Genomic DNA, 115,343 nt, shown 5'->3' with positions numbered 1-115,343 from the left:
CAATCCAAAGACGACCACTAACGTCGCTCGGCTTTACCATGCCTCCATTGGCAATGACAAAGACCTCACTGAGCAAGGTTATTTCGCTTATTACATGGCCGGTGTCGGCACGGTATTCCCGGAGATTGAGGAGTTCGAACCGTCCGACGCTGGGCTTAAGTACGCCACTGGCGGCGAAAACCGGATCAACTGGGGGCTAACACGCCTAATCGATACACTGCGGAGAACCTGCCAGAAAGACCCGCTGTCCCGTAATGAAGCGTGGGACCTAGTCAAGAAAATGACCACCAGCAGAGCTCTAGAGCGAGTGAGCCTAGGGCAGGCCAGCGATGGCAGAGGTAACCGTGCTGCTGCCATGCAGCCGAAAATGCAGGAGTTGGAACAGGCGATTGCGGCACGTCCGAAACCTGAGTTGCTGGGTATCCAGTTGTATGTCTACGGCTTCTCCCGTGGAGCCGCTGAAGCTCGTACCTTCGTCAACTGGCTTGCTGAACTAACTCAGCAAGCAGATGGCAGTCACCGCTTTGCCGGTGTCGAACTGAGCGTCGAGTTCCTCGGCCTCTTCGATACCGTTGCCTCGGTGGGCGTCGCCGATCTGGCCCCCTTCGCCGATGGACACATGGGTTGGGCCAACGACACCCAGCGCCTCCCGGACGATGAAGCGTTCCTGCGGCGTTGCGTGCATCTGGTCGCAGCCCACGAGCAACGGGCCTGCTTCCCGCTCGACTCGATCCGTAGAAAGGCGCGCCCCGACGACCCTAGTTGTCCCTCGACCTATCGCGCGGGCACCCATGAATTCATCTATCCCGGCATGCACTCGGATGTCGGCGGCGGCTACCCGCCTGGAGATCAGGGCAAAGCAATAGCAGGAGGCCAGTTTGTACTGTCACAGGTCGCGCTACACCACATGTACAGTGCCGCCTATCAGGCAGGAGCACCATTGCAAGCCCCCCAGATAGCTCTCAACCCGGAGCAGCAGGAAAACTGGCCGTGGTTAGTAATGGCTAGGACCACATTTGATGAGTTCAACATCGCTGATGGTTTGGTTACCCGCTTCAACACCTGGGTCGATCAACTCAGCAGCGGGCCTCTCGAACAGGTGATGTTCAAGGAGCTTTGCCTGATCACCGGCTGGCGTATCGATCGATTTGCCTACGGCGGCCAGGTGCGCCAGGCATATGCCCAGCCGCGCGGTAAACAACGCGATATGACCCCAGCGGAAGTCGAGGCCTTCGAAACACTGCACAAGTACCAACTGGCCGAAGATGCTGCTGCCCGTGCCGGTAAGGATTTGCCTGTACTCAGCCCTGCTGACCAGAAGAAGCGAGACAATGCACAGGCCATCCGGGCTCGGTATGAAGCGGATGTCGGCGGTGATGCAAATGCTCCGTTGAACACCAACAAGACCTTCGATCCGCCCCTCGAACAGCGCCAACTGGCGAATGCCGCCAAGGAGTTTCGCCGCGACTATATCCCGGAGTGGTCATTCGGCGGTGACGGTGGCTGGAGTACCGGCACGGCAATGAACGTGCTGTTGGGTGGTTTGATCTACATGACCAACGATGTGGACGAGGCCGAGGAATACGCCACGCTGCGTGAAGGTGGAGAGAAAGCCTACAAGAAGCTCTTCACCCCGGCTGGCTTCCCGGTCAACGAGACGGCTGCTCAGCTCATCGCATTGTTCGATGATCAGGTGCACGACTCGCGGGCCTGGTTCATGAATGCCCAGATGAACGAGCGCGAATTCTGGAGCGACTACTTCCGCTATCGCTGCATCTTCTTCGATCAGGAGTCCAACCGGAACCTTTCCCTGCTGGCTAGGGGAATGCAGGTTGTCGGGGTGGGGATCGCTCTCGCCAGTATTGGCTTGAGCGTCAAACGCCGTAATCCGAAGTACCTGGTGGGGCTCTTCCTGCCTTCCCTGGGGATTCCGGTGATGCGTGGAAAAGTCGGCTTCCCGGAGATCAGCGCCTTCGATCCGCTTACCGGCCTTGCGCTGCCGATGGTGGAGGTCGCCAGCGAACTGCGGGCATTCAGCAAAGACACTTCAACTACACAGCAGATGGCCGCTGCGCTGCCTGCCCCCGTCGCTCTCACGGCTGCGACCGCCGTTACGCCGGCCTTGCAGGAAATTCTCAAGGCTCACCAACAAGCCGACGACGCTCGGAACACCACTGCGGATGCCCAGGAACAGAAAGAATCTGGCTGGCTCGATCAAGCCGGAGCATTGCTCGGCGAGGTAGCGGGATCGACTGATAATTCTTTGCCCTCGCTTCAGCCTTCCATTCTCGAAAAGGCGATCCACAAAGGGCTCGGCATTGACGCTTGATGCCGGAGTGCATCCTGGCCAGGCAGTGACGAGCACAAACAGACTGGGCATGGGCGAGACTCCGGAGGATCGGGGGCGCGGCGACTTTACAGTAAGGGGCAGTTTCCTGGAGGCGTCCTACAGGCGCACTTCTCCTGTGCTGGTTAGCAGATGCCGGCGGGCCATCCACAGATTCGATAGGGCAAATTCGCGCAGTAGTACTGGTTCCCGTCTTGCTCTGGTGCACTTCCGGATCGTGCTTGCCGGCGTTGTTCTTGGTCGAACTGGGCGCGTGGATCAGCGCCGCATTGACGACCGTGCCTTGGCGCAGCGACAAACCCCGGTCGCCCCTTGAAAAGGTTGTAAGAAATACTTTCGCTACAGAGCCGCATGGGATAGAGAGCTTCGGTCAAGGGATTGCAACAAGCCCGGTACGAAAGCCGGCGGCTTTCGTACCGGGCCTCGGGTACTCACTGGAACAGGTTGGCCTTCACGCAGAAGGTCAGCAGTGCCTGGTCAGTATCCACGTCAAGCTTGCGCATGGCGGAAATCTTCTGCGCGCTGACGGTCTTGATGCTGCGGTTGAGCAGTTGGGCGATATCCCGCACGCTCAGGCCGGAAACGAAGTGGCGCAGGACCTCGTACTCTTTCACCGACAGGCTGGCGATACGGCCATCCACGTCGTCCTTGCTGGCCAGCACGCTGTTCGCCGACTGCATGCTCGGCCCACGGTAGACCCGCCCCTGGGACAATGCCCTGAGCGCCACCAGGATCTCGTTGAGGTCGCCGTTCTTCAGGATCACCCCCTGCACGCCCAGGTCGTACAGGCTGGAGAGAATCAGCGGGTTGGACAGCATGGTGAGAATCAGGATGCGGGTATCGGGGAAATTGCGCAGCAGGTACTCGATCAGCTTGAGGCCGTCGCCATAGGTCTGGTCGCCGGGCATGTTGAAATCGGTGATCGCTATGGCCGGCCGCAGGTCACGGCACAACGCCACCAGCTCGCTGGAGTTGTGGGCTTCGCCGATCACCTCGAAGAGATCATCCCGCTCTATCATCTCGCGCACGCCCATCAGCACGATGGGATGGTCGTCCGCCACTATTATTCTGACTTTGTCCATGAGTTCTTCTTGGGTTCCAACATTGGATATCGGTGCCTGGACACTTGCAGGAACGGCTAATCTTCTTCTTTAGAGTAGTCCCTGATCGTATCCGGCTCTCAGAGGTGCGCCAGCGCGCTCTCGATACGCTCCATCAACATCGTCACCGCCGCGGTCAGCTCCGGCCCGGCGGGCTGGGTGACCAGCGCCTCTTCCACCGCACTGCAAGCGTCGCTGAGGACATGGGCCTGTACCACCGCCAGCGCACCACGCAGGCGATGGACCTGCTGACGGACGGTGGCTAGGTCGTTATCCTGCAGAGCCTGCTGCACGCCGTGCATGTCCTGGCGCATGGTTCGGATGAACAGATCGCGCATCTTTTCCGACACCTGGATGCCATCGCTCATCGGCGGCTTCTCGTCCGGTTCCGCCACCGGTTCCTCCAGCACCTCCACCAGATGGCCACTGACCTTGAGCAGGCCGTCGTACAGCGTGCGCAGGCTCATCGGTTTGACCAGCCAGGCATTCATGCCCACCGCCATGCAGCGCTCGCCCTCCTCGCGCAGGGCGTTGGCGGTCACGCCGATGATCGGCAGCTCGCCGTCCTGCTGGCGCAATTCCCGCACCAGCTCATAGCCATTCATGATCGGCATGTTGACATCGGTGAGCAACGCGTCGAACGCCCCCGGCTGCCAACGCAGCAACGCTTCCCGACCGTTGCCGGTGAGGGTGACGCGGCAACCGAGCTCCTCCAGTTGCTCCTTGAGCAACGCCTGGTTGATCGGGTTGTCCTCGGCCACCAGGACACGCAGGCCCAGCTTGCCCAGACGCGTCGGCCGCGGCGCCGGCTCCGCCTCGCCAACACCGCCCTGCTGCGCCAGGTACAGGGCCTGGGCGATACCCGCCAGATGATACAGGCTTACCGTCCAACCCTGCGGAGTCGCCTGCAGCGGCAGGCCGGGCTCGGCCAGCGCGCAGACCCGCGCTGCCGGCCACCGGGGCTCGATATCGCAACCGAGCAGGTCGAACAGTACCGCGTTGGGTGGCGTCTCCAGCGGCAGCGTGTCGACCACCAGCGCCTGCGCCCCCCAGCACTCGATCCACGCCGCCAGGCTCTGTGCCAGCTCCTTGACCGGCGCCCGTATGTAGATGGAGTCCTGCAGCAGTTGCGTGTTCCGGCACACCGGCTGGCGCGCGTCCAGTACCGGCAGCGACAGGGTGAAGGTGAAGCTGCTGCCCAGCCCCGTCTCGCTGACCACCCGCAGTTGGCCGCCCATCAGCTCGCTCAGCCGCGAACAGATCGACAGGCCCAGACCGGTGCCGCTCACCGTATGCTCCTGGCCGTGCGCCTGGTAGAAGGGCTCGAACAGGCGGCGCTGCTGCTCCTGGGAAATACCGATGCCGGTATCGGTCACCTGCCATTGCAGGGTGACCTGGTCGATCTCGCTGGCGGTCACCTTCAGGCGCAGCACCACGCGGCCGATATCGGTGAACTTGACGGCATTGCTCAGGAGGTTGTTGAGAATCTGCCGAATACGCGCCGCATCGCCGAGCATCAGGCCGGGCAGGTCGGCATCGATGCAGGCGTAGAGCTGCAGTTCCTTGCCATCGGCCAGCGCGGCGTAGGCGGCCACCGCATCCTCGGCCAGCTCCAGCGGGTTGAACTCCACCGGTTCCAGCGCCATCTGCCCGGCCTCGATCTTCGATACGTCGAGGATGTCGCTGATCAGTTGCAGCAGGGTGGATGAGGAGCGCTGGATGGTGTTCAGGTAATCGCATTGCTGGCGGCTCAGTTCGGTCAGGCCGAGCAGTTCCAGGGTACCCAGCACGCCGTACAGCGGCGTGCGTATCTCGTGGCTCATGGTGGCGAGAAACACCGACTTGGCCGCGCTGGCGGCGTCCGCCGAATGCTTGGCCTCGAACAGCACCTTCTGCGCCTGCTGGTGCGCGCTGATGTCGTTGAAGGTACAGAGCACTACCGCCTCGCCCTTGTAGCGGGTCAGGGCGAAGATGGCATGCAGGTAGCGTTCCTCGACCTGCAGGACGAACTCGTTGGCGACCTCCTCGGCGTTACCGGAAAGATCCCAGTCGCGGCTCAGGCGGGTGATCGACTCGGCATCGCCCAGCCAGAGTTCGGCCAGGCGGTTCTGCATCACCACCTGGTGGTTATCGCGACGCAGCACGCACAGGGCCACCGGCGCGGTCTGGATCACCGCGCGGCTGAAGATGTCGCTCTCGACGATGTCCAGGTGCGCCTGGCGCGCCGGCCCGACTACCCGGCGCGCGTACCAGCGGATGGCGAGCCAGCCGCCGGCCAGGCTGCCGAGGATCAGCGCCAGACCACCCAGGAACTGCCACTTGGCATACCGGAAGTAGTTCCGGTAGTTGAGACGGTAGAGTCCGGTCCAGCCGCCGTCGAACTCGCTGCGCACCTTGATCACCAGCCCGCTGGTGCCGATGTTCAGGCCATCCTCGTAGTCATCCGCCTTCCCCACGATATCGATCAATAGGTCGCCGCGCGGGGAGATCAGTTCCAGTTCGTCGAACACCGGGCGCTCGAGAACCTGCTCGAAATCGTTGATCCGTTCCAGGTCCAGCACCGATACGGCCACGACCCGGCGATCCAGGTCGGACTCCCACCAGAGCGCATCGGGCAGGTCGAGACTGACGTACGCCAGCAACTCCCGACTGGCGCCGCCGGTATAGCTCTGCGCCGGCGCCCAGTGCACCTGGGCATCGCTGCGCTGCGGCTTGTGCGCCTCCAGAACCTGGCGCACGCGCTCGATCACCGGCAGGTAGCTGCGCCGCGTCAGCGGGCGCTGATCGCGGGAATTGCCAATGGAGGGCACGGCGATGCTGGTCGGGCCATGCAGGTCGATCACCAGCAGTTGCGGCGCGGGAAACGCCGAGCCGCTCCAGTAGCTGCTGTAGAAATTCGCCAGCAGCACTCCCAAGGAGAAGGTGCCGGGCTTCTCCCGCGTGTCGAGGTCGCGGACTTGCTGCGCGAGGGTGAACGGCAGGGCGAAGGAGAACTCGCGCCCCTCGTGGATTTCCATGCCGTCCTCGCGGGTCAGCAGACGGCGCTGCAGGGGGATCACATCCAGATCCAGGCGCTGGGTCGACTCGTCGCTCTGCTGGGCAATACGGTAGAGAAAAGCCTCGTGTTCGTGGATATCGCCCACCAGGCGGCTGAAATGGAAGTACACCTTGTCGCGCTCTTCCTGCACGACGCGGCCCAGCGCCCAGTAGCAGGCACCGACCAGCAGCAAGGCCAGGGACACGACCCCCAGCAGAGCGATGTTCAGGCGCAGCGAATTGCTCGCCAACTTGCGGATCGAACCGTGGTCATGTTCCTTCATGCAGAAATGCATCCGGTCTGGCGGAAAATGGCGGAGGCTGATCGCCAACTACCCGAAAACTGTAGATGTGGGAGGGTAATTCGGCGACCTGCCCGGCCTCTGGCAGGGGGGCCGCGTCAGGCAATCCGCTGATTCATGTTCTGCATCACCGGGCCATCGCCTGCCGCTCCTGGCGCAGGAGGCGGGTGAACACGGCGGGCGGTACCGGTTCGGAGATCAGGTAGCCCTGCGCGCAGTCGCAGCGCAGGCGGCGCAGCAAGGCCAGCTCCTCGGGATGCTCGACGCCTTCGGCGATCACCTCCAGGCCCAGTTGGCGCCCCAGCTTGATGATGCTTTCCAGTGCTGCCACCAGCCCCTCGTCGTCCACGCAGCCGTGGACCAGCGCGCGATCGATCTTCAGCTCGGTGAACGGCGTGGAGACCAGGTTGTACAACGAGCTGTAGCCCTGGCCGAAGTCATCCTGGGCCAGGCCGAACCCCTTCATGCGCAGGCGGCAGGTGCCGGCGTAGTAGTTGGCCAGGGTCACGGTGCAACTGCATTCGAGCAGCTCGAAAACGATGTGCGCTGGGACCCCGCCCTGCTCGGCGACGAACAGCGCCAACCGGTCCGGCAGTTCCGGATCGTCCAGCAGGTGAGTCGGCAGATTCACCGCCATCGTCAGGCGAAAGCCCAGCCGCGCCCACTCCAGCTGCGTCTTGATGGCCTGTTCCAGCACATGCCACAGCAACGCCTCGTCGAGCCCGGCCTCGGTCAGCGCGCCCATGAAGCTGCCGGGGCGCAGTACGCCGTAATCGGGATGCTCCCAGCGCACCAGCGCTTCGGCGGCGACGATACGGCCGTCGATCAGCGATGACTTGGGCTGGAACCAGGCGCACATCTGCCCCTCGCGCAAGGCACGCTCCAGCTCCTCGCCGCCGAATAGGGGCAGCTTTGGCCGGGCACGGCGCTCGCAGCGCTCCAGGCGCGCGGAGAGCTTTTCCAGCAGCCGGCGGATGGCCGGCGCGCGAGCCGGCTTGGCGATCAGTTCCAGTACGCTGATGCCGTGCGCCCGCGCCACCATGCAGGCGCTGCCCATCAGCCGGCGCGGCGCGGAGGTCATGATCGCCAGCAGCGGCGGGCGTTCCAGCGCCGCCAGGCGCTGGATCAGCTGCACGCCGTCCAGGCCGGGCATCATCAGGTCGCTGAGCACCAGGTCGAAACGCTCCTCCGCCAGGCAGCGCAAGGCGTCGTCGCCATCCTCGGCGGCACGCAGGTCCTCCGCGCCCAGTTCGCGGAACAGGTTGAGCAGGTACTCGCGCTGGAACGGCTGATCCTCGACGATCAGGATTCGCTGGGATCGCATGCGTGCGCCTCCGTGGGCAGGGTGGTCAGGCACTGGCGCAGGGTCCGCAGGTCCACCGGCTTGAGCAGGCACAGGTCCATGCCCGCCGCCAGGCAGCGCTCGTTCTCTTCGCGCATGGCATTGGCGGTGGCGCCGATGATCGGCACCCGGCAGCCACGCCGGCGGAGCGTGCGGGTCAGCTCGTAGCCGTTCATGTTGGGCATGTTGACGTCGGTCAGCACCACGTCGAACTCACCATCGCGCCAGCGCCCCAGGGCCTGCTTGCCATCGGAGGTGAGCTCCACGCTGCAGCCGAGGGTCTCCAACTGGTCCCGCAGGATCAGTTGGTTGATCGGGTTGTCCTCCACCAGCATTACCCGCAGCCCCAGCGGGCCATCGCTGGGCGATTCGAGCTGGCGCAGGGAATCGCCGGCGCAGCACCCCTGGGCCAGGCCGATGGCGCGGCAGATCCCGCTGATGTTGTAGCGTCCGACGTGCCAGTCGCAGTCCTCCTTGCGCGGTTGTTCGCCGCTCAGGTCGGAGACCACCACCCGGCAGCCCTTCCAGGCCGGGAACGGCGTCCGGTCGTGGGGATTGAAGCGCAGGTCCAGCAGCACCGCCTCGGGGTCCTCGTCGAACAGTTGGTCCAGCGGCGCCACCCGTCCCCGCGCTCCCCAGCGGTTGATCCAGCTACACAGGTTTTCCGAGAGCTCGCGGATCGGCGTGTGGACCCAGACCGGCGAGGCGCACAGGCGCGTCTCGGCGCTGGGCAGCACATCCACTCGCAGCAACGGCAGGCTGAGGGAAAAACTGCTGCCCAGGCCCATGTCGCTGACCACCCGCAGCTGTCCATGCATGAGCTCCGTGAGGCGTCGGCAGATCGACAGGCCCAGGCCGGTGCCACCGTCCATGCGGGAGGGATTGGTCACCTGGTAGAACGGGTCGAACAGGCGCAACTGCAGCGCCTGCGGGATACCGATACCGGTATCGGTGACCTGCCAGTGCACCAGCATCTGGCGGCCCTCTCCCGGCTCGGCGCGTACCCGCATGACGATGCGTCCGCTGTCGGTGAACTTCACCGCGTTGCTCAGCAGGTTGTTGAGCACCTGGCGAATGCGCGGGGCGTCGCCATATACCCGCTCGGGCATCTGCGGATCGCAGATGGCATAGATCTGCAGGCCCTTGGCCCGCGCGGCGGCGGCGTAGGACTGCACGGTATCCTGGGTCAGTTCCAGCGCCGAAAACTCCACCGGTTCCAGGCCCAGTTGGCCAGCTTCGATCTTGGACACATCGAGCACGTCGCTGATCAGTTGCAACAGGGTCGACGAGGAGCGCTGGATGGCCCGCAGGTAACCGGACTGCTGGTGGTCCAGCGCCGTGCGGCCGAGCAGTTCGAGGGTGCCCAGCACGCCGTACAGCGGAGTGCGGATCTCATGGCTCATGGTGGCCAGGAACAGGGTCTTGGCTTCGTTGGCGGCATCCGACAGGCGCTTGGCCTCGGCCAGCGCCTCTTCGGTCTGCTTGCGCGCGCTGATGTCGCTGAAGGCGCAGCAGAGCACCTCCTCCCCCTTGTAGCGGGTTGGCGTGTAACACAGATAGAGATGCTTGCCGGTGGAGGTATCGATCTCCTCGAAACCTCCTTCATTGTCCTTCTCGAAAGCGCGCTCGAGCCAGCCGCAGCTCCACTGCCGGCGCGCCTCGCCACTGCCCAGCCACTGCTGCGCCAGGCGGTTCTCCAGCACCACCGCGGCGTCGCGGCGACGCAGTACGCAGAGAGCGACCGGGGCGGTCTGGATCATCGCGCGGGAAAAGCGCTCGCTATCCACCAGCGCCTCCAGGCGCTGCTGCGCCGGAACGATCAACCGGCGATTGATCCGCCGGTACAGCCCCCAGGCGGTGAGACTCCCGCCCATGAACAGCAGCAGCGAGACCAGCACTTTCGGCCAAAGCGGTACCAGTACGCTGGAGAGGTCGAAGTAGTAGATCAGCGACCAGTCGGAGCTGCCCAGGTGCTTGAGCAGCGCCAGATGCCGGGGGATCAGGCCCGGCCCGCTGAAGGCGAAACTGTCCCGTTCCCAGAGGTCGCTGAACTGCTCCCCGAGGTGGGGCGTGACGGCGCTGCCGAGGATCACCCGATGCTCGCGGTCCATCAGCAGGAAGCACCCGGCCCCGGGCACATTGAAGGCGGCGCCGAGGTCGGAGCCGAGCATTTCCAGGCCCAGCCAGCCGGCGTCCTGTTCGCTGGCCACGCGGGTGAACAGGTACTGCCGGGACTGAGGGTCGGCCGGGTCCGCCAGCCAGCGTACCGTCCGCTCTTCCTTTTCCGTGCCGGGCGTAGCCAGGGCGGCGAGCACCAGGGCCGGCACCACGGCGTTGAGCGCCGGCGACCTGTAGAGCCAGGAAACCTCGCTGTCGACGCCGGGCGAGACGTAGAGCAGGTTGAGGCGTTTCTGCTCCAGCTCGCTTATGTCGCGGCCGGACAGGGACAGGCTCCAGCTCCGCAGCGGATCGCCGAGGCTCACGTAGATATGCTCGTGGGCAGGCACCGGCGCGCCCAACTGGCGCCACTGCACCTGCGGCTCGCGCGCCCCGTAGGCGGCGCCGTGGCTGATGTGCTCCAGCAATGACTCGCGCTGGTCGAAATGCTCCTGGGCATCGTACATGGCGGCATTCATCTGCCGGCGCAGTTGCGATATCTCGTTGTTCAGCGCCGAATTGAGAAAGAGACCCAATGCACAGATCAAACAGACCAGAACCATCCAGGCCAGCAGGAATAACAGTTTGCGTGCGGCCTTTGGAGTGGAGAACGACGAATCCTGGGGTCGAAGGAACTGCTTGAGCTTCATGGTCGCCAGCCTCGTGGATCGCCAGCGAGAGGAACATCAGACAAATCTAAAAAGTTCAAAATCGGGAGCAAACACACAGGGCCTGGCCGGATTCGTGCTTCCCGCCACGCCTGCCCTCCTTCTCCGAGAGCGAAGTCCGGCGCATGGCCCAGCTGCGGCACGGAGCGTTCACCCACGGGCAACACTCGCGACCGTCGCCCCATTGCCGCGCCCACCGCTGTTCGGCGCAGTGGATCGAGGCCCCGTCTACCTGCAGCCTCCCTCGGCGCCAGTTCAGAACCCCGGAGCACGGCGCAACGGTCAATGGCAGCATCAGCCAGAGGCTGGCCCGAAGGACAAGTGACAGCGAACCGGACGGATGGCGAAGCGCAATTTACGAACTGCAAATGAGCACTCCGATCGGACGCGCGCACGAGCCTGCCTTGCAACGCGGCCAAGCCGGCGCGCGGCAGCTCATGAACGGGCGTTCAACGCTCCAGCAATCCGCTCGCCCGCTGTACCCGCCGCTCCGTCGCCTGCTCCAGTACCTGCCAGCCGCGCCCGGCGCTGGCCAGGGTGAACCACTTCCGCGCGCGGGTGATACCGGTGTAGACCAGCTCGCGGGTGAGGATCGGGTTGAGGCTGTCAGGCAGCAGCAGCGCGGCGTGGGTGAACTCCGAGCCCTGGGACTTGTGCACGGTCATGGCGAACACCGTCTCCACCGCCTGCAGGCGGCTGGGCAGGATCCAGCGGATGGCGTCGCTACCGTCGCCCGCCGGGAAGGCCACGCGCGCCACCCAGTGCACGCTGCCGTCGGCCGCGGTCTGCGGCAGCGCCAGGGTGATGCCGATGTCGCCATTCATCAGCCCCAGGCCGTAGTCGTTGCGCGTCACCAGCACCGGACGGCCGAGGAACCAGGCGTGCGTCGAGGGAATCAGCCCTTCGCCATGCAGCAGTTCGGTGATCAGTGTATTGAGCCCTTCGACGCCCCAGGGTCCACGGCGCAAGGCGCAGAGCAGCTGGAACTGCCCATGCGCATCCAGCACCAGCCGGGCCCACTCATCCAGCGCCGCCTGGCCGGCATTCTCGGCTGGCCGCCTGGCCGCCAGCACGCTGAGGTAATGACGGTAACCGACCGGCCCGAACAGGTCCCCACCACGTCCGCCGTCCACCACCAGGCCCCGCAGGTTGCGGGTGTCCTGGGCGTCCACGGCGATACGGGCGAGGTCTTCGTGACGGGCCTTCCACACTTCGCGCAAGACCGGGATATCGCCAGCGTTGACCGCCTCGGCCAACTGGCCGATGCCGCTGTCGACGCTGAAACGATGGCTGTGACGGAGCATGGCCACGGCCTGGTCGAGGTCGCTGCCCTGCTCGTCCAGCAGCACCGGATCGATGTGCTCGCCGGTCACCGCCTGCAGCCAGTCGCGGCTGGCGGGGCGGTAATGGCCTTCGCGGGCGCGGCTGCACAGCTCGCCGAGCACCGCGCCGGCCTCCACCGAGGCCAACTGGTCCTTGTCGCCCAGCAGGATCAGGCGTGCACGCGGCGGCAGCGCGGCGAGCAACGCCGCCATCATTTCCAGGTCGACCATCGACGCCTCGTCCACCACCAGCAGTTCCAGCGCCAGCGGGTTGCCGGCATGGTGGCGGAACTGGCGGCTGTCCGGGCGGCTGCCGAGCAGGCGGTGCAGGGTGGTGACTTCCGTCGGGATCGCCTCCCGCGCCGCCTCGCCGTTGGGCAGGGCGTCCAGCGCCAGGCTCTTCACCGCACCCGCGATCGATTCGTTGAGGCGCGTGGCGGCCTTGCCGGTAGGCGCGGCCAGGCGGATGCGCAGCGGCCGTCCACCCTCCCCCAGCGCCAGGCTTTGCAACAGCGCCAGCAGCTTGACCACGGTGGTGGTCTTGCCGGTACCGGGGCCGCCGGTGACGATGCCGAAGGCGTTGCCGGCCACCAGCGCACAGGCCAGTTTCTGCCAGTCCGCCGGCGCGCCAGGCTTCTTCGGGAACAGCGCGTCCAGCGCCTGGCGCAATGGCGCGGCGGGCAGCTTCGCACGCAACGCCTCGCCCTGGCGCAGGCGCTGGTCGATCCCGGCGCGCACCGCGCATTCGTATTGCCAGTAACGCCGCAGGTACAGGCGCCGGCCGACGCGCACCAGCGGCGTATCGCCAGCACCTTCGCCGATCAGGCGCGGGTCGGCCAGCGCCGCCTGCCAGGCCTCCAGCACCATGCCGTCGAGCAGCACGTCGGGCAGTTCGGGCGCGTCCTTGGCGGAATCGCCTTCCGGCGGCAGCGACAGGGCGAAACGACTGTCGGCCAGGGTCGCCGCCAGGTCCAGGCAGACGTGCCCGCGACCGAGCTGGTGGCTGGCCAGCGCGGCGGCCAGGATCAGCAGCGGATGCGCGTCCGGCACGCGTTCCACCAGGAAGCCGGCGAAGGCGCGGTCGAGCTCGCGCAGCCAGCCGCGCTCGGCCCAGCGGCCGATCAGTTCGAGCATTTCACCGGCGGTTTTCAACGGCGCACTCATGCCGGCATCTCCTCGTCGACCGCGCGGAACAAGCGGTCCAGTTCCTCCATCAGGGTTTTCGGCGGGCGCTCCAGGTACCTGCCCTGGGTCGCCGACTGGCTGCCGCGCAGGAACAGGTACATCGCCCCGCCGACATGCCGCTCGTAGTCGTAGTCCGGCAGGCGCGCCTGCAGCAGGCGGTGCAGGGCGAACAGGTAGAGCGCGTACTGCAGGTCGTAGCGGTGCTCCAGCAACGCCTCGCGCAGGGCCGGTTCGGTGTAGGCCTCGTCATCGGCGCCGAGCCAGTTGGACTTGTAGTCGGCCACGTAGTAGCGGCCCTCATGCTCGAATACCAGGTCGATGAAGCCCTTGAGCATGCCGTTGAGCTGGTTCGCCTGCAGCGCCGGGCGCGCCGCGCCGCCGAGGGTGTGGCGGGTGACGATGCGGTCCAGGCGCAGGCTGTCCACCCGGCGGGTGGCGAACCAGAACTCCATTTCCTTCTGGTAGCTGGCCAGCCCGGCGAGGCTGACCGGCGCCGCATCGGGCAGGCGGAAGCCGGTGTGCAGCAGTTGCGTCAGCCAGGCGTGCAGCGGCTCGATCCAGGCCTCCCAGCCGCGCACCTGGCAACGCCGCGCCAGTTGGTCGCGCAACTGCTGGGGGTCGCAGTTGCCAAAGCCCTCGTCCGCCGCCCATTCCAGCAGACCGTGGAGGAAGCTGCCGGGATTGGCCCCACGGGGGAAGGCGTGCAGGCTGCCTGACGCCGGCACGGCGTCGGCTTCGCGGGCCTCTTCCAGGCTGCTTTCGCGCAGCAGGTCTTCGCCGGCGCTGGTGGGCTCATCCGCCGCCGGCGTGGCTGCGGGCGACTCACTGTCCTCATCGCCGGCCAGCGTCGCCAGGGCGGAATAGCTGGCGATCCACCACTTCTCCGCCACCCGCCGACGCGGCTCGCGGGCCGCGCCCAGCTCACCCGCCGGCGGGCCGACGAACGCCTGCTGATCGGCGACGGGCGCCGCATCGAGGACGATGTCGGCGTGGCCGGCCTGCAACTCGCCCAGCCGCGCGGCGAGGTCGTTCACGCCCAGCGCGTTGCCGCCGCCAAGCAGGTAACCCATCGCGCCCTTGTGCAGCTCAGGGCTCTTGCTGTTGCTCATCACCAGCGGCGCCACGCCCAGCCACACGGCGTGGCGCGCGCGGGTCAGGGCCACGTAGAGCAGGCGCATGTCCTCGCTCAGGCGTTCGTCGTTGGCCAGTTGATAGGCGGCCTTGGCCTGCTCCTTGTCGCGCGACAGCTCCACCACCCGCGTCTCGCCACTCTGGAAGCTCGGCGGGGTGGCGCTCTTGCCGTCCAGCTCGCGCCAGCTGCAGATGAAGGGCAGCAGCACCAGCGGGTATTCCAGGCCCTTGGACTTGTGGATGGTCACCACCTTGATCAGGTCGGCGTCGCTTTCCAGGCGGAGGATTTCTTCGCTCGACGGGCTTTCCAGTTGCTCGGCGAGCACGCGCAGCAGCGCGTGTTCGCCGTCCAGCTCCACCGCCTCGCGCTGCAGCCATTCGGCCAGGTGCAGCAGGTTGGTCAGGCTGCGCTCGCCGTCGACCTGTCGCAGCAGGCGCGCCGGCAGCGCGAAGTCGGCGAGCAGGCGACGCAGCATCGGCAGCACGCCCTGTTGCTGCCAGAGCAGGCGGTAGCCGCGAAAACGCAACACCATCTCTTCCCAGAAGCGCTCGTCCTGGTTCAGCCGTTCCAGGGTCGTCCAGTCCAACGCCAGGCTGCGGGTGGCCAGGGCAATGCGCAGCGCGCCGTCGTCGCCGGGGTCGGCGCAGGCGCGCAGCCAGTGCAGCAGGTCGGCGGCTTCCGGGCTGTCGAACACCGAGTCGCGGTCGGACAGGTAGACGCTGGCCAGCCGGCGGGCCGCCAGCTCGGCGCGGATCGCCTCGGCCTCGCTGCGGCCACGCACGAGAATGGCGATGTCCGCCGGACGCAACGCGCGCCAGCGGCCATCGTCCCCGCGAAAGCCGCTCTGCGCCGAGCTCAGCCAGCGCCGGATGACGCTGGCGCTGCGTGCGGCCATCTCATCCCGGTACTCGCCGGAGCGGCAGACCTCCCCGTTCCTGTCCAGTTGCCAGAAGGTCATGGCCGGGGCCGCGGCCCCCTCCAGCCACAGCGTTTCGTCACGCCCGCGCGCGCCGACTTCGAGGAACGGCACGGGATTGTCCTGCCCGTCCTCGGCGAAGCGGAAGGCGCCGCGCGGATGTTCCTCGGCGAACAGGAAGCAGCGGTTGGCCGCCCGCACCATCGCCCGCGTGGAGCGGAAGTTGGTGCCCAGGGTGTAGTGGCGCCCGGCGGTGGCGGCGCGGGCGCGCAGGTAGGTGTGGATGTCGGCGCCACGGAAGGCGTAGATCGCCTGCTTGGGGTCGCCGATCATGAACAGGCCCAGACTCCGCGGGCTCTCCGGGATGCGGTAGACGCGCTCGAAGATGCGGTACTGCAGCGGGTCGGTGTCCTGGAATTCGTCGATCAGCGCCACCGGGAACTGCTCGCGGATGCGCTCGGCCAGCCGCTCGCCGCCACTGCCGGCCAGGGCGCGGTCGAGGCGCACCAGCAGGTCGTCGAAGCCCAGTTCGGCGCGTTTCTGCTTCTCCGCCTCCAGGCTCTGGCGCACCTCGCCCAGGGCGTGCAGCAACAGTTGCGGGGCGATGTCCGGGCGCTGCTCGGCACGCTCGGCCCAGGCGTCGATGGCCCGCAATGCCGGGTGTTCCGGCACCACGGCCTTGGCCTTCACCTTGATCCGTGTCTGGCCGAACCTGGCCAGGTTGTCCGGCGCGTCGGCGCCCTCGCTCCAGGCGTCCAGCGCGTCGAGCCAGCCGCCAAAGACGGCGTCGTCGTCCTTGCCGCGATAGCTGTTGCCGTTGAGGTCCCCGCGCAGGTTGCGCAACAGTTCGGCGAGGTTCGCGCGGTCGGCGGCCCAGGCCGCGCGGGCATGGGTTTCGGCGGCGGCGAGTTGGTCGTACCACTGGCCGGTGGACTCCAGCAGTTCGCCCAGCGAGGCCGGGGCGTCAAGTGGCCGGTCGCCGTAGCGGAAGCCGGCTTCCTGCGCCGCCAGCAGCGGCTGCACGGCGCGCATCAGTGCTTCGGGACCGGCGAAGCAATGGCGCACCGCATTGGCCGCCGCCGCACCCAGCGGATAGAAATTGCGCCGCCAGTAGTCGCGCACCGCCTCGGCCAGCAGTTCGCTCTGGTCGGCGGCGAGGTCCTGGGTGAACAGGCTGCCGCTGTCGAAGGCATGCTCGCGCAGCATGCGGTAGCACCAGCTGTGGATGGTGGAGACGGCCGCCTCGTCCATCCATTCGGCGGCCAGGCGCAGCAGGCGCGCGCAGCCCGGCCAGCGCTCGGCGGGATAGCTGGCGCGCAGCTTCAGCAACAGGCCATCGTGCTCGCCCTCGGGTTCGGCGAAGCAGTGCGCGGCCTCGCCCAGGCGCGCGCGGATGCGTTCGCGCAGTTCCTGGGTCGCGGCCTCGGTGAAGGTCACCACGAGGATTTCCGGCGGGCTCAGCGGCCGGCCGAAGGCCTGTTCGCCGCCGTGGTCGAGGACCAGGCGCACGTAGAGCAAGGCGATGGTGAAGGTCTTGCCGGTGCCGGCGCTGGCCTCGATCAGCCGGCTGCCGTGCAGCGGGAAGCCCAGCGGGTCGAGCTCGACGGCGCTCATGCGGCGTCCTCCTTGCGCTGGAGTATTTCGAACAACGGTCCGTAGAGCGCTTCGGCCCAGGCGCCAAAGGTTTCGCCGGCATTCAGGCGGGCGAAGTCCGGGTACACCCGCGCCAGCGCCGCCGAGGACGCCGCCTCGCCGCTGAGGTTGTAGCCGCCGTCATAGCGCTTGGCAGCCTCGCGCCTGGCGCGGTCCTCATCCACGCCGGCCGCCAGCCAGGCAAAAGCGGTCTTGCAGGCCACCGGCAGCGGCCGGCTCATGCCCTGGAACCAGGCATCCATCAGGCCATTGAGTTCGGCACGGGCCTGTTCCGCCGGCAGCGGCGGCAGCTCCAGGGTGCCGGTGAGACCGACCAGCACGCTGGTCACCGGCTCACCGCACAGTTGCAGCGCGAGGTGACGCACCCAGGGACGCACCAGTCCATGCCATTTGTAGCCCCGGCCTTCATGGAGCTTGCCGCTGACCAGTTGCAGGCTGGCAAGCTGGCCAGCGGCGTTGCGGCGCAGGCCGCCGAGCCAGTCGGCCAGCTCGATGCCGGCATGGACGTGGCCGAGTTCACGTTGCTCGTCCTCGACCTGCGACCAGTGCTCCAGTTGTTCGCGGTAGCGCGCCAGCAGGTCATGCAGCGGCGCCACCAGCGACTGGGCGGAGAACTCGCCAAAGGCCGCCAGCGGCAGACGGCCTTCGCGGCGCAGGCGCTCCACCTGTTCGCTCAGTTGCGTGGCCAGTCGATCGTCCTGCCAGTGCTGCTCAACCCACGGGCGCATGCGCTCGCAGAGCTCGAATTGCAGTTGCCAGACATCCAGCCCATTGAGTTCGAACGGCTCTTCATCCTGGCTGGTGAGCTGTTGCTCGGCGAAGCGCACCTTGAGTCGCTGGAGGAAGAACGCGCCGACCGGATTGGCGAGGAAGTCGGCCAGCACGCGCAGGCCGATGGGCGCATCGAGCGCCAGCGGCGGCAGTGGCGTGTCGTCCGTCTCGGCGTCGTGCTCATGGTGCACGTCGCGCCATTCACGGGCGTAAGTGTACAGGCCATCCACACCCTGGCCCGGCGCGCCGGCAAAGTAGGCGCGGCTGAAGGGTTGCAGCGGATGTTCCAGGGTCAGGCCATGCAGCAGGTCACCGCCATCGGCGCGCCGCCAGCCGTCGGCGAGGTGATCGCGCAGTTGGCCGATCAGCACCGAGGGCGGCCGCTCGCTGTTGTCGCGGATGCTCCGCCCGACCCAGCTGACGTAGAGCTGGCGCCGCGCCGAGAGCAGCGCCTCGAGCAGCAGGTAGCGGTCGTCCTCGCGGCGCGAGCGGTCGCCGGGGCGGTAGTCGTTGCGCATCAGGTCGAAGTCCAGCGGCGATTGCGGGCGCGGGTAGTCACCGTCGTTCATGCCCAGCAGGCAGACCACCTGGAAGGGAATCGCGCGCATCGGCATCAGGGTGCAGAAGCTCACCGCGCCGGCGAGGAAACGCTGGTTCAGACCGCCCGCATCCAGGCCGCCAAGCCAAGCCTCGCGCACCACCGAGAGCGGTACCGGATCGCTGAAACCGGCGTATTCGCAGGTCTGCAACCAGTCATCGAGCAAGCCCAGCAGTTTCTCCCGCAGCAGCTCATCGTGGTCGTCGGTGACGCGGAAGAAGGCATCGAGCAGTGCCCGCAGGCGCTCCGCCCAGAGCTGCGGCGCGATTTCCTCGGCGAGGCTGGAGCAGGCCTGCTCCAGGGCGCCGAGCAACCCGGCCAGCGGGCCGAGCGCGGCGGCGTCGAGCCCGCCGATTTCCGCGTAGGGCTGGATGCCCTGGAAGGCCTCGCCCTCGCCCACCGCAAAGCCCAGCAGCATGCGCCGCAGGCCGAAGCGCCAGCTGTTGGCCTCGGCGGCGGCGGGCAGGCCGAGGCGTTCGCGTTGCTGGCCGTCGAGGCCCCAGCGCACGCCGGCGCCATCGATCCAGCGCCGCAGCAGCGGCAGCTCCGCCTCGGCCAGGCCGAAGCGCTCGCGCAGGGCCGCCACGTCCAGCAGGTCGAGGATTTCGCTCACGGCGAAACGGCTGTCGGGCAGGCGCAGCAAGTGCTCCAGCGCGACCAGCAGCGGCTCGCGGCCACGCTGGCCCTGGTCGGCGAGGGTGTAGGGGATGAAGCGTTTGTCGTCGCGCGACAGTTGGCCGAACACGGCTTCGATGTGCGGCGCGTAGGGGTTGATGTCCGGGACCATGACGATCACGTCGCGCGGGCGTAGCGTCGGGTCGGCGTCGAAGCGGGCGAGCAGCTGGTCGTGGAGGATTTCCACTTCCCGCTGGGCGCTGTGGGCGACGTGGAAGCGGATCGAGTCGTCGGCCTGCGGATCGAGCGCCGGCCAGTGTTCACGGCTCTCGCTGATGGGACGCAGTTCGAGGATGTCGTCCTGCAGTTGGCCGAGCAGGTTGCGCGGCGCCTCCTCGCTGAACAGGTCGATGCGCCCGTTGCTCACCGCGCCCAGGCGCGCGCGGTAGCTGTCCGGGTCGTCGTACTGGTCGAGCAGGTTGATGTAGTCGCGGCCCTGCTTGCCCCAGGCGGCCAGCAGCGGCTGGGCGTACTGGTGTTGCTGGTCGTCGCTGAGCGGTTCCGGGGTGCCGGCGCGGCGGCGCTGGCGGCGGTATTCGTGGCGCAGCAGGTCCTTGTCGGCAACGATGTCGGCCCAGTGGTGACGGCAGGGGTTGTGCACGCAGAGCAGCACCTGGGCATGGCGCGCCAGTACGGCGAGGGCTTCGACGGTCTGCGCCGGCATGGCGGAGATGCCGAATATCACGACCCGGCGCGGCAGGTTCGGCAGCGGATGCCCGGCGGCCTTGAGGCGCTCGATGAAGCGTCCGTGCACGCCGGCGCGGCTGGTGGCCAGGCCTTCGGGGCCGACGTCATCGAGCAGCGCGCGCCACAGCGCGGCCTGCCAGCGATTGTCGGCTTCCAGCTCCTTCACGGTGCCGTTGGCCAGGCGCAACTGGTCGACGCCACGGCTCCAGTCCTCCAGCCAGTCGGCGCGGTAGACCTGGTACTGGTCGAACAGGTCGGCCAGGCGCTCGGCCAGTTGATGGCGCTTGCGCAGGTCGGCGTCGTCGGCGAGGAAGCGCTGCAGGGTGGCGAACGCGTCCTGCTCCAGCAAAGTCGGCAGCAGACGCATCAGGCGCCAGGTCAGCGGGCCCTTGTCGAGCAGCGAAACCTCGGGAATCTCGTCGCGCCCCAGGGCCGCGCGATAGGCGCGCCAGAGAAACTGCGCGGGCAACTGCACGTCGAGCGCGGCGGTCACACCGCAGCCGCCCTCCTCCACATCGCGGCCCAGCGCCAGCTTCAGCCACTGGGCGATGCCGTTGCTCTGCACGAGGATGACTTCGTTCTCCAGCGGCCCCAGCGGGTGCAGGCTCATCCACTGCACCAGCAGGTCGCGCAGCGCTTCCGGATGGTTGCCGTGGATCACCATCAGGCCGGGGGTCAGTGGCTGCTCGCTCATCGTCTCTCCTGGTTCGGGCGGACATCGTGGGGGCCCGCGTGGAATGCTCCGCATTTCACCAAAAAGCGCGGGCCGGAGCAGCCTTTTTCCCATCCTCCCCGCGGATTCCCATCCGAGGCACGAATCGACCCGCCCGTCGCCCCGCACATACGCCCCGGTAACCGGCGGCCTCCTATATCTTCGAAATCGACTCGGGCGAGGCTTTTCCCGCCGGCGAGCAGCTATGCTCAGCCAACGGTCGCCTGAGACCGGAAACGGAGGAAATGATGGGCAAGAAGAGCAAGTCGAGCGCTTCTGCGGCGGAGAAGCCGAAGAAACTTGGCAACAAGGAATACGAAGAACAGCTGAAGAAACTCACCGTCGAACTGGTCAAGCTCCAGCAGTGGGTCGTGCACAAGGGCCTGAAGGTCTGCATCATCTTCGAAGGGCGCGACGGCGCCGGCAAGGGCGGCACCATCAAGGCCATCACCGAACGCGTCAGCCCGCGGGTGTTCCGCACCGTGGCGCTGCCGGCGCCCACCGAGCGCGAGAAATCGCAGCTCTACGTGCAGCGCTATATCTCCCACCTGCCGGCGGCCGGCGAGGTGGTGATCTTCGACCGCAGCTGGTACAACCGCGCCGGGGTCGAGCGGGTGATGGGCTTCTGCACCGAGGAGCAGGCCGACAAGTTCCTTGCCGTCACGCCGCTGTTCGAGCGGATGATGACCGAGTCGGGGATCATCCTGCTCAAGTACTGGCTGGAGGTGACGCCCGAGGAGCAGGCGCGCCGTCTCGAGGATCGCATCAACGACGGCCGCAAGATCTGGAAGCTGTCGCCGATGGACGTGAAATCCTTCACCCGCTGGGACGAGTACACCCGCGCCCGCGACCTGATGTTCGCCAGCACCGACACGCCCTGGGCGCCCTGGTTCGTCGCGCACTCCGAGGACAAGAAGCGCGTACGGCTGAACATCATCGACCACCTGCTCCAGCACATCCCGTACAAGGACGTGCCGCGCGAGAAGGTCGAACTGCCCAAGCGCGGCAAGATCGGCCGCTACAAGAGCCCGGACTACCCCTACCGCTACGTCGAGGACGTCTACTGATCCCCGGGGCCGGCGCGCCCACCGCGCCGCCCCTGGATCGACCCGCGTCGAGCGGCGCTTTCGACCGCCGCTCCCGCCGCACCGCGCGAACGCCATCCGGCCACGAAAAGCTCGCCTGACCGGTTCCGCCCCAGCCGATTCAAGGCCATTGCGCGGATTCACGCGCCACCGCCATGTCATCGCCAATCACAGGATGCGCCCATGCAACTGATCGGAATGCTCGACTCCCCCTACGTCCGCCGCGTCGCCATCACCCTGCGTCTGCTGGACGTCGATTTCCAGCATCGCCCGCTCTCGGTGTTCAGCACCTACGAGGACTTCCGCCGGATCAACCCGGTGGTCAAGGCACCGACGCTGATCCTCGACGACGGCCAGACGCTGATGGATTCCACCCTGATCATCGACCTGATCGAGCATGAGTCCGGGCGGAGCCTGATGCCCGGCGAATCGACTGCGCGGATACGCACCACCCGCCTGCTGGGCCTGGCGCTGGCGGCGATGGAAAAGGCGGTACAGCGCTACTACGAACAGCAGCGCCCGGAGGACAAGCAGCACATGCCCTGGCAAGGGCGGGTCGAGGAACAGCTGCATGCCGCCTGCGCCGCGCTGGAGCGTGACCTCGAGGAACACCCGCTGCCGCGCGATGGGCGCCTCGATCAGGCCGGCCTGAGCATCGCCGTGGCCTGGACCTTCATCCAGCTGCTGCATGTCCAGTACATTCCGGCGGATACCTACCCCGCCCTGCACGACTGGACCGCCTACGCCGAGTCGCTGGAGGCCTTCAAGGCCTTCCCGCCGGTGTGATCACTCCTGCGGCAGTTCCTCGTGGCGCTGCCGCGTCCAGCGCAGCAGGCCGAGGCAGATGACAAAGCCGCAGGTCGCAAGGCCGGCGGCGACGAGGAAGATCGCGGCGTAACCGTGGCGGGCGGCGACCAGCCCCATCAGCGGGCCGGCCACGCCCATCGCCAGGTCGAAGAACAGCGCGTAGGCTCCCAGCCCGGCGCTGCGACTGCTGGCCGGGATGCGCAGCACCGCCTCCACGCCCAGCGACGGATAGACCAGCGACAGGCCGCAACCGGTGAGCGCCGCGCCCAGCAAGGCAAAGCCCGGTCCGGGCGCCAGCCAGAGCAGGAGCAGGCCACCGGTTTCCACCGCCAGGCAGACCACCGCGACGACGAAACCGCCGAAACGGTTGACCATGCCCGAGAACAACAGCCGCGCGCCGATGAAGCAGACGCCGAACGCCGTCAGGCACCACGCCGGATTGGCCCAGCCCTGGCTGCCGTAATACAGGGTGATGAAGGTAGCCAGGGTGCCGAAGCCGATGGAGCCGAGCATCACACACATCCCGTAGGGCAATACGCGGCCCAGCACGGCATGGAAGGCCATGCGGGCGCCGGGGATGATCGGCACCTCCTCCCGGCCGCGGGCGGCGAGCAGGCCCAGGGCGGTCAGCAGCAGGATGCTCATGCCCAGGCTCCACAGCCCCAGCGAAGCGGACATGGAGACGCCCAGCGGCGCACCGATGGCGATGCCGCCGTAGCTGACGATGCCGTTCCAGGAAATCACCCTGGCGGTGTTCTGCGTGCCGACCAGGGCGATGCCCCAGCTTGCCGTGCCGATCCCCAGCAGCCCCTGCGCCAGGCCGAACAGCAGGCGGCTGCCCAGCAGCAGCACGAGGCTGAGCCAGGCCACGGACGCCAGGGCGGTGGACGCCAGCACCAGCAGGCCGCCGGCGCCCAGCACGACCAGGCCGTAGAGCACCGCACGCCTGGCGCCGCAGGTGTCGGTCAGGTAACCCGCCAGCGGGCGCGAGACCAGGGTGGCGATGTACTGCAGGCCGATCACCACGCCGGCGACCACCGTGGAATAGCCCAGGCCTTCGTGGACGAAACCGGGCAGCACCGGCAGCAGCAGGCCGATACTCAGGAACAGGATGAAGGTGAAGACGACGGTGGCGAGTATCCGCAGGGTGACGGAGGCAGTTCGCTGCTCGGAAGAGCTCATGGACAGACCTGGCGGTGGGTGGGCGGCGCCCATGATTACGCGGCACCGGGAAAATTGAAAGCTGGCTATCTATTTCCGCGCAAGCCGCCCGATTACGGTGCTGCCACGTGGCAGATGCACCTATAGTTGTTGCAGCCACCCGCGTCCGCGCGACGCGTCCCTCGTTCCCAACGGGTTCACAGGAGGTCCCTATGGATACCAGCCCGCACACGCTCGGCGCACTCTTCAAGCAACTCGGCCTGCCCAACGGCCGGCAGGACATCGATGCGTTTCTCGGCAGCCATCGGCTGGCCGCAGGCCAGGCGCTGGCGGATGCGCCGTTCTGGAGCCCGGCCCAGGCGCAGTTCCTGCGCGAGGCCCTGGCGGACGACTCGGACTGGGCCGAGGACGTCGACGAACTGGCGGTGCGCCTGTCCGGCTGAGCCATCGCTCACTTCAGGTAGGAGCGCAGCACACCCACCACCTGCTCCAGATCCTCCTGGCGCTGCGCCGCCGTGCGGTCCTCGGCGCCCAGGTGGTCGCGCAGGTGGCCTTCCAGCACCTCGGCCATCAGGCCGTTCACCGCGCCGCGGATAGCGGCGATCTGCTGCAGGATCGCCGCACATTCGCTGCCTTGTTCCAGCGCTCGCTCCAGCGCCTCGCTCTGCCCCTTGATGCGGCGCACCCGGGTCAACAGCTTCTTCTGGTCCTTGATCGTATGTCCCACGCCAACGCTCCAAAGTATACTGGGGTATAGTATCCAGGCTTCTCTTACGGACCATCATCATGCAGCACGCCACCCACTCGCAAGACGGTCGCCACGACCACCGGTTCCACGAAGACAACCCCCTGGCCGAACGCAACACCCTGCGCGCCGCGTTGCTGACCGTGGTGATGATGGTGGTGGAGATCGTCGGCGGCTGGATCTTCAACTCGATGGCGCTGCTCGCCGACGGCTGGCACATGAGCTCCCACGCCCTGGCGCTGGGCCTGGCCTTCTTCGCCTACGTGGCGGCGCGGCGCTTCAAGGGTGACGCGCGCTTTGCCTTCGGCACCTTCAAGATCGAGGTGTTGGCCAGCTATACCAGCGCCATTCTGCTGCTGGGCGTGGCCGGCCTGATGCTCTTCGAGTCGGTGGCGCGGCTGCTCTCCCCTTCGCCGATCCACTACGAGCAAGCCATCGCCATCGCCGCGCTCGGCCTGCTGGTGAACCTGGCCTGCGCCTGGCTGCTGCGCGGCGACCACCACCATGATCACGGGCACGGGCACGACCACGCTCATCACCACCACGGCCATGACCATGACCTCAACCTGCGCGCCGCCTACCTGCATGTGATCGCCGACGCCGCCACCTCGGTGGCCGCCATCGTCGCGCTGATCGGTGGACGGCTGTGGGGCGCGGCCTGGCTCGACCCGCTGATGGGCATCGTCGGCGCGGTGCTGGTGGCGATCTGGTCGGTCGGCCTGCTCAAGCAGAGCAGCCGAGTGCTGCTGGATGCGGAGATGAACGACCCGGTGGTGGAGGAAATCCGCGAAGTGGTCGCCGAACTGCCGCAGCCGGCACGCATCACCGACCTGCACCTGTGGCGCGTGGGCAAATCGCGCTATGCCTGCATCCTCAGCCTGGCCAGTGCCGGCAACCTGACGCCCGAGCTGGTGCGCCAGCGCCTGCAGGTACACGAGGAACTGGCGCACATCACGGTGGAGATCAACCCGGTCCACGTCTGACCGACCGGAGGTCGTGGCGGCTTTGACGACCGCCACGCCGCTGCGGCCTAATGCGCAGCCTGTCGAACCCCGGTCGCTTCCGAAGATGTCCAGTCCCCGCTTCTCCGCCGCCCAGCAACGCGCCAGCACCCTGCACCTGCCCGCCGGCCCCTGGGCGACCGTGCTGGACTGCCTGTGCGCACGCTTCCCGGCGATCAGCCGCGATACCTGGCTGGACCGCATGGCGCGCGGCAAGGTGCTGGACAGCGACGGCCAGCCCATCGGCCCCGAGCATCCCTACCGCGAAGCCCTGCGCATCCACTACTTCCGCGAAGTGCCGCAGGAAACGCCGGTGCCGTTCCAGGAATCGATCCTGTACGCCGACGAGCACCTGGTCGTGGCGGACAAGCCGCACTTCCTGCCGGTGACGCCCTCCGGCCAGTACGTCGAGCACACCCTGCTGGCCCGCCTCGCCAGGCGCCTGGACAACCCGCTGCTGGTGCCGCTGCACCGCATCGACCGGCTCACCGCCGGACTGGTGCTGCTCTCCGCCAACCCCGACAGCCGCGCCGCCTACCAGGCGCTGTTCCGCGAACGGCGCATCGACAAGATGTACGAGGCCATCGCCCCGGCGCTGCCGCAGCTGGCGTTCCCCCATGTGCGCAAATCGCGGATGGTGGATGGCGATCCCTTCATCCGAATGCAGGAGGTGGAAGGCACGCCCAACAGCGAAACGCGCATCGAAGTGCTGGAGCGGCGCGGCGCGCTATGGCGCTACGGCCTGCATCCGCTGACCGGCAAGCGCCACCAGTTGCGCGTGCACATGTCGGCCCTCGGCGCGGCGTTGTGCTTCGATCCCCTCTACCCCACCCTGCCACCGCGTGACGAACGTCCGCCGGAGGACTACGAGAGACCGCTGAAGCTGCTGGCCCGCCAACTGGCCTTCATCGACCCGCTCACGGGCGAGCCGCGCCTCTTCCAGAGCCAGCTCGAGCTGTCCTGGCCTTCCATCAATTTCATCGATGGTCACCGTTAAGGCTATCCATTTCCGTCGATAGTGGCCCCGGTGTTTTCATAGCTCCAGCAACGGAGAGAAAGCATCAGGAGCCGAACATGAGCTACAGCGCCAAGTCCTTTTCCGCCCTCGTCAACGCCCTGCTGGCCGATGGCATCACCCGCCCCGAACAGATGGCTCGCCAGCCGTTCCGCAATGCCCAGGGCTTCTGGTCCGCGGTGGCCAGGAAATGAACCTGCTCCGGCGGTTGTCGCCCGGCCTGCGGAACGATGCGGAGACCGTGGCCTACGCCCTGATCAGCGTCTGGCTGGTGTTTTCCGGCATCTGAGCGATCGGATGGGTTCGCGAGCAAGCTCGCTCCTGCAGGTGGGCCTTACTCCGGCGCTCTTCGCAGGAACGAGGGGGCACCTAGTTCTTGCGCGCGAACCCGGCTCCGGGTTTTCCCCAAGAAGGAAAAAGGGCAGCCCAGGCTGCCCTTGTCACGTCCCACGCGGCACTGCCGCGCGCCATCCTCACTTCTTCAGACACGTACTCATGAACGCCTTGCGGTCGTCGCCCTTGAGCGCCTTGGCGGTCGCGTCGGCGTTGCAGGTCTTCATCTTTGCCTGCTGAGGCGTCATCGCCTTGGCATCGCTGCCGGCCGAAAGGCACTTGCTCATGAACGCCTTGCGCTCATCGCCCTTGAGTGCCTTGGTGGTGGCATCGGCGTTACAGGTCTTCATCTTTTCCTGCTGCGCGGTCTGCGCGGCGGTGGCAGCGAAACCCTGCACCGAAAACAGAAGAGCCAGTGCAAGCAGCGGAATGCGAACGATGGTCATGGAGAGGTCTCCCAGGATGGATTGCCTTTCTCAGCGTAGCTCGCACGCCCACATTGGCGACCCGAGGGGCCAATGCCGGCACCTCGGCGCCGATCAACGTGCGGAGGCGCGGCCACCAACGTCAACCTGGCCGACGCGGTCGTCGCCGAGTTCCTCCTTGAGGAACACTGTCAGCGCCCGGGCTGCAAGCGCACCCGACTGAGCCTCTCTGCAGGGCCCGCCGTTCCTGGCCTGGCGCCGTCCGTCGGCGGTATTCGTCCGGGCGACCCCTGCGAGAGGTTATAATCCGCGCCGTTTCCGGTCGTCCCGGCGCTGTCATGGCCACCGCCTACACTGCCTCGGGCGGTGTCCAGGCGGGATGCCCACCGGCAACGACCTATCTCTGTCATCAGGACACATCGTGACCAAAGACGAACTGCGCGCGGAACTGGAGCGCCAGGAGCAACGCTACAAGGATGTGTACGGCGGCGAAGTCACACTGTATGCCGCCCAGCCGGACCCCGAACGAAAGCCGTGGCGCAAGCGCCGCAACCTGCTCGACAAGGCCTTCGACCGGGAACTGGAAAAGATCGAAGAACAACGACTGAAAAAGGAACAGGAAGCTACGTCCCTTAAACCGTAGGTCCGGGTACGAACGCTCCCGTGGCCAGCCGACCCAGCCGATTCTTTACCGTGGGAAGGTCGTCGCTACCGGGTGGGGAGGACTCCGTGGGGGAGTCCGGTACAGACCTCAAAACATTCATTCGACGGGCCGGCGGCCCGGTGTGGAAGCATTGCAAGTTTTTTCCACCCTGCCTGAAAGCGCCGTGCGACGTGGCGTCGCGCAAATTCGAGAAACCGTTTCAGGCTGAATACGGTGCTCATCGCTTCTGGCATAATCGCCGCCCCGTCTCCGACCGGTCATAGAAACTTCATGTTCGATCTCTTCAGCGGACTCGATATCTGGGTGGGTGTCAGCCTGGTGCTGGCACTGGCGTTCGTACTCGCCTTCGAGTTCATCAACGGCTTCCATGACACCGCCAACGCGGTGGCCACGGTCATCTACACCAAGGCCATGTCGCCCTACCGCGCGGTGATCCTCTCCGGCATCTTCAACTTCCTCGGCGTGTTGCTCGGCGGTGTCGGCGTCGCCTACGCCATCGTCCACCTGCTGCCGGTGGAGCTGCTGATCAACGTGAACACCGGCCACGGCCTGGTCATGGTGTTCTCGCTGCTCGCCGCCGCCATTACCTGGAACCTCGGCACCTGGTACTTCGGCATCCCCGCCTCCAGCTCGCACACCCTGATCGGCTCGATCCTCGGCGTGGGCCTGGCCAATGCACTGATCACCGACGTGCCGCTGGCCGACGGGATCAACTGGGGCAAGGCGATCGACATCGGCCTGTCGCTGATCTTCTCGCCGCTGGCCGGCTTCCTGGTCGCCGCCGCGCTGCTGATCGGCCTGAAGTGGATGTATCCGCTGTCGAAGATGCACAAGACGCCGGAAACCCGTCGCGACGTCGACGAGAAGAAGCACCCACCGTTCTGGAACCGCCTGGTGCTGGTGATCTCGGCCATGACCGTGAGCTTCGTGCACGGCTCCAACGACGGCCAGAAAGGCATCGGCCTGATCATGCTGGTGCTGATCGGCATCGTCCCGGCCCAGTTCGTGCTCGACCTGAACAGCACCACCTACCAGATCGAGCGTACCCGCGACTCCGCCACCCACCTGCAGCAGTTCTACCAGCGCCACTCCGAGACCCTCGGCGAAATGCTGGCCCTGGGCAAGACCAGCGGCTCCGACATGCCGGACCTCTACCGCTGCGATCCGAAGCAGACCGAGGCCACCCTCAATGGCCTGCTGGGCGACCTGCGCGGCATCTCCAGCTACGCCGACCTGAGCAGCGACGCCCGCGTGCAGGTACGCCGCTACCTGCTGTGCCTGGACGACACCGCGAAGAAGGTCGGCAAGCTGGCCGAGCTGCCGTCCCGTGAGAAGGCGGACCTCGAGAAGCTGCGCAAGGACCTGACCAGCACCACCGAATACGCGCCGTTCTGGGTCATCATCGCCGTCGCCCTGGCCCTGGGCATCGGCACGATGGTCGGCTGGAAGCGCGTGGTGCTCACCGTCGGCGAGAAGATCGGCAAGCAGGGCATGAGCTATGCCCAGGGCATCAGCGCCCAGCTCACAGCCACCGCCGCCATCGGCCTGGCCAACATCTACAGCCTGCCGGTTTCCACCACCCACGTGCTGTCCTCGGGCGTGGCCGGCACGATGGTAGCCAATCGCAGCGGCCTGCAAGGCAGCACGGTCCGCAACATCGTCCTGGCCTGGGTGCTGACCCTGCCCGCGTCGATGAGCCTGGCCGCCGGTCTGTTCTGGCTCACCTCGAAGTTCGTCTGAGCCCACCCCGGCACCCGGAAGAACGCCTGCATCCGCAGGCGTTTTTTTTGCTCAGCCGATCGCTGGCTGCAGCGGCAGGCGTACTCTGAAGCGCGCCCCGCCCTTGTAGTTGTCCACCGACAGGCTGCCGCCCATGTTGCGGATCAGGTCATGGCTCACCGACAGCCCGAGGCCGGTGCCCTTGCCGATCGGCTTGGTGGTGAAGAACGGCTCGAAAATCCGCTCCATCAGGGCCTCGTCGATACCGCCGGCGTTGTCCCGTACGTGCAGTTCGACCCATCCCGGATCGGCACAGGGCTCCTGCGACAGGCCGATCCAGCGCGCGCCCTCGCCTTCCCGACCGAGCAGCGCATCGCGCGCGTTGGCCAGCAGGTTGATCAGCACCTGCTCCAACTGATCGGAGAAACCGCAGACCGTCACTCGCTGCGCCGGTGGCCGGCATTCCAGCAGGATGCCCTGCTGCGTCAGGCCGTCCCCCATCAGCTCCAGTGTGCCCTCGCAGGCCTGGAAGGGATCGAAGGGCGACATTTCCAGTTCGGAGGTGCGGCTGAACACGCCCATATGGCCGACCACCCGGGACAGCCGGTCGATCTGCGCATCCGCCCGCTCGATCTTCTCCGTCAGGTACCCGACATCCTCCAGGCGCTGGCGGGCGTTGTACAGCGCCATGCGCATCACGTGCAGGGGCTGCTTCATCTCATGGGTCATGCCGCTGACCATCTCGCCCAGGCTGGCCATCTTCGCACCCTGCGCCAACTGCTGCTGGGCACGGCGCACGGCGGTGTTGTCGCGCCCGACGGCCTGCACCTCCAGGAGGCGCCCGTCGACGTCCAGCAAGGGGCGATCCGCCCACACCAGCCAGAGGTTGCGCTGGCCCGGCAGGCTGAAACGCAGTTCCCAGGAATCATCGCCGGCCGCCGGCACATCGCCACCCACCAGGCGGGCACGCAGGGCGCTGCAATCCTGGGCGGACACCCATTCGTCCAGGCGCCGCCCGAGCAGCGCCTCCACCGGCTCGTCCAGCACCTGGGCGAAGGTGTGGTTGATGAAGGTCAGGGTGAGATCCGGGGCGTAGCGGCAGATCAACGCCGGCGAGTCTTCCACCAGCACCCGGTAGCGCTCCTCGCTTTCGGCGATCTGCAGCGCCGCCAGATGCTGCTCGGTGACGTCCAGCCAGAGGCCGACCGCCTCCTGCGGCAGGCCCTGGATGTCGCGCAGCAGCTTGGCCTCGTCATACAGCCAGTGCCACTCGCCGGCACTGTCGCACAGGCGGTATTCGCTGCGGACCCGCCCCTCGCGCAGCAGCTCGCGGCCACGGGCGAGGAAGATTTCCAGGTCCTCGGGGTGCACCCGTTCGGCCAGCGCCTGCCAGCTCTGCCCCTGCAGGTCGAGCCCCAGCAGGTTGCCGGCGCTCTCGCTGTAGAACTCGGGGATCAGGTGACCCTCCTCCACCCGCTGCACATAGATCACCACCGGGGCGCTATCGATCAGGTTGCGCAGCCGGGCGTGGGCCGCCAGGGCCTGTTCTTCCTGCAGCTTGCCCTCGCTGATGTCCAGCAGCACGCCATCCATCATCTGGTCGCCGGCCCGCGCCTGCATCCGCCCTTGCAGGCGCAGCCAGCGGCGCGTCTGCGTGGACGCCCGGGCGCGCAGGCGCAGGTCCTGCACCAGTCGCGCGCCGGGCTGCAGGTTGCGCAGGCGCAGGCTGAGTTCATCGGCATCGGCCGGGTGCAGCATCGAGAGCAGGTCGGCCAGGGCCAGCTCGCCCTGCCCGGCGGCGAGCCCGAGGCAGGCCGCCACCGCCGGCGACAACTCGAACACTCCCTCGGCCATGCGCATCCGCCACCAGCCGCCGCCGACCATGTCCTGCAGCAGGTTCAGACGCCGGCTGCTGTCGCGCAGGCTATGCAGCTCGGAACGTTCATGCACCAGGTTGGCGAGGATTTCCGCCAGGTACTGCCAGTCGCCGGGCTGCGGCCCCGCCCCGCTGCCGCCCGGCACCGCGGGTTCGGCGAGCAACCCCGCCAGGCGGCCGCCACGGACCGGCGCCGGCACCAGGTACAGGCACTCGCAGCAGAGCATCCGCAACAGTTCGGAGGGGCCTGCAGCGGTTTCCAGCAGGTAAGCGCCGGTGGCCCGCCTCAGTTCTCCATCGGGCAGCGTCAGACCCTCGCGCAGCAGGCTGTCGAGACCCGGCTGGAGATGACAGGCGAAGACCTTCAGCACGCCCTCCACCGACTCCAGCGCCAACGCCATCGAGCGCATCTGGAACGCCCCACAGAAGGACTCCAGCACCTCGCCCACCGCGTCGTTCAGGCGCCGCTGCGAGCTATGGCGCAGGCGCGCCAGCAGCAGCTTGCTGAGGTTCAGGCATTGCAGCTTGTGCTGCTGGTTGTCGGACTGCCAGTTCAGGTCGGAAATGTCGGTGCCCAGCAACAGGCAGTGCTCGTCGGCCTGCAGGACCGCCTGGAAGCGGCACACCAGCGGCAGATCGCCGGTGCTGCGCAGCGCCAGGTCGACCCGCTCGCCGCCCCGCAGGCCGGTCAACGGCATGCTGCCGGGCACCCGGCGCTCCAGATAGTCTCCCAGTACGGGCAACGCCAGGGAGCCGCCGGCGGGCAACAGCAGCCGATGCACCTGCCGACCGCCGTGGGCCACCACGCGATCACGGCCGTCCAGCTCCAGCCAGATATCCCAGTGCGCCGCGGCCGTCGGCGGTGCCACTTCCTCGGCCGTCAGCGCCGGGCGCCGCCGCGCGGCCAGCGGGCGGTTCGGCGCGGGGGCCGGAGGCTCATCGTCCCGGGAGCCCGTCAGGGAGCGGAAGAAATCGAACATCGCGGTCCTTAGAACAATAGGGTGGCCTTGCCCTTGAGAACGTCCGGCAGACGCGGGATGGTGCCAATGCCCGGCAAGGTGAGCAGCGGCACGATGGGCGAAGCCATGTAGGGATAGCTGACGCAAACGTTGATACGGGTGTAGACGCGCTCCTCTTCGCCTATCGTCTCGGTGGGCAGCGGTGCATCCTCCAGGTACGAGCCGCCATAGCAGCCCTGGTGCCAGGCATCCGGCATCCAAGCCAGGCGCTTGTCCACCTCATCCGTCACCACCTGATGCAACTGGGTTTCATAATTGTCGGCCTGCGGATTGACCGAAATGGCAATGCGCGCCCCTGACGCGGCGGCGTCATTGAAGGCCTGCAGCATCAAGAGTGGCACGCAATAACCGAGCAAACCGTAGAGTACCGCGAAGAACAACACGAAAACCGCGGCGAACTCGATCGCCACCGCCCCACGCTGCCCCTGGGAACTTCCGATTCCTTTCATGCGCAGCACTCCTCGAATAACTTCGATAGTTGATCGATCGCTCGGTTTTTATAATTGATCGTTCATTCAGCTTATCGACCGCGGGAAAGATTCCTGAAGAAACTTCTGGCGGATACCGACACTTATCGATCAATACTAGATGCTGCTGGCGAAGAGACATTCCCGGTATAAGGTATTAATTCTTTGGTGTGAATAGGGATGTTCCCGATGCTGGCCAAACTCCTGCTGCTGGGCTGGTTCGCGGTGTGCGCCTACCAGGACCTGACGCGTCTGCGCGTGAGCAACCTGCTGACCCTCGGCGGCGCGCTGCTCGCCGCCGCCTTCCTGCTGGTCGAAGGCCACACGCTGACCGGCCACACACCGCAGGCCGCACTGGTTGCGACCCTCCTGGCGCTGCTGCTGAGCGTACCGGGCTACCTGCTGGGCAAACTGGGCGCCGCCGACGTCAAGGCGCTGGTCGCCCTGGCCCTGGCCAGCCACCCACAACTGCTGCTCTATGTGCTGGCACTGGCGAGCCTGATCAGCCTGGTGCTGATGCTTGTCAGCAAACTCTTGATCGGTTCGGATCGGCTTCCGGCTCATTTCCAGACGAAACTGGCGCGACTGTTACCGTCAAGGTTCAAGGCATTCCCTTTTATATTTTCCCTGTTCGCCGGACTTCTGACGTACCTCTCATTTTTCCATTGAACAAATTCTTCACATGGCGCCCCTCAAACTTAACGACTATATGCTATGGGTTAATACCATCCGTCACCTGATATAAAAACCGGCTGCGGAACCTCGATGGCCGGACGATAAGAACTAAGCAATATGCCTTCAAGGAGCGTGCAGTCATGGACAAACCGGCCAATCGTCGCTTCAGCGTGATGGTTATCGACGACGAACCCCAGGTCACCGCCGAGCTTTCCGAACTTCTGGAAAACAGTGGTTATCGCTGCGTCGTCAGCGACAACAAGGACAGCGCACTGCAGAAGTTCCGCAACGACAGCTCTATCGGCCTGGTGATCTGCGACCTGGGGCTTGGACGGGACAACGGCATCCGCGTGGTCGAAGCGCTCAAGGAGATCGCCGGCAACGGGCGCTTCTTCGAAACCATCATCCTCACCGGTCAGCAGGGCAGCCAGGAAGTGATCGAGGCGATGCGCGTCGGCGTCGCCGACTACTACCAGAAGCCGGTCGCGCCGATGGACCTGCTCAAGGGCCTGGAGCGCCTGGAAGCGCGCCTGCACGAGCGCATCCGCAGCCAGCTCAGCCTGAGCCAGGTGAACCAGCGCCTGGAGTACCTCGCCGAATCGCTCAACTCGATCTCGCGGGATATCCACAAGATCAAGTACGAAGTGCACGGCGGCGGCCAGTCCAGCGTCCTCAAGCAGGAAGCGTCCGAGGCGCCGGAAAGTTTGCCCAGCAGCGCCGAGCAGATCGCGCCGGTGGTGAACAATCCGCTGTTCAACAAGCTCTCCCCCCGCCAGCAGGCGGTGGCGCGGCTGGTCAGCAAGGGCCTGACCAACTACCAGATCGCCTACGACCTGGGCATCACGGAAAACACCGTGAAGCTCTACGTCTCCCAGGTGCTGCGCCTGATGCACATGCACAACCGCACGCAACTGGCCCTGGCACTCTCCCCCAGCGCCTCGCCCAGCAGCGCGGTGCACTGATCCCCAGACCAACAGTGGATGCCTGGCGCAGGGCATCCCACTGGGTCAGATCAGCAGTTCGTTGGTTTGAGTTTGCAGATCGATAAGACGGACATCGAGGTTGCCCACCTGGATGCCGAGCAAGCTGAGTAAAGGGTCCAGTACCTGGGCTCCTAGTGCAGAAAGGATCGGAGCCAACGCAGCGGTCAATCCGGAGGTCAAGTCCGCCACACTGTTGACCACGCCATTGATCAACCCACCAAGCACTCCTCCGAGGAGCTTGATCTCCACTTGAAGGTTGCGACCAATATCGCCCAGCCCGTTGGCCAACGCGCCGCCCACGGGCGCTGATATCCTCTGTGCGGCGCTGGGCAGGCTGGCGCGACTGGGTATATCAAAGTTCAGCGACTGATCGACGTTACTACCGATATCGACCATGAGCGGAACGCTGCCCGGCCGTGGCGTGATGTTGACCGAAGCCAGGCCACCACCCAGCACCGTCGTGTTGAAACTCAATTTCTCGATGGTTGCAAGACTGGCCGCAGCCTGAATTGTGGCTGTTGAAGAGTGCGCGACTCCCCCGCATTGAATACTCGCCAATGCCGCATGCCCGCTGATCGCACGCAGACTCAGATTGATCTCCGTCGAAACGATCCCCAACACATTGGCCGTCGCCTCCAACGACAGCCTGACTTGCGCTGGCCTAGCATCGGTCCGCCAGGAACCATCGGCATTCTTTCCCGGATACCCAACGGCAACCTGTGGCGGTTGAATGACGTAGAGCGATACCCCCACCCCGCCTACTCCAGGCACGGACAAAACCACGGTAGGAATACTCACCGCCGCTTCCTTGTTCGCCGCCATCGCCGTGGCCATCAGCAGATCCAGCAGATTCACCTGCGAATCCAGCGCCGTATCGGGCAACTCACTGGGAGTGGCGACGCTCAAGATCGACGCCAGGTCAATTCTTGTGATGGGAACCTTCACCGCTGCCAGCGCATTGCCAAGCAAGGCAGTGTCGACTCCTGCTGTATTGGAGGCACTAACCGCATTGACCGCTGCCTCGAGCAACTGGGCGACACCGACATTGGTGTTGACGAGTTCATCCACCGTGCCGACACTCAGGTCCAACTGCGTAGCCAGGTCACGCAGCGAGAGATTGGCACCCGCGATGCCGTTGTAACTCGCAACGTCCAGGTTGAGCGTGATCCCCAACAGCGAGCCCAGCAGTCCATTGAGCAGTGCTGACTTGCCGGAGTCCAGGTCCAGCAGACCACTTCCGGCGGATAACGCGCCGAGAGCCGTACGCCTTGCCACGGCCTCTGCCCTCAGTTGCGTCTGCACCGGCACTCCCTTGAATACGCTGGCGACGTTGAGGATCAGGCTCGACGGTACATTATGAGTGACCCGGACCTTCACAGAGTCCGCAAGATTGCCTCCGGGACTGAACCCGCGGCGTGACAGCGGAAGTCCATCCTCGTCCTTCAGCTCAATAGTCCCCAGAACACCCGTCAACTCTTCACCGGCCGCCGCGACGAAACCATTCTTCGCTGCACTCGCCGTCACGTATCCCTGGATCGTTGTCGAATCCTGTGTACCGCACATCCCGCTCTGCCCAGCCGCCTCCAGCGCCGCCATATCGGCCACCCGCTGCAACTTGCGCTGCTCGTAGTACAGGCGACCGGTGTCGATCACCAGCGCCAGGCAGACCAGCGCCAGCAGCAGCGTCCCTGCCGCCATGATGCCGATTGCGCCTCGCTGCCGTTCGCGTCCCATGCTCCGCTCCCGATGAATCAGTTCTTCCCGGTGCTGAAATCGTTGCTGTCGTCGAGCAGGTATTCGGGGATTTCGCGGGTGTAGCTCTTCAGGTAGCGCTGGTAGGCGCGGTCACGTTCGGCGGGGGTGGCGCTCTGTGGATAGGGCGAGGCGGCGCGGCCGCTGCGCTGCAGGTCCAGCCAGGTGAGCACCTCCCGCTGGTCGCCGGCGACGGTGCCCGGTTGCGCGGCGGGAGTGTCCACCGCCTGGGCCAGGGCGGGAGCGGCCAGCAGCGCGCCGGCGAGAATCCATGCGTTCATCGTCGTCCTCCTTGCCCGTGTCAACGGGCCTTGACCAGCAGCCCGGCGTCCCGCGCCGCGGCAGGGGGGTTGGCCTGCGCCAGCGGACTGGCGTCCGTCGGCGGCGTTTGCCGGCTCAGGCTCTCCGCCGGTGCCGGCGGGGAGCCCGGCGAGCGCAGCGCATCGGCACGCTCATGGGCTTCGCGCACGTCGTCGGCGGACAGGCCGACACGCTGGATCAGCCCCTCGGCCTGGGTGCTCTCGCCCTCCAGGTACATCAGGCTGAGCAGGTTGGTGGCCGGCAGCTTGCCGCCTTCGCTGAGCTCCAGCGCGGTAATGAACTCGAAGCGCGCCCCGCTGCGCTCGCCACGCTCCAGCAGCACCACGCCCAGGTCATTGCGGAAGTCACTATCGGTCGGTTGCAGCCGCGCGGCTTCGCGCAACTCGCGTTCGGCCTCGATGCGGTTGCCGTTGCGCATGGCGATCAGGCCCAGGCCGTGGTGCGCCTCGCCGGCCTTGCAGGTGCCCAGCAGCGCCTGGTATTCGACCCGCGCCAGCGGGCTGCCGATACGCCGCAACGCCAGTGCCTTGCTCTCGCGCACGTCCAGCGCGTCCTGCGGCAGGGTTTCCAGGTTGGCCAGCGCGGCGTGGGCGCGGCCCTGGTCGAGCATTTCCCGCGCCAGGTTCAGTTGCAGTTCTACCGACTGCCCCAGGTGCTCGCTGCACGCCTGGCCGACCTGGCCGCCGCCCAGCGCGCCGAGGCTGGCGCAGCCGCCGAGCGTCAGGCTCAGCAGGCCGACTGCGATTGCGTTTCTCATCTCATGCCCCCCAGTGCCTTGGTAATCGCGAGGAAGCCCGGCCCGGCGAGGATGATCAGCAACGCCGGGAACAGCAGCAGCATCATCACCAGGCTCATCTTCGCCGACAGCTTGCTGACCTTCTCCTGCATGCTGGTCAAGCGGCGGTCCTCGAACAGTTGCTTGAGCGTCTGCAGCGAGCCGCGCGCGCTGCCGCCCTGGCGCACCATCTGGCGCAGCACGTTGCAGCAGTCGCTGAGTTCGCTCACCCCCAGGCGCTTGTTGAGCAGGTCGAGTTCGTCGGCCAGGTCCAGGCCGCTGTCGATGTGCGCCAGCACGGTTTCCAGCTCCTCGACCAACACCGGGACGATGCCCTGCCCTTCCTGACGCACCACGCGCAGGCTCTGTTCCACCGTCAGGCCGGAATCGAACAGAATGCGGATCAACTGGATGAACACGATCACTTCTTCGGCCAGCCGCTCGCGGCGCTTGCCGGCGAAATGGGCCAGCACGCGCTTGGGCAGGAGGAAGCCGACGCCTGCCGCGAACGCCACCGGCAGCAGTGGCAAAGCGAACAGCGGCTTGGGTGCCAGGCTCGCGGCCAGCGCCAGGCCGGCCAGGAGCAGCGGGCACACCAGCAGCGCCATCAGGTAGATGCTGCGTGGCGTGTTGCCGCTCCAGCCGGCCTGCTCCAGCAACAGGCGGACCTCGTCGTCGCGCAGTTGCAGGCGCTGGGCCAGACCGCTGCCTCCCAGGCGTTCCAGCAGACCGGCCAGGTGCCGGCCACCGGAGCGCGGCAAGGGACCGCCGCCCAGGCGTTGCTCGATCAGCCGCTGCTCGCGTCCGGCGGCCCGGCTTTGCGACAGCGCCAGCAGCACCGCGGCCAGTACCAGGATCACCACCAGCAGACCGTAGGTCATGGGCATTTTCCGGCCTCCTAGACGCTCTTGAGCATGCGCCAGAGCGTGTAGCAGCCCAGCACTTGCAGTCCGAGGGATGTCAGCAGCAGCCAACGCCCGCCGCTGTCGAGCCACATGTTCATCAGGTAGCCCGGGTTGGTGACCAGGATGTAGCCTCCCAGCCCCACCGGCAGGACCGCCAGCACCAGCGCGCTGAGACGGGTCTCGCCCGTCATCGCGCGCAACTGCCGGCTGAGTTTTTCCCGCTCGTGGATGACCTTGATGATGTTTTCCAACAGGTCGGTGGTGTTGCCGCCGTAGCGGTGGTTCACCGCCACGCCGAGGGCGAACACGTGGAGCTCTTCCTGGTCATAGAGCTCCGCCACTTCCTGCAGGGCCTCGGGCAGGCTGATGCCAAGCTGCACATGGTTGGTCGCCAGGGCGAAGATCTCCCGCAGCGGGTCGTCCGACGCGCTCACCGCCTGGGCGACGGCGTCGCCCAGGGTGCGCCCCGAATGCAGGCTGCGCACCACCTGGTCGAGGAAGTTGGGCATCTGCCGGATCATCCGTTGCAGACGACGCTGGTACAGCAGGTTGAGCAGCACATGTCCGCCAACCAGCGCCAGCGCCACCGCGCCCAGCGCTCCGGGCACGCCACCCAGGCGGGCGCCAAGCAGGCCCAGCACCAGCGCCACCGCGCCGAAGCACAACAGCCAGCGGCGCATATCGGCGACGCCCGCCCGGCGCATGCGCCGGGCCAGCCAGTGACTGCTGCGGCCGCGCCCCGCCTCCGCCGGCTGCGCACCGCTGCCGCTCAGGCGCCGCAGCACCTGCTCGTTGTGCCGGGTGCGCCAGGCCATGACGCCGGTCAGCAGGCCGAAGAGGCCCAGCACCAGGCTGACTGCGATCAGCAGCAGGGTGCCGTTCATACCAGGACCTGCCGGAACTTCAGCCCGGATGGCTGGGCGGTGCGAACGAACTGTCCGCTGCCACGGCGATCGAGGCTGAACAAGGCGTTGGTGACGTACACTCCGTCGCGCACTTCCAGCACTTCGATGATCTCGCTGATGCAGCGCCGGCCGCTGGACAGGCGGGTGATCTGCACGATGATGTCCAGCGCCGAGCAGAGCATCTGCCGCAGCGTCTGCTCCGGCACGCGCTGGCCGGTGAGGCCGACCAGCATTTCCAGGCGCAGCAGCGAATCCATAGCGGAGTTGGCGTGCACGGTACTCATCGAACCGTCGTGGCCGGTGTTCATCGCCTGCAGCACGTCGAGCACCTCCACGCCACGGATCTCGCCGAGGATGATGCGGTCCGGGCGCATCCGCAGGGCGTTGCGGATCAGCTCGCGGGCGGTGACCTCGCCGAACCCCTCGGCATTCGGCGGCCGGGTCTCCAGGCGCACCACATGGTTGTGGCCCAGTTGCAACTCGGCGGTGTCCTCGATGGTGACGATGCGTTCGCGCTCGTCGATGAAGCTGCTCATCACGTTGAGCAGCGTGGTCTTGCCGGTACCGGTACCGCCGCTGATGAGGATGTTGCAGCGGTTCACCACCGCCTGGCGGAGAAACGCCAGCATGGCCTCGTCGACGCTCTGGTGACCCAGCAGGTCGGCGCTCTTGAGCAGCTCCTTGCTGAACTTGCGGATCGACAGGCAGGGCCCGTCCAGCGCTACCGGCGGAATGATCGCGTTGACCCGGCTGCCGTCGGGCAGGCGCGCATCGACCATCGGGCTGGATTCGTCCAGGCGCCGCCCCAACGGCGCCAGGATGCGCTGGATCACCCGCTGTACATGGTGGTCGTCGATGAAGCGCAGGTCGCTCTGGTACAGCCGGCCTTCGTGCTCGACGAACACCCGGTCGGGGCCGTTGACCAGGATTTCCGAGATGTTCGGGTCGCGCAGGAGGATTTCCAGCGGGCCGAAGCCGGTCAGTTCGTCCACGACCTCCTCGGCGAGGCGGTCGAGCTCGTAGCGGGAAATCGCCAGTTGGCGGCGCGCGGCGTATTCGCAGACTTTTTCCGAGACGTACTGGGCCACTGCCGGGCGGGCGCCCTCCAGCAGGTTCATGCCGTCTTCGTCGATCTCGTCGATGATGTAACGGTGCAGGCGCATCTTCAGCGCTTGCAGGTCCTGGTCATGATGGCCGGACAGGCCGATGCCACCGCCGCTGCCGTAGTTCATGGGCGCGCCGCCTTCGGCCAGCCGAGCCAGGCGAAGCGTCGCGGCCGTTCGCTGACGTTCGCGCCGAGGTTGTCCGCCAGGTCGCGCAGCTTGACCGTCAGCGGGTCGCGCGGCGACAGGTCGAACAGGCTCTGGCCGATGTTCTTCGCCCGCAGGCGCGCCTCGGGCGAGGCCGGCAGCACGCCGAACAGTTCCAGGCCGAACATCTTGCCCAGGGCCGGGGCATCCGGCGGAACCGACGGCCAGTAGCGCTCGATCAGCAGTTCGATGCGCGGCAGGGCGGGACTGCGCTCGCGCAGCCGGCGCAGGCGCTCCAGGCCCTTCTTGCAGGACGGCACGCTCTGGTCCACCAGCCACAGCACGCGGTTGGCCTGCGCCAGCAGTTGCGCGCTGAGCTCGCCTTCGGCGACACCGGTGAGGTTGACCAGCACGTGGGTGAAGGCACTGCGCAGGTTGCCCAGCAGCAGGTAGAGCTCGGCGGTGGTGACCCGCTCCAGGATGCCGGGCTCGTCCGACAGGCTGAGGACGCGCAGCCCGGACTCGTGGCGGGTGAAGGCGCTGTCGATCAGGGTCTGGTCGAGCCGGCGCAGGTTGCGCATCGCATCGGCGAAACTGAACGCCGACTCCATGCCGAGAATCGCCAGGGCCTCAGCGCTGGGCTGGCCGATGTCCACCAGCAGTACGCGGTGATCCGCCTGGCGTTGCAGCGCCAGCGCCAGGTGCAGCGCCACGAACGCACCGTCGGCGTCCGGCCGGGCGCTCACCAGGCTTACCAGCTCGCCCTGTTGCGCGGCGCTCACCGGCACGCTGGGCAGGCGTCCGCCAAGACGGCGGATCAGCCCGCTCAGTTCGCTGGCGCGGGCGCCGTAGGTGACGAAATCGCGGGCGCCGGCGCGCATGGCCGCCAGCACCAACTGGTTGTCCAGGCCATCGCCCACGGCCACCACCGAGAGCAGCGGGCGGGCCGACACCAGCCCCTCGATCAGCGAGCTCTGAGTCACCAGGTTGGCCTTGTTCAGGCTGGTGAACAGGACACTGGCCCCCGTCACATCGAGCAGCGCCAGCAACTCTTCCAGGGTTCCGCTGTTGGCCACCACCACCTGTCCGCAGTTGGCCAGGCTGTTCTGCAACCACTCCTGCTCGCCGGGATGCTGGACCAGTGCCACGAATGTCTGACTCATGCTGCCGCTCCCTTGCCGTTCCTTGCGGCCCGCTCTCTGGCGGGATACCGCGTCATAGCTGTCCATCAGCGCGACATCCCGCTGCTGGCCTTGCGCTGGTCGAAGCGGCCGTCCTCGAGGAAATAGAACTCGCCGAATCCGGGGTCGTACTTGCGCAGGCCCTCGCCCGGCAACGTCGGCAACGCGGCGTTCGCCGCCAGCGGCTGGACCAGGTGCGGGGTGACGATCATCAGCAGTTCGCGGTCGTCCTTATCCAGGTTCGAGGAACGGAACAGCGCGCCGATCACCGGGATGCTGCCGAGGAAGGGGAACTTGTCGACGTTGCTGATGGTGCTGCTGCTGATCAGCCCGCTGATCACGAAGCTCTCGCCATCGGCCAGCATCACGCTGGTATCGGTGCGCCGTACGGTCAGGGCCGGCACCGCGATGTCGTTGGTGCGGATGCCGCTGCTGAAATCCAGCTCGCTGACTTCCGGTGCCACTTTCAGGGCGATGCGCTTGTCGCTCATCACCGTGGGGGTCAGGGTCAGGCGGACGCCGAACTCCTTGTACTGGATGGTGATGTTGTCGTTGTCGCCGTTGGGTACCGGGATGGGAAACTCGCCGCCGGCGAGGAACGAGGCACTCTGCCCACTGGTCGCCACCAGGCTCGGCCGCGCCAGGGTGTAGGCGAAGCCGCTGCCCTCCAGGGCGTTGATGAAGCCCAGCCATTTGCTGCTGCCGCCGCCCCAGATGATGTTGAAGCCGCTGTTGGCCGTGCCGAACCTGCCGCCCAGGTTGCCTGCACTGTCGAGCTCCAGGCCGCCCAGGCTGCCCGGCGACCCGAGCACGAAGGTATTGGAGCCCCTGCGCACCAGCGACGTACTGGCCTGCTTGAGCTTGCTGCGGCTGACTTCGACGAAACGGATGTCGGTCTGCACCTGGTTGGACAGGCCGGCGGCGAGGTTGCCCGGCAGACCGCCGGCATCGGCAATCGCCCGCGCGCCGACCCGCACCACGCTGCTCATGGGTTTGTCGCTGCAGCCGGTCCAGATCAGCAGGCTGGTCAGGCCCTCGGCCTTGCCGGTAACGAGAAAGTCACGCTTGTCGATCACCTGCACATCGGCGATGTTCGGATCGCCGATGGCCAGGCGTTTGATCGGTACCGGCAGTTGCTGGTCGAGCTGGGCGCCCTGCTCGACGTCAAGGTTCAACTGCTGACCGGCGAATCCGGCGCAGGCGCTCGGCACCGCCTGTGCGGCGGAGTGGACGGCACAGGCCAGAAGCGCGGCCAGCGACAGAACGAAGCGCTTGGACATCGATGCACTCCTTGCTCAATGTGCTTCACGGGTAACGGTGGTGCCGCGGTAGACCACGACGCCCGGACTCACCGCCGGCGCCGAGACCTGGCGCACGGCCGGCGCGGAGCGGGCCTTGCCGAGCAACTGTTCGAGGGTGATCGGCTGGCTGCCGGAGGCATTCAGCGACGCCTGAATGTAGCGCCCTTGCTGCTCCTTCTCGTAGAGATTCTCGTCCTTGCTGCGTACCGCCAGGCGCAACGAGCCCGCCTGGCTGGCCAGCATCAGCCGGGAAGCGGATTCGGCCGGCACGGCCAGTACGGCGGTGCGGGGCGGGCGCGGTGTCTTGTCCTTCGACTCGGCGCCGTTGCGCGCCTGGCCATCGCTGGCGACGGCGATCTGCTCGCCATAGGTGAGGACGCGCACGCCGGGCAGCACCACCTGGGCACTCACCACACGCTCGGCGTTCCGCTGGTCCTGGACGAAGAGCATGACGTCGACGTAATCGCCGGGGAGCACGAAGCCGCCGCCGCCAATCACCTCGTCCACCGCAATGGCCATAGCCCGCTCGTCCGGGCGGATGGTCCGCGCCAGGGGGCCGCCCGGCTCCAGCAGGGCCCCGGAAAGAATGCTGCCGGCCGGCACCGCGACCCAGACCCGCTGGCCGATCAGCGCCTCGGGCTTGGGATAGCTGCCCGCCGGGGCGGTATGCAGCATCTCGATGGCGAGGTCATCGTTGCCCATCACCGTCAACGCCGGGAGGTCGCGGCGAGCCACCACCACGGGCGTGCGCTGCAGCTTGTCCGCCTCGGCCATCGCCGCCGGCGCAACGTCCTTCACCGCGCCAGCGACGGGCGCCGCCGACTTGCCCACCGACAATCCCAGATAACCCACGACACCTGCACACAACAACAACAGCCCGGCGAAAACCATCAGCACCTTGCTATTCATGTCCACATCCTTGGCGTTATCGGGATGAGTGAACCTGGCGGTCCACTGGCTGATCGGAAGTCACGACACCGGCCGTTGCCGAGATACGTCCTTCAGACCTTTATTGTTGTTTCGACCCGACGGGGCGGTTCGATAAGAACCTTTCCTCATAATTGGTTCCTGCTTGTTCCAAAGCAGAATTTAGTAGCTGCGGTAATAGCGTCAAATACCGACGAGAAATTTCCAATCCTCAGATAGTTCTACTTCGCCATGACTATAACTTTGGTATTAGCGCTATTTGATCAATTGCATTCCGCCATACGACGCCTAGCCTGACGGTGAAGTCGGGGCGCCGCCCCGGTGGTCTGTGCAAGGAGCAACCGCGATGAATCTGAGTATCAAAGACCTGTCTCTGAAGTTGTATTGCAAGGCCAAGGCATTCGCTTTTGACAGAGAGGGTGCGACCGCCATCGAATATGCTGTCATCGCCGGATTGATCGCGGTAGTCATGATCGCAGCAGTGAAGATCGTCGGTACCGATATTGACGGCATCTTCGACAACGTCCACACCGAACTGACCAAAACAACACCCTGAAGCTGATACTCCAAGACAATTATCGATATTCCCGCGAATAGTCGCGGGAATATTTCTTTGCGTCCCTGAAAAAACTCCACAACCTTCCTAAAGTTCTGCCGCACATGGCCGATACATCCTGCTTACCTCTTCGTTCCACCTGCAGGATGCTTTACCGATGCTTCGTTCGCTGTCCTTCGCCAAGAAGATCCTTCTGGCGGCCTCCCTCGTGGTCATCTTCGCCTTCGCCTGCTTCATCCTCTTCAACGACTTCCGTCAACGTGAAGCGATCCACGCCGATACCGACGCCTACCTGAGCGAACTCGGCAGCCTCACCGCCAGCAATATCCAGAGCTGGCTGGAGGGTCGCATCCAACTGGTGGAAAGCGAAGCCGCGCAACTGGCTGACCAGGAACCGACGCCCGAGCGCATCCAGCACGTGCTGGAACAGGCGGTATTCCAGAAGAATTTCGAATCGGTCTACCTAGGCGAAGCCGCCAGCGGCGTGTTCACCATGCGCCCCTTCTCGCCGATGCCCGATGGCTACGACCCACGCACCCGCGGCTGGTACAAGGACGCCGTGGCCGCCGGCCGCCTGATCGTCACCGAGCCCTTCCTCGACGCCGGCACCGGCGAGCAGATCCTCGCCATGTCCATGCCGGTGATGCGCAACGGTCAACTGGTCGGCGTCGCCGCCGGCGACATGAAGCTGGAAACCATCACCGCCATCATCAACTCCCTGAAGTTCGACGGTGATGGTTATGCCTTCCTGGTCAGCGATGCCGGCAAGATCCTGCTGCATCCGGACAGCCAGTCGATCTTCAAGAGCCTGGCCGACATCTACCCGCAGGGTGCCCCGAAGGTGCAGGCCGGCGTGCAGGAAGTCAGCCTCGACGGCAAGGACCAACTGGTGTCCATGACTCCGGTGAAAGGCCTGCCAGGCGTGACCTGGTACGTCGCCCTGGTGCTGGACAAGGACGCCGCCTACGCCATGCTCAGCGACTTCCGTACCTCGGCCATCATCGCCACGGTCATCGCCATCGTCGCCATCCTGTTCCTGCTGGGCATGCTGATCCGCGTACTGATGGCCCCGCTGACCGACATGGGCCGCGCCATGCAGGATATCGCCCAGGGCGACGGCGACCTCACCCAGCGCCTGAAAGTCGCCAGCAACGACGAATTCGGCGTGCTGGCCAACGCCTTCAACCGCTTCGTCGAGCGCATCCACGAGTCGATCCGCGAAGTGGCCTCCACCGCGCGCAACCTGCATGACGTCTCGCAACTGGTGGTCAACGCCTCCAACTCGTCCATGAGCAACTCCGACGAGCAGGCCAACCGCACCAACAGCGTCGCCGCGGCGATCAACGAACTGGGCGCCGCCGCCCAGGAAATCGCCCGCAATGCCGCCGATGCCTCGCACCATGCCACCGATGCCTCGCACCAGGCCGGCGACGGCCGCCAGGTGGTCGAGCAGACCATCAGCGCGATGAACCAGCTCTCCGACAAGATCAGCTCGGCCTGCGCCAACATCGAGGCGCTGAACAGCCGCACGGTAAACATCGGCCAGATTCTGGAGGTGATCAAAGGCATCTCCGAGCAGACCAACCTGCTGGCCCTCAACGCCGCCATCGAAGCGGCCCGCGCCGGCGAGGCCGGTCGCGGCTTCGCCGTGGTGGCCGACGAGGTGCGCAACCTCGCCCACCGCGCCCAGGAGTCGGCTCAGCAGATCCAGAAGATGATCGAGGAGCTGCAGGTCGGCGCCCGCGAAGCCGTGGACACCATGACCGAGAGCCAGCGCTACAGCCTGGAAAGCGTGGAGATCGCCAACCGCGCCGGCGAACGTCTGGCCAGCGTCACCCACCGCATCGGCGAGATCGACTCGATGAACCAGTCGGTCGCCACCGCCACCGAGGAGCAGACCGCCGTGGTCGACTCGCTGAACATGGACATCACCGAGATCAACACCCTGAACCAGGAGGGTGTGGAAAACCTCCAGGCCACCCTGCGCGCCTGCGCCGACCTGGAGAACCAGGCCGGACGGCTGCGGCAGTTGGTGGACAGTTTCCGTATCTGATCGGTACGGACATGAAAAAGGCGCCTTCGGGCGCCTTTTTGTTGTTCGCGAGCCAGCTCGCTCCTACAGGTCCAGCGAGCCTTGTAGCTCGCGAACCAACCCATCAACGCCGCTTGCTGCCGCCCAGCAGCGCGCCCATCAATCCACGCACCAGTTGCCGGCCAATCTGGTTGGCCGCCTGACGCACCACGGTCTTCGCCGTCTGGCTGGCCAGGGTCCCCAGCAGTTCGCCGGCCAACCCGCCGAGGTCACTACCGATGCCCTTCTCCTCCGGCTTGGACTCCGTCGGCGCCATCTTGTCGTCAGCGCGGCCGGTCAGGCGTTCATAGGCCGACTCGCGGTCGATCGGCTGGTCATAACGGCCAGCCAGCGGCGAGCGGCGGACGATCTCGGCCCGCTCGGCGTCGGTCAGCGGGCCGATGCGCGATTGCGGCGGCGCCACGGCGACGCGCTGGACCATCGCCGGCGTGCCCTTCTCCTCCAGCGTGCCCACCAACGCCTCGCCGATGCCCAGCTCGGTCAGCACCTTGAGGGTGTCGAACGCCGGGTTCGGGCGGAAGCCGTCAGCCACCGCGCGCAGCGACTTCTGCTCCTTGGCGGTGAACGCGCGCAGGCCGTGCTGGACGCGCAGGCCAAGCTGCGCCAGAACGTCGTCGGGCAGGTCGCTCGGCGACTGGGTGACGAAGTACACGCCCACACCCTTGGAACGGATCAGCCGCACCACTTGCTCCAGGCGGTCCTGCAGTGCCTTGGGCGTGCCGTTGAACAGCAGGTGCGCTTCGTCGAAGAACAGCGCAAGGAGCGGCTTGTCGGCATCGCCACGCTCGGGCAGTTGCTCGAACAGCTCCGCCAGCAGCCAGAGCAGGAAGGTGGCATAGACCTTGGGCGCGTCATGCACCAGCTTGCTGGCGTCCAGCAGGTGGATGCGGCCACGACCATCGGCCTCGGGGCGCAGCAGGTCTTCCAGTTGCAGCGCCGGCTCGCCGAAGAAGTCCTCGGCGCCCTGCTGCTCCAGCAGCGCCAGGCGCCGCAGCAGGGCCTGGGACGAAGCGCCGGTGAACAGCGCACGGTCTTCGCCGAGGATTTCCGGGTGCTCCTTGAAGTGGTTGAGCAGCGCCTTCAGGTCCTTCAGATCGAGCAGCAACAGCCCCTCACGATCCGCCACCTTGAAGGCGGCGAACAGTGCGGCCTGCTGGCTCTCGGTCAACTCCAGCAGGTTGGCCAGCAGCAGCGGCCCCATCTCGGACAGCGTGGTGCGCAACGGATGCCCGGACTTGCCGGCGACGTCCCACAGGCTCACCGGGTAGGCCTTGGGGGTGTAATTCAGCCAAGGCATGCTGGCGATGCGCTCGGCCACCTTGCCCTGCGGGTTGCCGGCGGCGGCGATACCGCACAGGTCACCCTTGATATCGGCGGCGAAGACCGCGATACCGGCGTCGCTGAAGGACTCGGCCAGGCGCTGCAGCGTAACCGTCTTGCCGGTGCCGGTGGCCCCGGCGATCAGGCCGTGACGGTTGGCAAGCTTCCAGGCCTGGCTGACCGGCTGGCCGTCCGGACCCGCACCAATGATCAGTTCGTTCGTTGCTGGCATCCGTCATTCCCCGTCAATGGATGGTCGCGGTGGATCGTCCGCTAAGACTGGCGCGTCACGCAACACTGCGCAAACCGGCGTGCTCAGACTTTGAAGACGTGTTTGAGATAGTGAAGGAAGTTTTCGTCCTTGCACTGGGTCTTGCCCGGCGTATCGGAAATCTTCGCCACCGGGTGGCCATTGCAAGCGGTCATCTTCAGCACGATGTTCATCGGCGCCGCGTCAGGCACATCGCAGGTGAAATGGGTACCGATGCCGAAACTGACATCGATACGCCCCCGCAGCGCCCGGTAGATTTCCAGCGCGCGCGGCAGGTTCAGGCCATCGGAGAACACCAGGGTCTTGCTCCGTGGATCGATGCCCAGGTGCTCGTAGTGTCGGATGGCCTTTTCCGCCCACGCCAGCGGATCGCCCGAATCATGGCGCAGGCCGTCGAAGAGCTTGGCGAAATACAGGTCGAAATCGGCCAGGAACGCCTCCATCGTGATGCAATCGGTCAGGGCGATCCCCAACTGGCCACGGTACTCGCGAACCCAGCAATCCAGTGCGGCGGCCTGGCTGTCGATCAGCCTCGGGCCGAGCTGCTGGTGCGCCATCAGCCATTCGTGGGCCATAGTGCCCAGGGGTTTCACCTCCAGCATGCGCGCCAGGTGCACGTTGCTGGTGCCGACGAAATGACCGGGGAAGCCGTCGCGCAAGCCCCGTACCACGGCCTCCTGCACCGGATAGGAGAATCGCCGACGGGTGCCGAAATCGGCCATCTTGAAACCGGCCAGTTCCTCGGCGCTGGCCTCGCCACGCAGCCAGTCGAGCTTCTCCTGCAGGCGATCGCACACTGCCGCCAGCGAGGCGCCCGGATAACGGTGGCGGTTGCGCACCTCGCTGATGGTGGCCAGCAGCGGCACTTCGAACAGGATCACATGCAGCCAGGGGCCCTTGAGGCGAAGGTAGAACTCGCCATTCTCGACGCCCAGTTGCACATAGCAGGGATTGAAGCGAAACAGGCCAAGGAAGCGGATGAAGTCCGGCTTGAAGAACGGAATACGCTCGAGAAAAGCCAGCTCCTGGGGCGCGAACGACAGCTCCGCCAGGTACTCGATCTGCTCACGCACGGGGTCGAGGTAGGCTCGCAGGTCTTCGTCGTTGCGACAGCGAAACTCCCACTCCACCTCGGCATTGGGGTAGTTGTGCAGCACCGCCTGCATCATGCTCAGCTTGTAGAAGTCGGTATCCAGCAGGTTCTGCACGATCCGCCGGGAAAATGCGCTGTCGCTCATGCTCGTCTCATTGCAGGCTTCGAACCGGCAGTCTAAACCCGTCGCCCATAAAAAACCCCGCCGCAGCGGGGTTCTCGTCAGATACGCGAAATCAGCGCGATTGCGCGACTCCGCCCTGCGACATACCGAACATGAACAGCAGCAGGTCCTGATCCGGACGGACGACCTGTTTTGCACGCATGTTGGGCGGAACCGGACAGGTATCCAGATCGGCCCTGCTGGAAATGACCGAGGGAGAGGGTTCATGCCAAGCCGCCGCCGCAAGGGTGGCCACCCCGAGCGCGCCGAGCAGGAGCAAACTTCGCGTAATTTCTAACTTCATGTCTGCAACCCTTTGATGGCGCTGCCAAACGCCGCTTGGTAACCATAGACAAAGGCTTGCCACTGCGCCTCTGTCCACGACGAACGGCGTTTCACCTGGCGGAGGTCGTGACGCGCAGCGCGTTGGGCGCTGAAGCGTCGGCGGGCCTTCTCCATGTCGATCAGCGCCACATCGATCTTGTCACCGTCCACCCGCACGAAGACGTGCTTGAGGTACAGGCAGCCATGCTGCCAATGGCCGGCGTTAAGCTTGGCGAGGGTACTACCGTATTGTTGCAGAATGCGTTGATGCAGCGTTTCGCCCCAACGTTCGCGGTCGCCGCGGGCGTAGCAGTCTTCCAGGCTGGCGAATCCGTCGAGGGATTCGGTGACCAGCAGCGCCTGCCATTCGCCGTTGACCTTGCGGCAACCGGCGTAGACCAGGGTCGGCACCTTCACGCCCAGGGCCTCGGCGGCCTTCAGCGCGTCACGCTCACGAATGGCAGTGGGATAACCGAAGGGGTGCAGCAGGTCGCGATAGATGTGCCCCATCTGCTGCTTGCGGTACAGCATGCGCCCGTCGGACGTCAGGACGCGCTGCACACCGCTTTCGCCGCCGCGCCGCCGATTCGGTTCCTCTACCCATTTGCCGGGAATCTGCAACCAGCGATCGATAGCGTTTTCACCGGAAATTTGCTGCAGAGATGCCAGATCAGCGGCCATTGTTATTCCTTACGCAAAATGTAGACCCGCCACATGTGGATGAACGGGACGAAATCGATGTGATCCTGAACCTTGAAACCAGCTTGGCGGAACTCCGCCTCGATGGTCTTGGCCGGAATCACGAAACGGTTCTGGTAGTCATGCTTCTTGCGAGAGGCTTCGGCACGCTTGCGTTTCCAGGACTTGAAGTTGCCATCCACCCACATCGACAGGATCACCGTGTCGCGAGTGACGCGGTGGAACTCGCGCAGCATGGTCCGTCGGTCGTTCACGTCGCCGATGTGGTGCATCAGGCGCATCGAGAAGATGCTGTCGACGGCGTTGTCCGGCAGATCGATGGCAAACGCCGAAGTCTGCAAAGGTCGGACGCGTTTTACAACCTCTTCCGGCTGCCCGGCGCACGCAACCGCGATCATGTCCGGCGAATTGTCGGCGCCGATGATCACGCGGTTTTCCTTTTCGGCCAGCATCGGCCAGAAGCGCCCTGCACCGCATGGCAGGTCGAGCACCAGATTGGGCTGACCGGCGAGCTTGAGTGCCTGGCGGGCGACTTGGACATCCCGCCAGTGAGAAAGTTTCCGCGACAGTCCGGCCTGATGCTTGCGCAGATAGCGTTCAGCATGCTCACGGTCGTATTTCTGGGAAAATTCCAGATCGACGATTTTTTCGCTCATCGGGTGTTTACCTATCCCATTTTTCAGGTCGAACGATATGAACCAGCCTGTCACAGCCGGGTCATGCACTTGTGAAGATTTCGTCAAACAACGGCTAGGCGAACTTCGAAGCGACAGCCGTGCGGCTCCACCGGACGGAGGCTGACGTCCCAGCTCTCCGAGGCGCAGATACGCTTGACCAGCGACAGCCCCAGCCCAAGCCCCTCGCCACGCGGGTTCGAGCCACGCACGAACGGCTGGAACACCCGCTCACGCTGCTCTTCGGGAATTCCCGCGCCGGTGTCCTCGACCCAGAATCCGGTCGTGGAAAGTTGTAAGCGGATGCTGCCGGTTTCGGTGTAATGCATCGCATTGCGCAATAAATTGCTCATCACGGAGCGCAGGAAGGGAGCATTGAACTCACCGTGCATGGCATCCGTGCCACTGAACTCCAGCCTTAATCCTTTCGCTTCGATCGGTTCGCGCCACTGCGCCACCAGTTCCTCGGCGATCTGTCGCAAGCCGGCCTGCGGGACGATCCCCATGTCCTTGCGCTGCGAGCGCGCCAGCAACAGGAAGGTCTGCACCAGGTCGCGCATTTCCTCGCAGGCACTGGTCATCCGCGCCAGTTGGCTGCGGGCCCTGGCGCTCAGCCCGGGCTCCTCGGCCAGCAGCTCGCAACTGGTGGCGATTACCATCAGCGGCGTCCGCAATTCGTGGCTGACGTCGCTGGTGAAGAGTTTTTCCCGGGTCAACACGTCGTGCAGGCGGCCCATCGCGTAATCGAAGGCCGCCGCCAGCTCACCCACTTCGTCATTGGCGTAGTCCGGCGCCATCGGCGGCGCCAGCTCCAGCAACTGGTCGCGGTGGCGCACCTGACGCGCCAGGCGGGCCACGGGTTCCATGACCTTGCGCGACAACAGCCAGCCCAGCAGGCCGGCCAGCGTCAGGCTGAGTACATAGCCGGTCACCACGGCGGCATAGAGAATCTGCTCGCGCGCCTCGAAATCGCTCTGGTCCTGCAGCAGCACGAAGCGCCGGCCGTCCTCATCGCGCACCAGCGCGTGGAAGGACAATTCGCCGTCGAACACTTCGTGGAAACCGTCATCCAGGCGGCGCAACGCCGGTGGCATCGCATACACACCCTGGCCATCGCTGATGAAGAAACGCATGCCGGGATCGAGCTTGGGTGTCTGCCCGGTTTCCAGGTCTTCCTGGAGAATCCGATCGAGTTCGCCGCCCAGATCGCGGGAGATCAGCCGCTCCTCGACGACGTGGACCACCCCGACGATTCCCACCGAAAAGAGCCCGCCGACCGCGGCGGTCATGAGTACGAAGGCAAAGACAATCCGTCGGGAAAGGCTCTGCTTATACTCCATGCGCTTCCTCCGCCAGCTTGTAGCCGACGCCGTGCACCGTGTGCAGCAGGGAGGAGTCGAAAGGCTTGTCGATCACCTGGCGAAGCTGGTGGACATGGCTGCGCAGGCTGTCGCTGTCGGGACAGTCATCGCCCCAGACCGCTTCTTCGAGTACGTCGCGGCGAACCACGTGGGGGCTCTTCTGCATCAGCACGGCCAACAGCTTCAGGCCGATGGGGTTGAGCTTGAGCGGCTTGCCGCTGCGGATCACTTCCAGCGTGTCGAGGTTGTAGCTCAGGTCGCCGACCTGCAGCTCGCGGCGGCCACCGCCCTGGCTGCGGCGCAGCACCGCTTCGATGCGGGCGGCCAGTTCGGAGAGCGCGAAGGGCTTGAGCAGGTAGTCGTCGGCCCCGGAGCGGAAGCCCTGCAGGCGGTCATCCAGTTGGTCACGGGCGGTGAGCATGATCACCGGCGTGTCGCGGCGGGCGTCCTCGCGCAGGCGGCGGCACAGTGTGAAACCGTCCAGCCCCGGCAACATGACGTCGAGCACGATCAGGTCGTAATGGGACGTGGCCGCCAGGTGCAGCCCGGAAAGCCCGTCCTGCGCGCAATCCACCGTATACCCCTTGAGTCCGAGGTAGTCGGCCATATTGGCCAGAATGTCCCGATTGTCTTCAACCAACAGAATGCGCATGTGCTCTCCTCCGAAGTGCACCCTAGCCTATCTCCCTTAAATGGAACTTAAGCGGGTTTGACACAAATTTCACATTCGATTGACGACGGAGTTACACCGTCGGGAGGAGCATGACAGCCGCCGCGCCATATCGCGGCATCATCCACTGGCAGGAAGCCGTGGTCCGCCGTGCCGTCCTGGAGCCTCCATGCCTGACTCGATTCCCTCGTACCGCTCTCGTCCGCTGAACCTCTGGCTGATGCTGGCCCTGCCCCTGGCACTGGTTGCCCTGCTGCTGATGTTCGAGCCGGTCACCCTCGACCTGACGCTTGCCCAGTGGATGTATCGCCCCGGCGAAGGCTTCATCGGGCGCCACAGCTGGTTCCTCGAGAACATCCTGCACGACCGCGCCAAGCAATTGGTCATCCTCCTCAGCGTTGCGGCGCTGGTCGCCTGGCTGGGTGGTTTCTTCTACGCACCGCTGCGCCCGTACCGCCGGACGCTGGGCTACCTGGTCCTGGCAATGGGCATCGCGGCGAGTATCGTCACGCCGCTGAAGGCGCTAACCGCCGTGCAATGCCCCTGGGACCTGGCGCAGTTCGGCGGCAAGGAAATCTACAGCTCGCTGCTCAGCCACCGCCCGCCGACCGATCATCCGGGCCGCTGCTGGCCGGGCGGCCATGCCTCCTCGGGGTTCGTGCTGTTCGCCCTGTACTTCGCCCTGCGCGACCGCAAACCGCGCCTGGCCCGCTACGCCTTCTGGTTCGCCCTGGGCCTTGGCTGCGTCTTCTCCGTCTCGCGCATGCTGCAGGGAGCGCACTTCCTGTCGCACAACATCTGGACGGCGCTGTTCGACTGGCTGATCTGCCTGGGCTTCTACGCCCTGCTGCTGTACCGGCCGGCCACGCAGCCGGACGCAGCCGCCTCCGCCAACCTGACGACAGCGGACAGCCCCTGAGCGCGGCTCAGTCGTCCACGCCGGTGACGCCGAACTCGATCGGCGTCTTCACGTAGAACAGTTGGACCCCTGCCTGGCGGATCGCCTCGAATATCCGCTCGGACTCATCCTCGCTCACCGCCATAGTGACTTCCTGGGGCTGGTCCGCCAGTTCGAAGAAGTGCACGTAGTGAATCCGGCCGGTCTTGCCGAACCCTTCGCTCGCCGTTATCAGGGTGGCGCCGCGCACGCCCTGGCGCCGCGCCTCTTCCAGCAGCCACTGGGCCAACGGCAGCCCGGCGTGCTTGCGATCCTGCTGGGTGAAGAACTTCAACTGGAAACCGTTCATGCCTATCTCCCCGCCCTTATCGGCCCATCAGCCAGTGGACCGACAGCAGGCCCAGCATGGTCATCAGCAGCGAACCCGCCAGATGCGTGGCGATCGCACCCAGCGCCCAGACCAGACGCCCCTGCTGCAGCAGAACCACGATTTCAGCGGAAAAGGTCGAAAAGGTCGTCAGGCCGCCACAGAAGCCGGTAATGATCAGTAATCGCCATTCTGGCGCCAGGCCGGGCATATTGGCGAAGAAAGCGATGGCCGCACCGATGATGTAGCCGCCAACCAGGTTGGCGACCACCGTGCCCGGCGGCATGGACGGCAACAGCGAGTTGAGCTTGAGCCCGAGCACCCAACGCAGCACGGCGCCAAGGGCGGCTCCCAGGGAGACGGCGAGAATGGATTTCCACATGGTCCTGTCCTTGGGGAGGGGGGCTGGACAGGCTGCAGGCGAGCGCCTACGCGCCTTTCCAGGTTTATGCGTAGGCATCATCAGCCACGAGGGCGGTTGAAGGAGGAATGCCATCTCCTGCCGCGCAGTCTGGCATAACCGCCGCCCATGAAAAAGCCCCGCCTAGGCGGGGCTTCTTCTTACAGCAGGGGTTACATCATACCGCCCATGCCACCCATGCCGCCCATGTCCGGCATGGCCGGAACAGCCTTGTCGTCGATCACTTCGGCAACCATCGCCTCGGTGGTGACCATCAGGCCGCCGATGGAAGCAGCGGCTTGCAGAGCCGAACGGGTGACCTTGGCCGGATCGAGGATACCCATCTCGATCATGTCGCCGTACACGCCGGTAGCAGCGTTGTAGCCGAAGTTGCCCGAACCCTGCTTGACCTTGTCGACCACTACGCTCGGCTCGTCGCCGGAGTTGGCAACGATCTGGCGCAGCGGCGCTTCAACGGCGCGACGCAGCAGAGCGATACCGACGTTCTGGTCTTCGTTGTCGCCCTTCAGGCCTTCGATGGCTTGCAGAGCACGAACCAGAGCGACGCCACCGCCAGGAACCACGCCTTCTTCCACAGCAGCGCGGGTAGCGTGCAGGGCGTCTTCAACGCGGGCTTTCTTCTCTTTCATCTCGACTTCGGTGGCAGCGCCGACCTTGATCACGGCAACACCGCCGGCCAGCTTGGCCAGACGCTCTTGCAGCTTCTCACGGTCGTAGTCCGAGGAGGTCTCTTCGACCTGCTTGCGGATCTGCAGGACGCGGGCTTCGATATCAGCCTGGGCGCCAGCGCCGTCGATGATGGTGGTGTTTTCCTTGCTCAGGACGACGCGCTTGGCGTTGCCCAGGTGCTCCAGGGTGGCGCCTTCCAGGCTCAGACCGACTTCTTCGGAGATGACGGTGCCGCCGGTCAGGATGGCGATGTCCTGCAGCATGGCCTTGCGGCGGTCGCCGAAGCCCGGAGCCTTGACGGCCGCGACCTTGACGATGCCACGCATGTTGTTGACGACCAGGGTAGCCAGGGCTTCGCCTTCGACGTCTTCAGCCACGATCAGCAGCGGACGGCCGGCTTTGGCAACGGCTTCCAGGACCGGCAGCATTTCGCGGATGTTGGAGATTTTCTTGTCGACCAGCAGCAGCAGCGGGCCTTCAAGCTCGGCCACCATGGTGTCCGGCTTGTTGATGAAGTAGGGGGACAGGTAGCCGCGGTCGAACTGCATGCCTTCTACGACGGACAGCTCGTTTTCCAGGCCCGAGCCTTCTTCAACGGTGATCACGCCTTCCTTGCCAACCTTTTCCATCGCTTCGGCAATGATGTTGCCGATGGAGTCGTCGGAGTTGGCGGAGATGGTGCCGACCTGGGCGATGGCCTTGGTGTCGGCACACGGCTTGGCCAGATCCTTGAGCTGGGCAACGATGGCGATGGTCGCCTTGTCGATGCCGCGCTTGAGGTCCATCGGGTTCATGCCGGCAGCGACGGCCTTCAGGCCTTCGTTGACGATGGCCTGAGCCAGAACGGTCGCGGTGGTGGTGCCGTCACCGGCAGCGTCGTTGGCCTTGGAGGCAACGTCTTTCACCAGTTGGGCGCCCATGTTCTCGAACTTGTCTTTGAGTTCGATTTCCTTGGCAACGGAAACGCCGTCCTTGGTGATGGTCGGAGCGCCGAAGCTCTTGTCCAGGATGACGTTACGGCCTTTCGGGCCCAGGGTCGCCTTGACCGCGTCGGCCAGGACGTTTACGCCGACCAGCATTTTCTTGCGAGCGGAATCGCCGAACTTAACTTCTTTGGCAGCCATGTTCTGTTTCCTCTAAATCGAATTCGGTGGGGAGTGGGCGGACTGAAATCAGTCTTCCAGGACGGCGAGGATCTCGGACTCGCCCATCACCAGCAGTTCTTCGCCGTCGACCTTGATGGCGTTGCTGCCGGAGTACGGACCGAAGACCACCTTGTCACCGACCTTCACGGCCAGGGCGCGAACTTCGCCGTTGTCCAGGACACGGCCGGCGCCAACAGCGACCACTTCACCGCGGTTCGGCTTCTCGGCGGCGGAACCCGGCAGCACGATGCCACCTGCGGTCTTGGTCTCTTCCTCGCTGCGACGGATGACGACGCGGTCATGCAGAGGACGAAGCTTCATAGTCGTAACTCTCCCAAACTGTGGTTTCCAACGGCCGGATCGGTGCCCGGCGGGTTTTATTGAAGCCGGCGGTGCCGGTTTGCGTCCCGACTGGCGAGACGCGTAAAGAGCAGCCTGTCCGTGTGACAGGGACCTTGCGGTGACCGGTACATAAGGTCGCCACAAGGCATTTCAAGTGTGTGACCAAAAAAATTTTGCTAACGGAGGGTGCCTCGGGTGGGTGAAACCGCCCGAAGCTCAACGCAGGCGGTCGCGGTCTTCCTCGCGGCGCTGGTATTCGCCTTCGATCACGCTGGGGCCGCTACGGCGCTGGGCGGCCGGATCGTCGGCGAAGGCGCGACGGCGCTCGGCCTGCTCCTGCATGCGCTGACGCACGCGGCCGAGCATCAGGCGGCGGGTGAAGGGGATCAGGCAGAAGAGACCGAAGACGTCGCTGATGAAGCCCGGCAGCATCAGCAGGCCGCCGCCCAGGGCGATGACCAGGCCTTCGAGCATTTCCTGCTCGGGCAACTCGCCGCGGTTCAGCCGCTCGCGGGCCCGCAGCGCGGTGGCGACGCCGGCCACGCGCAGCACCGCGGCGCCGATGAAGGCGCCGGCGATGATCAGCAGGAGGGTCCAGCCCACGCCGATCACGCTGCCGACCTTGATCATCACGGCCAGCTCGATCAGCGGGAACAACAGAATCAGAAACAGGGGAACTCGCATCGATGAATCCTTGGCGGGGCGATTGCCCGGATAAAGGCTAGGTGGCGACGCCCCGCCCTGATTTCAAGGGACAGTTCAACGGATTGCCCAGGGACAACTCAAACCTGGATCACTTCATTGCCCGGCCAAACCTCCGCATGCGCCAGTTGCACCAGTGCCTGGCGAACCTCGCCAGGATCGCCGCACGGCGCGGGGAACGGCAGCCAGTGCAGGGCCTGGCCGATGCGCAGATGGAAACCTTCCGTATCGATTCCCGCCAGCTCCGGCGCCGCATCGTCCGGCAGACCGGCCAGCTCGACATAGTGCGCCACGGCAGTGGCATGGTCGCTGTTCATATGCCCGACCATGCCGCGCTCCACTTCGCCGACGAAGGGGTTGGCCAGCGGCACGCTGTCGGCGCCCAGCCAGTGGATGTCGCCGAAACCGCCGATGTAACGCCACTGCACCGGCTCCAGGACCCAGAAATCGAAGTCATGGACGATATGGTAGTCCCGCGAGTCGGGGAAATAACGGTAGTAACGCTCGGCAGCATCGGCGATGGCGTCGACGTCCTCGACCAGCAGCGCCTCGGCCAGCAGGGTCAGGCGGCCGGCGGCCTGGATGTCGTCGACCCCGCGCTCGCCGATGAGCAGCGAACACTTGCCGTCCATCTGCAGGTTATGGGTGTGCTGGGCAATACGGCTGATCAGGATCAGTGGCCGACCGGCCTGGTCCAGGCAGTACGGCACCACCGAGCCGAAGGGGAACCCCGGCCACTTTTTCGAGTGGGTGGAGAGGACCGCGCGGTATTCCTTGAGCAGTAATTCTCGGGCATGCTTGGCAGCTTTCACGCTCACCTTATGACTCCTCGCAAAGAATCCGTCGCAAACGGACGGGCAGGATGACTCTGTTCACAGCTGCCGGCGAGGCCTCTCACCAGAAACTGCTCGTGGGGTTCTTCACATGCAATTGAAAGACAAGGTCATCATCATCACCGGCGGCTGCCAGGGCCTGGGCCGCGCTATGGGCGAGTACCTCTCCGGCAAGGGCGCGCGCGTCGCGCTGGTCGACCTCAACGCCGAAAAACTGGACGAAGCCGTGGCTGCCTGCAAGGCCGCCGGCGGTGACGCCCGCGCCTACCTGTGCAACGTCGCCGACGAAGAACAGGTTACCCACATGGTGGCCCAGGTCGCCAGCGACTTCGGCGCCATCAACGGCCTGGTCAACAACGCCGGCATCCTGCGCGACGGCCTGACCATCAAGGTCAAGGACGGCGAGCTGAGCAAGATGAGCCTGGCCCAGTGGCAGGCGGTGATCGACGTGAACCTGACCGGCGTGTTCCTCTGCACCCGCGAAGTCGCCGCGAAGATGATCGATCTGAAGAACGAAGGCGCGATCGTCAACATTTCCTCCATCTCCCGCGCCGGCAACATGGGCCAGGCCAACTACTCCGCGGCCAAGGCCGGCGTCGCCGCCGATACCGTGGTGTGGGCGAAGGAACTGGCACGCTACGGCATCCGCGTGGCGGGCGTGGCGCCCGGCTTCATCGAGACCGACATGGTCGCCAGCATGAAGCCCGAGGCCCTGGAGAAGATGACCGCCGGCATCCCCCTCAAGCGTCTGGGCAAGCCGCTGGAAATCGCCCACTCGGTGGCCTATATCCTCGAGAACGACTACTACACCGGCCGCGTGCTGGAGCTGGACGGCGGCCTGCGCCTGTAATCCGCCCGCCCCAATAAAAAGCCCCGCCATGTGCGGGGGTTTTTTTCGGCTCTGCGTAGGAACGAGCTTGCTCGCGAACAGGCCCTTACCGGCGTTGGGAGGTTCGCGAGCAAGCTCGCTCCTACAGGTACACGGCCTACCAACCCACTCCCAGCCCCAGCGTGTAACGACGCTCGTTGACGTCGCCGTCGTGGCCGCTGAGCTTGTCCCACTCGGCCTTCAGGCTCAGGGACGCCCAGGACGTCAGCTTGTAGCGCACGCCCGCCTCGCTATCGAGCTCGTAGTCCACGTTGGACGCCAGCGGCTTGCTGACTTCGCCATTGGTGAACAGCTCGAACTGCTTGGCCAGCAGGAAGCGGTTGTAGTCCCATTTCACACTGCTGGAGTAGAAGTGGTCCTTCTCGTTATCGGTGAACTCGTAGTCGTTGCGGTTGATCAGGGTCGCCAGGGAGAACGCCCCCAGTTCGTTGTCCCAGAACTGGTAGCCGGGGCCGGTACCGACGGTGCGCTTCTTCTTCAGGTCCTCGACCCAGTCGCGCTTGTACTGCGCCTGTCCCTGCCAGAACCAGTGCTCGTCGAGGAAACGGTCCAGCGCATATTCGCCCGAGTAGTTGTTGGTGCTGACCGAGTCGTTCTTCTTCTCGCGGTTGTATTCGCCCTGCAGGTTGTGCCGCCAGCGGCCGTGGCGCGCATTGGTCTTGAAGTCGATGTCGTAGTCCTCGACATCGTTCTCTGCCTGCTTGTGGTCGAGGGAGAAGTCGACGTTGCCGTTCCAGACCCAGTCCTCGAGGATCGGCTTGGGCGGCATCATCTGCTCGATGCTGGCCACGTCCACCGTGCGCGGCGATCCGTTGACCAGGGTGACCTTGCCGGGATCCGCCGCCTTGAGGCCCTTGGAGTGCTCGCCCGTCTCCTCGTCGTACTTCACCAGCAGGTTCTGGTCGGTTTCGAGGGTGGCGATCTGGTCGCCCTTCAGGGTGATGTCTCCACCGTAGCTGGTACTCAGCAGCAACTTGCCGCCGTCGTAGAGCTTGATCGTACCGGTGAGGCGGTCGCCGTTCTTCAGCCAGACGGTGTCGGCAGCGGCGGAGAATGAACAGGTGGCAAGGACAGCAAACAGCAGGTTTCTGGACAGCATGAGTCAGGTTCAACGGGCTCAGTGGGCAAAAAGCCGGGCATTATCCAGATACCCGACACTGGAGCAACGACTGACCGGCCCCTGCCCAGGGAGTTCATCCGCACTGACAGATGGGTCGCCGATCCGGCCGGTCATTTGCCCGCCGCCGACATCCCGATATGCTGCCCTGCAAGCCGCGAAACGTGATCACGCCATGCCCAGACGCAAGACCGAATCCCCCGCCCCTCCCGCCGATCTCGGGCTGGAAAGCCTGCAGGTGCGCCGCGAGGCGATCTTCCTGGTGCTGGCCCAGGTGCCCGAAGGCTGCGTCGTCAGCTACGGCGAACTGGCCCGCATGGCCGGCCTGGGCCGCGCGGCCCGCCTGGTCGGGCGCATTCTCGGGCAACTGCCGGCCGATACCCGCCTGCCCTGGCACCGGGTCATCGCCGCCGGTGGGCGCATCAGTCTGCCGCTGGGCAGCCCCTCGGGTAACGAACAGCGCGCACGATTACGGGCCGAAGGAGTCAGAATCCATAACGATCGGGTGGACATACGTCGGCACGGCTGGCCTAGCGGCGAGCAGTCCTAGTAGAGTTCGCGATAATTTTTGACCTGCTGGAAAACAACCCCCATGAAAGAGCATTCCTGGCGAGAGGCATGGATTGCCTACAAGTCTCCCGCCAGCCTCGCGCTTTTGCTGCTGGGATTCGCCGCCGGCCTGCCGTACATGCTGGTGCTCTCCACCCTCTCGGTGTGGTTGCGTGAAGCGGGTGTCGCTCGGGAAACCATCGGCTTCGCCAGTTGGATCGGACTGGTCTACGCCTTCAAATGGGTGTGGTCGCCGATGCTCGACCAGTGGCGCCTGCCCATCATCGGCCGACTCGGACGCCGCCGCTCCTGGCTGGTGTTCTCCCAGGGCCTGATCGCCCTGGGCCTGCTCGGCATGGCCCTGTGCAATCCGCAAACGCACCTGAACTGGCTGATCGCCCTGGCGATGGTGGTGGCGTTCGCCTCCGCCACCCAGGACATCGCCATCGACGCCTATCGCCTGGAGATCGCCGAGAATACCCGCCAGGCCGCCCTCGCCGCCTGCTACATGACCGGCTACCGGGTCGCCGTGCTGACGGCCACCGCCGGCGTGCTGTTCCTCGCCGAATGGGGCGGCTCCAGCGCCCTGCACTACAGCCAGGGCGCCTGGGGCATGACCTATACGGTGTGTGCCCTGCTGATCCTGCCCGGCCTGATCACCACCCTGCTGATGAGCGAGCCTCCGGTGAACGTGCAGCCACAGGCCGGCAGCTCGGCCTTCGCCTTCAACCACCAGTTGTTCTCGGTGCTGCAGTTGCTGGTGCTGCTGATCTCCATACCGGCGATGCTCACCGCGCTGACCAACCAGGCCTGGCCGCGTGCCGCGCTCTACGCCATCTTCATCGGCATCTGCATGACCCCGCACGGACGCCGGCAGATCCGTCCGGTGCGCGAATTGCTGTCGAAAGTACGCCGCCCGCTGCTGCTCGCCGTGCACGGCAAGGGCCTGCCGCAATTCGATTTCGTCCACCAGGCCGTGTCGGTGATGGTGCTGATCATCCTGCTGGTGACCGGCACCGCCTTCTACAACATGGTCAGCGACGGCAAGTACTGGCTCGCCTCGCTCTACCTGCTGGTCGCCCTGAGCTGCATCTCCGCGCCGGGCCGCCTGCTGATGGCGCCGGTGCTCACGCCGATCACCGAGTTCGTCCGCCGCTACCGCTGGCAGGCGCTGCTGCTGCTCGGCCTGATCTCCACCTACCGGATGTCGGACACCGTCATGGGCACGATGGCCAGCGTGTTCTACATCGACATGGGCTTCACCAAGGACACCATCGCCACCGTCAGCAAGCTGTTCGGTGTCATCATGACGTTGATCGGCGCCGCCGCCGGCGGGGTGCTGATCGCCCGCTTCAGCATCCTGCCGATCCTGTTCATCGGCGGCGCGGCCTCCGCGGCGACCAACATCCTGTTCGCCATGCTGGCGCAGATGGGAGCGATCGACGATCCGCACCTCATGAGCCAGAACGTCTTCAGCCTGCTGAAGGTTCTCGAGCCGCACGTCACCATGCTGGTGCTGACGATCATGCTCGACAACTTCAGCGGCGGCCTGGCCACCTCGGCCTTCGTCGCCTACCTGTCGAGCCTGACCAACCTGAAGTTCTCCGCGACCCAGTACGCCATGCTCAGTTCCACCATGCTGCTGCTGCCGCGCTTCATTGGCGGTTACTCCGGAGCGATGGTCGAAGGCATGGGCTACGAACGGTTCTTCTTCTTCACCGCCCTGCTGGGCCTGCCGACCCTGGTGCTGATCGGCTGGCTCTGGCTGCGCAACCGTGGCGACATGACCAACGGCGCGCCGGACGAGCCGTCCGAAGCCCAGGCACATCCCAGCGCGGAACGTCACTGAGCCAACGAAAAAAGGCCGGCGAATGCCGGCCTTTTTCACGCAGCGGTGAACGCCTCAGTCGACATCGACCATTTCGCCCCTCACCACCTTCACCACGCGGTGCGGGAAGGGAATGCCGATGCCGTGCTTGCCCAGGGCATCGCGAGCGGTTTCGTTGAACAGGAACATCACGTCCCAGTAGTCGGCATTCTTCACCCAGACACGCAGGGACAGCGTGACTGCACTCTCGCCCAGGTTGCTCACCACCGCCACCGGCGCCGGATCGCGCAGCACGCGCGGATCCTTGGCCAGATCCAGGAGCACGGACTGGGCGCGCTTGAGGTCCGCCTCGTAATCGACGCCGACATCGAACACCACCTTGCGCTGCGGCTCGGCGGAATAGTTGGTGATGGTGCCGTTGGACAGCGCGCCGTTGGGCACGATCACCCGCTTGTTGTCACCGGTGCGCAGCACGGTATGGAAGATCAGGATGGTGTCGACGGTGCCGGACACCCCCTGCGCCTCGATCCAGTCGCCCACCTTGAACGGGCGGAACAGCAGGATCAGCACCCCGCCGGCGAAGTTCGACAGGCTGCCCTGCAGCGCCAGGCCGATGGCCAGACCCGCGGCACCGATGGCCGCGACGAAGCTGGTGGTCTGGATGCCGATCATCGAGGCCACGCTGACCAGCAGCAGGATCTTCAGGATGATGTTCACCAGGCTGCCGACGAAGCCGCGCAGCGTGCGGTCGACGTGGCGGGAGGCGAGCAGGCCGCCGACCCGCGTGGTCAGGGTATTGATCAGCCACCAGCCGATCAGCAGCGTGAGCAGCGCCAGAACGATCTGTCCGCTGTAGGCGAGGACCACTGGCAGCCAGCCCTCGGCCGACTTCACCAGAGCGTCGTAATTGATATCCATGAATCGATTCCCCTTTTTTTGCGGGCCGGCAACGCCGCCGGCCGATTTCCGACTACCGGAAACGAAACCGCCATGACCTGGGTCATGGCGGCTTGAACCGGTACTGCGCCGTTACCTGAGACGGCGCAGTCCGACGTCAGGTTCCCTTCGCGTCAGTCGCGGAAGTTGTTGAACTGCAGCGGCATGCCCAACGACTCGCCGCGCAGCAGCGCGATGGCTTCCTGCAGGTCGTCGCGCTTCTTGCCGGTGACGCGCACCTGCTCGCCCTGGATGGCGGCCTGGACCTTGAGCTTCTTGTCCTTGATCAGGGCGACGATCTTCTTCGCCAGATCCTTGTCGATGCCCTCGCGGAAATTCACTTCCTGCTTGACCACCTTGCCGGACGGGAAGGCATCCTTGATCTCCATGCACTGGCTGTCGATCTTGCGCTTGATCAGGCTGGCGCGAAGGATGTCGAGCATCTGCTCGAGCATGAACTCCGCTTCGGCGGTCAGGGTGATGGACTTGTCCTTGGCCTCGAAACTGCACTTGCCCTTCAGGTCGAAACGGCGGTCCAGTTCCTTGGCAGCGTTGTCCAGGGCGTTGGTCAGTTCGTGTTTGTCCAGTTCGGACACCACGTCGAACGAAGGCATGACATCTCTCCAGATGGACGGCGCGACCCGGTTCACAATCGGACTCGCGCCTGGCTTGACGATAAAAATGCGCGGTCATTATAACTGACCGGCAAGACTGCGCCCGGCCCCCAGTCCAACAAAGAACCGAACAAGTGCCGGCATTTCCCACCCGTTTGCGAGCCTTTCCATGCCTACCAACCATCTCAGCATCCTGGTGGTCGACGATGCCAAGTTCTCCAGCGCCATGATCGGCCGCGCGCTGAGCCAGGCCGGCTACCAGAACGTGCGTTTCGCCAGCAGCGCCAGCGAAGCGCTGCAACTGCTGGAACAGGAGCCGGCGAGCATCCTCCTCGCCGACTGGCTGATGCCCGAGATGGACGGCCTGGAACTGACCGCCCGGGTGCGCCAGCTCGACGAGAGCGGCGACCACTACACCTACATCATCCTGCTCACTGGCAAGGAAGGCGACAGCGCCCTGGCCGAGGCCTTCGACCGTGGCGTGGACGACTTCGTCAGCAAGTCCGCAATGAACGAGCAACTGGTGCCCCGCGTACTGGCCGCCGACCGCCTGAGCAACACCCTGCTGCGCCTGCTGATGGAAAACCGCCTGCTCACCGAGAACATCATCAGCCTGGAAGAACGCAACCTGGTGGACAGCGCCACGGGCCTGGGCAACCTGCGCTATCTGCGGCAGAAACTGGCCGACAGCATCCGCCAGGTGGAGTCGCGCGGCGGTGCGGTGTGCTACATGCTGATCGGCATTCCGGAACTGGCCGTCCTCGGACACCAGCATGGCCCGTCCTTCCACAACGAACTGCTGCATGGCGTCGCCCGACGCCTGCAACAGCTGGTGCGACCGCTCGACGTGCTGACGCGCCTGGACGACCAGCACTTCGCCCTGATCACCCTGCTCGAAGACCTGCAGGAGTGCTCGCCGAGCAGCTTCCGGCGCCTGCACGACGGCCTCAACCTCAAGGCCTTCAAGACCAGCGAGGGCTTCATCACGCTCAAGGCCGGTATCGGTCTGCTGGGCCTGGACGCCAAGGCGCTGCCAGTGGACGCCGAGCAATTGATGCAGCAGGCCCGCGCGCTGCTGCCCGATGCCTACGCCAGCGGACGAATCAACGCCAGCCGCCTGACCGGGCTGCGCTAGACTTCGCAGTAAGCCCTCGACGTTCGCGAAGTTCTCCCCATGACCTGGTACATCCTCGGCGCCGGCAGCCTCGGTTGCCTGTGGGCCGCCCGCCTTTTCCGCGCCGGCCTGCCGGTGCGCCTGCTGCTGCGTGACCGCCAGCGCCTCAACGCCTACCGCGCCCTGGGTGGCGTCAGCCTGGTGGAAGACGGGCAGGAAAGCCTCTATCCGATTCCGGCGGAAACCGCCGCCCAGGGCGGGCCGATCCAGCGCCTGCTGCTCGCCTGCAAGGCCTACGACGCCGAACCGGCCGTTGCCAGCGTCGCCGCACGGCTGGTCCCCGGCGCCGAGCTGATCCTGCTGCAGAACGGCCTGGGCAGCCAGCAGGCGGTCGCCGCCCACCTGCCTCGCGCCCGCTGCCTGTACGCATCCAGTACCGAAGGTGCGTTCCGCGCGGCGGATTTCCGCGTGGTGTTCGCCGGCCAGGGACAGACCTGGCTGGGCGACGAGTCCGGCGGTCCCGAGCCGGACTGGGTGACGGAACTGCGTAGCGCGCAGATCCCCGCGCAATGGAGCGGGGATATCCTCGAGCGCCTGTGGCGCAAGCTGGCGCTGAACTGCGCGATCAATCCGCTGACTGTGCTGCACCAGTGCCGCAATGGCGAGCTGGCGGCCCATCCGGCGGAGGTGGCCGGGCTCTGCGACGAACTGGGCCAGTTGCTGCACGCCTGTGGCTTCGATAGCGCCGCCCGGGAACTGCAGGGCGACGTCGAGCGCGTGATCGCCGCCACCGCCGCGAACTTCTCCTCCATGTACCAGGACGTTGCCAACGGCCGGCGCAGCGAAATCGCCTACCTGCTCGGCCACGCCTGCCGCGAGGGCGACCGCCTGCACCTGGCCCTGCCGCAACTGCGGGCGTTGCACGAGCGGCTGCGCGAGCATCTGCGCGCGCGCGGATTGCCCGACACCTGATCGCGGGCTACCCTGCCCGCCTCCCTGTTTCCCTGCGGTTCCGCCCATGCCTTCACCCCTGAACCTGCGCAAGCGCCTGGAAGACCTGCCTGTCGGCCAGAAGATCCTCGCCGCCCTGCTGGTTCTGCTGGCCACCGTCATGCTGGTCGCCAACCTCGCCTTCATCAGCGCGGCCTACTGGATCTCCCAGGACAGCGTGGCGCCCCAGGCGCTGCAGACCATCGGCCGGCTGATCGCCAACCCCGCGCTCAGCGAACCGGCCCTGGCCTCTCCCACCCAGGCCCAGGTGCTGCTGCGCCAGCTCGACGACTACCAGGCACTGCGCGCCGCCGCGCTCTACGACAGCGACGGCGAACGCATCGCCCAGACGCCCAGTGACGGCCCCGTCGCCCTGCCCGAGCGACTGGACCAACTGGAGCGCTGGCGTCAGCACGAGTACCGCCTCAACGCCCTGTTCGAGCTGCCCCAACCCGGCCGCAACAGCGGCTATCTGCTGCTGGTCGCCAGCAGCGAGCTGCCCGGCGCCTTCTACACCGGCACCCTGACCGCCAGCCTGGTGATCCTCGCGGTCAGCGTGCTGCTCTGGCTGCTCATCGCCCAGCAGATCCGCCGCCTGATCACCCGGCCGATCCGCAGCCTGGAAGAGCTCTCCCGCCAGGTCACCCGCGAAGAGAACTACGCCCTGCGCGCCGAACGCGGCAACGCCGACGAGATCGGCCGCCTGGCCGACGCCTTCAACACCATGCTGAGCCGTATCGAAGCCCGCGAGCAGCAGCTCAAGCGCGCCCGCGACGATGCCCAGGAAGCCGTGGAACAGGCCCAGTCGCTGGCCGAGGAAACCCGCCGCTCGAACCGCAAGCTGGAGCTGGAAGTCCAGGTGCGCAGCAAGATCGAGAAGAAGCTCACCGGCTTCCAGCACTACCTCAACAGCATCATCGACTCGATGCCCTCGGCACTGATCGCGGTGGACGAGCAGCTCTACGTCACCCAATGGAACCAGGAAGCCAGCCAGCTCTCCGGCACCAGCCTGGACGACGCGGTGAACCAGCCGGTGTTCCTCGCCTTCCCCTCGCTGAAACACTTCCTGCCGCAGCTCACCCGCGCCGCCGAGCAGCACAAGGTGGAGCGCGTCGAACGGGTTACCTGGGCCCTCACCGATGCCCCTCGCCACTACGCCCTGACCTTCTACCCGCTGATGGGCGGCACCGGGCGCGGCGCGGTGATCCGCATCGACGACATCACCGACCGCCTCGGGATGGAAGAACTGATGGTACAGTCGGAGAAGATGCTCTCCGTCGGCGGCCTGGCCGCCGGCATGGCCCACGAGATCAACAACCCGCTGGGGGCCATCCTGCACAACGTGCAGAACATCCGCCGGCGCCTGTCGCCGGACCTGCCGAAGAACCTGGAGGTCGCCGGGGAAGTCGGCGTGCACCTGGAAGACCTCAATCACTACCTGGAGGCGCGGGATATCCCCAAGCTGATGGATGGCATCCAGTACGCCGGCTCCCGCGCCGCGAAGATCGTCACCCACATGCTCTCCTTCAGCCGCCGCAGCCACCGCCAGATGACCGCCTGCGAGCTGCCGGCGCTGCTGGAGCAGGCCGTGGAGATCGCCGGAAACGATTTCGACCTCACCGGCGGCTTCGACTTCAAGTCACTACAGATCCTCCACGAGTTCGATCCGCGCCTGGGCCCGGTGCCGGTGATCGCCAACGAGGTCGAGCAGGTGCTGCTCAACCTGCTGAAGAACGCCGCCCAGGCCATCCACCTGCGTGACGACGAGGAAGAAGGCGAACTGGGCCGGATCGTCCTGCGCACCCGGCTGAATCCGCCGTGGGCGGAAGTCCAGGTGGAAGACAATGGCTGCGGCATGCCGGAGAAGGTGCGCAAACGCATCTTCGAGCCCTTCTTCACCACCAAGGAAGTCGGCCAGGGCACCGGGTTGGGCCTGTCGGTGTCGTACTTCATCATCACCAACAATCACAAGGGACAGATGGAGGTGCAGTCCGAACTGGGCCTGGGCACCTGCTTCACCCTGCGGCTGCCCCTGGGCGCCGAAGTCACTTCCCCCACGCCCCTGCTGGCGGGCGACGACACGGAGCACTGAGTCATGGGCAACCGACTATCCAAGATCTATACCCGCACCGGCGACAATGGCGAAACCGGCCTGGCCGATGGCCGCCGTGTGCCCAAACACCACCCACGGATAGAGGCAATGGGCGCCGTGGACGAGCTGAACAGCCATCTCGGCCTGCTGCTGGCCGGGCTGCATGAAGCGCGCAGCAGCGCCCTGGAAGAGGTCATCGGGGTACTGGCGCCAATCCAGCACCGTCTGTTCGATCTGGGAGGCGAACTGGCCATGCCGGAATACCGCGCGTTGAACGACGCCGAAGTGGAGCGTCTGGAGCAGGTCATCGACCGCTGGAACGACGAACTCGGACCGCTGAAGAACTTCATCCTGCCCGGCGGTTCGCGCCTGGTGGCCCTGGCCCACCTGTGCCGTGCCCAGGCACGCAACGCCGAGCGGCGCTGCCAGCAGCTCAATGCCGAGGAACCGTTGGAAGGTGCCGGGCTGCGCTACCTGAACCGGCTGTCCGACCTACTGTTCGTCGCCGCCCGCTTCATCGCCCGACGCCAGGGCGTGGACGAGATTCTCTGGCAGGCCGCCGAAAAGCCCGCCTGATCAGGGAATCGACCTGTAGGAGCGAGCTTGCTCGCGAACATGCCGAGCTACGGTGCCGTACAGTTCGCGAGCAATAACGATGGCGCCCCCCCGCGCCTACGAAGAGCCGTCAGTTCGGCGCTGGATCAGCTTTCCGTCTTCGGCCAGAACGCGCGGATACCCGCCACGCCCTGCGCACCGACCTGCCAGGCACGCTCGATTTCCTGCGGGCCGACACCACCGAGCAGGAACACCGGCTGGTTGAAGCCCTCGATCAATTCAGCCGCGGCCTCCCAGCCCAGCGCCGGCTCGCCCGGATGGCTCTGCGTCGGCTGCAGCGGCGACAGGGTGACGAAATCCACCCCCATGCGGGCTGCCAACTCCAGTTCCTCGGCGCTGTGGCAGGACGCCGCCAGCAGGCGTTCGCGGGGGAACGGACGGCTATTGGGCGCGTACTTGCGCAGTTGCTCGGAAGTCAGGTGCCAGCCGGCCGCCGGGAAGTCACCCAGCCATTCCAGCGGGCCCTTGAGCATCAACTGTGCCTTGCCGGCGCACAGGCCCTGGACATCCACGGCCAGGTCACGGTACTCCGGGCTGTACATGTTCGGCGCGCGCAGCTGGATCAGGCGGATGCCACTGGCGACCGCGGCCCGCACACCCTGCACCAGTTGCGGGACGTCCAGACCGTCCGGGGTGATCAGGTAGCGATCCGGCAGGCGCGCGGCCTGCACGATGGGCGCGTTGGCCGCCGGGAACTCGTAGTCCGGCAGGTCGCGCGGGGCAACCCAGGCCAGCGGCTGGCCTTCGGCGCCGTGCGGTATGCCGGAAAAGGCGGAAACCTCCCAGACGTCCAGCAGCACGTGCTTGTCGCTGTAGTCATGCTGCACGCGGATCAGCGGACGCGCCTGCTCGACCTCGATACCCAGCTCTTCCTTCAGCTCGCGGGCCAGGGCGACCGGCACCGCCTCACCCTCTTCCACCTTGCCACCGGGAAACTCCCAGAGACCGCCCTGGTGCTTGTCGTCCGGACGGCGGGCAATCAGAACCCGGCCATCGAGTCCGCGAATCACGGCGGCGGCGACATGTACTCGTTTCACAGTGCTACTCCTCAATCCGATTCAGGCAGGGCCCGCGCAGACGGGCATTCTACCGTCAGGATCAAGCACGTTCGACCATCGCCGCCTCCAGCCAGGGACGGAAGGTCGGCCAGGCATGGATCGCGTCGACATAGTTCTGCGCCTCGATGGGCAGGGTCACGCAGTAGCTGCGCAGGCGCGTGGCGACCGGCGCGTAGAAGGCATCGGCGATGCTCGCGTGGCCGAACAGGAAGGGGCCGTCCTGGCCGAACTGTTTGCGGCACAGGCTCCAGACTTCGACGACGCGAGCGACGTCCGCCTCCACCGTGTCCGGCACATCCGCCAGCGGCTGGTTGCGCTGGATATCCATCGGCATGTGCGAGCGCAGCGCCATGAAGCCACTGTGCATCTCGGCGCAGACCGAGCGTGCCAAGGCGCGGGCGGCCTCGCCACGGGGCCAGAGGTGGGCTTCGGGGAAGCGCTCGGCGAGGTATTCGGCAATGGCCAGGGAATCCCAGATCACCCCGTGCTCGCACTTGAGTGCCGGCACCTTGCCGGTGGGCGAGTGCTCGCGGATGCGCCGAGCGGTATCCACGCCACCCAGCGGAATCAGGATTTCCTCGAAGTCGGCACCGGTGAGCTGCATGGCCAGCCAGCCGCGCAGGGACCAGGACGAGGTGTTCTTGCTGCCGATGATCAGAGTGAGGGACATGGGCGCGATGCTCTTGAGGGTCGGTCAGAAGACCTTAGAGCGCGCGAGCCATGAAAACAAATTCCCGATTTTCATCCTTCGATGAAAATCGGGAATCGGACGTAAAGCTGCAAGCCAGGAAGCTCTAGCTTGTGGCTGGCAGCTTCAAGCTTGCCGCTGCTTTCAAGTGCGGTATTCCGCGTTGATCTTCACGTACTCATGGGACAGGTCGGTGGTCCAGATAGTCTCGCTGCAGGTTCCGCGGCCAAGGTCGATGCGAATGGTGATCTCTTCCTGGGCCATGACCTTCGCTCCCTGGTCCTCGGTGTAGCTGGCGGCGCGGCCGCCGCGGCTGGCGATGGCGACATCGTCCAGGTACACGTCGATCAGGCTCACATCCAGGTCCGGCACGCCAGCGCGGCCGACGGCGGCGAGGATGCGGCCCCAGTTCGGATCGGAGGCGAACAGCGCGGTCTTGATCAGCGGCGAGTGGGACACGGCGTAGCCGACGTCCAGGCACTCCTGATGAGTCGCACCGCCGTTCACCTGTACGGTGACGAACTTGGTGGCGCCTTCGCCATCACGGACGATGGCCTGGGCCAGCTCCATCGAGACCTCCAGCACAGCCTGTTTCAGCGCGGCGAACAGCGCGCCGGAGGCAGCGGTGATTTCCGGCAGCGCGGCCTGGCCGGTGGCGACCAGCATGCAGCAGTCGTTGGTGGAAGTGTCGCCATCGATGGTGATGCGGTTGAAGGACTTGTTCGCCGCGTCGCGCAGCAGGTCCTGCAGCACGGCCTGGGCAACCTTGGCGTCGGTGGCGATGTAACCGAGCATGGTGGCCATGTTCGGCTTGATCATACCGGCGCCCTTGCTGATGCCGGTGACGGTGATGGTCACGCCATCATGCTCGAACTGGCGGCTGGCGCCCTTGGGCAGGGTGTCGGTGGTCATGATGCCGGCGGCGGCATCGGCCCAGTTGTCCACGGACAGGTTGGCCAGCGCGGCGGGCAGCGCGGCTTCGATCTTCTCGACCGGCAGCGGCTCGCCGATCACCCCGGTGGAGTACGGCAGCACGGCGTTTTCCGGCACACCGGCAAGCTCGGCCAGCCTGGCGCAGGTGCGGGTAGCGGCGGCCAGGCCCGACTCACCGGTGCCAGCGTTGGCGTTGCCGGTGTTGGTCAGCAGGTAGCGCACCGGGCCCAGGAAACGCTTGCGTGCCAGGATCACCGGCGCGGCGCAGAAGGCGTTGGTGGTGAACACACCCGCTACGCTGGAGCCTTCGGCACAGCGCATCACCACGATGTCCTTGCGACCGGGACGCTTGATACCGGCGGAGGCGATGCCGAGTTCGAAACCGGGAACCGGGTGCAGGGTGGACATGGGGCCGAGACCAACAGCCATGTGACGCGCTCCTATCGAAACAGTGGATCAGATGAGAAAAACGCCGCGAGCGGCTAGGCCGGTCGCGGCGTCGGTATCAGGGTCGGGAGAGGTTATTCCACCTGACCGTGGCAGTGCTTGTATTTCTTGCCCGAACCGCAGGGGCACGGCTCGTTGCGGCCGATCTTCGGCTCGTTGCGCACCGGCTCCATCGGCACGACGTTCGCGGCGCCTTCAGGCTGCTCGCCTTCTTCGTCGGTGGCGGTGGCCTGCTCCATGGACGGCGCGGCGGCATGCTGGAACTGCATGCGCTTGGCCATTTCCTCGGCTTCGCGGCGCAGACGGGCTTCTTCCTCGGCCGGGTCTTCGCGGCGAACCTGAACGAAGGAAAGCACACGGATGGTGTCGCGCCGGACCGAGTCCAGCAGTTCCTGGAACAGGTTGAAGGACTCGCGCTTGTATTCCTGCTTCGGGTTCTTCTGTGCGTAGCCGCGCAGGTGAATACCGTGGCGCAGGTGATCCATAGTGGACAGGTGGTCCTTCCACAGGTCGTCCAGCACACGCAGCAGCATCTGCTTCTCGAAGGTGCGCAGGGCTTCGGCGCCGGCGAGCTCTTCCTTCTCGTTGTAGGCGGCCACCAGCTCGGCGAGGATCTTCTCGCGCAGGGTTTCCTCGTAGAGTTTCTCGTCTTCGTCCAGCCACTGCTGTACCGGCAGCTTCAGGGCGAAGTCGCTGTACAGCGCTGCTTCCAGGCCAGCGATGTCCCACTGTTCTGGCAGCGACTGCGGCGGAATGTGCTGGCTGATGGTGTTGCTCAGGGTTTCCTCGCGGAACTCGACGATGGTGTCGCCGATATTTTCGGCCGCCAGCAGGCTGTTGCGCATGTGGTAGATCACCTTGCGCTGCTCGTTGGCGACGTCGTCGAACTCCAGCAGTTGCTTACGAATGTCGAAGTTGCGGCCTTCGACCTTGCGCTGTGCCTTTTCGATGGCGTTGGTCACCATGCGGTGCTCGATCGCCTCGCCCGGCTGCATGCCCAGGGCCTTCATGAAGTTCTTCACCCGGTCGGAGGCGAAGATGCGCATCAGGTGGTCTTCCAGCGACAGGTAGAAACGGCTGGAACCCGGGTCGCCCTGACGGCCGGCACGGCCACGCAACTGGTTGTCGATACGACGGGACTCGTGGCGCTCGGAGGCGATCACGTGCAGGCCGCCGGCTTCGATGACCTGCTGGTGACGCTTCTGCCAGTCGGCCTTGATCTGCGCGACCTGCTCGTCGGTGGGGGTCTCCAGCGCGGCGACTTCCACTTCCCAGTTGCCGCCCAGCAGGATATCGGTACCACGACCGGCCATATTGGTGGCGATGGTGACCGAGCCCGGACGACCGGCCTGGGCGATGATCTCGGCTTCCTTCTCGTGGTACTTGGCGTTCAGTACCTTGTGCTCGATACCGGCCTTCTGCAGCAGCTGCGAGACGTATTCGGAGGTTTCGACCGAAGCGGTACCCACCAGGATCGGACGACCCAGCGCCTGGCACTGCTGCACGTCGGTGATGATGGCGGCGTACTTCTCGTCCTGGGTCAGGTAGACCAGGTCGTTGAAGTCCTTACGAGCGACCGGACGGTGGGTCGGGATCACCACCACGTCCAGGCCGTAGGTCTGGCGGAACTCGAAGGCCTCGGTATCGGCGGTACCGGTCATGCCGGCCAGCTTGGTGTAGAGGCGGAAGTAGTTCTGGAAGGTGGTCGAGGCCAGGGTCTGGCTCTCGGCCTGGATCGGCAGGTTTTCCTTCGCCTCGATGGCCTGGTGCAGGCCCTCGGAGAGGCGGCGACCCGGCATGGTACGGCCGGTGTGCTCGTCGATCAGCAGGACCTGGTCGCCCTGGACGATGTACTCGACGTTGCGGTGGAACAGGGTGTGGGCACGCAGCGCGGCGTAGACGTGGGTCAGCAGGCTGAGGTTGTGCGCCGAGTAGAGACTCTCGCCCTCGGCCAGCAGGCCGTTCTGGGTCAGCAGTTCCTCGACGTAGGCATGCCCCTGCTCGTTGAGTTCGACCTGGCGGGTCTTCTCGTCGATGCTGTAGTGGCCCTGCTGGGTCACCTGGCCTTCGACTTCCTCGATGTGGCGATTCAAGCGCGGGATCAGCTTGTTGATCTTGATGTACAGCTCGGAGCTGTCTTCGGCCTGGCCGGAGATGATCAGCGGAGTCCGCGCTTCGTCGATGAGGATGGAGTCCACTTCGTCGACCACGGCGAAGTTCAGCTCGCGCTGGAACTTGTCCTCCAGGCTGAACGCCATGTTGTCGCGCAGGTAATCGAAGCCGAATTCGTTGTTGGTGCCGTAGGTGATGTCGGAGGCGTAGGCGGCGCGCTTCTCTTCCGGCGGCTGGAACGGGCTGACGATGCCCACGGAAAGACCGAGGAACTCGTACAGCGGGCGCATCCAGTTGGCGTCGCGGCGGGCTAGGTAGTCGTTCACGGTGACCACGTGCACGCCTTTGCCGGACAGGGCGTTCAGGTAGACGGCCAGGGTACCCACGAGGGTCTTGCCCTCACCGGTACGCATTTCGGCGATCTTGCCTTCGTGCAGGCTCATGCCGCCGATCAGCTGGACGTCGAAGTGACGCATGCCCATCACGCGCTTGCCGGCCTCACGGGCGACGGCGAAGGCTTCGGGCAGGATCTGGTCGAGGGTTTCCCCCTTGGCAACACGCGCCTTGAACTCTTCGGTCTTGGCCTTCAGTTGCTCATCGGATAGCGGGACCATCTGGGGCTCGAGTGCATTGATGGCCTGGACCTGCTTGGCCATGCGCTTCACTTCGCGCTCGTTCTTGCTTCCAAAGAGTTTTTTCAACAAAGGCGCAAACATATCGACTGGGTCATCCGAACTGGAGAATTGGAGGGCTGCCCGACTGGCTGGCCGCGGCGCGGAACGGCAACGAAGCGGGCATTCTACCCGGAAACGTGTATGAAAAAAGTGCCGAAGTCATCCTTGGAAGCTTCGCACTCCATGACATTTCGGGCAATGCATGGACAGATAACTTTCGATCCGCCTGCTGGATATGGTGACGCGGCCGCACAACTTCAAGGCTGCGCCGCGGCAAGCATCCCCAACCGGAGGAATCCGCCTTCTGCTACCATCGTCCTTCATTCACCCGGGTTCTCCATCATGGCCTTCCGCCCCCTGCCCGCCCAGGCATCGACCAAGCTGCTGCGCGAAGCCAAGCCTCTGCAATCGCTGTTCGCCGAGGCCCAGCGTCTCTCGCACCTGCAAGAACTGCTCGACTCACAGCTGCAGCCCGCCGCGCGCCCTTATTGCCGTATCGCGTCCTGGCGCGAAGGCAGCCTGCTGCTGATCGTCACCGACGGCCACTGGGCCACGCGGCTGCGCTACCAGCAGAACCGCCTGCTGCGGCAGCTCGCCGCCTTCGATGAGTTCAAAGGACTTGCGCGCATCCTGCTCAAGGTGCAGCCCCACAGTCAGGCCAGCGCGCCGGTACGCAGCGTTACGCTGACGGAGTCGGCAGCCGCCACGCTTCATGAGGCCGCCGAAGGCATCGACAATCCACAGCTCAAGGCAGCCTTGGAGCGCCTTGCCAGCCGTAGCCGCAAGCCGACGGAATAGACAGAAGGCGCAAACAGTCTGCATAAAAAAAGGCCACCCGAAGGTGGCCTTTGAAGATATTACTGAAGGAAGGAGGTTCCTTTATACGGCCGCGGCGGGTCGCATATAGGAGATCGGCGCGGTCTTGGCGTCCTCGAAGGTCACCACTTCCCAAGCGTCCTTGTCTGCGATGAGGGTACGCAGCAGACGGTTGTTCAGGGCGTGACCGGACTTGTAGCCGATGAACTCGCCGATGAGACTGTTACCCAACAGGTACAGGTCTCCGATGGCGTCCAGGATCTTGTGCTTGACGAATTCGTCCTCATAACGAAGGCCATCTTCGTTGAGCACACGATACTCGTCGACCACGATGGCGTTCTCCACACTGCCACCGAGCGCCAGGTTCTGCGAACGCAGCATCTCGATGTCGCGCATGAACCCGAAGGTACGGGCGCGGCTGACCTCCTTGACGAAGGAAGTGCTGGAGAAGTCCACAACGGCCTTCTGGGTGCGACCACGGAAAACCGGGTGATCGAAGTCGATCTCGAAGCTCACCTTGAAGCCATCGAAGGGCACGAAAGTGGCGCGCTTGTCGCCCTCTTCCACGGTCACTTCGCGCTTGATGCGGATGAACTTCTTCGCCGCTTCCTGCTCTTGCAGGCCGGCGGACTGGATCAGGAATACAAAGGGACCCGCGCTGCCGTCCATGATCGGAACTTCCGATGCGGACAGCTCGACATAGGCGTTGTCGATGCCCAGGCCAGCCATGGCCGACAGCAGATGCTCCACGGTATCCACCTTGACGTCACCCTTGATCAGGGTGGTCGACATGGTGGTTTCACCCACGTTCGAAGCTCGAGCGGGGATTTCCACTACCGGGTCGAGATCGGCCCGGCAGAACACGATACCGGTATCGACGGGAGCCGGCTTCAGGGTCAGGTAAACCTTCTCCCCGGAGTGCAGGCCGACACCGGTCGCCCGGATGATGTTCTTCAAGGTGCGTTGTCTGATCATGGCTTTGGCCGTTTTCGCGCAAGTTGCGAACTGTTTTCAACAATGGGCGGCGATGATAGCAGAACCGCCCTTTGCTGAACACCAATCACATTGATACTCCTGATAAATCGACTCAATCGGCCTGACGACGCAGGAAGGCCGGGATATCCAGGTAATCCAGATCGTCCTGCGGATTCAGCTTGGCCGCGGTGGCAGCGCCGCCGTGGGACTGATTGCGCATGACGGTCGGACGGTCCAGGTCGCGGTAGTTCACCGACTGGTGCTCACGCTGAACCGGAGCCTGGGTGCTGACGGCCTGGGTCTGCACGGTGTTGTCGACGACCTTGACCGGCTTCTCCAGGCGTGCACCCAGACCGGTGGCGACCACGGTGACGTGCAGCTCGTCGCGCATGTCCGGATCGATCACGGTGCCCACCTTGACAGTGGCGTGCTCGGAAGCGAACTGCTCGATGATGTTACCCACGTCGGAGTACTCGCCCAGGGACAGGTCCGGACCCGCGGTGATGTTCACCAGGATGCCGCGGGCGCCCTGCAGGTTGACGTCTTCCAGCAGCGGATTGCGGATCGCGGCTTCGGTAGCCTCGCGAGCGCGGTTCGGGCCGCTGGCGCAGCCGGTGCCCATCATGGCCATGCCCATCTCGCTCATGACGGTCTTCACGTCGGCGAAGTCGACGTTGATCATGCCCGGGCGCTTGATGATGTCGGAGATACCGCGAACGGCACCGGCCAGCACATCGTCAGCCTTGGCGAAGGCGGCCAGCAGGCTCGCGTCCTTGCCCAGGATGGTCAGCAGCTTCTCGTTGGGGATGGTGATCAGCGAGTCGGTGCTTTCAGCCAGCGCGCGGATGCCCTCGTCGGCGATCTGCATGCGCTTGCGGCCCTCGAACGGGAACGGACGGGTGACCACGGCCACGGTAAGGATGCCCATTTCCTTGGCAACCTCGGCGATGATCGGCGCAGCACCGGTACCGGTACCGCCACCCATGCCGGTGGTGATGAAGACCATGTCGGCGCCTTCCAGTACCTCGGCGATGCGCTCGCGGTCCTCGATGGCGGCCTGGCGGCCGACTTCCGGGTTGGCGCCAGCACCCAGGCCCTTGGTCACACCCGGGCCGAGCTGCAGTACGGTGCGCGCGGCGATGTTCTTCAGCGCCTGCGCATCGGTGTTGGCGCAAATGAATTCGACGCCATCAACGTTGTTCTTGGCCATGTGGTTCACGGCGTTGCCGCCGCCGCCACCTACGCCGATAACCTTGATGACTGCTGTAGTTGGGACGTTATCTACCAGTTCAAACATTTCCCCTCTCCTTCCTTTCTAGTTGTGTCGCCTACGTTTACCGCGGTGGTAAATCAGAAATTGCCCTGGACCCAGCGTTTAAGCTTTTCCAGTACCGGTGTCTTGGGTTCGTCGCTGCTGAAGCTGCTGCCGGACATGGAGATGCCGTCGGACTGCTTCTGCAGCCCGTACATGAGCAGGCCCACGCCCGTGGAGTAGATTGGATTGCGCACGACGTCGGTCAGTCCTTTGACGCTGTGCGGTACGCCCAGGCGCACCGGCATGTGAAAGATCTCTTCGGCCAGCTCGATCGCGCCTTCCATCTTGGAAGTGCCTCCGGTCAGGACGATCCCTGCCGGAATCAGGTCCTCGTAGCCACTGCGGCGCAACTCCGCTTGAACCAGGGTGAACAGCTCGTCGTAACGAGGCTCGACCACTTCGGCAAGCGCTTGGCGCGACAGTTCCCGCGGCGGCCGGTCCCCTACGCTGGGCACCTTGATGGTTTCGCCCGCACCGGCCAGTTTGGCTAGGGCACAAGCATATCGAATCTTGATCTCTTCGGCATATTGTGTCGGGGTGCGCAACGCCATAGCGATGTCGTTGGTAACCTGATCGCCGGCGATCGGGATCACCGCGGTATGCCGAATGGCGCCTTCGGTGAAGATGGCGATGTCGGTGGTGCCGCCGCCAATGTCCACCAGGCACACGCCCAGTTCCTTTTCGTCCTCGGTGATCACCGAGTAGGCCGAAGCCAGCTGCTCGAGGATGATGTCGTCCACTTCCAGGCCGCAGCGGCGTACGCACTTCTCGATGTTCTGCGCGGCGTTCACCGCACAGGTCACCACGTGCACCTTGGCTTCCAGGCGCACGCCGGACATGCCCAGCGGCTCGCGCACGCCTTCCTGGTTATCGATCACGTAGTCCTGGGCCAGGGTGTGCAGCACACGCTGGTCGGCCGGGATGGCCACGGCCTGGGCCGCGTCCAGCACGCGCTCGATATCGGCGCCACTCACTTCGCGGTCGCGAATCGCCACGATGCCGTGGGAGTTCAGGCTGCGGATATGGTTGCCGGCGATGCCGACGAAAGCCGAGTGGATACGGCAGCCAGCCATCTGCTGGGCCTCGTCGATGGCGCGCTGGATCGACTGCACGGTGGACTCGATGTTCACCACCACGCCCTTCTTCAGGCCGCGCGACGGGTGCGTCCCGATGCCGACGATCTCCAGCTTGCCATCGGCGGCCACCTCGCCCACCAGCGCCACCACCTTGGAGGTGCCGATGTCCAGGCCGACGACCATTTTGCCGCTCTGCACGCTTGCCATGTTTATCGAAGTCTCCTCAACTCACTGCGCGGCGGTGGTCTGGGCCACCGTCGCTTCCGGCACCGGGTCGCGCCACGCCACGGCCAGGCCGTTGGGGTAGCGCATGTCGATGCGCGCAATTTTCGAAATCTGCTCTTTCAGCGCCTTGTCGTAGATGGTCACGAGCCGGCGAATCTGTTCTACCGCGTGATCGCGGCCCAGCATGATCTCCACGCCCTGCGCGGTGCCCAGGGTCCAGGCGCCACGCGAACTCATGTCCAGGCTGGAAATGGTGAAGCCCAGCGGACGGAGCATCTGGCTGAGAATCTGGTACTGCTGCATCACTTGTTGCTGAGCGCGCTGCGGGCCGGACAGGCGCGGCAGGTGCTCATAGTTGGCCACCTCGCTCGGGGCGAAGGCCTGGCCCTGGTTGTTCAGCAACGCTTCGTTCCCCCAACGGGCAATCGGCAGTTGCTCGTCCAGGCGGACGACCACCTGGTCGGGCCACACGCGACGCACTTCGGCGTGGGCGATCCAGGGCATCTGCTCCAGCTCCTGGCGCATACCGGCCAGATCGATGGTGAAGAAGCTGGCCGAGACGTAGGGGCTGATCCGTTGCTGCACCGCCGCCTGGCTGATGTAGCTCAGATCACCCTCCACGCTGACCCTGGCAATCGGCCGGTCGGCATAGGGCAACGCGTATTGCGCGCCGTAGTAGGCACCGACGCCGAGCACACCCAGCACCAGAGGCCACACCAGCACCTTGAGGAAGCCGAAATTCGGCTTGGGCATGCGGGCGCTGAGCGGCTCCTTGGCCACCAGGCGGCTGGCGCCGCGCGGCACCGGCTTGCGCGCAGGTGCACGGCCGAGTCCGGGATTCTGGTGACGAAGCTGCGCGCCGTTCATGACTTACCCCCTTGCCTCGACGCTGTCGGCGAGGATCGCCAGCACCAGTTGCTGGAAATCCAGGCCGGCCGCGCGCGCGGCCATCGGCACCAGGCTGTGGTCGGTCATGCCCGGTGCGGTGTTCACTTCCAGAAGCCAGAAACGCCCTTCGGCATCCTGCATCACGTCGGCCCGGCCCCAGCCCTGGATGCCGAGGGCATCGCAGGCGCGCGCGGTCAGGTCCTTCAGTTCCTCTTCCTTGGCGGCGTCGAGGCCACAGGGAATCTGGTACCGGGTATCGCTGGCGAGGTACTTGGCGTCGTAGTCGTAGAAGGTGTGCGGAGTACCCAGGCGAATGGGCGGCAACACCTGGCCACGCAGGACGGCGATGGTGAATTCGGGCCCGCTGATCCATTGCTCGACGAGCACCTGCGAATCGTATTTCGCGGCCCCCGCCCAGGCAGCGATCAGCTCTTGCTCGCTGTTCACCTTGGCCATGCCGATGCTCGAACCTTCACTGGCCGGCTTGACGATCAGCGGGAAGCCGAGCTTCGCGGCGGCGGTGCGGCAATCGTCCTCGCTGGCGAGCACGGCATGGTCAGGCGTCGGCAGGCCCAGGCTCAGCCACACGCGCTTGGTGCGCAGCTTGTCCATCGCCAGCGCGGACGCCAGTACGCCGCTGCCGGTGTAGGGAATGCCGGCGATTTCCAGCAGCCCCTGCATGGTGCCGTCTTCACCGCCACGACCGTGGAGGATGATGAAGGCACGGTCGATCTTCTCGCGGGTCAGACGCTCCAGCAGATCGTCGCCCACGTCGATGCCGAAGGCATCCACACCGCCGTCCTGCAGCGCTTGCAGGACCATGGCGCCGGACTTCAGCGATACCTCGCGCTCGGCGCTCTTGCCGCCGTAAAGCACGGCGACGCGACCGAAGGCGCGGGGATCGAGGGTGGATTTGAGGACGTCGCTCATGCCTTCTTCCCCTCGGCGCCAGCAGCGGCGGCACCGAACATCGGATTCTTGATCAGTTGCGGCGCCAGTCCACCGATATCGCCGGCCCCCTGGCAGAGCAGGATGTCGCCGGGACGCAGCAGCGGCCCCAGCAGCGAGGCGAGATCGCCACCGCGCTCCAGATAGATCGGATCAAGCTGGCCGCGCTGGCGGATGCTGTGGCACAGATGACGGCTGTCGGCACCGGGGATCGGCTCTTCGCCGGCCGGGTAGACCTCCATCAGCATCAGCACGTTGGCGTCGCCCAGCACCTGCACGAAGTCCTCGTACAGGTCGCGGGTACGGGTGTAGCGGTGTGGCTGGTAGACCATCACCAGGCGGCGCTCCGGCCAGCCGCCACGCACGGCCTTGATCACTGCCGCGACTTCGCGCGGGTGGTGGCCGTAGTCGTCGACCAGCATCACGCTGCCACCTTCCACCTGCAGGTCGCCATAGACCTGGAAACGTCGACCCACGCCCTGGAAGCCGGACAGGCCCTGGACGATGGCTTCATCGGAGATGCCTTCGTCGGTGGCGATGACGATGGTCGCCAGGGAGTTCAGCACGTTGTGCAGACCGGGCATGTTCACCGAGACGTCCAGCGGCTCGCGCTCGGGGCGCAGCACGGTGAAGTAGGTGCGCATGCCTTCCTGGCGGATGTTGATGGCGCGGACGTCGGCGTCCTCGCTCAGGCCGTAGGTCACGGTCGGACGGGCGACCTGCGGCAGGATCTCGCGCACCACCGGGTCGTCCACGCAGAGCACGGCCAGGCCGTAGAACGGCAGGTTGTGCAGGAAGTCGACGAAGGTGCGCTTGAGCTTGTTGAAGTCGCCGCCATAGGTGCTCATGTGGTCGGCGTCGATATTGGTGACCACCGAAACCATCGGCTGCAGGTGCAGGAAGCTGGCGTCGCTCTCGTCGGCCTCGGCCACCAGGTAGCGGCTGGTGCCCAGCTGCGCGTTGGTGCCGGCGGCGTTCAGGCGGCCGCCGATGACGAAGGTCGGGTCCAGGCCGCCGGCAGCGAACACCGAGGCGATCAGGCTGGTGGTGGTGGTCTTGCCGTGGGTACCGGCAACCGCGATGCCGTGGCGGTAACGCATCAGTTCGGCGAGCATCTCGGCGCGCGGCACCACCGGTACGCGGCGGTCCAGTGCGGCGGCGACTTCCGGGTTGGCCTTGTTCACCGCGCTGGACACCACCAGCACGTCGGCGCCGTCGGCATTTTCCGCACGGTGGCCGATGAAGATCTCGGCACCGAACTTCTCCAGGCGCTCGGTGACCGGCGAAGCCTTGAGGTCGGAGCCGGACACTTCGTAGCCGAGGTTGAGCAGCACTTCCGCAATGCCGCACATGCCCACGCCACCGATGCCGACGAAGTGGATGCGACGGATGCGCCGCATGGTGCGGGTGACGCCGGTGGGTTCTTTAACCACGGGCCACCTCCAGGCAGGCATCGACCACCGTACGGGTAGCCTCGGGCTTGGCCAGACTGCGAGCGCGGCCGGCCATGCGGGTCAGGGAATCGGGATGCATCAATACCTCGGACAACTGCGCGGCCAGGTCGGCGGCGCTGGTAGATTTCTGTGGCAGCAGGTGGGCGGCGCCCTCCCGCACCAGGAATTCGGCGTTCTTGGTCTGGTGGTCGTCGATCGCGTGGGGCAGCGGCACCAGGAAGGACGGCAGGCCGGCGGCGGTCAGTTCGCTCACGGTCAGCGCTCCGGCGCGGCAAATCACCAGATCGGCCCACGCATAGGCGGCGGCCATGTCGGCGATGAACGGAGCGACGTCCGCTTCGACACCCGCAGCGCGATAACGCTCCGCAGTAATTTCGTCATGCTGACGACCGGCCTGATGGCGAATGGCCGGGCGAATCTCGGCGGGAACCTGCGCCAGCGCTTCGGGCAGCAGCTTGTTCAGCGGCTCGGCGCCCAGGCTGCCACCCAGCACCAGCAGGTTGACGCGGCGGCCGGCCAGCGGCGCGCGGGCGCCCTCTTCCAGGAACAGCTCGACACGCACCGGGTTGCCGGTGGTCAGGCGCTTGGCGCTGCTGTCGAAGGTGTCCGGGAAGGCTTCGCAGACCCGCTTGGCCAGCGGCGCCAGGCTGCGGTTGGCGGTGCCGGCGACGGCGTTCTGCTCATGGATCACCAGCGGCACGCCGGACAGTTTGGCGGCCAGGCCGCCCGGACCGGTGACGTAACCGCCCAGGCCCAGCACGCAGACCGGCTTGAGCCGGCGAACCACGCCCAGGGCCTGGAACAGCGACTTGAGCAGATCGAACGGCGCGCGCAGCAACGACTTGAGACCCTTGCCACGCAGGCCGCTGACGTTGATCAGGTGCAGCGGCAGACCGGCCTTGGGCACCAGATCGTTCTCGATGCCACGCGGCGTGCCCAGCCAGTGCACGCTGTAGCCGCGCGCCTGGAACTCGCGGGCGCAGGCCAGCGCCGGGAAGACGTGTCCGCCGGTGCCGCCGGCCATGATCAGGACGTTACCTTTCATCGGCAAAGTCCTCTTCGCTGAATTCATATTCCTCGCTGCCCATCACGGTGCGGCGCTCCCATTCGATGCGCAGCAGCATTCCCAGCTGGGCGCAGCAGATCACCAGGGAGCTGCCGCCGTAGCTGAGGAATGGCAGGGTCAGGCCCTTGGTCGGCAGCAGGCCGACGTTCACGCCCACGTTGATCAGGAACTGGCCGATCCACAGGAATGCCAGCCCGTAGGCGACGTAGGCGGAGAAGTACTGTTTCGACTGCTCGGCCCAGATGCCGATGTACAGCGCGCGCAGGCTGACGAAGACGAACAGGGCCACGGTGGCCATGGCGCCGACTATGCCCAGCTCTTCCGCGAGGACCGCGAACACGAAGTCGGTGTGCGCCTCGGGGAGGTAGAACTGCTTCTGGATGCTGTTGCCCAGGCCCATGCCGGTCCAGCCGCCACGGCCGAAGGCGATCAGCGCCTGGCTGAGCTGGTAGCCCGCGCCGAACTGGTCGGCCCAGGGGTCGGTGAAGTTGGTCAGGCGCGCCATCCGGTAAGGCTGGGTCTGGATCAGCAGGACCACGGCGCCCACCGCCAGCGCGACCATCAGGCCGAAGCGGAACAGGCCCACGCCGCCGAGGAACAGCATCGCGGCGGCCGCGCCCATCATCACCACGGTGGCGCCGAAGTCGGGCTCGCGCAGCAACAGGCCGGCCATCGGCAGCAGCACCACGAAGGGCTTGAAGAAGCCCAGCCAGCTCTCGCGCACTTCTTCCTGGCGGCGTACGAGATAGCCGGCCATGAAGACCACCACGAAGACCTTGGCGATCTCCGAGGGCTGGATGTTGAACAGGCCGAAGCCGATCCAGCGCATCGAACCGTTCACCTCGCGGCCGATGCCGGGGGTGATCACCAGCACCAGCAATCCGAAGGCGATGGCCAGTAGCTTCCAGCCCAGGCGCTGCCAGGTTTCCATCGGCACCATCATGGTCAGGCCGCAGGTGACGAAGCCGATGGCCAGGTAGATCAGGTGGCGGACCGAGAAGTACAGCGGATTGCCGGACTGCGCCGCCGCCACTTCGGACGACGCCGAGGTAACCATCACCAGACCGAGACCGAGCAGCGCCAGGCAACCCGCCAGCAGCGGGAAGTCCAGATCGATGCCGTGGCGGCTGATCAGCGGGGACGGATAGGGGCGCAGGAAGGAGAACATCAGGCGAGCTCCTCCACGGCCTTGGCGAACAGGCGTCCGCGTTCTTCGTAGTTCTTGAACATGTCCAGGCTCGCGCAGGCCGGCGACAGCAGCACGGCATCGCCCGGCAGCGCCAGGTCGGCGGCATGTTCGACGGCTTCGTCCAGGGTATTCACGCGGACCTTGGGCACGGCATTGCCGATGGCAGCGCTCACCAGCTCGGCATCGCGGCCCAGCAGCACCACGGCGCGGCAATGCTGCGCGACCGGAGCACGCAGGTCATGGAAGTCGGCGCCCTTGCCGTCGCCACCGGCGATCAGCACCAGCTTGCCGTCGATATCGGCACCCAGGCCTTCGATGGCAGCCAGGGCGGCACCGACGTTGGTGGCCTTGGAGTCGTCGTAGTAGTTCACGCCGTTGCGTTCACGTACCCACTGGCAGCGATGGGCCAGGCCGGCGAATTCACGCAGGGTCTGCAGCATCGGCTCGAACGGCAGGCCGACGGCGTGCCCCAGCGCCAGCGCGGCCAGGGCGTTGGACTGGTTGTGCGCGCCACGGATCTTCAGCTCGCGGGCTGGCATCAGCGGCTCGAACTGGAAGGCCAGCCACTTCTCACCTGCTCTTTCGGAATCTGGTTCGATCAGGCCGAAGGCCTTGAAGTCCGGCTTGTTGATACCGAAGGTCCAGCACGGCACGGTGTCGGCAATCAGCGGGCGGCTCAGCGCGTCGGCGCGGTTCACCACGACCTGCTTTGCACCACGGAAGATACGGTGCTTGGCCAGGTGGTAGTCGGCCATGCCGTCGTAGCGGTCCATGTGGTCTTCGCTGACGTTCAGGCAGGTGGCGACTTCGGCACCCAGGCGTTCGCAGGTTTCCAGCTGGAAGCTCGACAGCTCCACCACGTACAGCTCGACGTCATCGGCCAGCAGGTCCAGCGCCGGGGTGCCGAGATTGCCACCGACGGCGACGCGCTTGCCGGCGGCCTTGGCCATGTCGCCCACCAGGGTGGTGACGGTGCTCTTGGCGTTGGAACCGGTGATGGCGACGATCGGCGCCTTCGCCTGACGCGCGAACAGGTCGACATCGCCGGACATGCGCACGCCACGGGCGGCGGCTTCCACCAGCGCCGGAACGCGCAGCGACAGGCCGGGGCTCACGTAGAGCTCCTGGGCGCGGCAGAGGAAATCGGCGTCGAGGTCGCCGCAGCGCACCTCGACCTGCGGGTACTGCTCGCGCAGGGTCGCCAGTTCCGGCGGATTCGCGCGCGTATCCGCCACGGCAAAGGGCACACCCTGGCGCGCCAGGTAGCGCACCAGGGACATGCCGCTCTTGCCGAGGCCGACAACGATGCGGAATTGGTCGGAAGCGATCAGGCTCATGCTCGATCAGTCCTCAACGCAGTTTCAACGTAGCCAGGCCGATCAGCACGAGAATCACCGTGATGATCCAGAAGCGCACGATCACGCGCGGCTCCGGCCAGCCCTTGAGTTCGAAGTGGTGGTGGATCGGCGCCATGCGGAACACGCGCTTGCCGGTCAACTTGAAGGAGGCGACCTGGATCACCACCGACAGGGTTTCCATGACGAACACGCCGCCCATGATGAACAGCACGATCTCCTGGCGGACGATCACAGCAATGGTGCCCAGCGCGGCACCCAGCGCCAGCGCGCCGACGTCGCCCATGAAGACCTGGGCCGGATAGGTGTTGAACCAAAGGAAGCCCAGCCCCGCGCCAACAATGGCGGCGCAGAAGATGATCAGTTCGCCCGCCCCTGGAACGCTGGGGATCAGCAGGTATTCGGCGAATTTGATGTTGCCCGACAGGTAGCAGAAGATCCCCAGCGCTCCGCCGACCATTACGGTGGGCATGATGGCGAGGCCGTCGAGGCCATCGGTCAGGTTCACCGCGTTGCTGGAGCCGACGATCACGAAGTAGGTCAGCACCACGAAGAAGATGCCCAGCGGAATCTCGACGCTCTTCAGCATCGGCACGATCAGGGTGGTCTCGACCGGCGTCTCGGCGGTCATATAGAGGAAGATCGCCGCGCCCAGGCCGAATACCGACTGCCAGAAATACTTCCAGCGGCTCGGCAGGCCACGGGAGTTTTTCTCGATCACCTTGCGGTAGTCATCCACCCAGCCGATGGCGCCGAACAGCAGGGTCACGGCCAACACGACCCAGACGTAGCGGTTCGACCAGTCGGCCCACAACAGGGTGCTGATGGCGATGGCGGTGAGGATCAGCGCACCGCCCATGGTCGGCGTGCCTTTCTTGGACAGGTGCGATTGCGGCCCGTCGTTACGCACGGCCTGGCCGATCTGGCGGATCTGCAGGGTGCGAATCATCCACGGCCCCAGCCAGAGCGACAGGGCGAGCGCGGTCAGCACGCTCAGGATGCCGCGCAGGGTCAGGTACTGGAAGACGCCGAAGCCCTTGTGGAACTGTTGCAGGTACTCGGCGAGCAGCAGCAGCATTTAGTGACTCTCCTCGGAGGAACCACAGAGCGCCGCGACGACTTTGTCCATCGCCGCGCTGCGGGAACCCTTGATCAGAATGGTGGTGGTCGATGCTTCTTCGGCCAGGGCGCCAATCAGGCTGGCCTGATCGGCGAAGTGCCGACCCGCGGAACCGAACGCCTGCACGGCGTGGCTCATCAGCGGACCGACGGCATAGAGCGCTGAGACTTTGCCGATGGCATAGGTTCCCACTTCGCGGTGGGAAGACTCTGCCCAGGCCCCCAGCTCGCCCATGTCTCCGAGGACCAGGACGGTCCGGCCGGAAAAGCCGGCGAGTATATCAATCGCCGCGCAGATTGAAGCCGGATTGGCGTTGTAGCTGTCGTCGATCACACGCATGCCATTCGTCGCCAGCTGGGCTACGGCGCGGCCCTTGACCGGCTGCAGGTTCTGCAGGCCGGAAACGATCCCGACCAGCGGCACGCCCAGGGCATGAGCGGCGGCAACGGCCGCCAAGGCATTGGTCACATTGTGTTCGCCCAGCAGGTTCAATTGGATGCACGCCTCGCCTGCGGGACTGTGCAGGGTAAAGCCCGGGCAACCACGGGCATCACGTTGCACATCGCTGGCGCGGAAGTCGGCGCGAGCATCGTGCAGGCCGAAACTGGAGACACGACGGCCGGCGGCATGGGCCTGCCAGGTGTCGAAGGCCTTGTCGTCGCGGTTGAGGATGGCCACGCCATCGGCGGCCAGCCCCTCGAGAATCTCGCCCTTGGCCAGGACGATCTTGTCCTGCCCGCCGAACTCGCCCACATGGGCAGTGCCGGCGTTGGTGATGATGGCGACGTGCGGGCGGGTCAGACCGACGGTGTAGGCGATCTCACCGATGCGCGAGGCGCCCAGCTCGATGACCGCACTCCGCTGCTCCGGCGCCAGTTGCAGCAGGGTCAGCGGGGCGCCGAGGTCGTTGTTCAGGTTGCCACGGGTCGCCAGGACGTCGCCCTGGGTCCGCAGGATGCTGGCGAGCATTTCCTTCACGGTGGTCTTGCCGCTGGAGCCAGTGACGGCGGCGACACGGCCGGTAAAGGCAGCGCGGTTCAGCGCGCCCAGTTGGCCCAGTGCCACGCGGGTATCGCGCACCACCAGTTGCGGCAGCGGAGCAGCAGGGACTTCTCGCTCCACCAGCGCGGCGACGGCGCCCTTGGCGGCGACGTCGACCAGGTAGTTGTGGCCGTCGAAGCGCGGGCCGGTCAGGGCGATGAACAGTTGGCCCGGCACGATGGCGCGACTATCGGTGCTGACGGCGTCGAAGGCGACATCCGCGCCCACCACGCGGCCATCGAGTGCGCCGGCGACTTCGGTGAGCGACAGGGGCTTAAGCACGCTTCACCTCCCAGGCAGCCAGAGCCTTGGTGGCTTGATCCAGATCGGAGAACGGATGGCGGACGCCGTCGATCTCCTGGTAATCCTCATGTCCCTTGCCGGCCAGCAGCACGACGTCATCGACGCCGGCCGAAGCGATCAAGCGAGCAATGGCCTCGCCACGACCGGGAACGAACTCCACCGTTTCAGGCCCGGCGAAACCGGCACGGATGTCGGCGATGATCGCTTCGCTCTTCTCGGTACGCGGGTTGTCGTCGGTGACCAGCACACGGTCGGCGTGCTGCTCGGCGATCCGCGCCATGATCGGACGCTTACCGCGGTCACGGTCGCCACCACAACCGAACAGGCAGAGCAGACGACCATGCACGTGCGGGCGCAGGGCCAGCAGGACTTTCTCCAGGGCGTCCGGAGTGTGGGCGTAATCCACCACCACCAGCGGCTTCTCGCCGCCACCCAGGCGCTGCATGCGGCCAACCGGACCTTCCAGTTGCGGCAACACGGCCAGCACGTCGCCCAGCGGGTAATCCAGGCCGAGCAGCGCACCAACCACTGCCAGCAGGTTGCTCAGGTTGAACTTGCCCAGCAGCGAGCTGCGTAACAGGCCTTCGCCTTGCGGAGTGACGACCTGCGCCTCGACGCCGGCATCGCTGAAACGGGCTTCGCGGCAATAGAGGTAGGCCGACGGATCGATCTGGCTGTAGCCCATCAGGCGGGATTCGTGCTTTTCCCCGGCCAGTTGACGGCCAAAATCGTCGTCCAGGTTGATCACTCGGCAACGCAGTCCCTGCCAGGCGAACAACTGGGCCTTGGCGGAGCCGTAGGCTTCCATCGAGCCGTGATAGTCCAGGTGGTCGCGGGACAGGTTGGTGAACACCGCCACGTCGAAGCCCAGCGCCGCTACGCGACCCTGCTCCAGGCCGTGGGAGGAGACTTCCATCGCCACCGCCCTGGCGCCGGCCTGTTTCAGGCGCGCCAGGGTCGCCTGCACGGCAAGCGGATCGGGGGTGGTATGACGGCCGCTTTCCAGCGCGCCGTAGAAACCGGTACCAAGCGTACCGACGATGCCGCAGCGCTCGCCCAGCAGGTCCAGCGCCTGGGCCACCAGTTGGCTGACGCTGGTCTTGCCGTTGGTGCCGGTCACGCCGACCAGGTCGACGCCACGACTCGGCTCGCCATAGAAGCGCCCGGCGATGGCGGACAGCTGCCTGGCGAGGCCCTTGATAGCGATCATCGGCACATCGCTGGGCGGCAGATCGACAGCGCCTTCGGCTTCATAGGCAACGGCGGCGGCCCCCAGGGTCAGGGCGCCGGCAATATGCGCGCGACCGTCCTGGCGGCCACCCGGTACGGCGAGGAACAGGTCGCCCGGCTTGACGGTGCGGCTGTCCAGGGTCAGTTCGCGGATCAGCTCGCCGCTTTCAGCCTGCGGCAGCAATTGATTGAGGCTCATCGGCATCAGCCACGCCCTCCTTTGGCGGGCGCAGCATCGGCTTGCTGCTGCGGAGTCGCCGGCAGATTGTCCGGCGGTACGTTCATCAGGCGCAGCGTGCCGGACATCACCTTGCTGAACACCGGCGCGGACACCAGGCCACCGTAGTAGCCGGCCTTGCTGGGTTCATCGATGACGACCACGATCACGTAGCGCGGATTGCTCATCGGGCCGAAGCCGGCGAACAGGGAGCGGTAGGAGTTCTCGGCATAACCCTTGGTGCCGGTTGCGGTCTTGCGCGCGGTACCGGACTTGCCGGCCACGTGGTAGCCCGGCACCTGGGCGCGGAATACGCCGTTGGGCGCCTCGACCACCTGCTGGAGCATGCCCTGCATGGTCTTGGCAACGGGCTCGGGGATGACCTGGGTCGAGTCCGGCTGACGGTCGGCGCGGACCATCGTCAACGGCACGCTGCGGCCGTTGTTGGCCAGCGCCGAGTAAGCGTGAGCCAGTTGGATGGCGGTCACCGACAGACCGTAACCGTAGGACAGGGTCGCGGTTTCGGCCTTGCGCCACTCGCGGTAGTTCGGCAGGTTGCCGACGCGCTCGCCGGGGAAGCCCAGGCCGGTGTCCTGGCCGAGACCGACCTTCTGCATCAGGTTGTAGATGGCTTCGCCGCCGATATCGAAGGCGACCTTGCTCATGCCGACGTTACTGGAGCGGATGAGGATGCCGGTGAGGTCCAGCACCGGACCTTCGCTGCGGGAGACGTCGCGAATGGTGTAACGGCCGATCTGCAGGGTGCCGGGGTAGACCTCGACCTTGTCGGTCGGCTTCCAGCGGCCGGTTTCCAGTGCCGCGCTCATGGAGAACGGCTTCATGGTCGAACCGGGCTCGAAAACGTCGATCATGGCGCGGTTGCGCATCATCGCCGGCTGCAGGTTGCGACGGTTGTTCGGGTTGTAGGTCGGCTGGTTGGACATGGCCAGCACTTCGCCAGTCTTCACGTCGAGGATCACCAGGCTGCCGGCCTTGGCGCCGTTTTCCACCAGCGCGTTGCGCAGCTCGCGGTTGGCGAGGTACTGCAGGCGCAGGTCGATGGACAGGGCCAGGGTCTTGCCGGCCTTGGCGTTACGGGTGACCTGCACGTCGCGGATAAGGTGACCACGGCGGTCCTTGAGCACCTGGCGCTTGCCCGGCACGCCGGCCAGCCAGCTGTCGAAGGCCAGTTCAACGCCTTCACGACCACGATCGTCGACGTCAGTGAAGCCCACCACCTGTGCGGCAACCTCGCCGGACGGGTAGAAGCGACGGAATTCCTCGACCGAATAGACGCCGGGGATGCGGTGGGTTTTCACCTGGGCCATCACGCCCTCGCCCTGCTCCGGGGTCAGGCCACGCACCAAATAGATGAACTCCTTGTCGGCGTTCGCCTCCAGGCGTTCCGACAGAGCGGCCCTGGACTGGCCGAGGGCATCGGCGAGGAAGCCCCACTTCTCGCGTTCGAGCACCAGTTCCTTGGGATTCGCCCACAGCGTGGCAACCGGCGTACTGACGGCCAGCGGCTCGCCATTGCGGTCAGTGATCAGGCCGCGGTGCGCGGGAATGGCGATGTGGCGCACGCTGCGCGCATCGCCCTGTCCCTTGAGGAAATCGTGGTCGATGACGTGCAGGTCGACGATCCGCCAGGCGATGGCGGCCACCATCGTCATCAGCAGGCCGACGACGACGCGGAAGCGCCAGGGGTAGCGAGCTCCGGCGAGATTCTTCATGGCGCCACCATGATGACTTCGGTCGGATCCGGCACGCGCATCTTCAACTGGTCGGTGGCCAGCGCTTCGATGCGGCTGTGCGCCGTCCAGGTGCTCTGCTCCAGGATCAGCCGGCCATATTCGGCCTGCGCCTTGTCACGCACGCTCAGTTCGGCATACAGAGCGTTGAGCAACTGGCGGTTCCAGTACGCGCTGTAGGAAACGGAAATCGCCGATAGCAGCACACCAATGAACAGCAACAGCATGAAGAAGCTGCCGGCCGGCAGGCGCTTGACGAAGAGGCGGCTCATCTGAGCTTCTCCGCAATACGCATGACGGCACTGCGCGAACGCGGGTTGGCCTTGAGCTCAGCCTCGGAGGCGTAGACCGGCTTGCCGAGCAGCTTCAGGCGCGGCTCGAAGGGTTTGACCTGGATCGGCAGGTTGCGCGGCAGGTTGTCCGCCTCGCCTTTCACCTGCTTGCGCATGAACTGCTTGACGATGCGGTCTTCCAGCGAGTGGAAGCTGATCACCACCAGGCGACCGCCCACGGCAAGACCTTCCAGCGCGGCGTCGAGGCCCCGCTCCAGATCGCCCAGCTCATTGTTGATGAAGATACGCAGCCCCTGGAAGGCGCGGGTGGCCGGATTCTTGCCCTTCTCCCAGGCCGGGTTGGCCTCGGTGATCACCGCAGCCAGGTCGGCGGTACGCTCGAACGGCTTTTCCGCACGGCGCTGCACGATGGCGCGGGCCATGCGCCTGGCAAAGCGCTCTTCGCCGTAGTCCTTGAACACACGGGCGATCTCGTCTTCGGCGGCGGTGGCAATCCACTGCGCGGCGCTGACGCCCTGGTCCGGGTTCATCCGCATGTCCAGCGGACCGTCGTTGAGGAAGCTGAAGCCGCGCTCCGGGTCATCCAGCTGCGGCGAGGACACGCCCAGGTCCAGCAGCACGCCGTTCACGCTGCCCTGAAGGCCGCGAGCGGTGAACTCATCCGCCATCTCGGCGAAGGACCTTTGCACAATGACGAAGCGGCCGTCTTCGGCCGCCAGTGCTTTTCCCGTCGCGATGGCTTGGGGGTCCTTGTCGAACCCGAGCAACTGACCACCCGGACCGAGCCTCCCAAGCAAGGCACGACTATGCCCTCCCCTGCCGAAGGTACCGTCCACATAGCGGCCGTCGTCGCGGGGGGCCAGTGCGTCGACGGCCTCCTCGAGAAGAACGGTGATGTGTTGGTAGGTACTATTCACAGGCAGGCTCACAGAATAAGGTCGCGCAATTCGTCCGGCAGACCGCCGGGCTCTTTAATGGCTGCGAGGTCGGCCTCGGCAACCGCATTCCACTTGTCTTCGTCCCAGAGCTGGAACTTGTTCAGCTGGCCGACCAGCATGGCCCGCTTGTCCAGGCCGGCGTATTCGCGAAGCCGCGGCGGAACCAGGAAACGCCCGGCGCTATCCAGCTCCAGGTCCACGGCATTACCAATCAGCAAACGCTGCAGGCGCCGCGTTTCTTCACGCAACGACGGCAGCTCGCGCAGTTTGGCTTCGATGAGTTCCCATTCAGGGAGGGGGTATACGGTCAGGCAGGTATCGACGGCATCGATGGTGACGATGAGCTGGCCATTGCAACGCGAAACGAGCTCGTCACGATACCGACTCGGCATCGCGAGGCGCCCTTTGGCGTCGAGACTGATGGCGTTAGCTCCGCGAAACACGTCAGCGCTTCCCCTGTGGTTGGCTATCCATGCCTGTTGATCCCACTTTTACCCACTTCATACCACTTCCGCACACTATAGAAATCCACGCTCCCCACCGTCAAGGCGAGCCAGAGGCGAAAAATCCTTACAGGACCGAGATTTAGCGTGCTTATGGAGGGTTTCGGAGGGAAGTTTGACGCGACCAGAAAGAGAAAAGCCCAGTGTTTTCAAAACACTGGGCTTTCACACTTAAAGTGATTTCTTAACTTTGTAACTTCTTCCGATCAGCGACAAATGGTCATGGTGGGAAGAAGTGGAGGGAATGTGGAGAGAGTCGGTCTGTAAGCCGGGTTCTGTCGAGGACAGCCATTCCTCTGGGACATTCATCACTGAATGCCTCAAGCGACCTACCCGAATCCAACGCGGGCCGCGCCAATGGATTCCTATTTGGTCTTGCTCCGAGTGGGGTTTACCTAGCCACGAACTGTTGCCAGCCGTGCGGTGCGCTCTTACCGCACCTTTTCACCCTTACCGGCGCTGTTGCGCTTAGGCGGTTATTTTCTGTGGCACTTTCCGTAGGCTCGCGCCTCCCAGGCGTTACCTGGCACTCTGCCCTATGGAGCCCGGACTTTCCTCCACCCCGTGATGGAACATCACGCAGCAGCGACTGTCCAACCAACTCTCAGTCCGCAAGATTAGCGGCTGACGACGCTCAGGACAAGCTCAAGCCTTACCCTGGCGCTCCAGCGCGATCTGATACAGCTGGTTCTTCCGCACCCCGGTGATCTCCGCCGCCAGCGCTGCCGCGCGCTTCACCGGCAATTCGGCCAGCAATAGATCGAGCACGCGCAGCGTCTGCGCATCCACCGCTTCATCGCCTTCCGGCGCCGGCCTGCCCGCCACCAACAGCACGCACTCGCCGCGCTGCTGGTTGCTGTCGCCGGCGACGAACTCGCGCAGTTCACCCAACGGCAGGCCCTTCAGGGTCTCGAAGGTCTTGGTCAACTCCCGCGCCAACACCGCCGGGCGCTCATTGCCGAAGATCGCCGCCATGTCCTCGATGCACTCCAGCAGACGATGCGGCGCCTCATAGAAGATCAGCGTACGCGGCTCCTCCAGCAGCGCCTCCAGCCGGCCACGCCGCCCCGCGGCCTTGGCCGGCAGGAAACCCTCGAAGACAAAGCGATCCGACGGCAGCCCGGCGGCGGACAGCGCGGCGATCAGCGCGCAGGCGCCCGGCACCGGGACCACCTGAACTCCCGCAGCCCGCGCCTGGCGCACCAGGTGATAGCCCGGATCGGAGATCAACGGCGTGCCCGCATCGGAGATCAGCGCGACGTCTTCGCCGGCCTGCAGCTTCGCCAGGAATCGCCCGCCCTGCTCGCGCTCATTGTGCTCATGGCAGGCCGCCAGCGGCGTTTCGAGGCCGAAATGCTGCAGCAGGCGTACAGAGTGACGGGTGTCTTCGGCGGCGATCAGCGAGACGTCGCGCAGCACCTTGAGCGCCCGGGCGCTGATGTCATCCAGATTGCCGATGGGGGTAGCCACCACATAGAGAGTGCCGAAGGTCACGCGGAAGAACCTCGCCAGGAATGTCGGAAAAGCCGCATTGTATCCCCTTTCCGGTTGCCGCCATCGCGTCACCCTCGCCGCTTGGGTACAATCGGCAGCTCTTTGAATGCGTCACGAGAAGCCCGATATGACCGCTCGCCTGCGCCCGCTTTCCGCCCTGCTCCTTGCCGGCATGCTCGCCGCCTGCGCCTCGTCCCCGTCCTCCAACCTCGGCGAACTGCCGCGCACTCCGGACGCCAGCATCGAACAACTGCTGCAGCAGGCTTCCACCGCCAAGCCCGACGAAGCCAACGTGCTGCGCCTCTCCGCCGCCGACCTCGCCTACAAGCAGAAGGACTTCGGACGCTCCTCGCAAATCCTCGAGCAAATCCCCCTGGACAGCCTGAAGCCCGCCCAGCAGGTCTTCGCCAGCACCCTCAAGGCTCAGCTGGAGATGGCACGCAACAAGCCGAAAGCCGCCCTGAAAGCCTTCGAGAATCCGAACTTCCAGCGCCTGGGCGAAATGCCGGTGGAGCTGCAGGCCCGCGCAGGCCTGGTCAAGGCCCAGGCCCTGGCGGCAGACAGCCAGACCCTGAGCGCTGCCCGCGAGCGCGTCTTCATCGATCCGCTGCTCAACGCCGAGGCCAGCAAGAGCAACCAGGAGGCCATCTGGGGCCTGGTCTCCAGCCTGCCAGTCGAGCAACTGCAGGCCAGCGGTAACGAAGGCGACCTGAACGGCTGGCTGGAACTGGCACGCATCACCAAGACCTCGTCGACGCTGAAGGAACAGCAGTCCAACATCGACAACTGGGTCGCCCGGAACCCCGACCACCCGGCCGCCAAGCGGCTGCCCGACGCACTGCAGAAGATCAAGTCGCTGGCCGCCCAGCCGCTGAATACCATCGCCCTGCTGCTGCCGCAGCAGGGCCAATTGGCGTCGGTGTCCCGCGCACTGCAGGACGGCTTCCTCGCCGCCCACTACCAGGCCCAGCAAAGCGGCCAGGCACAGCCGGCGATCAAGCTCTACGACAGCACCCAGGTTCGCTCGCTGGATGAGTTCTATCGTCAGGCCCAGGCCGACGGCGTCCAACTGGTCGTAGGCCCGCTGGAGAAGAACCTGGTCAAGCAACTGAGCAGCCAGCCGCAACTGCCAATCACCACCCTGGCGCTGAACTACAGCGACAGCGGTCAGGAAGGCCCGGCCCAGCTGTTCCAGTTCGGCCTGTCCGCCGAGGACGAGGCCCGCGAAGTCGCCAGCCGCGCCTGGAACGACGGCATGCGTCGCGCCGTGGCCCTGGTCCCGCGTGGCGAATGGGGCGACCGCGTACTGGCCTCCTTCAGCCGCAACTGGCAGGCCGCCGGCGGCACCCTGATCGCCGCCGAGCACGTCGACCAGCCGGTAGAACTGGCCCGCCAAATCGCCGACCTGCTGCAACTACGCCAGAGCGAAGGCCGCGCCAAGCGCCTGCAAGGCGTGCTCGACAGCAGCGTCGACACCCAGCCCTCGCGCCGCCAGGACATCGACTTCATCTTCCTCGCCGCCACCCCGCAGCAGGCTCGCCAGATCAAGCCGACGCTGGCCTTCCAGTACGCGGGCGACCTGCCGGTCTACGCCACCTCCAACCTCTACAGCGGCGTGAACAACCCGGCCCAGGACCAGGACCTGAACGGCATCCGCTTCTGCGAAACCCCGTGGTTGCTGGAACCGAACAACCCGCTGCGCCAGCAGGTCGCCGCCCAGTGGCCGCAGGCCAACGGCAGCCTCGGCCGCCTTTATGCAATGGGCGCCGACGCCTACCAACTGGCACCGCGCCTGCCGGAACTCAAGGCCGTGCCGAGCATGCAGCTCGACGGCCTGACCGGCACCCTGAGCGTCAATCCCGGCCAACGCGTCGAACGCCACCTGCCCTGGGCCGAGTTCCGCAATGGCCAGGCGCAGCCGCTGGAGAACAACGGTATTTGATCGGCAACAGCCCCTCCCAGAAGGCCGGGCGCGAGGCGGAAGCCAGCGCCCGCGCCCACCTCGAACAGCATGGATTGCGCCTTGTGGCGCAGAACTGGACGTGTCGCCGCGGCGAGCTCGATCTGGTCATGCTGGACGGCGATACAGTAGTATTCGTCGAAGTTCGCTCCCGCCGGCACAACGCCTGGGGAGGAGCCCTGGAAAGTGTGGACTCGCGCAAGCGTCAGCGCCTGACCGCCGCCGCCGAACACTTCCTGCAACAGAACGCCCGCTGGAGCAGACACCCCTGCCGGTTCGACATCGTCGCTATCGACCACCGAACCCCAGGCTCCGCAGGGCACTTGAACTGGATTCCCAACGCCTTTGACACCTGATCAGACGCCCGACGAAAGGTCACACCTGATGGACATGCAATCCCGTATCCGCCAGCTCTTCCATGCCAGCATCGAGACCAAGCAACAGGCCACCGAGGTGCTCATCCCGCATATCGAGCAGGCCAGCATGGTCATGGTCAATGCCCTGCTGAACGAAGGCAAGATTCTCTCCTGCGGCAACGGCGGCTCTGCCGGAGACGCCCAGCACTTCTCCTCCGAGCTGCTGAATCGCTTCGAGCGCGAGCGCCCGAGCCTGCCGGCGGTCGCCCTGACCACCGACAGCTCCACCATCACTTCGATCGCCAACGACTACAGCTACAACGAAGTCTTCTCCAAGCAGATTCGCGCACTGGGCCAACCGGGCGACGTACTGCTGGCGATTTCCACCAGCGGCAACTCGGCGAACGTCATTCAGGCGATCCAGGCCGCACATGATCGCGAAATGGTTGTCGTAGCTCTGACCGGCCGCGACGGCGGCAACATGGCATCGTTACTGCTGCCCGAAGACGTGGAAATCCGCGTCCCGGCCAAGGTCACCGCACGCATCCAGGAAGTCCACCTGCTGGTCATCCATTGCCTGTGCGACCTCATCGACCGTCAGCTATTCGGGAGTGAAGAATGACCCGTACCCCTCTGATCGCAGCCGCACTGGCCGTGACCATGGCACTGGGTGGCTGCAGCAGCTTCGTCAGCGCCACCCGCGACAAGCCGATCGACGATGACAAGGGTACCCGCACCCTTGGCAGCAAGATCGACGACTCGCTGATCGAAACCAAGGTGGAGGTGAACGTCGCCAAAGCCGATCCGGACCTCGACCGCAATTCCCACGTCGTGGTGATCAGCTACAACGGCGTGGTACTGCTGGCCGGCCAGACCCCACGTGCCGACCTGAAGAACAAGGCCGAACAGGCCGCCCGGGAAGTGCAGAAGGTCAAGACCGTGCACAACGAGCTGCAGATCCTGCAGCCCTCCTCCCTGGCCGCCCGCAGCAACGACACCTGGCTGACCACCAAGATCAAGAGCCAAATGCTCGCTGACGCGAACGTGCCCTCCACCCGCATCAAGGTCCTGACCGAGAACGGCATCGTCTACATGCTGGGCCTGGTCACCCGCAAGGAAGGCGACCTGGCCACCCAGGTGGTCCAGGGCGTGGACGGCGTGCAGAAGATCGTCCGCCTGTTCGAGTACATCGACTGATCGAGCGATATATTGCAGGCATGAAAAAGGCGACCCTCGGGTCGCCTTTTTATTACTTCACCACCTTGAGACTCGGTCGGCCACTGGGGCGTGGCGGCTCGTCGGAGGGGCCGTCATCGGGCAGATCCTCGTCATCGGTGGGCACCGGCGGTTCCAGGTCGAAGACCATGCCTTGGCCGTTCTCCCGCGCGTAAATGGCCATCACGGCCTGGGACGGAATGTACAGGCTCTGGGCAACACCACCGAAACGACCTTCGAAGCTGACCGCCTCGTTATCCATCTGCAGGTGGCGCACCGCGGTGGGCGAGACGTTGAGCACGATCTGACCATCGCTGGCATAGCCCGACGGCACCCGCACGCCCGGATACTCGGAGTTCACCAGGATATGCGGGGTGCAGCCGTTGTCGACGATCCACTCATAGAGGGCTCGTACGAGGTAGGGACGACTGGAGTTCATCATCAGGCTCCTTAGCGCATATCACGTTCGATAGAGGACAGGCTCGCACGGAAAGTTTCCCGCGCAAACTGTCGCTCCATGTAATCCAGCAGCGGCTTGGCCGGGCGCGGCAGCTCGATGCCCAGGACCGGCAATCGCCAGAGGATCGGCAGCAGGCAGCAATCCACCAGACTCAGATCCTCACTGAGGAAGAACGGTTTGTCGGCGAACAGCGGAGATACCCCCGTCAGGCTCTCACGCAATTCCTTTCTCGCCAAGGCGCGCTCGGCGTCCTTCCGGCGTGAATCGAGGATGCGGTCCACCAGGGCACACCAGTCGCGCTGGATGCGGTGCATCAGCAACCGGCTGTTGGCACGCGCCACCGGATAGACGGGCAGCAACGGCGGATGGGGATAACGCTCGTCGAGGTACTCCATGACCACCGTCGACTCGTAGAGGGCGAGATCGCGATCCACCAGCGTCGGCAGGCTGCCATAGGGGTTCACTTCGGCGAGCTTGGCCGGGATGCTGCCGGCGGGTACGTCGATGATGTCGGCGACGACGCTCTTCTCGGCCAGCACCAGGCGCACGCGATGGCTGTAGTGGCAGGAAGGGTCGGAGAAGCAGGTGAGCTTGTTGATTGCGGCCATGCCGCGCGCCTCCTCGCAGGATCTTCTTGTGGGAGGTAGAAAAACGCACGCGCGCCCCGTAGGGCGCGCGCTTGTTACTACGACGGGTGGTGCTTAGTGCACGTCCTTCCAGTATTCGCGCTTGAGCAGGTAGGCGAACACGAAGAAGAAGGCCAGGAACAGCAGGACGTAGGTGCCGATGCGGTGGGACTCCAGCTTGTTCGGGTCAGCCGAATAAGCCAGGAAGGTCACCAGGTTCTTCACCTTTTCGTCGAACTGAGCTTCGTTCAGCTGACCGGTCTTCGGAACGATGGTCAGTTGATCGCAGGCCTCGTGGGTCAGCGGAGTACCGGTCAGAGGATCGTACTGCTTCTTGCCATCCTCGACGACCTGGATCTGCTTGCAGCCAATGACCTGGCGGCCCTGCAGGCTCGCCAGCACGTTCGGCATACCGACGTTCGGGAAGATGGTGTTGTTCACGCCCCACGGACGCTTGGGATCTTCGTAGAACGAACGCAGGTAGGTGTACAGCCAGTCGGTGCCGCGAACACGGGCCACCAGGGTCAGGTCCGGCGGAGCAGCACCGAACCATACCTTGGCGTCAGCAGGCTTCATGCCGATGTCCATGTGGTCACCGATCTTCGCGCCGGTGAACACCAGGTGGCTCATCATCAGCTCTTCCGGGATGCCCAGATCACGGCCTACCCGCTCATAACGCTGGAACTTGGCGCTGTGGCAGCCCATGCAGTAGTTGGCGAAAGTACGCGCGCCATCCTGCATGGCGGCCTTGTCGGTCAGGTCGATATCGACGTGATCCAGGGCCGGGCCATGACCTCCGGCGGCAAAGCCGAAGACGGGCAGCAGAGCCAGAACAAATGCAGCGAATTGCTTTTTCATCAGCCAGTCACCCTTTCCGGAACCGGTTTGGTTTTCTCCATCCGGGTGTAGAACGGCATCAGGATGAAGAAGGCGAAATACAGAATGGTGCACAGGCGGGACAGCGTGGTGCCCAGCGGCGACGGCGCTTGCGAGCCGTAGTAGCCGAGGATCACGAAGGATACCGCGAAGATCACCAGCCAGATCTTGCTCAGCCAGCCCTTGTAGCGGATCGAGCGAACCGGGCTACGGTCCAGCCACGGCAGCACGAACAGCACGGCAATGGCGGCGCCCATGGCGATGACACCCATCAGCTTGTCCGGAACGGCGCGCAGGATGGCGTAGAACGGCGTGAAGTACCAAACCGGGGCGATGTGATCCGGGGTCTTGAACTGGTTCGCCATCTCGAAGTTGGGCTTCTCGAGGAAGAATCCGCCCATTTCCGGGAAGAAGAAGATCACGGTGCAGAAGACGAACAGGAAGACCACGACACCGACGATGTCTTTCACGGTGTAGTACGGGTGGAACGGGATGCCGTCCAGCGGGATGCCGTTCTCGTCCTTCTTCTTCTTGATGTCCACGCCGTCGGGGTTGTTCGAGCCGACTTCGTGCAGCGCCAGGATGTGCAGCACGACCAGGCCGAGCAGGACGATCGGCAGGGCGATCACGTGCAGGGCGAAGAAGCGGTTCAGGGTGATGCCGGAGATCAGGAAGTCACCACGGATCCACTGGGACAGGTCTTCGCCGATCACCGGGATGGCGCCGAACAGCGAGATGATCACCTGGGCACCCCAGTAGGACATCTGGCCCCAGGGCAGCAGGTAGCCCATGAAGGCCTCGGCCATCAGGGCGAGGTAGATCAGCATGCCGAAGATCCACACCAGCTCGCGCGGCTTCTGGTAGGAGCCGTACAGCAGGCCACGGAACATGTGCAGGTAGACGACCACGAAGAACGCCGATGCACCGGTGGAGTGCATGTAGCGGATAATCCAGCCGTAATCTACATCTCGCATGATGTACTCGACGGACGCGAACGCTTCTTCCGCCGACGGGGTGAAGCTCATGGTCAGCCAGATACCGGTGAGGATCTGGTTGACCAGGACCAGCAGTGCGAGGGAGCCGAAGAAGTACCAGAAGTTGAAGTTCTTCGGGGCGTAGTACTTGCTCAGATGGTCTTCCCACATCTTGGTCGCGGGGAAGCGGGCATCGACCCAAGCCATGAACTTGTTCATCAGGCTTTCTCCTGGTCCACACCGATGGTCAGCTCATCACCATCCAGCGTATAGGGCGGAATCGGCAGGTTCAGGGGCGCGGGCTGTCCCTTGTAAACGCGGCCGGCGAGGTCGTAATGGGAGCCGTGGCAAGGGCAGAAGTAGCCACCCTTCCAGTCCGGACCGAGGTCTGCGGGAGCGACTTCCGGGCGGAAGGTCGGCGAGCAGCCCAGGTGGGTGCAGATACCGACGATCACGGCCAGCTCAGGCTTGATCGAACGCAGCTTGGGATCGACGTACGCCGGCTGCTCCGAAGCCTTCGACTCGGGGTCGGCCAGTTGCCCTTCGAGGGTCGGCAGCGCGTCGAGCATTTCCTTGGTGCGATGCACCAGGAACACCGGCTTGCCACGCCACTCGGCCACGACCTGCTGGCCCGGCTCGATCTTCCCTACGTTGACCTTCACCGGCGCGCCAGCGGCCTTCGCCTTGGCACTGGGGAACCATGACCCCACGAACGGGACCGCAGCTCCGACCGCTCCTGCCGCACCAACCACCGAAGTGGCCGCGACAAGGAAGCGACGCCGGCCTGCATTCACGCCGTCATTACTCATTCAGTCGTCTCCCATCAGCTTCAAGCCTGTTCAAATCAGGCTTTTAAGTAAAAATTCGAGCCGCGCAAAAAATTCGCCAAATGGTAAAGAAAACCCCTTGTGCTGACAAGGTAATAGCCAGATACGAAGTTAGCGAAACCCTTGCGGGACGGGGCTCGCACGGATGCGACACCTTGCCGCACGAATAAATTAGAGACATAAAAAAACGCCCAGTCCAAAGGATCTGGGCGTTTTTTTCGAAGCGTCGTATTAACGCTTGGAGTACTGCGGACGCTTACGCGCCTTACGCAGACCGACTTTCTTACGCTCAACTTCGCGAGCATCGCGAGTGACGTAGCCGGCCTTACGCAGCGAGCTGCGCAGGGTCTCGTCGTACTCGATCAGAGCGCGGGTGATACCATGACGGATCGCACCGGCCTGGCCGCTTACGCCACCGCCAACGACGGTCACGTAGATATCGAACTTCTCGGTGTTCTCGGTCAGCTCGAGCGGCTGACGGACAACCATGCGAGCGGTCTCACGACCGAAGAACTGCTCGATGCTGCGGTTGTTGATGGAGATCTTGCCAGTACCCGGACGCAGGAAGACGCGAGCGGTAGCGGTCTTACGACGGCCAGTGCCGTAATTTTGAGTCGCCGACATAATGAGCTATCCCGTTAAATCTTCAGTTCTTGAGGCTGCTGAGCGGTGTGCGGGTGGTTGGCACCCTTGTACACTTTCAGCTTGCGGTACATGTCGCGGCCCAGCGGGTTCTTCGGCAGCATGCCTTTGACGGCAGTCTCGATAACACGCTCAGGAGCCTTGGCGATCAGCTTCTCGAAGTTGATCGACTTGATACCGCCCGGGAAGCCCGAGTGATGGTAGTACATCTTGTCGGTAGCTTTGGCGCCAGTGACACGAACCTGCTCGGCGTTGATGACGACGATGTAGTCGCCGGTGTCAACGTGCGGGGTGTATTCCGGCTTGTGCTTGCCGCGCAGGCGGGTAGCAATCTCGGTAGCCAGACGACCCAGGGTCAGGCCAGCAGCGTCGACGACGAACCAGTCGCGCTTAACAGTTTCTGGTTTCGCGGTATAAGTTTTCATTCGTTATAGCCTCAGGGGCCGCCTGAAAATAAGACGGCGAATCTTACTGGACAGTGGTTGCCTTGACAAGTCAAGGACAGCCGAAGACAGACACGAATTGGGGCTCGGGTCGGTGTGCGTCCGTAACGACTAGATGTATCGATCGGCAGGCTTTGGCATCCCCCACCGATGAAAGGCTGCGGAATTATGCAGATTCCGGCAGAATTTTCAACCGCTTTGCGCACTTGTTTTCATGAGGAGACCCGCATGGAGTACCGCCCGCTCGGCCGCACCGAACTGAAAGTCAGCACCCTCTGCCTGGGAACCATGACCTGGGGCGAGCAGAACACGCAGGACGAGGCTTTCGCCCAGATCGAGCGGGCCAAGGCCGCCGGGCTGAATTTCATCGATACTGCCGAGATGTACCCGGTGCCGCCGCGTGCGGAAACCTACACCCGCACCGAGCAGATCATCGGCAACTGGTTCGCCCGGCGCGGCGATCGCGCCGATTGGGTGCTCGCCAGCAAGATTGCCGGCCCCGGCAATTCCATCGGCCATATCCGTGGCGGCCAGCCCCGGCATGACCGCAAGAACATCGTCGAAGCGCTGGACGGCAGCCTCAAGCGCCTGCAGACCGACTGGATCGACCTCTACCAGTTGCACTGGCCCGAGCGCAGCACCAACTTCTTCGGCCAACTGGGCTACCAGCACAAGGAAGAAAGCTTCACGGCGCTGGAAGACACCCTGGAAGTGCTCGACGAGCAGGTTCGCGCCGGCAAGATCCGCCACGTCGGCCTGTCCAACGAGACGCCCTGGGGCACCATGCGTTTCCTGCAGATCGCCCAGGAGCGCGGCTGGCCGCGCGCCGTGTCGATCCAGAACCCTTACAACCTGCTCAACCGCAGTTTCGAAGTCGGCCTGGCGGAAATCGCGATCCGAGAACAGTGCGGCCTGCTGGCCTACTCGCCGATGGCCTTCGGCATGCTTTCGGGCAAATACTTCGGCGGCGCCCGGCCAGCGAACGCGCGGATCACCCTGTTCAGCCGCTTCACCCGCTACACCAATCCGCAGAGCGAGGCGGCCTGCGACCGCTACGTCGCCCTGGCCCGCGAGCACGGCCTGGACCCGGCGCAGATGGCCTTGGCCTTCGTCAGTCGCCAGCCGTTCGTGACCAGCAACATCATCGGCGCCACCAGCCTCGAACAACTGGAGGCCAACCTTGGCAGCTTCGAGCTGAAGCTCTCCGACGAGGTGCTGGCCGGTATCGAGGCGATCCACAAGGAGCAGCCGAACCCGGCGCCTTGAGCCTTTCGCAGGAGCGAGCTTGCTCGCGAGCATTTCCCCGGCAACCCCGGAGCCGGGCGGTTCGCGAGCAAGCTCGCTCCTACAAGGCTGCCCGCTTATTACAGCGCGCGGGCGATGATTTCCTTCATGATCTCGTTGGTGCCGGCATAGATGCGCTGCACACGCGCATCGGCCCACGCACGAGCGATCGGATACTCCCACATGTAGCCGTAGCCGCCGTGCAACTGCACGCACTCGTCGAGCACCTTGCACTGCAGGTCGGTGGTCCAGTACTTGGCCATCGCCGCAGTGGGGACGTCCAGCTTGCCTTCCAGGTGCTGCTCCAGGCAGCGGTCGACGAAGACCCGGCCCACCTGAACTTCCGTGGCAATTTCCGCCAGCTTGAAGCGCGTGTTCTGGAAGTCCGCCACGGACTTGCCGAAGGCCTTGCGCTCACGGGTGTAGTCCAGCGTCCATTTCAGCGCCGCTTCGGCCGAGGCCAGGGCGCCGAGGGCCACGGTCAGGCGCTCCTGGGGCAGCTCCTGCATCAGGTAGATGAAGCCCTGCCCTTCCTGCCCCAGCAGGTTCGCCTTGGGAATGCGCACGTCCTGGAAGAACAGCTCGGAGGTGTCCTGCGCCTTCATGCCGACCTTTTCCAGACGCTTGCCCTTGGAGAAGCCCGGCGTACCCGCTTCCACCAGGAACAGGCTGGTACCCTTGGCGCCGGCCTTGGGATCGGTCTTGGCGACCACGATCACCAGGTCGGCCAGCCAGCCGTTGGTGATGAAGGTCTTCGAGCCATTGATCACGTATTCGTCGCCATCCAGCACGGCGGTGGTCTTCACGCCTTGCAGGTCGGAGCCGGCGCCCGGCTCGGTCATGGCGATGGCCGAGACCATTTCGCCGGAGATCAGCTTGGGCAGGTAGCGCTGCTTCAGCTCTTCGCTGCCGTAGTGGAGGATGTAGGGCGCGACGATGTCCGAATGCAGGGAGAAACCGATGCCGGTCAACCCCAGGCGGCCGATCTCCTCGATCACCACGGCGCTGTAGAGGAAGTCCGCCGCCATGCCACCGTAGGCCTCGGGCAGGTGCGAGCAGAGCATTCCCGCCTCACCGGCCTTGTTCCACAGCTGTCGGTCGATGTGCCCATCCTTTTCCCACTGGGCGTGGTACGGCACCGCCTCCTGTTCGAGGAACTTGCGGACGCTGTCACGGAACAGTTCATGGTCGGAACTGAACAGGGTTCTTGGAATCATGCGGTGCACCTGCGGATTGGATTATAGGAATTGTAGGAAGGCCGACTGTAGGCCAGCACGAACCGCTCTGCACTGGACACTTTCGCCAAAAAATAAGACGATCCAGCCGCATCATGACCGCTTTAGCGTCATGCCAAGACATCCATAAGAAGCACAAGAATCGATGCCCACCCCAGCTTCCAGCGTGCTGCGCCGCGTCAGCATCCTCGCCACCCACGGCGTCTTCGCCTCCACCCTGATGCAGGCCAAGGACTTCTTCCACATGGCCAGCCTGCGCCACGGCCGCCAACAGGGCCTGGGCCTGCAACCCGGCTTCCAGACCCGCATCATCAGCCCGGACGGCAAGCCGGTGACCAGCTTCAGTGGCGATACGCTGCCGGTGCAGGGCGCACTCGACGATCCGGAACTGGTGATCCTCCCCGCCTTCTGGGGAGACTTCGACGAGTTGCTGAGCCATTACCCCGAGGTACTGCCCTGGCTGCGCGAGCGCCACGCCGCCGGCAGCGTGCTCTGCGGCGAGGTGTCCGGCGTGTTCTGGCTGGCCGAAGCCGGCCTGCTCGACGGCAAGGAAGCGACCACCTACTGGCGCTTCTTCCGCGAATTTTCCGAGCGCTATCCGAAGGTACTGCTCAACCAGGAAAAGCACATCGCCGACGCCGACAACATCTACAGCGCCGGCGGCCTGACCTCGGTCCGCGACCTGTACATCTACCTGATCGAACACTTCTGCGGCGCCGCCGTGGCCCAGGGTGTGGCCCGCGACATCCTTTACGAAGTACAGCGCAGCTACACGCCAGGCCGCCTCGGCTTCGGCGGACAGAAGCTGCACCACGACCCGGCCATCCTGCAGATCCAGCACTGGCTCGAAGAACACTTCTGCGACAAGTTCCGCTTCGAGGATGTGGCCCGCGAGCACGGCATGAGCATCCGCAACTTCATGCGACGCTTCCAGGCCGCCACCGGCGACAAGCCGCTGCACTACCTGCAGCGCCTGCGCATCGAGACCGCACGCAACCTGTTGTCGACCACCCGCAAGAGCATCAAGACCATCAGCTACGAAGTCGGCTACGACGACGCCAGCTTCTTCGCCCGGCTGTTCCGCCAGCACACCGGGTTGTCGCCGAACCACTACCGCCGCCAGTACGAGCGGAAGGAAGCCTGAAACACGCCATCCCTAGGATGGGTTCCCGCCCTCAGGACGCGCCCTATGATCACCTGACGCCTTCACGGGCCGCCCTGACAACAAGAACCACGGGATATCGCCATGCACCGCTTTCTGCTTGCCCTGCTGGCCGCCTTCAGCCTGACCGCTGTGGCGGACGACACCTGGAAACCCTTCCCCTACGACCAGAGCGCCTTCGACTACAGCGGCGACAAGCTACGCGCCGCCTGGCCGAAGCTGACTCGCGGCTTCGGCAACTACCCCTACCCCGACGCCGACTGGGTCGTGACTATGGCCACCCGGCACCCCGACACCCTGGAGAAGACCGTCGTCGCCGGTACCGGCTTCAGCGGCAAGCCGGAGGAAGCACAGGTCTATGCCGAAAGACTGCAGGACGTGTGGCGCAAGGTATTCCGCGGCGACTTCGCCCAGGCCAAGAAAGACGGTCTGGCGCTGGGCGTCGGCGGCCAGGTACCGGCGATGTTCGCCCAGACCCTTTACGCCCTGTTCCTCGCGCCGACCCAGGAGGAAAAACAGCGCCTGCTCGAAGAAGTGATCAGCTACACCGACGCCGCCGGACCGCTGCTCAACGCCGACCCCATCGCCCAGTTCGGCCGCGCCTATGCCAAGGCACGCCTGGCCGAGGACCTGCCGGTGCCGGTGGTACTCAAGCGCGGCTACACCGGCGACATTCCCAAGGAGCTGGATGCCCTGCTGGCCCAGCAGCCCAACCAACCCTTCGCCCTGGCGCTCTACGGCGGCTATGAGGCCGGTGTGATCCGCAAGGTCGGCAAGCTGGTCGGCAAGATGACCTACGGGGTCAGTGCGGACAAGATGGAGCAATACTTCGCTCGTTCCTTCCGCGCCGCCAGCGATCTGCCGATCGGCCACTATGAATACGCCAACGCGCTGAACTACGTGTACGGCGAGGACGAGGAGCAGAAGGCGCTGGAACAGTTGAAGAAGGCTACGGCGATCCAGCCGATCACCGCGATGGAAGCGCTGGAGGTCGCCCATGCCCAGCAACTGCTGAAGAAGGCGCAGCAGGAGATAGCGCAGCACTGATCGTTAAGGCCGTCTTGTAGGAGCGAGCTTGCTCGCGAATCGCCCAGCACCTGAGCTGCCGGTGAAATGTTCGCGAGCAAGCTCGCTCCTACGAAGAGCTGAAAAACAAAAAGGCTGCCCTCGGGCAGCCTTTTTCGTTCATCGCTCTCTCAGGGACGGTGCGGGCGGCTCAGGTATTCGTGGGACTGCATTTCCAGCAGGCGGCTCAGGGTGCGCTGGAATTCGAACTCCAGGCGGCCACCGGTGTACAGGTCCTTGAGCTCCACCTCGGCGGAGAGGATCAGCTTGACGTTGCGGTCGTAGAACTCGTCCACCAGATTGATGAAGCGGCGGGCCATGTCGTCCTTGGCCACGTTCATCTGCTCGACGTTGGAAATCAGGATCGCGTGGAAGATCTTCGCCAGCTCGATGTAGTCGTTCTGGCTGCGCGGACCGTCGCACAGCTCGCGGAATTCGAACCAGGCCACGTCATCGCAGGTGATGCGCGCGCGGATCTCGCGGTTCTCGATCATCAGCGCGTCGTCGCGGGTCGCCGCGGCGCAGTCCGGGGTCAGCGCCTTGAAGTCGCGGCTCATGGCCTGCTCGGCCTGTTCGGACAGCGGCCAGTGGTACAGCTCGGCCTGTTCCAGGGCGCGCAGGCGGTAATCCACGCCGCTGTCGACGTTGACCACTTCGGTGTGCTGCTTGACCAGCGCGATGGCCGGCAGGAAGCGGGCGCGCTGCAGGCCGTCCTTGTACAGGCCGTCCGGCACGATGTTGGAGGTCGCCACCAGGCTGACGCCGTTCTTGAACAGCTCCTCCAGCAGGGTCGCAAGGATCATCGCGTCGGTGATGTCGGAGACGAAGAATTCGTCGAAGCAGATCACCCGGGCCTCGTCGGCGAAACGCTTGCCGATGATGGTCAGCGGGTTCTTCTCGCCCTTGAGGGTCTTCATTTCCTCGTGGACGCGCTTCATGAAGCGGTGGAAGTGCGTGCGCATCTTCTGCTTGAAGGGCAGCGCTTCGAAGAAGGTGTCCACCAGGTAGGTCTTGCCGCGGCCGACGCCGCCCCAGAAGTACAGGCCCTTCACCGGCTCCTGGGACTTCTTGCCCAGCAGCTTGCCGAACAGCCCGGACTTGCCTTTATCCGCAGCGATCAGGTCGTCGTAGAGGCGTTGCAGGTGCTTCACGGCGTTCGCTTGTGCGGCGTCGTGGAAGAAATCGGGGCGTTTCAGGTCTTCCTGGTAGCGCTGAAGAGGCGTCATGATCAGTAGCAAGGTAACGAAAACGGGGGCGCACACTGTAGCGGCGCCCCCGTTGCTTGGCAATTGGCCGGTAGTCGGACCGGCCTGCCAACCCTCACTCCTGCGGAGCGAGGGCCTCGCGCAGACGCTGCATGGCGGCGTCGCGTTCCGTGTCGGTGGAGAACTCCGGGCTGTACGCCACGGCTTCGCCATCCAGGCGCACGCTGAAGGCGTTCAGCTCGGCGTGCAGATCCAGCTCCTCGGACTGCAGGCGCTTGGTCACCTGACCGGCGGCCTTGCCATCGGCGAAGGCGATGGACAGCAGCAGTTGCTCGCCAGCGGCATCCAGCAGGCGGAAACGGAAGCCGTCATCCTCGCGGAAGCTGACGAAGCGCGCGGCCTTGGCGGCCTTCTTCTTGCCTTCGCTGGCCACCTGCACCTGCTCGCGGAACGAACGCAGGCCAACGGCCTCGCGCAGCTCGCCGAGGAACGGGGTGGCGATGCGACGAGCCTTGGCGGCACCGGCCAGGAGGATGTCCTCCAGGTCGGCCGGTCGGGTGATCAGCGCATGGTAGCGTTCACGGGCCTCGCCCAGCTCGTTATCGAGCAGTTCGAACAGGCGCTGCTTGGCTTCGCCCCAGGCCAGGCCACCGAGCAACTCGGCGCGGAACGCCGCCTCCTGCTCGTGGGTGGAGAAGGCCTGGTACAGGGTGAACAGGTGCGAATTGTCCGGGTCCTTCGGCTCGCCCGGCGCGCGCGAGTCGGTGACGATGCGCGCCACGGCGTCCTTGAGCTGCTTGGCGCTGCCGAACAGCGGGATGGTGTTGTCGTAGCTCTTGGACATCTTGCGTCCGTCCAGGCCCGGCAGGGTCGCCACGTCTTCCTCGATCACCACTTCCGGCAGGGTGAACAGTTCCTTGCCGTTGCCGAACAGGTGGTTGAAGCGCTGGCCGATGTCGCGGGCCATTTCCACGTGCTGGATCTGGTCGCGGCCGACCGGCACCTTGTGCGCGTTGAACATCAGGATGTCCGCGGCCATCAGCACCGGGTAGCTGTACAGGCCCATGGTGACGCCGGCGTCCGGGTCTTCACCGGCCTCGACGTTCTTGTCCACCGAGGCCTTGTAGGCGTGGGCGCGGTTAAGCAGGCCCTTGGCGCTGACGCAGGTGAGCAGCCAGGTCAGTTCGGGGATTTCGGGAATGTCGGATTGCCGATAGAAGGTCGCCTTGTCAGCATCCAGGCCGCAGGCCAGCCAAGTGGCGGCGATCTCCAGGCGCGAACGCTGGATGCGCGCCGGGTCATCGCACTTGATCAGCGCGTGGTAGTCGGCCAGGAAGTAGAAGGAATCTGCCTGCGGATCGCGGCTGGCAACGATGGCCGGGCGGATGGCGCCGGCGTAGTTGCCCAGGTGCGGAGTACCGGTGGTGGTGATGCCGGTCAGGATACGGGTCGTCATGGGAATCCAGGAATCAACACAAATGAAATGGCGGGCCGGATGGTAACGCGGCTGGCCGACCTAGGCGAGCCGGGCCTGTATCAGGTCCTTGAGCTCGATCAGCTTGCCGTGGAAGAAATGGCTGCACTCGGGGATGCGGATCAGTTCGTGGGGCTTGCCCAGCCCGGCACTCCAGGCGTACACGCGCTCGGGCGTGACCACTTCGTCGGCTTCCGGCTGGATCACCGTCAGCGGGCAGCGCTCCGGCAGGTCAACGTCGAAACGCTCCACCGGCGGCGCCAGCATGAACAGTTGTGCAAGGTCAGCGCCCTCTTCTTCCAGGCGCTCTGCGGCGTTGCCGGCCACGCAGGAGCCGAAGGAGAAGCCCATCAGCGTCAGCGGCAGGCCCGGATGCTGCTCGGCAAGCCAGTGCGCGGCGGCCAGCACGTCGTCGATCTCACCGCGGCCTTCGGCATAGCTGCCGGCGCTCTGCCCCACGCCACGAAAATTGAAACGCAGGGTGGCGTATCCTGCATCCCGCGCGGCGCGCTGCAGGGTGGCGACCACCTTGTTCTGCATAGTGCCGGCGAACAACGGATGCGGATGGCAGATCAGCGCGACACCCTTGGCGTCGAGCGTGGCGAGATGCAGGGCTTCCAGCTGGCCGTCGGGGCCGTCGAGGAACAGGGGGATTTCGCGGGTGGTCAAACAACAGCTCCGTGACCCCGTGGCGGGTCGTCTCGTCTAGCACAATACCTGCGCAGGCGGCGAAGCTATCGCCACGGTATACAAGCACAGGTGCAAGCCGCTAACGTAAAGCAAAGCCGTCTATAGAGGAAGGATTCGCGTGGAACAGTCCCTCACCACCTGGTTGCTGCCGCTACTCGCCCTGATCGTCGGGGTCGGCATCGGTTTCCTGATCGCCCGCCTACTGCCCAACGCCGCGCCGAACAAGCTGCAGCGTCAGGTGGACGACATGCAGGATCGCTTCGATAGCTACCAGCGCGAAGTGGTGACCCACTTCAGCACCTCCGCCAGCCTGATGAAGAAGCTCACCCAGAGCTATCAGGACGTCCAGGATCACCTGTCCGAGGGCGCCGAGCACCTGGCCCTGGACGAGCAGACCAAGCAGCGCCTGCTGGCCGCCCTGCACGCCGACGAATACCCCGAGCGCCGCGAGCGCCTGACCCCGCCGGCGAACAACGAAGCGCCGCGCGACTACGCGCCCAAGCCCAGCGAAGGGCCGGGTACGCTGGATGAGACGTATGGGCTGAAAGGCAAATACTGAGTCTCCGTTACGTAGGAAAAGCCCCGCACTCGCGGGGCTTTTTCATGGTGCACCGAGCTGCTCCCGTCTCTCCTGCGAAAGCAGGCACTTCCGCGTCAGATGTCAGGGGGCGGGAACCAGAAAAGAAAAAGCCCCGCATCTGCGGGGCTTTTTCATCAGCGCTGGGCGATCAGATCGCGCCGCGCTGGCGGAGCAGGTCGAGGACCGCCTTGACGCCCTCTTCCACCGACTGGGTCTGGGTGTCGATCACCAGATCGGCATCCAGCGGCACGTCATAGGGGAAGGACTCGCCCGGGATGTTGTCCTGGCCGGCGGCGTACAGGCCCTGCGGATCGCGCTCGCGGCAGATCTGCGGAGAAGCCTGGACGTAGACGGTGATGAAGCGCTCGGCTCCGATCAGCGACTTGGCCTGCTCACGACCTTCGGCGCTCGGCGCAACGAAGGCGCACAGACTGATGAGACCGGCTTCGTTGAACTGCTTGGCCACATGGGCGGTGCGCAGCCAGTTCTCGTTGCGACCGGCGCGGTCCTGCGGCAGGCCCTTGTTCAGGTCATGACGCAGGTTCTGGCCATCCAGCACATAGACCGCACGTCCCATGTCGAACAGCTTGCGCTCCACGGCGTAGGCCAGGGTGCTCTTGCCAGCGCCGGAGAGACCGCTGAACAGCACGGTGGCCGGCTGCTGGCCGAAGCGCGCGGCGCGCTCTTCACGAGCGACATGGGCATTGGCGCCGTGGTGCGTGGCGGTGCCGTGACCGGCCTGCGGGGCGGCGATGATCATGCCGGCGCCGACGGTGCCGTTGGTCAGGCGGTCGATGACGATGAAGGCGCCGGTGGTGCGGTTCTGGCCGTAGCCGTCCAGTGCGATGGGCGCATCCAGGCTGACTTTCACGCGGGCGATCTCATTGAGTTTGAGTTCGCTGGCGGGAGTCTCTTCCAGGGTGTTCACGTCCACCTTGTGGGCAATGCTCGGGATGGACCCCGGCACGTAGCTGGTGGCGCGCTTGATGTCGTATTTCTTGCCCGGCAGCATCGGCTCTTCGGCCATCCACACCAGCATGGCGTCGAAGCCGTCGGTCACCTGTGGACGGTTATCGGCATGCACCAGCATGTCGCCACGCGAGACGTCGATCTCGTCTTCCAGGGTCAGGGTAATGGCCTGGCCGGGACCTGCCTGCTCCAGCTCACCCTCGAAGGTGACAATGGACTTGACCTTGCTGCCCTTGCCCGACGGCAGGGCCACGACTTCGTCGCCCTTGCGCACGATGCCGCTGGCGAGGGTGCCGGCGAAGCCGCGGAAGTTCAGGTTCGGGCGGTTGACGTACTGCACCGGGAAGCGCATGTCGTCGAGATTGCGGTCGCCCGCCACCTCAACGGTCTCGAGGATCTCCATCAGCGACTGGCCGGTGTACCAGGGCGAGCGCTCGGACTTGTTGACCACGTTGTCGCCCTTGAGCGCCGACATCGGCACGAAGTGCAGGGAACTGGTCTTCAGATGGATCTTCTCGGCGAAGGCCAGGTAGTCGGCCTTGATCTGCTCGAACACGCCTTCGTCGAAGTCCTTCAGGTCCATCTTGTTGACGGCGACAACGATGTGCTTGATGCCCAGCAGCGAGGCGATGAAGCTGTGCCGGCGGGTCTGGGTCTGCACGCCGTAGCGGGCGTCGATCAGGATGATGGCCAGGTCGCAGGTGGACGCGCCGGTGGCCATGTTGCGGGTGTACTGCTCATGGCCGGGGGTGTCGGCGATGATGAACTTGCGCTTGGCGGTGCTGAAGTAGCGGTACGCCACGTCGATGGTGATGCCCTGCTCGCGCTCGGCCTGCAGGCCGTCGACCAGCAGCGCCAGGTCGACGTCATCGCCGGTGGTGCCGACTTTCTTCGAGTCACGGGTAATGGCTTCCAGGTGATCTTCATAGATCATCTTGGAATCGTGCAGCAGGCGCCCGATCAGGGTGCTCTTGCCGTCGTCGACGTTGCCGCAGGTGAGGAAGCGCAACAGCTCCTTGCGCTCGTGCTGGGCCAGGTAGGCGAGGATGTCCTCGCTGATCAGATCGGATTGATGCGACATGGTGCGAGAACCTTAGAAGTAGCCCTGACGTTTCTTTTCTTCCATCGAGCCGGCGGCGTCATGGTCGATGACGCGGCCCTGGCGTTCGGAAGTTCGCGTCAGCAGCATTTCCTGGATGATTTCCGGCAGCGAAGTGGCAGTGGACTCCACCGCGCCGGTCAACGGGTAGCAGCCCAGGGTGCGGAAACGCACCATCTTCTTCTGGATGCTGGCCTTCTGCTCGGGCGTGAGGTGCTCGAGGATGCGCTCGTCGTCGATCATGATCAGCGCGCCGTTCATCTCGATGACTTCGCGCTCTTCGGCGAAGTACAGCGGCACGATCGGGATCTGTTCCAGGTAGATGTATTGCCAGATGTCCAGCTCGGTCCAGTTGGACAGCGGGAAGACGCGGATCGACTCGCCCTTCTTCACCTTGCCGTTGTAGACGTTCCACAGCTCCGGACGCTGGTTCTTCGGGTCCCAGCGGTGCTTGCTGTCACGGAAGGAGTAGACGCGCTCCTTGGCGCGGGACTTCTCCTCGTCGCGGCGGGCACCACCGAAGGCGGCGTCGAAGCCGTACTTGTCGAGGGCCTGTTTGAGGCCTTCGGTCTTCATGATGTCGGTGTGTTTGGCGCTGCCGTGGGTGAAGGGGTTGATGTCCTGTGCCACGCCATCGGGATTGACGTGGGTGATCAGATCCAGCCCCAGGTCGCTGACCATCTTGTCGCGGAAGCTGTACATCTCCTGGAACTTCCAGCGAGTGTCGACGTGCATCACCGGGAACGGCAGCTTGCCGGGGAAGAAAGCCTTGCGGGCGAGATGCAGCATCACGGCGGAGTCCTTGCCGATCGAGTACAGCATCACCGGGTTATCGAACTCGGCGGCGACCTCG

Annotated in this window: 100 protein-coding genes, 1 other RNA gene, 2 pseudogenes and 1 riboswitch (2 of these 104 only partly in view); of the genes and pseudogenes, 30 read left to right on the top strand and 73 right to left on the bottom strand. The window is 65.2% G+C overall.

Going from position 1 to position 115,343, the window contains the following annotated elements; genetic code table 11:
* Window positions 1-2,329, top strand: partial view of a T6SS phospholipase effector Tle1-like catalytic domain-containing protein gene (locus H681_RS06005; protein WP_157883301.1) — the 3' portion only. Its footprint begins 266 nt before the window's first position; 2,329 of the gene's 2,595 nt are visible here — the last part of the coding sequence; its start codon lies beyond the left edge, outside the window; its stop codon occupies window positions 2,327-2,329.
* Between the two features lie 194 nt (window positions 2,330-2,523).
* On the opposite strand, the pseudogene H681_RS26325 reads toward H681_RS06005, so the two are convergent.
* From H681_RS26325 to recC, 8 genes and pseudogenes are all read right to left on the bottom strand, one after another.
* Window positions 2,524-2,657: pseudogene (locus H681_RS26325) on the bottom strand (IS5/IS1182 family transposase); the annotation flags it as partial.
* 121 nt (window positions 2,658-2,778) lie between these two features.
* Entirely contained in the window at window positions 2,779-3,429 is a 651-nt protein-coding gene (locus H681_RS06000) for a response regulator (protein ID WP_041711761.1), read from the bottom strand.
* A 98-nt stretch (window positions 3,430-3,527) separates the two neighbouring features.
* Complete coding sequence (locus H681_RS05995) at window positions 3,528-6,767, bottom strand: hybrid sensor histidine kinase/response regulator (RefSeq protein ID WP_015475944.1); 3,240 nt, start codon at window positions 6,765-6,767, stop codon at window positions 3,528-3,530.
* 145 nt (window positions 6,768-6,912) lie between these two features.
* Window positions 6,913-8,109 (bottom strand): EAL domain-containing response regulator, encoded by a 1,197-nt coding sequence (locus tag H681_RS05990; RefSeq protein ID WP_015475943.1) that lies wholly within the window; start codon window positions 8,107-8,109, stop codon window positions 6,913-6,915.
* On the bottom strand, window positions 8,088-10,934 hold the full coding sequence (locus H681_RS05985; protein ID WP_015475942.1) for a response regulator: 2,847 nt from the start codon (window positions 10,932-10,934) through the stop codon (window positions 8,088-8,090). The genes H681_RS05990 and H681_RS05985 overlap by 22 nt, the downstream gene beginning before the upstream one ends.
* A gap of 467 nt (window positions 10,935-11,401) precedes the next feature.
* Entirely contained in the window at window positions 11,402-13,438 is a 2,037-nt protein-coding gene (gene recD, locus H681_RS05980; protein ID WP_015475941.1) for an exodeoxyribonuclease V subunit alpha, read from the bottom strand.
* Window positions 13,435-17,121, bottom strand: a complete 3,687-nt coding sequence (recB, locus tag H681_RS05975; RefSeq protein WP_015475940.1) for an exodeoxyribonuclease V subunit beta — start codon at window positions 17,119-17,121, stop codon at window positions 13,435-13,437. Before recB ends, recD begins: the two co-directional genes overlap by 4 nt.
* Window positions 17,118-20,585, bottom strand: coding sequence for an exodeoxyribonuclease V subunit gamma (gene recC, locus H681_RS05970; protein WP_015475939.1), 3,468 nt, complete (start codon window positions 20,583-20,585; stop codon window positions 17,118-17,120). The genes recB and recC overlap by 4 nt, the downstream gene beginning before the upstream one ends.
* 266 nt (window positions 20,586-20,851) lie before the next feature.
* Here recC and ppk2 point away from each other — a divergent pair, with 266 nt between their 5' ends.
* Both ppk2 and H681_RS05960 read left to right on the top strand, forming a co-directional pair.
* Window positions 20,852-21,670, top strand: coding sequence for a polyphosphate kinase 2 (ppk2, locus tag H681_RS05965; RefSeq protein ID WP_041711759.1), 819 nt, complete (start codon window positions 20,852-20,854; stop codon window positions 21,668-21,670).
* A 201-nt stretch (window positions 21,671-21,871) separates the two neighbouring features.
* On the top strand, window positions 21,872-22,474 hold the full coding sequence (locus H681_RS05960; RefSeq protein ID WP_015475937.1) for a glutathione S-transferase: 603 nt from the start codon (window positions 21,872-21,874) through the stop codon (window positions 22,472-22,474).
* Here the strand turns inward: H681_RS05960 and H681_RS05955 are convergent, their stop codons facing one another.
* Window positions 22,475-23,677, bottom strand: coding sequence for an MFS transporter (locus H681_RS05955; RefSeq protein WP_015475936.1), 1,203 nt, complete (start codon window positions 23,675-23,677; stop codon window positions 22,475-22,477).
* Between the two features lie 191 nt (window positions 23,678-23,868).
* Between H681_RS05955 and H681_RS05950 the strand changes: the two genes are divergently transcribed.
* Window positions 23,869-24,099: a DUF2789 domain-containing protein gene (locus tag H681_RS05950; protein ID WP_015475935.1), complete on the top strand. Its 231-nt coding sequence runs from the start codon at window positions 23,869-23,871 to the stop codon at window positions 24,097-24,099.
* Between the two features lie 8 nt (window positions 24,100-24,107).
* Here H681_RS05950 and H681_RS05945 read toward each other — a convergent pair whose 3' ends face one another.
* Window positions 24,108-24,383, bottom strand: coding sequence for a metal/formaldehyde-sensitive transcriptional repressor (locus H681_RS05945; protein ID WP_015475934.1), 276 nt, complete (start codon window positions 24,381-24,383; stop codon window positions 24,108-24,110).
* 59 nt (window positions 24,384-24,442) lie between these two features.
* Between H681_RS05945 and dmeF the strand changes: the two genes are divergently transcribed.
* The 3 genes from dmeF (at window position 24,443) to H681_RS27035 (ending at window position 26,611) form a co-directional block, all read left to right on the top strand.
* The gene (gene dmeF, locus H681_RS05940; protein WP_015475933.1) at window positions 24,443-25,384 is read left to right on the top strand and encodes a CDF family Co(II)/Ni(II) efflux transporter DmeF; all 942 of its coding nucleotides are present in this window, start codon (window positions 24,443-24,445) and stop codon (window positions 25,382-25,384) included.
* Between the two features lie 85 nt (window positions 25,385-25,469).
* Window positions 25,470-26,399 (top strand): pseudouridine synthase, encoded by a 930-nt coding sequence (locus tag H681_RS05935; RefSeq protein ID WP_015475932.1) that lies wholly within the window; start codon window positions 25,470-25,472, stop codon window positions 26,397-26,399.
* 77 nt (window positions 26,400-26,476) lie between these two features.
* Window positions 26,477-26,611, top strand: a complete 135-nt coding sequence (locus H681_RS27035) for a hypothetical protein (protein WP_015475931.1) — start codon at window positions 26,477-26,479, stop codon at window positions 26,609-26,611.
* A gap of 279 nt (window positions 26,612-26,890) precedes the next feature.
* On the opposite strand, the gene H681_RS05930 is transcribed toward H681_RS27035, so the two are convergent.
* Window positions 26,891-27,196: a PsiF family protein gene (locus H681_RS05930; protein ID WP_015475930.1), complete on the bottom strand. Its 306-nt coding sequence runs from the start codon at window positions 27,194-27,196 to the stop codon at window positions 26,891-26,893.
* Window positions 27,197-27,596: 400 nt separating this feature from the next.
* Here H681_RS05930 and H681_RS05925 point away from each other — a divergent pair, with 400 nt between their 5' ends.
* Both H681_RS05925 and H681_RS05920 read left to right on the top strand, forming a co-directional pair.
* Entirely contained in the window at window positions 27,597-27,818 is a 222-nt protein-coding gene (locus H681_RS05925) for a hypothetical protein (RefSeq protein WP_015475929.1), read from the top strand.
* 291 nt (window positions 27,819-28,109) lie between these two features.
* Window positions 28,110-29,579 carry an inorganic phosphate transporter gene (locus H681_RS05920; RefSeq protein WP_015475928.1) on the top strand — a complete coding sequence of 490 codons (1,470 nt, stop codon included), beginning with the start codon at window positions 28,110-28,112 and terminating at the stop codon, window positions 29,577-29,579.
* Window positions 29,580-29,630: 51 nt separating this feature from the next.
* Here H681_RS05920 and H681_RS05915 read toward each other — a convergent pair whose 3' ends face one another.
* Window positions 29,631-32,414 (bottom strand): PAS domain-containing sensor histidine kinase, encoded by a 2,784-nt coding sequence (locus H681_RS05915; protein WP_015475927.1) that lies wholly within the window; start codon window positions 32,412-32,414, stop codon window positions 29,631-29,633.
* 8 nt (window positions 32,415-32,422) lie between these two features.
* The gene (locus H681_RS05910) at window positions 32,423-32,902 is read right to left on the bottom strand and encodes a TadE/TadG family type IV pilus assembly protein (protein WP_015475926.1); all 480 of its coding nucleotides are present in this window, start codon (window positions 32,900-32,902) and stop codon (window positions 32,423-32,425) included.
* Between the two features lie 207 nt (window positions 32,903-33,109).
* On the opposite strand from H681_RS05910, the gene H681_RS05905 reads away from it, so the two are divergent.
* A complete protein-coding gene (locus H681_RS05905) occupies window positions 33,110-33,589 on the top strand; it encodes a prepilin peptidase (RefSeq protein WP_041711756.1) in 480 nt (159 codons plus the stop codon).
* Between the two features lie 146 nt (window positions 33,590-33,735).
* Entirely contained in the window at window positions 33,736-34,557 is an 822-nt protein-coding gene (locus H681_RS05900; RefSeq protein ID WP_015475924.1) for a response regulator transcription factor, read from the top strand.
* Window positions 34,558-34,602: 45 nt separating this feature from the next.
* Here H681_RS05900 and H681_RS05895 read toward each other — a convergent pair whose 3' ends face one another.
* From H681_RS05895 to cpaB, 9 genes are all read right to left on the bottom strand, one after another.
* Window positions 34,603-36,312 (bottom strand): pilus assembly protein TadG-related protein, encoded by a 1,710-nt coding sequence (locus H681_RS05895; protein WP_015475923.1) that lies wholly within the window; start codon window positions 36,310-36,312, stop codon window positions 34,603-34,605.
* Window positions 36,313-36,329: 17 nt separating this feature from the next.
* Window positions 36,330-36,611 carry a DUF3613 domain-containing protein gene (locus H681_RS05890; protein ID WP_015475922.1) on the bottom strand — a complete coding sequence of 94 codons (282 nt, stop codon included), beginning with the start codon at window positions 36,609-36,611 and terminating at the stop codon, window positions 36,330-36,332.
* A gap of 20 nt (window positions 36,612-36,631) precedes the next feature.
* A complete protein-coding gene (locus H681_RS05885; RefSeq protein ID WP_015475921.1) occupies window positions 36,632-37,408 on the bottom strand; it encodes a tetratricopeptide repeat protein in 777 nt (258 codons plus the stop codon).
* A complete protein-coding gene (locus tag H681_RS05880; RefSeq protein WP_015475920.1) occupies window positions 37,405-38,313 on the bottom strand; it encodes a type II secretion system F family protein in 909 nt (302 codons plus the stop codon). The genes H681_RS05885 and H681_RS05880 overlap by 4 nt, the downstream gene beginning before the upstream one ends.
* A gap of 11 nt (window positions 38,314-38,324) precedes the next feature.
* Window positions 38,325-39,215 carry a type II secretion system F family protein gene (locus H681_RS05875; RefSeq protein WP_015475919.1) on the bottom strand — a complete coding sequence of 297 codons (891 nt, stop codon included), beginning with the start codon at window positions 39,213-39,215 and terminating at the stop codon, window positions 38,325-38,327.
* Window positions 39,212-40,468 carry a type 4b pilus Flp biogenesis ATPase TadA gene (gene tadA, locus H681_RS05870; protein WP_015475918.1) on the bottom strand — a complete coding sequence of 419 codons (1,257 nt, stop codon included), beginning with the start codon at window positions 40,466-40,468 and terminating at the stop codon, window positions 39,212-39,214. Before tadA ends, H681_RS05875 begins: the two co-directional genes overlap by 4 nt.
* Window positions 40,465-41,649 carry a type 4b pilus Flp biogenesis protein TadZ gene (gene tadZ, locus H681_RS05865; RefSeq protein ID WP_015475917.1) on the bottom strand — a complete coding sequence of 395 codons (1,185 nt, stop codon included), beginning with the start codon at window positions 41,647-41,649 and terminating at the stop codon, window positions 40,465-40,467. The genes tadA and tadZ overlap by 4 nt, the downstream gene beginning before the upstream one ends.
* A 65-nt stretch (window positions 41,650-41,714) precedes the next feature.
* Window positions 41,715-42,947 carry a type II and III secretion system protein family protein gene (locus H681_RS05860; protein ID WP_015475916.1) on the bottom strand — a complete coding sequence of 411 codons (1,233 nt, stop codon included), beginning with the start codon at window positions 42,945-42,947 and terminating at the stop codon, window positions 41,715-41,717.
* Window positions 42,948-42,962: 15 nt separating this feature from the next.
* Window positions 42,963-43,877, bottom strand: a complete 915-nt coding sequence (cpaB, locus tag H681_RS05855; RefSeq protein WP_015475915.1) for a Flp pilus assembly protein CpaB — start codon at window positions 43,875-43,877, stop codon at window positions 42,963-42,965.
* A gap of 364 nt (window positions 43,878-44,241) precedes the next feature.
* Between cpaB and H681_RS27095 the strand changes: the two genes are divergently transcribed.
* Window positions 44,242-44,451, top strand: a complete 210-nt coding sequence (locus H681_RS27095; protein WP_015475914.1) for a Flp family type IVb pilin — start codon at window positions 44,242-44,244, stop codon at window positions 44,449-44,451.
* 157 nt (window positions 44,452-44,608) lie between these two features.
* On the top strand, window positions 44,609-46,504 hold the full coding sequence (locus H681_RS05845) for a methyl-accepting chemotaxis protein (protein WP_015475913.1): 1,896 nt from the start codon (window positions 44,609-44,611) through the stop codon (window positions 46,502-46,504).
* Window positions 46,505-46,607: 103 nt separating this feature from the next.
* Here H681_RS05845 and H681_RS05840 read toward each other — a convergent pair whose 3' ends face one another.
* From H681_RS05840 to H681_RS05810, 7 genes are all read right to left on the bottom strand, one after another.
* Complete coding sequence (locus tag H681_RS05840; protein ID WP_015475912.1) at window positions 46,608-48,095, bottom strand: helicase HerA-like domain-containing protein; 1,488 nt, start codon at window positions 48,093-48,095, stop codon at window positions 46,608-46,610.
* A gap of 83 nt (window positions 48,096-48,178) precedes the next feature.
* Window positions 48,179-49,372 (bottom strand): nicotinate phosphoribosyltransferase, encoded by a 1,194-nt coding sequence (pncB, locus tag H681_RS05835; protein ID WP_015475911.1) that lies wholly within the window; start codon window positions 49,370-49,372, stop codon window positions 48,179-48,181.
* A gap of 91 nt (window positions 49,373-49,463) precedes the next feature.
* On the bottom strand, window positions 49,464-49,694 hold the full coding sequence (locus H681_RS05830; RefSeq protein WP_015475910.1) for a hypothetical protein: 231 nt from the start codon (window positions 49,692-49,694) through the stop codon (window positions 49,464-49,466).
* On the bottom strand, window positions 49,691-50,395 hold the full coding sequence (locus H681_RS05825) for a lipopolysaccharide kinase InaA family protein (RefSeq protein WP_015475909.1): 705 nt from the start codon (window positions 50,393-50,395) through the stop codon (window positions 49,691-49,693). The genes H681_RS05830 and H681_RS05825 overlap by 4 nt, the downstream gene beginning before the upstream one ends.
* Window positions 50,396-50,397: 2 nt before the next feature.
* Entirely contained in the window at window positions 50,398-51,069 is a 672-nt protein-coding gene (locus H681_RS05820; RefSeq protein WP_015475908.1) for a class I SAM-dependent methyltransferase, read from the bottom strand.
* Between the two features lie 83 nt (window positions 51,070-51,152).
* The gene (locus tag H681_RS05815) at window positions 51,153-52,427 is read right to left on the bottom strand and encodes a sensor histidine kinase (protein ID WP_015475907.1); all 1,275 of its coding nucleotides are present in this window, start codon (window positions 52,425-52,427) and stop codon (window positions 51,153-51,155) included.
* A complete protein-coding gene (locus tag H681_RS05810) occupies window positions 52,417-53,100 on the bottom strand; it encodes a response regulator transcription factor (protein ID WP_015475906.1) in 684 nt (227 codons plus the stop codon). The genes H681_RS05815 and H681_RS05810 overlap by 11 nt, the downstream gene beginning before the upstream one ends.
* Window positions 53,101-53,287: 187 nt before the next feature.
* Between H681_RS05810 and H681_RS05805 the strand changes: the two genes are divergently transcribed.
* Window positions 53,288-54,037, top strand: coding sequence for a phosphatase PAP2 family protein (locus H681_RS05805; RefSeq protein WP_015475905.1), 750 nt, complete (start codon window positions 53,288-53,290; stop codon window positions 54,035-54,037).
* A 7-nt stretch (window positions 54,038-54,044) separates the two neighbouring features.
* On the opposite strand, the gene H681_RS05800 is transcribed toward H681_RS05805, so the two are convergent.
* From H681_RS05800 to H681_RS05775, 6 genes are all read right to left on the bottom strand, one after another.
* The gene (locus H681_RS05800) at window positions 54,045-54,365 is read right to left on the bottom strand and encodes a DUF190 domain-containing protein (RefSeq protein WP_015475904.1); all 321 of its coding nucleotides are present in this window, start codon (window positions 54,363-54,365) and stop codon (window positions 54,045-54,047) included.
* A gap of 16 nt (window positions 54,366-54,381) precedes the next feature.
* Complete coding sequence (gene crcB, locus H681_RS05795) at window positions 54,382-54,765, bottom strand: fluoride efflux transporter CrcB (RefSeq protein WP_015475903.1); 384 nt, start codon at window positions 54,763-54,765, stop codon at window positions 54,382-54,384.
* 64 nt (window positions 54,766-54,829) lie between these two features.
* Window positions 54,830-54,892: riboswitch (Fluoride riboswitch) on the bottom strand.
* A 64-nt stretch (window positions 54,893-54,956) separates the two neighbouring features.
* Window positions 54,957-56,597: a chaperonin GroEL gene (gene groL, locus H681_RS05790; protein ID WP_015475902.1), complete on the bottom strand. Its 1,641-nt coding sequence runs from the start codon at window positions 56,595-56,597 to the stop codon at window positions 54,957-54,959.
* A gap of 48 nt (window positions 56,598-56,645) precedes the next feature.
* Window positions 56,646-56,939, bottom strand: a complete 294-nt coding sequence (locus H681_RS05785; RefSeq protein WP_009617968.1) for a co-chaperone GroES — start codon at window positions 56,937-56,939, stop codon at window positions 56,646-56,648.
* Window positions 56,940-57,176: 237 nt separating this feature from the next.
* The gene (locus H681_RS05780; RefSeq protein ID WP_015475901.1) at window positions 57,177-57,644 is read right to left on the bottom strand and encodes an FxsA family protein; all 468 of its coding nucleotides are present in this window, start codon (window positions 57,642-57,644) and stop codon (window positions 57,177-57,179) included.
* Window positions 57,645-57,742: 98 nt separating this feature from the next.
* Complete coding sequence (locus tag H681_RS05775) at window positions 57,743-58,480, bottom strand: HugZ family pyridoxamine 5'-phosphate oxidase (RefSeq protein ID WP_015475900.1); 738 nt, start codon at window positions 58,478-58,480, stop codon at window positions 57,743-57,745.
* Window positions 58,481-58,586: 106 nt separating this feature from the next.
* On the opposite strand from H681_RS05775, the gene H681_RS05770 reads away from it, so the two are divergent.
* Window positions 58,587-59,345, top strand: a complete 759-nt coding sequence (locus H681_RS05770) for an SDR family oxidoreductase (RefSeq protein ID WP_015475899.1) — start codon at window positions 58,587-58,589, stop codon at window positions 59,343-59,345.
* 136 nt (window positions 59,346-59,481) lie between these two features.
* Here the strand turns inward: H681_RS05770 and H681_RS05765 are convergent, their stop codons facing one another.
* A complete protein-coding gene (locus H681_RS05765; RefSeq protein ID WP_015475898.1) occupies window positions 59,482-60,483 on the bottom strand; it encodes a DUF481 domain-containing protein in 1,002 nt (333 codons plus the stop codon).
* Between the two features lie 193 nt (window positions 60,484-60,676).
* Between H681_RS05765 and H681_RS05760 the strand changes: the two genes are divergently transcribed.
* Window positions 60,677-61,051 carry an MGMT family protein gene (locus H681_RS05760; protein ID WP_015475897.1) on the top strand — a complete coding sequence of 125 codons (375 nt, stop codon included), beginning with the start codon at window positions 60,677-60,679 and terminating at the stop codon, window positions 61,049-61,051.
* A gap of 42 nt (window positions 61,052-61,093) precedes the next feature.
* Entirely contained in the window at window positions 61,094-62,899 is a 1,806-nt protein-coding gene (locus H681_RS05755) for an AmpG family muropeptide MFS transporter (protein ID WP_015475896.1), read from the top strand.
* Window positions 62,900-62,953: 54 nt separating this feature from the next.
* Here the strand turns inward: H681_RS05755 and H681_RS05750 are convergent, their stop codons facing one another.
* The gene (locus H681_RS05750) at window positions 62,954-63,796 is read right to left on the bottom strand and encodes a mechanosensitive ion channel family protein (RefSeq protein ID WP_015475895.1); all 843 of its coding nucleotides are present in this window, start codon (window positions 63,794-63,796) and stop codon (window positions 62,954-62,956) included.
* 152 nt (window positions 63,797-63,948) lie between these two features.
* Window positions 63,949-64,428, bottom strand: coding sequence for a YajQ family cyclic di-GMP-binding protein (locus H681_RS05745; RefSeq protein WP_015475894.1), 480 nt, complete (start codon window positions 64,426-64,428; stop codon window positions 63,949-63,951).
* 115 nt (window positions 64,429-64,543) lie between these two features.
* On the opposite strand from H681_RS05745, the pseudogene H681_RS05740 reads away from it, so the two are divergent.
* From H681_RS05740 to H681_RS05725, 4 genes and pseudogenes are all read left to right on the top strand, one after another.
* A pseudogene (locus H681_RS05740) lies at window positions 64,544-65,563 on the top strand (response regulator); the annotation flags it as partial.
* A gap of 39 nt (window positions 65,564-65,602) precedes the next feature.
* The gene (locus tag H681_RS05735) at window positions 65,603-66,514 is read left to right on the top strand and encodes a putative 2-dehydropantoate 2-reductase (protein ID WP_015475892.1); all 912 of its coding nucleotides are present in this window, start codon (window positions 65,603-65,605) and stop codon (window positions 66,512-66,514) included.
* 58 nt (window positions 66,515-66,572) lie between these two features.
* The gene (locus H681_RS05730) at window positions 66,573-68,624 is read left to right on the top strand and encodes a sensor histidine kinase (RefSeq protein WP_041712416.1); all 2,052 of its coding nucleotides are present in this window, start codon (window positions 66,573-66,575) and stop codon (window positions 68,622-68,624) included.
* 3 nt (window positions 68,625-68,627) lie between these two features.
* Window positions 68,628-69,200 carry a cob(I)yrinic acid a,c-diamide adenosyltransferase gene (locus H681_RS05725; RefSeq protein ID WP_015475890.1) on the top strand — a complete coding sequence of 191 codons (573 nt, stop codon included), beginning with the start codon at window positions 68,628-68,630 and terminating at the stop codon, window positions 69,198-69,200.
* A 125-nt stretch (window positions 69,201-69,325) separates the two neighbouring features.
* Here H681_RS05725 and H681_RS05720 read toward each other — a convergent pair whose 3' ends face one another.
* The 4 genes from H681_RS05720 to secA all read right to left on the bottom strand — a co-directional run bounded on the left by H681_RS05720 (window position 69,326) and on the right by secA (window position 75,193).
* Window positions 69,326-70,276: a Nudix family hydrolase gene (locus tag H681_RS05720; protein ID WP_015475889.1), complete on the bottom strand. Its 951-nt coding sequence runs from the start codon at window positions 70,274-70,276 to the stop codon at window positions 69,326-69,328.
* Between the two features lie 61 nt (window positions 70,277-70,337).
* The gene (locus H681_RS05715) at window positions 70,338-70,967 is read right to left on the bottom strand and encodes a glutathione S-transferase family protein (RefSeq protein WP_015475888.1); all 630 of its coding nucleotides are present in this window, start codon (window positions 70,965-70,967) and stop codon (window positions 70,338-70,340) included.
* Window positions 70,968-71,129: 162 nt separating this feature from the next.
* Complete coding sequence (gene argJ, locus H681_RS05710; protein ID WP_015475887.1) at window positions 71,130-72,347, bottom strand: bifunctional glutamate N-acetyltransferase/amino-acid acetyltransferase ArgJ; 1,218 nt, start codon at window positions 72,345-72,347, stop codon at window positions 71,130-71,132.
* Between the two features lie 92 nt (window positions 72,348-72,439).
* Entirely contained in the window at window positions 72,440-75,193 is a 2,754-nt protein-coding gene (gene secA / locus H681_RS05705) for a preprotein translocase subunit SecA (RefSeq protein ID WP_015475886.1), read from the bottom strand.
* 300 nt (window positions 75,194-75,493) lie between these two features.
* On the opposite strand from secA, the gene H681_RS05700 reads away from it, so the two are divergent.
* Window positions 75,494-75,949 carry a DUF721 domain-containing protein gene (locus H681_RS05700; protein ID WP_015475885.1) on the top strand — a complete coding sequence of 152 codons (456 nt, stop codon included), beginning with the start codon at window positions 75,494-75,496 and terminating at the stop codon, window positions 75,947-75,949.
* 81 nt (window positions 75,950-76,030) lie between these two features.
* On the opposite strand, the gene lpxC is transcribed toward H681_RS05700, so the two are convergent.
* The 18 genes from lpxC to rsmI form a co-directional block, all read right to left on the bottom strand.
* A complete protein-coding gene (gene lpxC / locus H681_RS05695) occupies window positions 76,031-76,942 on the bottom strand; it encodes a UDP-3-O-acyl-N-acetylglucosamine deacetylase (protein WP_015475884.1) in 912 nt (303 codons plus the stop codon).
* A gap of 112 nt (window positions 76,943-77,054) precedes the next feature.
* Window positions 77,055-78,239 carry a cell division protein FtsZ gene (gene ftsZ, locus H681_RS05690; protein WP_015475883.1) on the bottom strand — a complete coding sequence of 395 codons (1,185 nt, stop codon included), beginning with the start codon at window positions 78,237-78,239 and terminating at the stop codon, window positions 77,055-77,057.
* Between the two features lie 53 nt (window positions 78,240-78,292).
* Window positions 78,293-79,540, bottom strand: a complete 1,248-nt coding sequence (ftsA, locus tag H681_RS05685; protein ID WP_015475882.1) for a cell division protein FtsA — start codon at window positions 79,538-79,540, stop codon at window positions 78,293-78,295.
* A 21-nt stretch (window positions 79,541-79,561) separates the two neighbouring features.
* Window positions 79,562-80,425, bottom strand: coding sequence for a cell division protein FtsQ/DivIB (locus H681_RS05680; protein WP_015475881.1), 864 nt, complete (start codon window positions 80,423-80,425; stop codon window positions 79,562-79,564).
* A gap of 3 nt (window positions 80,426-80,428) precedes the next feature.
* The gene (locus tag H681_RS05675; protein ID WP_015475880.1) at window positions 80,429-81,376 is read right to left on the bottom strand and encodes a D-alanine--D-alanine ligase; all 948 of its coding nucleotides are present in this window, start codon (window positions 81,374-81,376) and stop codon (window positions 80,429-80,431) included.
* The gene (murC, locus tag H681_RS05670) at window positions 81,373-82,827 is read right to left on the bottom strand and encodes a UDP-N-acetylmuramate--L-alanine ligase (RefSeq protein ID WP_015475879.1); all 1,455 of its coding nucleotides are present in this window, start codon (window positions 82,825-82,827) and stop codon (window positions 81,373-81,375) included. Before murC ends, H681_RS05675 begins: the two co-directional genes overlap by 4 nt.
* Complete coding sequence (gene murG / locus H681_RS05665) at window positions 82,820-83,893, bottom strand: undecaprenyldiphospho-muramoylpentapeptide beta-N-acetylglucosaminyltransferase (RefSeq protein WP_015475878.1); 1,074 nt, start codon at window positions 83,891-83,893, stop codon at window positions 82,820-82,822. Before murG ends, murC begins: the two co-directional genes overlap by 8 nt.
* Window positions 83,883-85,082: a putative lipid II flippase FtsW gene (gene ftsW / locus H681_RS05660; RefSeq protein ID WP_015475877.1), complete on the bottom strand. Its 1,200-nt coding sequence runs from the start codon at window positions 85,080-85,082 to the stop codon at window positions 83,883-83,885. Before ftsW ends, murG begins: the two co-directional genes overlap by 11 nt.
* Window positions 85,082-86,440, bottom strand: coding sequence for a UDP-N-acetylmuramoyl-L-alanine--D-glutamate ligase (murD, locus tag H681_RS05655; protein WP_015475876.1), 1,359 nt, complete (start codon window positions 86,438-86,440; stop codon window positions 85,082-85,084). Before murD ends, ftsW begins: the two co-directional genes overlap by 1 nt.
* A gap of 13 nt (window positions 86,441-86,453) precedes the next feature.
* Window positions 86,454-87,536, bottom strand: coding sequence for a phospho-N-acetylmuramoyl-pentapeptide-transferase (gene mraY, locus H681_RS05650; protein WP_015475875.1), 1,083 nt, complete (start codon window positions 87,534-87,536; stop codon window positions 86,454-86,456).
* Window positions 87,537-88,901: a UDP-N-acetylmuramoyl-tripeptide--D-alanyl-D-alanine ligase gene (locus tag H681_RS05645; RefSeq protein ID WP_015475874.1), complete on the bottom strand. Its 1,365-nt coding sequence runs from the start codon at window positions 88,899-88,901 to the stop codon at window positions 87,537-87,539. It abuts the gene before it with no gap.
* The gene (locus H681_RS05640; protein WP_015475873.1) at window positions 88,894-90,357 is read right to left on the bottom strand and encodes a UDP-N-acetylmuramoyl-L-alanyl-D-glutamate--2,6-diaminopimelate ligase; all 1,464 of its coding nucleotides are present in this window, start codon (window positions 90,355-90,357) and stop codon (window positions 88,894-88,896) included. The genes H681_RS05645 and H681_RS05640 overlap by 8 nt, the downstream gene beginning before the upstream one ends.
* Window positions 90,357-92,102 (bottom strand): peptidoglycan D,D-transpeptidase FtsI family protein, encoded by a 1,746-nt coding sequence (locus tag H681_RS05635; RefSeq protein ID WP_015475872.1) that lies wholly within the window; start codon window positions 92,100-92,102, stop codon window positions 90,357-90,359. Before H681_RS05635 ends, H681_RS05640 begins: the two co-directional genes overlap by 1 nt.
* Window positions 92,099-92,392 (bottom strand): cell division protein FtsL, encoded by a 294-nt coding sequence (gene ftsL, locus H681_RS05630; RefSeq protein ID WP_015475871.1) that lies wholly within the window; start codon window positions 92,390-92,392, stop codon window positions 92,099-92,101. Before ftsL ends, H681_RS05635 begins: the two co-directional genes overlap by 4 nt.
* Window positions 92,389-93,330 carry a 16S rRNA (cytosine(1402)-N(4))-methyltransferase RsmH gene (gene rsmH / locus H681_RS05625; RefSeq protein WP_015475870.1) on the bottom strand — a complete coding sequence of 314 codons (942 nt, stop codon included), beginning with the start codon at window positions 93,328-93,330 and terminating at the stop codon, window positions 92,389-92,391. Before rsmH ends, ftsL begins: the two co-directional genes overlap by 4 nt.
* Before the next feature lie 8 nt (window positions 93,331-93,338).
* Entirely contained in the window at window positions 93,339-93,794 is a 456-nt protein-coding gene (gene mraZ, locus H681_RS05620; RefSeq protein WP_015475869.1) for a division/cell wall cluster transcriptional repressor MraZ, read from the bottom strand.
* A gap of 308 nt (window positions 93,795-94,102) precedes the next feature.
* An RNA gene (gene rnpB, locus H681_RS25575) (RNase P RNA component class A) lies at window positions 94,103-94,459 on the bottom strand.
* Window positions 94,460-94,499: 40 nt separating this feature from the next.
* Window positions 94,500-95,348, bottom strand: a complete 849-nt coding sequence (gene rsmI, locus H681_RS05615) for a 16S rRNA (cytidine(1402)-2'-O)-methyltransferase (protein ID WP_015475868.1) — start codon at window positions 95,346-95,348, stop codon at window positions 94,500-94,502.
* 127 nt (window positions 95,349-95,475) lie between these two features.
* Here rsmI and H681_RS05610 point away from each other — a divergent pair, with 127 nt between their 5' ends.
* Genes H681_RS05610 through H681_RS05595 form a run of 4 tightly spaced genes read left to right on the top strand, consistent with a single transcriptional unit; the run spans window position 95,476 to window position 98,861 of the window.
* Window positions 95,476-97,290, top strand: a complete 1,815-nt coding sequence (locus H681_RS05610) for a penicillin-binding protein activator (RefSeq protein WP_015475867.1) — start codon at window positions 95,476-95,478, stop codon at window positions 97,288-97,290.
* The gene (locus H681_RS05605) at window positions 97,287-97,664 is read left to right on the top strand and encodes a YraN family protein (RefSeq protein ID WP_015475866.1); all 378 of its coding nucleotides are present in this window, start codon (window positions 97,287-97,289) and stop codon (window positions 97,662-97,664) included. The genes H681_RS05610 and H681_RS05605 overlap by 4 nt, the downstream gene beginning before the upstream one ends.
* Window positions 97,665-97,692: 28 nt before the next feature.
* Window positions 97,693-98,286: a phosphoheptose isomerase gene (locus tag H681_RS05600; protein WP_017518113.1), complete on the top strand. Its 594-nt coding sequence runs from the start codon at window positions 97,693-97,695 to the stop codon at window positions 98,284-98,286.
* On the top strand, window positions 98,283-98,861 hold the full coding sequence (locus H681_RS05595) for a BON domain-containing protein (protein WP_015475864.1): 579 nt from the start codon (window positions 98,283-98,285) through the stop codon (window positions 98,859-98,861). The genes H681_RS05600 and H681_RS05595 overlap by 4 nt, the downstream gene beginning before the upstream one ends.
* Window positions 98,862-98,913: 52 nt before the next feature.
* On the opposite strand, the gene H681_RS05590 is transcribed toward H681_RS05595, so the two are convergent.
* From H681_RS05590 to rplM, 7 genes are all read right to left on the bottom strand, one after another.
* Window positions 98,914-99,318 carry a ClpXP protease specificity-enhancing factor gene (locus tag H681_RS05590; RefSeq protein ID WP_015475863.1) on the bottom strand — a complete coding sequence of 135 codons (405 nt, stop codon included), beginning with the start codon at window positions 99,316-99,318 and terminating at the stop codon, window positions 98,914-98,916.
* 11 nt (window positions 99,319-99,329) lie between these two features.
* Window positions 99,330-99,947, bottom strand: a complete 618-nt coding sequence (locus tag H681_RS05585) for a glutathione S-transferase N-terminal domain-containing protein (protein ID WP_015475862.1) — start codon at window positions 99,945-99,947, stop codon at window positions 99,330-99,332.
* A 93-nt stretch (window positions 99,948-100,040) separates the two neighbouring features.
* Window positions 100,041-100,823 (bottom strand): cytochrome c1, encoded by a 783-nt coding sequence (locus tag H681_RS05580; protein WP_015475861.1) that lies wholly within the window; start codon window positions 100,821-100,823, stop codon window positions 100,041-100,043.
* Entirely contained in the window at window positions 100,823-102,034 is a 1,212-nt protein-coding gene (locus H681_RS05575) for a cytochrome b (RefSeq protein WP_015475860.1), read from the bottom strand. Before H681_RS05575 ends, H681_RS05580 begins: the two co-directional genes overlap by 1 nt.
* Window positions 102,034-102,624, bottom strand: a complete 591-nt coding sequence (gene petA, locus H681_RS05570; RefSeq protein WP_015475859.1) for a ubiquinol-cytochrome c reductase iron-sulfur subunit — start codon at window positions 102,622-102,624, stop codon at window positions 102,034-102,036. Before petA ends, H681_RS05575 begins: the two co-directional genes overlap by 1 nt.
* Before the next feature lie 249 nt (window positions 102,625-102,873).
* Complete coding sequence (gene rpsI / locus H681_RS05565) at window positions 102,874-103,266, bottom strand: 30S ribosomal protein S9 (RefSeq protein WP_015475858.1); 393 nt, start codon at window positions 103,264-103,266, stop codon at window positions 102,874-102,876.
* 14 nt (window positions 103,267-103,280) lie between these two features.
* Window positions 103,281-103,709: a 50S ribosomal protein L13 gene (gene rplM / locus H681_RS05560; protein ID WP_015475857.1), complete on the bottom strand. Its 429-nt coding sequence runs from the start codon at window positions 103,707-103,709 to the stop codon at window positions 103,281-103,283.
* A 246-nt stretch (window positions 103,710-103,955) separates the two neighbouring features.
* Between rplM and H681_RS05555 the strand changes: the two genes are divergently transcribed.
* Window positions 103,956-104,993: an NADP(H)-dependent aldo-keto reductase gene (locus tag H681_RS05555; protein ID WP_015475856.1), complete on the top strand. Its 1,038-nt coding sequence runs from the start codon at window positions 103,956-103,958 to the stop codon at window positions 104,991-104,993.
* A 98-nt stretch (window positions 104,994-105,091) separates the two neighbouring features.
* On the opposite strand, the gene H681_RS05550 is transcribed toward H681_RS05555, so the two are convergent.
* Window positions 105,092-106,237, bottom strand: a complete 1,146-nt coding sequence (locus H681_RS05550; RefSeq protein WP_177324579.1) for an acyl-CoA dehydrogenase family protein — start codon at window positions 106,235-106,237, stop codon at window positions 105,092-105,094.
* A 253-nt stretch (window positions 106,238-106,490) separates the two neighbouring features.
* On the opposite strand from H681_RS05550, the gene H681_RS05545 reads away from it, so the two are divergent.
* Complete coding sequence (locus H681_RS05545) at window positions 106,491-107,390, top strand: GlxA family transcriptional regulator (protein WP_162140835.1); 900 nt, start codon at window positions 106,491-106,493, stop codon at window positions 107,388-107,390.
* A 102-nt stretch (window positions 107,391-107,492) separates the two neighbouring features.
* Window positions 107,493-108,455, top strand: coding sequence for a hypothetical protein (locus tag H681_RS05540; RefSeq protein WP_015475853.1), 963 nt, complete (start codon window positions 107,493-107,495; stop codon window positions 108,453-108,455).
* Between the two features lie 149 nt (window positions 108,456-108,604).
* Here H681_RS05540 and zapE read toward each other — a convergent pair whose 3' ends face one another.
* From zapE to H681_RS05525, 3 genes are all read right to left on the bottom strand, one after another.
* Window positions 108,605-109,699 (bottom strand): cell division protein ZapE, encoded by a 1,095-nt coding sequence (gene zapE, locus H681_RS05535; protein ID WP_015475852.1) that lies wholly within the window; start codon window positions 109,697-109,699, stop codon window positions 108,605-108,607.
* Window positions 109,700-109,793: 94 nt separating this feature from the next.
* The gene (locus H681_RS05530; protein ID WP_015475851.1) at window positions 109,794-111,134 is read right to left on the bottom strand and encodes a tryptophan--tRNA ligase; all 1,341 of its coding nucleotides are present in this window, start codon (window positions 111,132-111,134) and stop codon (window positions 109,794-109,796) included.
* 60 nt (window positions 111,135-111,194) lie between these two features.
* Window positions 111,195-111,821, bottom strand: coding sequence for an alpha/beta hydrolase (locus H681_RS05525; RefSeq protein WP_015475850.1), 627 nt, complete (start codon window positions 111,819-111,821; stop codon window positions 111,195-111,197).
* A gap of 139 nt (window positions 111,822-111,960) precedes the next feature.
* Here H681_RS05525 and H681_RS05520 point away from each other — a divergent pair, with 139 nt between their 5' ends.
* The gene (locus H681_RS05520) at window positions 111,961-112,401 is read left to right on the top strand and encodes a YhcB family protein (RefSeq protein ID WP_015475849.1); all 441 of its coding nucleotides are present in this window, start codon (window positions 111,961-111,963) and stop codon (window positions 112,399-112,401) included.
* Window positions 112,402-112,570: 169 nt separating this feature from the next.
* Here the strand turns inward: H681_RS05520 and cysN are convergent, their stop codons facing one another.
* Together cysN and cysD are read right to left on the bottom strand one after the other, a co-directional pair.
* Window positions 112,571-114,472, bottom strand: a complete 1,902-nt coding sequence (gene cysN, locus H681_RS05515; RefSeq protein ID WP_015475848.1) for a sulfate adenylyltransferase subunit CysN — start codon at window positions 114,470-114,472, stop codon at window positions 112,571-112,573.
* 12 nt (window positions 114,473-114,484) lie between these two features.
* Window positions 114,485-115,343: the 3' portion of a sulfate adenylyltransferase subunit CysD gene (cysD, locus tag H681_RS05510; RefSeq protein WP_015475847.1), read on the bottom strand. Its footprint extends 59 nt past the window's final position; the window shows 859 of its 918 coding nt (coding positions 60-918); its start codon lies beyond the right edge, outside the window — the gene reads right to left on this strand; the stop codon is at window positions 114,485-114,487.

This window comes from Pseudomonas sp. ATCC 13867 (genome assembly GCF_000349845.1).
Classification (GTDB): Bacteria; Pseudomonadota; Gammaproteobacteria; order Pseudomonadales; family Pseudomonadaceae; genus Pseudomonas.
Note: the sequence above shows the minus strand (reverse complement) of the source record. Positions and strands in the feature narration are given on the sequence as shown.

Coding starts and splice junctions, on each gene's coding strand:
- H681_RS05540 (WP_015475853.1), top strand. CDS start 107,493: ATGCACCGCTTTCTGCTTGCCCTGCTGGCCGCCTTCAGCCTGACCGCT.
- H681_RS05885 (WP_015475921.1), bottom strand. CDS start 37,408: ATGAGAAACGCAATCGCAGTCGGCCTGCTGAGCCTGACGCTCGGCGGC.
- H681_RS05935 (WP_015475932.1), top strand. CDS start 25,470: ATGTCCAGTCCCCGCTTCTCCGCCGCCCAGCAACGCGCCAGCACCCTG.
- H681_RS05575 (WP_015475860.1), bottom strand. CDS start 102,034: ATGAACAAGTTCATGGCTTGGGTCGATGCCCGCTTCCCCGCGACCAAG.
- H681_RS05905 (WP_041711756.1), top strand. CDS start 33,110: ATGCTGGCCAAACTCCTGCTGCTGGGCTGGTTCGCGGTGTGCGCCTAC.
- H681_RS05810 (WP_015475906.1), bottom strand. CDS start 53,100: ATGCGCATTCTGTTGGTTGAAGACAATCGGGACATTCTGGCCAATATG.
- H681_RS05545 (WP_162140835.1), top strand. CDS start 106,491: ATGGCCAGCCTGCGCCACGGCCGCCAACAGGGCCTGGGCCTGCAACCC.
- H681_RS05700 (WP_015475885.1), top strand. CDS start 75,494: ATGGCCTTCCGCCCCCTGCCCGCCCAGGCATCGACCAAGCTGCTGCGC.
- H681_RS05750 (WP_015475895.1), bottom strand. CDS start 63,796: ATGGATATCAATTACGACGCTCTGGTGAAGTCGGCCGAGGGCTGGCTG.
- H681_RS05580 (WP_015475861.1), bottom strand. CDS start 100,823: ATGAAAAAGCAATTCGCTGCATTTGTTCTGGCTCTGCTGCCCGTCTTC.
- H681_RS05825 (WP_015475909.1), bottom strand. CDS start 50,395: ATGGCCGCTGATCTGGCATCTCTGCAGCAAATTTCCGGTGAAAACGCT.
- H681_RS05880 (WP_015475920.1), bottom strand. CDS start 38,313: ATGCCCATGACCTACGGTCTGCTGGTGGTGATCCTGGTACTGGCCGCG.
- H681_RS05555 (WP_015475856.1), top strand. CDS start 103,956: ATGGAGTACCGCCCGCTCGGCCGCACCGAACTGAAAGTCAGCACCCTC.
- H681_RS05960 (WP_015475937.1), top strand. CDS start 21,872: ATGCAACTGATCGGAATGCTCGACTCCCCCTACGTCCGCCGCGTCGCC.
- H681_RS05955 (WP_015475936.1), bottom strand. CDS start 23,677: ATGAGCTCTTCCGAGCAGCGAACTGCCTCCGTCACCCTGCGGATACTC.
- zapE (WP_015475852.1), bottom strand. CDS start 109,699: ATGACGCCTCTTCAGCGCTACCAGGAAGACCTGAAACGCCCCGATTTC.
- H681_RS05890 (WP_015475922.1), bottom strand. CDS start 36,611: ATGAACGCATGGATTCTCGCCGGCGCGCTGCTGGCCGCTCCCGCCCTG.
- H681_RS05860 (WP_015475916.1), bottom strand. CDS start 42,947: ATGTCCAAGCGCTTCGTTCTGTCGCTGGCCGCGCTTCTGGCCTGTGCC.
- tadA (WP_015475918.1), bottom strand. CDS start 40,468: ATGAACTACGGCAGCGGCGGTGGCATCGGCCTGTCCGGCCATCATGAC.
- petA (WP_015475859.1), bottom strand. CDS start 102,624: ATGAGTAATGACGGCGTGAATGCAGGCCGGCGTCGCTTCCTTGTCGCG.
- H681_RS05725 (WP_015475890.1), top strand. CDS start 68,628: ATGGGCAACCGACTATCCAAGATCTATACCCGCACCGGCGACAATGGC.
- H681_RS05680 (WP_015475881.1), bottom strand. CDS start 80,425: ATGAACGGCGCGCAGCTTCGTCACCAGAATCCCGGACTCGGCCGTGCA.
- H681_RS05895 (WP_015475923.1), bottom strand. CDS start 36,312: ATGGGACGCGAACGGCAGCGAGGCGCAATCGGCATCATGGCGGCAGGG.
- H681_RS05920 (WP_015475928.1), top strand. CDS start 28,110: ATGTTCGATCTCTTCAGCGGACTCGATATCTGGGTGGGTGTCAGCCTG.
- secA (WP_015475886.1), bottom strand. CDS start 75,193: ATGTTTGCGCCTTTGTTGAAAAAACTCTTTGGAAGCAAGAACGAGCGC.
- ftsW (WP_015475877.1), bottom strand. CDS start 85,082: ATGTTCTCCTTCCTGCGCCCCTATCCGTCCCCGCTGATCAGCCGCCAC.
- cysN (WP_015475848.1), bottom strand. CDS start 114,472: ATGTCGCATCAATCCGATCTGATCAGCGAGGACATCCTCGCCTACCTG.
- H681_RS06000 (WP_041711761.1), bottom strand. CDS start 3,429: ATGGACAAAGTCAGAATAATAGTGGCGGACGACCATCCCATCGTGCTG.
- H681_RS27095 (WP_015475914.1), top strand. CDS start 44,242: ATGAATCTGAGTATCAAAGACCTGTCTCTGAAGTTGTATTGCAAGGCC.
- H681_RS05950 (WP_015475935.1), top strand. CDS start 23,869: ATGGATACCAGCCCGCACACGCTCGGCGCACTCTTCAAGCAACTCGGC.
- H681_RS05735 (WP_015475892.1), top strand. CDS start 65,603: ATGACCTGGTACATCCTCGGCGCCGGCAGCCTCGGTTGCCTGTGGGCC.
- recD (WP_015475941.1), bottom strand. CDS start 13,438: ATGAGTGCGCCGTTGAAAACCGCCGGTGAAATGCTCGAACTGATCGGC.
- H681_RS05845 (WP_015475913.1), top strand. CDS start 44,609: ATGCTTCGTTCGCTGTCCTTCGCCAAGAAGATCCTTCTGGCGGCCTCC.
- H681_RS05840 (WP_015475912.1), bottom strand. CDS start 48,095: ATGCCAGCAACGAACGAACTGATCATTGGTGCGGGTCCGGACGGCCAG.
- ppk2 (WP_041711759.1), top strand. CDS start 20,852: ATGGGCAAGAAGAGCAAGTCGAGCGCTTCTGCGGCGGAGAAGCCGAAG.
- H681_RS05600 (WP_017518113.1), top strand. CDS start 97,693: ATGGACATGCAATCCCGTATCCGCCAGCTCTTCCATGCCAGCATCGAG.
- H681_RS05770 (WP_015475899.1), top strand. CDS start 58,587: ATGCAATTGAAAGACAAGGTCATCATCATCACCGGCGGCTGCCAGGGC.
- H681_RS05760 (WP_015475897.1), top strand. CDS start 60,677: ATGCCCAGACGCAAGACCGAATCCCCCGCCCCTCCCGCCGATCTCGGG.
- H681_RS05900 (WP_015475924.1), top strand. CDS start 33,736: ATGGACAAACCGGCCAATCGTCGCTTCAGCGTGATGGTTATCGACGAC.
- H681_RS05530 (WP_015475851.1), bottom strand. CDS start 111,134: ATGACGACCCGTATCCTGACCGGCATCACCACCACCGGTACTCCGCAC.
- H681_RS05590 (WP_015475863.1), bottom strand. CDS start 99,318: ATGAACTCCAGTCGTCCCTACCTCGTACGAGCCCTCTATGAGTGGATC.
- H681_RS05820 (WP_015475908.1), bottom strand. CDS start 51,069: ATGAGCGAAAAAATCGTCGATCTGGAATTTTCCCAGAAATACGACCGT.
- crcB (WP_015475903.1), bottom strand. CDS start 54,765: ATGTGGAAATCCATTCTCGCCGTCTCCCTGGGAGCCGCCCTTGGCGCC.
- H681_RS05830 (WP_015475910.1), bottom strand. CDS start 49,694: ATGAAGTTAGAAATTACGCGAAGTTTGCTCCTGCTCGGCGCGCTCGGG.
- H681_RS05785 (WP_009617968.1), bottom strand. CDS start 56,939: ATGAAGCTTCGTCCTCTGCATGACCGCGTCGTCATCCGTCGCAGCGAG.
- rpsI (WP_015475858.1), bottom strand. CDS start 103,266: ATGTCGGCGACTCAAAATTACGGCACTGGCCGTCGTAAGACCGCTACC.
- H681_RS05595 (WP_015475864.1), top strand. CDS start 98,283: ATGACCCGTACCCCTCTGATCGCAGCCGCACTGGCCGTGACCATGGCA.
- tadZ (WP_015475917.1), bottom strand. CDS start 41,649: ATGAGTCAGACATTCGTGGCACTGGTCCAGCATCCCGGCGAGCAGGAG.
- pncB (WP_015475911.1), bottom strand. CDS start 49,372: ATGAGCGACAGCGCATTTTCCCGGCGGATCGTGCAGAACCTGCTGGAT.
- H681_RS05985 (WP_015475942.1), bottom strand. CDS start 10,934: ATGAAGCTCAAGCAGTTCCTTCGACCCCAGGATTCGTCGTTCTCCACT.
- H681_RS05640 (WP_015475873.1), bottom strand. CDS start 90,357: ATGCCGATGAGCCTCAATCAATTGCTGCCGCAGGCTGAAAGCGGCGAG.
- H681_RS05910 (WP_015475926.1), bottom strand. CDS start 32,902: ATGAAAGGAATCGGAAGTTCCCAGGGGCAGCGTGGGGCGGTGGCGATC.
- H681_RS05995 (WP_015475944.1), bottom strand. CDS start 6,767: ATGAAGGAACATGACCACGGTTCGATCCGCAAGTTGGCGAGCAATTCG.
- recC (WP_015475939.1), bottom strand. CDS start 20,585: ATGAGCGAGCAGCCACTGACCCCCGGCCTGATGGTGATCCACGGCAAC.
- H681_RS05755 (WP_015475896.1), top strand. CDS start 61,094: ATGAAAGAGCATTCCTGGCGAGAGGCATGGATTGCCTACAAGTCTCCC.
- H681_RS05780 (WP_015475901.1), bottom strand. CDS start 57,644: ATGCGAGTTCCCCTGTTTCTGATTCTGTTGTTCCCGCTGATCGAGCTG.
- H681_RS05800 (WP_015475904.1), bottom strand. CDS start 54,365: ATGAACGGTTTCCAGTTGAAGTTCTTCACCCAGCAGGATCGCAAGCAC.
- groL (WP_015475902.1), bottom strand. CDS start 56,597: ATGGCTGCCAAAGAAGTTAAGTTCGGCGATTCCGCTCGCAAGAAAATG.
- H681_RS05675 (WP_015475880.1), bottom strand. CDS start 81,376: ATGAGCGACGTCCTCAAATCCACCCTCGATCCCCGCGCCTTCGGTCGC.
- ftsZ (WP_015475883.1), bottom strand. CDS start 78,239: ATGTTTGAACTGGTAGATAACGTCCCAACTACAGCAGTCATCAAGGTT.
- rplM (WP_015475857.1), bottom strand. CDS start 103,709: ATGAAAACTTATACCGCGAAACCAGAAACTGTTAAGCGCGACTGGTTC.
- H681_RS05635 (WP_015475872.1), bottom strand. CDS start 92,102: ATGAAGAATCTCGCCGGAGCTCGCTACCCCTGGCGCTTCCGCGTCGTC.
- H681_RS05610 (WP_015475867.1), top strand. CDS start 95,476: ATGACCGCTCGCCTGCGCCCGCTTTCCGCCCTGCTCCTTGCCGGCATG.
- recB (WP_015475940.1), bottom strand. CDS start 17,121: ATGAGCGCCGTCGAGCTCGACCCGCTGGGCTTCCCGCTGCACGGCAGC.
- H681_RS05915 (WP_015475927.1), bottom strand. CDS start 32,414: ATGTTCGATTTCTTCCGCTCCCTGACGGGCTCCCGGGACGATGAGCCT.
- H681_RS05990 (WP_015475943.1), bottom strand. CDS start 8,109: ATGCGATCCCAGCGAATCCTGATCGTCGAGGATCAGCCGTTCCAGCGC.
- ftsL (WP_015475871.1), bottom strand. CDS start 92,392: ATGAGCCGCCTCTTCGTCAAGCGCCTGCCGGCCGGCAGCTTCTTCATG.
- murD (WP_015475876.1), bottom strand. CDS start 86,440: ATGAGCCTGATCGCTTCCGACCAATTCCGCATCGTTGTCGGCCTCGGC.
- argJ (WP_015475887.1), bottom strand. CDS start 72,347: ATGGCTGTTGGTCTCGGCCCCATGTCCACCCTGCACCCGGTTCCCGGT.
- dmeF (WP_015475933.1), top strand. CDS start 24,443: ATGCAGCACGCCACCCACTCGCAAGACGGTCGCCACGACCACCGGTTC.
- murG (WP_015475878.1), bottom strand. CDS start 83,893: ATGAAAGGTAACGTCCTGATCATGGCCGGCGGCACCGGCGGACACGTC.
- ftsA (WP_015475882.1), bottom strand. CDS start 79,540: ATGGCAAGCGTGCAGAGCGGCAAAATGGTCGTCGGCCTGGACATCGGC.
- H681_RS05715 (WP_015475888.1), bottom strand. CDS start 70,967: ATGTCCCTCACTCTGATCATCGGCAGCAAGAACACCTCGTCCTGGTCC.
- H681_RS05805 (WP_015475905.1), top strand. CDS start 53,288: ATGCCTGACTCGATTCCCTCGTACCGCTCTCGTCCGCTGAACCTCTGG.
- cpaB (WP_015475915.1), bottom strand. CDS start 43,877: ATGAATAGCAAGGTGCTGATGGTTTTCGCCGGGCTGTTGTTGTTGTGT.
- mraY (WP_015475875.1), bottom strand. CDS start 87,536: ATGCTGCTGCTGCTCGCCGAGTACCTGCAACAGTTCCACAAGGGCTTC.
- H681_RS05585 (WP_015475862.1), bottom strand. CDS start 99,947: ATGGCCGCAATCAACAAGCTCACCTGCTTCTCCGACCCTTCCTGCCAC.
- lpxC (WP_015475884.1), bottom strand. CDS start 76,942: ATGATCAGACAACGCACCTTGAAGAACATCATCCGGGCGACCGGTGTC.
- H681_RS05875 (WP_015475919.1), bottom strand. CDS start 39,215: ATGAACGGCACCCTGCTGCTGATCGCAGTCAGCCTGGTGCTGGGCCTC.
- H681_RS05815 (WP_015475907.1), bottom strand. CDS start 52,427: ATGGAGTATAAGCAGAGCCTTTCCCGACGGATTGTCTTTGCCTTCGTA.
- H681_RS27035 (WP_015475931.1), top strand. CDS start 26,477: ATGAGCTACAGCGCCAAGTCCTTTTCCGCCCTCGTCAACGCCCTGCTG.
- H681_RS05745 (WP_015475894.1), bottom strand. CDS start 64,428: ATGCCTTCGTTCGACGTGGTGTCCGAACTGGACAAACACGAACTGACC.
- H681_RS05930 (WP_015475930.1), bottom strand. CDS start 27,196: ATGACCATCGTTCGCATTCCGCTGCTTGCACTGGCTCTTCTGTTTTCG.
- H681_RS05765 (WP_015475898.1), bottom strand. CDS start 60,483: ATGCTGTCCAGAAACCTGCTGTTTGCTGTCCTTGCCACCTGTTCATTC.